The following is a 115343-nucleotide window of genomic DNA, read 5'->3' as shown; positions in this document are numbered from 1 at the left end:
AGGATCCATTAGTTCGATTTTTAAAGCTTTTCGGCCAGCGTCTAAGGATTGCGGCCTGTATGCATTGTAACTGCTATGGTACAGTGTTTACGAATGTGGAGTTGGATGGTAGCTATTCGTGGAGTAAATTTAATACCATTCCTGAATTTTTGCCAGAAACAGAGCCGGATGAAGAACTGACATGTAGTACCATGCGACTATCGGATAGACCGATGGGAACCTACGAAGGGGCCTATTGGACTCTTGAGGCACCCACATCTCAGATCGGAGGTCATCCAGCCTGGATTCAGGATGCGGAGTATCCCACATGTCCCTGCTGCTTAGAGACTATGGTATTTATTGGACAAATGGATATGGAACAAGCAGCTGATAATGAGGGGATTTTCTATACTTTTCTATGTAGGGCTTGTCTGATTGCGGCCGTAAATTATCAGCAGACATGATTGTTTTTGCGTGTTTAATAGTCGGACATGTTAGGACTTGTAGGCAGGTATCTTTGTCAAGAAAGCTTATTAAGATACCAGGAAGGGCCGTCCCGCAAAGGATCACCTTAAAGCTTGCCGTTACAGATTGCGAGGTAAATCGTACCTTAGATGACAGGTCATTACGCTCCCTGTAGCGGTTTTGAATTTGGATTTGATGATATCCACGATGGTCACACTTTTGAGAGTTACAGAAACAAATGGGTGAGCGCTGGAGCGACGTGGTTTTATGAACAATCAAAACCTGAGGTTTGGGATTTAAATAAACAGTTGAAAAAATCGAAAAAATACAACCGATTTATATCCCATTTTGGAAGAAGAGAGCTACCTCGAAGTGATTGGAGCTGGAAAAATACTCGCATCAAATTCAACCGAAAATGTGCCTTGTCCAGAGTGTGGTAATCATTTTCTTATGATTAAGGATGTTCCCCTTATGTATGCAAACAAGATTGAAAGAATTATTTCATGTCCTGCTTGCTTCCCGAAGAACATGATTTTAATGCCATATAACAGTTAAACGTTCAACTCCCTCGGGAGAACAAGAGCTCAACCTACGTACCAACTTTTAGTGTATTATTATCCGTAGAGTGGTAAAAACCAGTGGATTTGATAAGAGGATGATAAATATAAAAATTTTGTTTATATGTAGCAGAAACAAATGGCGAAGCCCAACTGCCGAAAAAATATTTCATAAATATAATGGTTATGATGTGAGGTCTGCTGGGACAGAAGATGGTGCTAGGATTAAGGTAACAAATGGACACATTGGTTGGGCAGATCTCATATTTGTAATGGAAAAAAAGCATTTAAGCCGACTTAAACATAAATTTGGATCAACGCTTAATGAAAAGCCCATCTGGAACCTAGAAATACCCGACGATTATGGTTATATGGATGAAGAACTAATTGAAATACTTAAAGCTAGAGTATCGGAATATATTGAAGTCCCAGAGTAATGAGTATCGAATGTTATTGAAGTAACGGTGAACTATAGCTCAAAAAAGAAGTACAATGCGGCTGTCGGCTTGGATCGGCAGCCGCGTTGTGCTAACGAGCGTTAGTTCAGTCTTTACTCTATTTGGGAATACCTGTTATTCTGGAGTTACCATTTGACGGAGGGTATTAACATATGATTTTGAATCGAAACGAACTTAGAGTAGGCTCACTCGATTTAAAAGTTATTCATCTATACCAACAAGAAATTGGGATAATTATGACAGAAGAGATGGGGCGTATTCTACTTCTTGACGCTAAAGATTCCCCCGAGATGTTTTTGTTATCATCTCTCCTTAAGCATTGTCATGACACTGATGATGTGCTTTTTCTTCAACGGGAAACACCCGAAAATGCTGACCTATTTATCTTCAATGGTGCTGTCACCCCTTTAAATCGAAAGCTTATCAAGGAAATAAAATTAGCACTTAAGAGCTCTAAGTTGAAATCGAAAATGGACTTAACTATTGAAAATAACGAGGATGAGGCGTTTTGGGACAAATGGACAAGCTGGAAATATGAGAAGCAGTTAAGGATTGATGCTGATAAAGACCTTGTTCTATTCAATACCTCAAGATTAGGACTTGAATTGTTGACCCATTCCTGCGCACATTTGGCTTCGTCGTTTGCAGGTCATTCACATTTTGATTGGTATTCGACTTCAAGCTCACCTGAACTGATTATTCGAAATATTGCTCGAAATGATTAATCTAACGACGAACGATAGTTCAATCACAATAACGGCAGCCAGCACACGTTTGGCTGCCGTTGTCCGTTGAAGTAACGGGCAGGTTAACGTGGTGATTTCCTAGAATTTAGTAAGTAATACAAGTGAACAGGAGATTTTATGCATATAGAAAACGTAGTCCAAATGTTAGTTGAAAATCGATTGCTGCGTAATGAACAAGAGATTGTTCATTTTGAAGAAGCAATAGCAACAATTTCGAAAGAAAACAAAGTTGAAAACATTAAATATCTATGCTTAGGATTCGACGATAAAACTGAAAAAGACGAGGTCATGTTTGGATTGGTTCATGCGATTGAAGCATATGATAATGTTTTTGGTTCCAAGACGACATTAACAGTACTTGCGAGCTCGTTACCTAACATGTTACCCATGCTAGCGAATGGATGAAAATAATACATAAAAGAATCATAAATCACTTGCCATCGCGAGAACACTATTCAATTGTGATTTCGCATGCAAATCAAGCTATTAAAGACATTGTTTTTAAGCAGTTAAATGAAATAAAAGCAAAGAACCCCGTTAAATTTGAAGCAGGTGTTTTGGACACTCTAAAGGCTTTAAAACAGGCTGATTAAGTGAATTGTTGTTCATTATGCTGAGGAGAACTATAGTTGCACAATCATGGAGCAGTTTGCACGCGGCTGGCAGCAGTTCCTTTTTCATTAAGCTAAAGGGCAGTTTAGCGTGAAAAGATGAAGAGGCTCCTGGTCATTGGGAGCCTCTTTTTGTAGCGGTATCTCTGAAAAACAATTTAAGCATCGGCGGAGCAATCAATGTGGTTAAGATGACCGTAATTACAACAGAAGTAAAGTATTCATTGGGAAGTAGTTTAGCTTGTAAACCCGCTGAAGCAATGATTAGTGCGACTTCTCCACGCGATATCATTCCTGATCCAACTGCGAGGGCAGAACGATTATTCATTCCAGTTATTCTTGCTCCTAAAGCCCCGCCAATTAGCTTAGTAAGAACTGCTACGACGGTTAATACAATTATGAAACCTATTTGATTGCCAATACCTTTAAACGACACATTTAATCCAATACTGACGAAGAATACAGGGACAAATATGGAGTAAGCTATTGGTTCGATTTTTGATTCGACAGTATTCTTAAATGACGTTTGGGAAATAGAAATACCAGCTGCAAAAGCACCTATAATTGCGGCCATCCCCATTAAGTCAGCAAAATAAGCGAATGCAAAGCAAACCACAAGAGCCATTGTGATAACTGGTTCAGTAACCGTTATCCTTTCAAGTATTTTCATGAATCTTGGAACAACAAACCATCCAACGATTACCGTAATGATAAAGAAAATGATTTTTTTGCTAATTAACATTCCCAGCGAAACAGCTGTTCCGGCACCTAAAAAACTCATCATTACTGCTAGAAGGATGACAACTAACACATCATCAACAACGGCAGCCCCGAGGATCGTTGTACCCTCACGTGAGTTAAGCCTATTTAAGTCTTTTAGTACCTGTACTGAAATGCTGACTGACGTTGCACTAAAAACGACTCCCATAAAGAGCGAATAATTATGATTAAGTCCAAACGCATCGGCTGCAGCGTAGCCGCCTAGAAATGGCAATATGATTCCACCAATTGCGACAGCGAAAGCGGATTTCCAAGTTTGCTTTAATTGTTCTAAATCTGTTTCTAGACCTGCAATAAACATCAGTAGTATAACTCCAATTTCTGCAAAGTAATGAATGAAGTCATTACTTTCTATCCAGCCAAAGAAAGCTGGTCCGATGATAATACCAATGAGGAGTTTTCCAAGCACAGAGGGTTGCCCCAACAACGTTGTAATATGCCCAAAAATCTTTGTAAGTAATAAGATTAACAATAAATAATAGATGAAATCCAATTTAAACTGCACCTCATAACCGTACATCTTCCGGATAGATGCCCGACAGAATATCGAATTCGTATTAATAATATAACCCACTTTAATCGATAACAAAACAGCGATTTTAACGCCCATAAAGCCTGCAATTTTCGATTCAAAGATAGTGGTTAACCCCTAGGGATTCAATTCGAGTATATTTCCCTTAGAATCCAAAATGGAGGGTGGTTGAACTAACGGTGAACGCTAGTTGAACCGATCAGTTTAAAACCTTCTATTAGAAGCAAACTAGAATTAATTGCTCTAATAGGAGGTTTTATTATGATTTTAAGCGAACTTTGGCATCATTATGAAGCGGATAAGCGAATTCAAGGGTTTAGTCCAAATACGTTGAAAGCATATGGTTTGCAGCTCAAGATGCTGGTTTCAAATCTCGGTGATATAGATATTTCCGAGATAAATCTGAATATGTTGAAGGAGTACCTGGCTAAGCAATCCGATCGATTAAAGCCAAGCAGCCTAGGGCACCGCATCCGGTTTGTACGTTCCCTATTTCGATTTGCATATGAAGAGACCTATTTACCAACAAACCCTTCGCTCAAACTTCGCGAGCCTAAAATGGATAAGCGAATTCCAAAGTTTTTGATGGAGGAAGATGTCATTCATCTGAAGATCTCTTGTCAGACACTAAGGGAAAGAGCCCTGCTTGAATTTCTCTAGAGTACCGGCTGCCGTATTGGAGAGGTTGAGAAGATAAACATTGAGGATCTGAACTGGGAGAACTGCTCTGCCATTGTAAATGGGAAGGGTTCAAAGCAAAGAGAGGTTTACTTCACCACCGAGTGTAAAGTATGGTTAAAGAAGTATTTAGCCAGAACAACAGATGGAAGCTGCGAAAGAAGTCGAGAAATTGCGGATCAACTTGTAAGGCCGCCGTTATGAAATGAAGCGGACTTCTTAAAGTTCTATCGGTCAACCGAAGTGAAATCCGATTCACGAATATGTCAAGCATTTTAAGTGTTTGCGAAGCTCGCAAATATGACGTTCTTTGCAACTACTGCAACTACAATTTTGGAAGGAACTAAACAGTGAAGATAACTTATAAATACTCTGAAAGAGAATTTACTACTGCAATGAATCAAATTCATAATTTTAAGCGAGTTATTTTTGATATCGTAGTGGCAGTTGCACTACTCGTTTATGGTCTTTATTCGCTAAAGACAGATACTAATCAACTGTTTGCTGCTTTTATCGTCGTAATCTCTATACTGTTCTTTTTTATTATCTTTACAAGAATGGTCGTTGTACCGAGAGTAGTTTTTAGAAGAGAGCCTAAATATAAGGAAGAATACATCCTAACATTTAATGAGGATGAAATTTTGTTTAGTGCAGGAAGTCTTAAGTCCACAATTCAATGGGATTACTATAAGAGAATCAAGGAAACTAAAGATTTCATTTACCTAATATACGGAACGAGAAGTTACTCTATAATTCCAAAAAGAGCTTTTCAAAACAATGAAGAAAAGAATGAATTCATAAAATTAATAACAGCAAAAATTAATAAATAAATTTGGATGTGTTTGAGGATGGCAATAGCAGCATATATCAGCATATTCACGCTTCGGGCCATTCGGCCCTCGAGAATCGAACATCATTACACTAACGGAGAACAGTTTGTTTAATATACAATACAATGGGAGGCTGCCGGCACGATAGGCGGCCTTCACTCACCCTAACGGGCAGGTTTGTTCCAATATGTGGTACTATTCTGGTGAGAATAAATATGAAGTCAGGCGGTGTAACAAGTATGGATGACTTTATTGAATTTGTTGAGCATCAGGCTATTATACAGAGTAAAAGATTCTTTCCGAACAAATATGAAGGAAGAACATTTTTTGATATAAATACAGGATGGAACCTAGAGGATATGAGCGGCTGGTTATTTGATAATAGTGAAAAAGACTTGATAAACCATTTTTTTGGAATTCAAGGAAGCCAAGAAGAGGAAAAATTCTCTGAGTTTTATTATAGAGCTATTTGGAAAATGAACGAAGATGGGCTGATACTTATTGATTTCATAAAGTAGATTGCGGCTTAAGGTGGTGAACCTAATAGAAAAACTGTATATTATTCGTCATTGTAAAGCTGTGGGGCAAGTCGCTGAAGCAGAATTAACAACAGAAGGACTTGCGCAAGCCCAAGAACTTGCAGACTTTCTCATTGATAAGGGAATTAAAAATATTATTTGCAGCCCTGGATCATACACCTAAGATTCAAAGGATTTGGACTACAAAAAAGAACTAAAATAAAGAGAGCCGATCCATCGCTTGTTTTAGTTTATCAGCACTATGGGTTTGTCGACGGGGTTAATACCCAACACCATCAAGGAGGCGCTCTTATTATGGTAAATAGAGTCGAATTGTTTGATGGGGTTCTTCTGGGGAAAGAAAAATAGTAGCAGATCGGACAGTAATTCAAAACTGGCTTAACCAAGGTGAAAAAATAATCATCGAAAAAGCAAAAGGCCGATTGTGACACAAGCCATATAAGCGCAAGCTTATCAACGTTAAAACTATGAATATAGACATATGTATAAAATACGGATTTTGTGAAGTAGTCATCATTCCGATAGATCTCTAGTGTGTGTGTCAGTCCTAATTTAATAATCTGCGTCGGTTCTGTATTTAACGCAGCATTAATATTTTCACCACCATTGCCTAAACACCCATTTTCTAAATGATAAGAAAATGGGTGTTTAGTTACGTCAACAAGTTATGGCGCACTTACAAGCTGCCATTGCTGTGCTAAGGATCCCGAATTGCCGTGAATATCGAACGTTTTACCACTGTTACGGTGCCGACGTCAAAATTACCCTAACACTCCGTTCAATGGTTGAGTCCTCTTCAGAAGTGCCCCTATCGTGGTTAAAGGAATCTATCTAGGACATACGGCCCCCTACAAGTGGGGATCCACTCTGTAATTCCTTCAGGTTGCCTCATGAAGTGAATCAATACTTTTTTAACCCATTACGATTATGCTCTTATGCTTAGCTGCTCGATCAACCGCAGAATGGCGTCGGTCCCGTTGATACTTCTGGCTGACGACATTCTCTGCTTCAGCTTTTCACCGCTTTTCATCGTCTCCAGCACTTCACGCACAAGTGACTCAGGCGTCAACTCTTCCTCGAACAAAACCCGTGCAAACCCTTGCTTGCGGAACGACTCCGCATTCAATAGCTGGTCGCCCCGGCTCACCTGGCGCGTCAGAGGAATGAGCAGCATCGGCTTGCAAAGCGCCAGTAGTTCGAAGATCGATGTTGAGCCTGCACGGGAAACGACCACATTGCTGGCAGCGAGCAAGTCGGGAAGCTGCTCCTGCACATACTCAAACTGCTTATAACCTCGACGCCCTTCGTGCTCCGCGTTGGTGTTCCCTTTTCCGCAAATATGAATAATCTGGAATTTCTCCAGCAGCATGCCGAGAGATGCCCATAGAGCTTCGTTGATCTTCTTCGCGCCGAGACTGCCTCCGATAACGAGCAGGACCGGCTTTTGCTGATGAAAATCGCACAGCGACAACCCGTTCAATGCCTTCCCCTGCACGATTTGCTCGCGGATCGGCAAGCCGGTGCAAACCGTCTTGTCCCCTCTTACGTGCCGCATCGTTTCCGGAAATGTCACACACACGCGCGTTGCTAACGGTATCGATATTTTGTTGGCCAGTCCGGGCGTGTAATCGGACTCATGAATGATGATGGGGATGCGATTCAGCCAACTCCCGATAATGACAGGGACGGAAACGAAGCCGCCCTTGGAGAACACGATGTCGGGCTTCAGACACCGCAGCAGTCGATACGCTTGGCCGACGCCTTTCAGGACGTTCAGCGGGTCCGTAAAATTTTTGACGTCAACATAACGGCGAAGCTTGCCGGAACTGATCGGATGAAACGGTACTCCCTCATGCTCCACGATTTCTTTCTCAATGCCGTCTTTGGAGCCTATATAGGCGATATCCCAGCCGGCAGCTTTGAGCCTGGCCATGAGTGCCAGATTCGGCGTCACATGGCCGGCCGAGCCCCCGCCGGTAAAGACGATTTTTTTCATAAGATAAAAGTCACCTCTGCAAGGCACTCTCGGCTTGGGCGAGATGCCTGGTCATGGTCGCTGCCGCCGCTTGTGGATCGCGGTCACGAATCGCTTCGAACAACCTTCTATGTTCTTCGAAAAGCTTGCCGGCTGTATCTTTACCGCTATAGAGCCATAGCCTGCGGCTGTCTTGAATCGTTCGGTGTATCGCAGAAGAAATGTGCGTCATCATGGACTCGAGCATCTTGTTGCCAGACGCTTTGGCGATGGCGAGATGAAAATTCGTTTCGTAAATTTGGCTTATGTCCTCGTTACCTACGGCATTCCTCATCTGCTCGATGATTTTGCCAAGCTCTTTGACGTCATCTTCGGTACGATAGTTGGCGGCCAGTTCGGCCGCCCCGACTTCGATAATCTTGCGCACCTGCAGCACTTCGATCAGCTCGGCGTTCGACGTCTGCAGCGAATCAAGCACTGCCTGCGGCCTAGGACCGGGCTTCTTGACATAGGTGCCTCCCCCTTGCCGTGATTCAACAAGACCGAGCGCTTTCAAATGGCTGAGCGCCTCGCGGACTGTGGATCGGCCGACCCGATACTGCGCAGCCAATTGGTCGATCGAATCGAGCTTCTCTCCCGGCTTGATGAGTCCCGCCTCGAGAATACGGCGCAGCTCGTCCGCAATGATCTCGTAGTTTTTCTTATACAAATTCATCATAAGCGCCCCCAAGTTTTCCCTATAAAACAGGAAAATCAAAATAGCTGTTGGGGTAGGGTTCATTTCTTAATACATAGTGCCACCATTCGAAGCTATAGGCTTCAAACCCGCTGTTTTCCATGATGGAACGCAAAAGCCTCCGATTGTGCGCTTCATTGCTTGTAATCCCGTTGGCCGCATGGTGTGAACGCTCATCCATCAAATCGAAGCTTCCTCCCATGGAAACGAGATGATCTGTATCCAAGTGGTAAAGCGTAAGATCAATAGCACTTCCGCGGCTATGACTTGATTGTAACGCGATATATCCCTTGGCAAACATTTCGGTGCGCTCGATGTTCGGATAGAATCGTTCTTTGGTGAGGTTGTCTTCCGGTTGATCGGACCAACGCACGAAGCAATCTACCGCACGTTTGGGCCGATACCCGTCCCATAACAGCAATCCATATCCAAGAGCCGCCGCTTGCTTCTGCACTTCCAACAGCGCAGAGGCTAAGGCATAGGTCCCGATGATACGATTGACCTCATAACCGTCTACGGGTTTCCCTGTGAAGTTGTCCCATGTGGCATATTTAGCATCCCAGCGAACACCGTGCAAGACTTCATCTAAAAAAACAAATCCCTTTTCCATCATGTTCACCCCTTTAACGCTAGTACGATCAGACGGTCAATCAGTTCGGGAAGCGTTATTCCTGCAGCGGCCATCATACGGGGATAACGGCTGTAGGACGTGAACCCAGGCAAGGTATTGACTTCGTTAAGCACAATGTGACCGTTATCTTGTAAAAACATATCAACCCGGGCAAGACCTCTGCAGCCGAGTGCTTTATATATTTTCTTAGCCGTGTCCCGTACCCGTCCTCGCTCCTCTGCCGGCAGGTCTGCGGGAACGGTGATCACTGCGTTTTCAGAGCCTTTTTCCGGCTCGGCTTCCTGATGAATGCGAAAAATCCCGTGCTTCAGCCTGATTTGATCCACCTCGCCAGCAATCAACTCAGCACCGTTTCCCAATACGGCACAACCGACCTCACTGCCCACAACAGCCTGCTCAATTAAGATTTTGCTGTCATATTGTCTGGCTAATTCAATTGCGGCATCCAATTCGTCTGCGCTGCCTACTTTTGTCACACCAAAGGATGAGCCTGAACGCGCCGGCTTAACAAAAACAGGATAGGTAAAGGCATCTGTCGCCGTCTTATCATCTGTATCAATAACCCAAAATTCGGGAGTAGCAATACCAGCATTCTTCGAAACGATGTATGCCAACGATTTGTCCATACAAATTGCTGAGCTTTGAATATCGCAGCCCACATAGGGGATACCGGACAATTCAAACAGTCCTTGTATGGCGCCATCCTCACCCGACTTGCCGTGCAAAACTGGAAAGACTACATCAATTTGGCGGATTTCATATTCATGGTTCTTACGAACAAGCAATCCGTGCATTTGTTTATCCGGTGAGAGCACGGCTGTATAGCAACTGCCATTTTCCCATTCCACGCTAGGTTTTTCGCACAATTTCCAAACACCGGATTTCGTAATGCCAATGTATATCGGCTCGTATTTGTCGTTATCAATATGAGCGGCGATCTCAATTGCGGATTTAACCGATACATCATGTTCCTCCGAGCTACCACCAAACAGGATTGCAACTTTTACTCTATTCATGCGTCGTCAGGCTCCTTTCAAAATCCACACAGTTTTTAATCGTTTTTAAAACGGTATCACGCAGCGACTGTTCGGTATAATAAGCCGTATGCGGCGTGAGAATCACATTTGGCATCCTTTGGAGTTTTCGTAAAAATGGATTGTCAATGGATTTGCGTGTGCAATCAAAGTAAAAAATCCCTTCCTCTCCCTCCAATACATCCAAGGCGGCACCGCCCAGATTTCCGTGTTCCAAGGCTTGAACCAGCACGTCGGTATCTACAAGCGAACCCCGCCCTGTATTGATCATAAACGCGCCTTGCTTCATTCCCCTGATTTGTTCGTGGCCGATGATATGGTGCGTATCCGCACTCAGCGGCACATGAAGCGTAACGATATCGCTATTATGCAGCAGCGTATCCAACGGAACGTAATTGGCCTCTATTTTTTGGCTGCGATCGTAAGCCAGCACATGACAGCCAAACCCATGTAGCCGCTCAATAACCGCTTGGCCGATTTGCCCGGTTCCCAGCACGCCGACTGTCATGTCACGCAGCACCTTGCCACGGACGCTGTCCAGCCTGAAATCATCTTGTTCCACTGAGCGCACAATAGATGTCACATTGCGTACGGCCATCAGCATCAGCATGATTGTAAAATCGGCAACGCTATCCGGCGAATACGCTACATTGCCGACAGCGATGCCCAGCTCCTTAGCGGCGATTGTATCTATATGATTGCAGCCGACGCTTCGGGTGGAAATGTATTTCACGCCGGCTTTCTTCAGCGCAAGAAGCAAAGACGCGGAAACCTCGGATTTGTGTCCCACGCTGATACATGGATTACCAAGGGCCGATATGGCGTTGTCTTCCGACAAGACGGCATGAATGATCGTGGGCGTAACGCTAAAGCGCGGCGAAAGGGCACGGAATGCATCCCCCTCATCCTGCTCGCATCCATAAACGGTAATGCCGATGTTTTTCATACTGAAGACCATTCCTTTCTATGGCGAAACGAAAAAGCTCGTTCTTACGGTTTAAGTTTACCGCCTAAGAACGAGCCATTTTTTAATTTTAAATGGTGAATTTCCTAAGAAAAAGTAAAGATAGCCTTGAGATTTTCCTAAGAAACGGGCAAGGCTGGAAGCTCTACCGTGAATGTCGTGTAGTTATCTTTGCTTTCCGCATAAATCTGCCCGCCATGCTGTACAATGATTTCTTTGGCAATCGCGAGTCCAAGTCCCGCGCCGCCCGTATCGGAAGAACGCGCATCGTCCAGCCGGTAAAACTTTTCAAATATGGCCGCGAGCTTATCGTTGGGAATGCTTCCTGCGTTTTTGAAAACGATGGACACCTTATCCCCGGAGAGGCCCGCCGTAATGTCAATGACGCTGTTGTCCTCACTGTAGGCAGCGGCGTTTTTTAAAATGTTGTTAAAGACCCTCGCCAGCTTATCGGGGTCACCGGATACGGCTAGATCCTCGGGCGCATGGATAACCGCCTGTTTTCCATGCGAGGCAAGCTGGGGATAAAATTCATCGATCATCTGCACGAGCATGTAGTAGAGGTCGATGCGCTTTTTCGTGAGCGTGATCGTTTGGAGGTTATACCGCGCAATTTCAAAAAACTCGTCAATAAGCTGTTCCAGTCGATACGCTTTATCCAATGTGATATGGACATACTTTGCCTTTTGTTCTGCCGGCATGTCCGGCGCCTCGTCAAACAGGCTCAAATAACCGATAACGGATGTAAGGGGCGTTTTAATATCGTGCGCCAAGTACATAACAACGTCATTTTTTCTTTGTTCGGCCAGCTTCGCGTCCTGCTCTCGCTTTTCAAGCGTCCGTTTTAATGCCCCCAGCTTCTGCTCCATGAAATCCATTTCCGCAGAAAACTCAATGGGTTTATCTTCGTTCTGAATAAGAATATCAATGCCGGTATTGATCTCATCAAAGTATTTTGAAAATTTCGACAGCATGACGCGGCATAGAATCAGAATACTAATGGCAATCGCTACAGAAATAAAGATTTCCATATTGTTCCGTATTGTATAATGGTAGATGCTCAGCGCAATCCGATGGTCTAAGTGAAAACTGTTTTCCAAAAAACCTACGATCCAATCCCCAACCGCTGCTTGCCGCTGGGCAAATAAGCGCAAAAACAACACGAATATAACGGCTGCCGTAACCGTTAAAAAGATATACAAATAGAGTTTTCGTATGAGTTTGGAGTAATCGGTTTTTCTATTCTTATTTCTCAATTTTATAGCCAACCCCCCATACCGTTTTTATATACTTCGGATTATCAAGGGTATCATTCATTTTGATACGCAGATGCCGGATATGTACGGTGATGGTGTTGTTGCTCTTGCTGAAATATTCGTCGCCCCAGATCTCATGGAATAACTGCTCGGAGCTGACCACATTCCCCTTGTTTTCACAGAGGATGCGTAGAATTGAAAATTCAGTAGGTGTGAGAGATAGCGGTTTTTCGTTCAAAAAGCACTCGTGCGTATTAATATCGATCACAAGACCGGAGTGGACAATCACATTGTCACTTTTGACCACTGTTCCACTGTATTTCTTGTAGCGGCGCAGCTGCGCCTTAACCCGCGCAACTAACTCCAACGGGCGAAAGGGCTTCGTGATATAATCGTCCGCGCCGATGGTCAGCCCTGTAATTTTATCTACCTCCGAATCTTTCGCTGTTAGCATGATAATGGGATAGGTGTGCTTATCCCGTATCTTTTGGCAGATGGTGAGGCCGCTTGAACCGGGAAGCATGATATCCAGTATGGCAAGGTCGAGCTCGGTCTTGTCGATACAGGCCAATGCTTCTTCGGCTGTATAGTACTTGAAAACTGTATAATTCTCGTTTTTCAGATACAGCTCAACCAAATCGGCAATTTCGCGTTCATCGTCCACAACGAGTATTTTTTCGCTCATCATTATCACCCCTCTTTTAACAAATCTTTACGATCGCCTACTACGAAGAACCTAATTATAGGATATTTACCGCTGCACTTACAACTAGGCATATTATTTATCTGTTATTCATCTCATTAAAAACATAACATATATTATGTAAACAATTGCCCTCCTTTCTTCAATCATTCATCATGAAAAGTTACAAAACGACAACGATATTCGAGCAACATTTTAAGCGAAATCGGCTATTCTATGAAAATAGATTCCTATCGAAGTTAAAAAGGAGGCATTCATAATGGCTCAAAATTCGAACGATCTTCAATCTGAGCGAGCACACGTGACACCGAAATTATCTATGAAACTACTGTATACGCTCATACACGAGCTTAAAGATGAAAATATTCAATTAAACCAACGATTAACGGAATATGAAATGTCCATGGCTGCACTGCTTCAAAGTAATCGGGAAGCCGCAGCTGCCTCGATTTCTGTACGGTTACCTGTCGAAGACGCCCAACAACCCCTAAACGAAAACGGACCATCCCATTCACTCCCAGCTTTGATCGATTTGCCTCGCTCCGCGCGTCATCGTACAGAGAAGAAAAACTCGATATGGATAGTATTCCTACATACATTGAAAAAAGTGCTCTTACCACGGGGGAAACGCAGAGGACATTTCGTCCGATAATACGGCGCCCCCTCCCCTTTTCCCTCATGACGCAGTCGAACCCCCTCCTTTTCCGACGATTTATGCGATATAATAAAGGCTAACATCATTGCAGGGGGCCCTCTTACATTGCAAAAGATTTTCGACAAATTCCCTTTTAAAACATTAATCATTTTTTTAATTGCCATCGTTACGATGAACATTACTTACTACAGTCACTCCAAAACCCTTCTCATGAATCAGCAAAAAGAGAAAATCGATATTCTAACCTCGACGATCTCAACCCAGCTCGACTCCCAAAGCGAGGGTGAAGCCTCCTATGAGGAAATGATCGCTCAGAACCTGCGGTCATCTGCGCTGGCGATTCAAGAAGCTTTGGATCCCGACTTTCATCATGTAGATAATGCCCAACTCGTTGCTTTGACCAAATCGCTTGATCTAGACGGCATCAGCTTGTTTGAACGCAGGGGTGATGACTTCGTGGTTGTTCGCTCCTCTGATCCTAAAGAGTTGGATGCCAGCTCCAAAACGTGGGGAATCGTCTACGATGCGCAGTTGCAGCTCTCTAATAACATGAAGGTGAATATCGGCACGGGCTTAGCGCTCGAGCATTTTTGGAGCGGCCCGATCGATACCGCATCAACAGATGAAAGTGTCGTCCGGAAATGGGGAGAGTATTTCGATGGAACAACGAATTACATTATCAACCCTTATGTAAATGTGGCGAACAGCCTCTCCCATTATCGCAACAAAATTGGCGTTGACGTCAACATTACGAAGCTGCTGGCGAGCAATCAAGACAATTTACTGGAAATCGCCGTTTTAAATTCGGAGAAAATTTTCAAAAATGGCCCTACTCCCTATCAAAGGGATAACTGGTACTCTGAGCGTCTGATTGAATATGGCTCCTACGATTTTCGCGATGCCCTGGAAGGTGACAAAATGCAGGAAGCGATTCGACTCAATCAACCGGTGTATTACGTGACACAAATCAATGGTAAAAAAGTTTTGAAAAGCTTCACTCCTTTTATCACGTCGAATTTGAAATACAAAAAAGAATCAATACCCAAAGTGGTTATGGTTGCCGCCGACTACAGCCAGGTGCAGAAAGCATTAAATCAACAGCTGTCCGATGTCATTATTTTTATGACGATCGTGACGACGGTAGGCTTGGCCGCAATCTCGGCCTTTCTGATTCTCACAAGAAAGCGAAATGAAGGTCTCGTGAAAAATGTGCAGGATGTGTACGTGGATAATATCAATTCCATCGTCCAATCCATCAAGGAACAGCGGCATGACATTTTCAACCATTTAACGGCCCTTTCCTGGATGCTGAAATCCAAAATGTACGAGAGTGCGGAAGATTACATTCGCCCCTTGGTCCACGATGCTAAAATGCTGGAGAATCAAATCAAAGCAATTGAAATTAACGTACCTGCCATCAGCGCAATCATTCAAGCCAAGTTAGCTCAATCGGAGCTGCACAATATTGCCATGCACGTCGAGTTCAGTCGTATGGACAGCCTTCGACTAACAACAATGAAAGCGACGGACTTGGTCAGAGTCATTAGCAACTTAATGGATAATGCGTTCGATGCGACGTTGGAGCTGCCAGTTCAGGAACGAAGAGTCAGTATCGAGGGAAGTGTCTCGGAAAATCAACTGCACATTCGAATTCAAAATTCCTGCCAACCCGTGTCCGCTGACACACAGGCGCGTTTGTTTGAATCTGGATTTTCAACGAAAACGAATAAAAGGAACAAAGGGTTAGGTCTTCATATTATAAGACAATCTCTCCAGAAACATCGTGGTACAATTGAATGTTATGCAAGTGAGAACGGTATGACGTTTTCTTTGGCGCTACCTTTAAAAAGTGATGTCGAAAACATGTCTGGCAATATGGCTAGTTTTCACCTAGAGGAGTGAGCTTATGATTCGGCGCGGACGATTTGCCCCCACCCCATCCGGTCAACTTCATATCGGAAATGCTTTCACTGCGCTTTGCGCCTGGTTGCAAATTCGGCAAGCCGGAGGTCAATTTGTTCTTCGGATCGAGGATATTGACAAAGGGCGATCCCGACCCGACTTGAAGACGCAGCAAGTGGACGATTTGCGTTGGCTTGGCCTCGATTGGGATGAGGGGCCGCAGATTGGCGGACCTTTCGCCCCCTACGAACAACGTCATCGCGAGGCGCTCTACGAAGAAGCGCTCCAGCAGCTTCATGCGAAAGGTTGCATCTATCCTTGCTACTGCAGCCGGTCGGAGCTTGCCGCTATTGCCAGCGCACCGCACGGGCTTTCTTCGGAAGGCCCCGTGTATCCGGGATATTGCCGCCAGCTTTCGCAAGATGAACGTTTGGCTAAAGGTGCACAAAAATCACCGGCCCTTCGTTTTGCCATGCCGGAGTCCATTAGCCGCTTTGACGATGCCATCGCGGGGGAGCAAGCTTTCAGCGCTTCCGAGATCGGCGACTTTGTCGTCAAGCGTGCGGACGGTATGTTCAGCTACCAGCTAGCAGTAACCGTAGACGATGCCGCCATGGGGATCACCGACGTGCTGCGCGGCAGCGACTTGCTGGACTCTACGCCAAGGCAGTTGGCGCTATACGCTGCGCTTGGCTTGACCCCTCCCCGGTTTGCGCATGCCGCCTTACTTGGCGATGCCGAGGGCAGCCGATTGTCCAAGCGGGATAAAAGCTTATCGATCGCAGCCCTTCGCGCTCAAGGCGCCATTCCCGAGCGGCTGCTCGGTCTGCTTGCTCATCTCGCGGGCTGGCTGGCACATCCAGAGCCGGTGACAGCTGCCGCTCTGATTCCCTACTTCCACACGCAGCAGCTCGGCAACTCCATGATCCGGGTGACGAATGATCAACTACAATGGCTTTATTAAGGTACATTCAAAACCCGAAAGACAGACACTTCATGAAGTGTCGTTTCTCGGGTTTTCAATTTAAGCATGAATGTTTACATAATATATATTATGTCATTAATTAATGCACGGGCATGATCCCCGTCGATAACCGCAAGCGCCAAAGCGCCCAACAAAAAAAGACCGGATCGAAAGCCATAAGCTTCGTCCGGTCTTTTTCATGTTTATTCTGTTTCTTCAACGTTATGATAAACCTGCTGCACATCCTCCAGGTCTTCGAGCGTGTTGATGATTTTGTCAAACTGTACTTGCGCTTCGGGAGGAAGCGTTATGTAGTTCTGCGCCAGCATCGTGATCTCGGCAATCGCAAACTCGGTGATTCCCGCTTGTTTCAGCGCGTCCTGCACCACTTGGAACTGATCCGGTTCGGCATACACCATCACCAGCTCGTCTTCTTCAGCCAGATCGCGCACATTCGCGTCGGCTTCCAGCAAAATTTCCATCACGTCATCCAGCGATTTGCCTTCTACGCCAAAAACAGCCGTTTGATCGAACATGTAGGTTACGGAGCCGCTGACGCCCATGTTGCCGCCATTTTTGCTGAATGCTGCGCGCACTGCGGACGCCGTACGGTTCACGTTATTCGTCAGCGTTTCGACAATAATCATCGAGCCGGCAGGGCCGTAGCCTTCGTAGCGAAGCTCTTCGTAGCTTTCTTCGCCGCCGCCTTTCGCCTTCTCGATCGCACGATCGATAATCGCCCGCGGCACGTTGTACGTCTTCGCCCTTTCCAACACGAAACGAAGCGCTTGGTTCGATTCCGGATTCGGCTCGCCTTTGCGGGCTGCTACGTAAATTTCCAAACCGAATTTCGCGTAAATTCGACTTGTATTGGCATCTTTCGAGGCTTTCTTTTCTTTGATGTTATTCCACTTGCGTCCCATAGATCTACCACTTTCTGTTCAATTTAACCCTATTATACCTTGTTAGGGCCCCGAAATAAAACTAGAATCACAAAAAAGTCACAGATTTGAAATATTTTCAATTATAAATTTCGTGTCAAAAGGTGTAGAATATGAGAATACGGATTGTATTTCATATATGTATTTAATATTTCATCTTAACGTATGTGAAAAATGTTACGACCTCCAGGGGATCGACGCTGCTCCCCAATCGAGTGTGACATGACCCGATTTATTCATCGCAGAGGAGGATTATAAGTATGTCACAGACAACCGCTGTTCAAGAAGTTGCAGCAACGATCGCTGCAGAACCAAAATCGTTAGATGTACTGGATCAATTGTTAAAGCCTGAGGTGCAACAATCCCTAACCGTGCTTGTTGACAATCTTCCAAAGCTGGCTGAAATGGTCACAGTACTGACGAAAGCCTATGATTTCGCCCAAAACATTGCAACGGACAAAGTGCTGATCAATGATTTTGCACAAGGGATTGGCGAATTCGTGAAGCCTGTTCAGGAAAAAGCGAAAGACATCGCATCGGCTGCGATTGAAGCTGGCGAGCGTTCACAGGCTGAAGTTGGAACGACAATCGGTCTTTTTGGCATGTTGAAAATGTTGAAAGATCCGGAAGTGCAAAAAACACTTCGTTTCGCGCAAGCTTTCTTGAACGTACTTGCAGAACGCAAAAACTAACAGGACAAGGATGATAACCCATGGCTAAACAGATACTAATTCTTGGCGGCGGTTATGGCGGTCTGCTTACGGCGCTTACTGCACGCAAACATTTGTCGTCTTCCGAAGCAACAATTACGATCATCAACCGTTATTCTACCCATCAAATCATTACCGAATTGCACCGTCTTGCCGGCGGCACAATCAAAGAAAAAGCTGTAGCTCTTCCGCTGCAAAAGCTGCTCGGCGATAAAGACGTTAACATTATTGTTGACACGGTAAAAGAAATTAAACCGGACGACAAAAAAGTGGTCACCGCAAGCGGCGCTGTACATACTTACGATGCGCTCGTTGTTGCGATGGGCAGTGAAACCAACTACTTCGGCATCCCAGGACTTGAAGAAAACAGCATGATCCTTAAATCCGCTGACGATGCGAACCAAATCCGCGAGCACGTATACGCTCGTCTTGATGCATATAAAGCTTCCGGCAACAAAGCGGACGCAACGATCGTGGTTGGCGGCGGCGGTCTGACTGGCGTTGAGCTTGTCGGCGAATTTGCCGACAAACTGCCTGAAGTTTGCCGCAGCAAAGGCATTGATTTTGGCGACATCAGCATCTACTGCGTTGAAGCGGGCCCTGCGATCCTGCCAGTATTCCCTAAAGTCCTGATCGAGCGCGCGGTAGCGAGCCTTGAGAAACGCGGTGTGACGTTCTTGACTGGCGTTGCGATTACCGAAGCTACGAAAAACACCGTTTCCCTGAAAAGCGGCCAAACGATCGAAACGAACACGATCATCTGGACTGGCGGCGTAAAAGGCAATGCTGTCGTGGGCAGCTGCGGCATCGCAGAAGACCGCGGCCGCGCAACTGTTACGTCTACCCTGCAATCGACTTCCCATCCGGACGTATTCCTGGCTGGCGACTGCGCCGTTGTATTCCCTGAAGGCGGCGAGCGTCCTTACCCGCCAACGGCGCAACTGGCTTGGCAAATGGGCGAAACCGTTGGTTTCAACCTGTCCGTTCAACTAAAAGGCGGCGCGATGGAGAAATTCACGCCTGTGTTCTCCGGAACACTTGGTAGCCTTGGCCGTAAAGACGGCATCGGCACCATCGGCGGCAACAACACGCAGCTGAAAGGCCTGCCTGCATCCATGATGAAAGAAGCGAGCAACGTGCGTTATCTTTCCCATATTCACGGTCTCTTCGCTCTTGCTTACTAAAATCACACAAGGATGTCTCTCCTTCTTATTGAAGGAAAGGCATCCTTTTTCTTTAGCGTCTGGCGGTGAGATGAGCGCGATAATCTTGCAGATAGTTCCGGTAGCTCTTCCCGACCGTTTCAGGCAAAGCATCAAGCGCGAAAAATTCCAACGCATGCGTCTCCTCATAATCCACCTGCAGCTCGCCCCTGAACTCTTCCGTGATGTACACAGCGGTCACCGCGTAGAACTCATCCCCATTTCCCATCTTGATATGATACTCGGCGCCGGAATAAACATTTAATAGCATTAACTTTCCGATCGTTAACCCTGTCTCTTCCACCACTTCGCGGCGCACGGTCTCTTCTAGCGACTCCCCCAGTTCCATCAATCCGCCCGGCAGCCCCCACGTGGTTTGGTTTCGTTTTTGGAGCAGGATTTCGCCATCCCGGTTGACGATAATCGCTACAGCGCCGGGTAAAATCAATGGCTGATGCCCGACATAAGCGCGAAGCTGTTTGTAGTATTCCATTAGGACGCCTCCGTGCCAGGCAGTTGTAACCGTTTCGGAATGTTGGGATCGACATTCGTGATAAGGAGCTGATAGGTGACTTTGTCTTTTTGAAAAACTAGCTCCCTGTCGGTCTGTTGTAGGATCTCGGCCTCGCTCAAATGAGAAGCGATTCGTTCAAGAAAGCTCGAATCCGAAACGCCATAAGTGACTTGCATCCGCGGCGGCAGCGCGATCATCCCGATGGGAATCCATCGCCGCTGCACGGAGGTGACGACATGATGCGCAGTGCCATTCACTGCAAAAGTAAAGTTATCATACACTTTGGCAAGTCTAGAGCCGAAAAGTTCCAACAACCAGGCCCGATGCTCCGCAACCGATTCCACGGGAAAACCGATTTCTCTCATATAGAGGATCGACAGCTTGCCGAAAGGCGCGATAACCCCTTCCTGCACATAGTCATGCATGATGATTTCCAGTAAGTTGCCGTCGCAGTCGCGGAAATACACATTCCGTCCGGTTTCGAATGTATCGATGATTCTGCCGTCCGGCCAGGCAAGCAGCGGAATGTGCGCGATCTCGAGAAAAGCAACAACCTGGTCAAATGCCGAAGGCGGCACCTCAAACGCAAAATGGACCGGCGCCAAGGGTTCAAATCTCTCCTCGAACGTTAAACTGCAATCCGGGGTGACGCGGAAAGTGATGCTTGTTTTCCTTTCCTCGGCAATCGGCATCTGGAGAGGCTGATGGTAAAACTGCTTGCAGTTTGCAAGCGATACTGTCGGCAGTGTAAGCCCAGCAAAGTGTGTGATCATGGTCTTCCCTCCCCCTCCATTCGGGATGCTTGTCTGTAGACTGTACTATTTCGCTGTTATCCAGCATTTACCTTTGTACAGCAAAAAAACCTTCATCCGCTTAATGGGATGAAGGTTGGGAGGGTTACGCCCCCGCAGCCTGATGACGGCTTTTCTGGATGCGCAACGCGAATACGGATGCGAGCAAACAGACGAAGCCGGCCGTCACGAACGGCACGGTGTAGCTGCCGAGCAGGTCACGCACGTAGCCTGCGCCGTACGCCGCCAGGGATGCGCCAAGCTGGTGCATGACGACAATCCAGCCGAACACCATGCCGGCTTTCTCTGGCCCGAACGCCGAGGACGCGAGCTTCGCCGTCGGCGGCACAGTCGCGATCCAGTCCAGTCCGTAGAACACGGCGAAGACGGTCAACTGCGCGTAGCCTGCGCCCAGCGCATACGGCAGAAAAATGAGCGACAGGCCGCGCAGCCCATAGTACCAGAACAGCAGTTTGCGGCTGTCGAACCGGTCGGAAAGCCAGCCGGACAACGTCGTGCCGACGAGGTCGAACATGCCCATCATCGCCAGCAGGCCGGCGGCGGTCACGACCGGAATGTTGTAATCGCCGCAAGCCGGGATCAGATGCGTGCCGATCAGCCCGTTTGTGGAAAATCCGCAAAAGAAAAACGTGCCCGCGAGCAACCAGAACGTCGCGCTGCGCGTTGCCATACGCAGCGTTCTCAGCGGGGTTAACAATATGCTGCCGGTAAAAGGCGCCGGCTTCACAACCTCTTCCGTGCCCAGCGCTGCGGCACCAACGTCGGATGGATGATTCCGCATCCAGATCGCAATAATCGGCAGCAAGACAACGAGCGCGCCCATAATCACGAACACCGCATAGCGCCAGCCGGCGTCTTCGGTGATTTGGGCCAGCAGCGGCAAGAACAGCAGCTGCCCGGTCGCGGCGCTCGCCGTGAGCAGCCCAATAACAAAACCTTTATGCTTCACGAACCAACGATTCGCCACCGTCACACCGAGCACGTTGGCCAGCATCCCGGTGCTGAGTCCGCCAAGCACGCCCCACAGCAGCATGAGCTGCCAGACGGAGTGAATCAGCGGCGTCAACCCTAGGCTGAACAGCATGACGATGATCGCGCAAATCATCATGCGGCGAACACCGAATTTGGCCAGCATCGCCGCTGAGAAAGGCCCCATGAGACCATACAAAAGAATTCGCACCGAGATGACCCCGGAAATGGCCTCACGCTGCCAGCCGAATTCACGTTCGAGCGATTGCATCAGCACGCTGGGAAACGAACTGATGGCGGCAGACACAATTAAAGTAAGAAAAACAATGAGTACAATCTTCCAGCCGTAATACAAGCGGGAAACACGCGGGGACGTAGACGTCATCTCGCCAACTCCTATCTTTTCTTTCTAATGGATGGATATAACCGTCATCCTCTGTCATTTGCTCATATTAACTTACCAGTAGGTAAGTGTCAAGATGTCAATTTCAATCAAAGGCAGCGAAATTCCATCAGTGTCACCGCGTCCATGCAGATTTGATCACCATTCAAGCAGTCCCTCTCCCCAATTCGCGCCGCATTGACACTTACCTACTGGTCAGTATAAAATAGACGTATGGAAAAAGAAAACCGTAAAGCCCAAATTGTCGAACTGACGCTCCAGTTGATGAGGAGCAAAGGCTATGTCGCCATCTCCTACGACGACCTGGCCAAGCAGCTAGGTGTCACGAAAGCCAGCATTCACTACCATTTTGAGAAAAAGGAGGACTTAGGCGCCGCGGTCATTGCGCGCATTATAAGCAGCCTGCAGCGTACATCGCAATCCACAGAGCCAGCGGACTTCAAACTCAAGGAATTTATCGCCTATCGCACGAGCCGTCTCGGCTGCCATGCGATTTGCCCGATTTCGTCGCTGCAGGCCGACTACACCTCCTTGCCGGAAGGCCTGCAGATGAAGCTGCAGGAAGTATGTCAGCTCGAACTCCAGACGCTGACCGATATTTTGGAAGCCGGCAAGCTTGAGCAGCTGATCCTGCCGTCCGAGAATGCCCCCGCCCTCGCGGCGCTCATCCTCTCATCGATCAAGGGCGCCATGCAATACGGCCGCGTCTTCGGCATCGACATGTACCCGCAGGTTATTCAGCAGTTCAACCGTCTGCTGCTCAAGAGCATCGAGCCTGAAGTTGGCGCGTGAGATCGTAATAGCCTGGCCGCTTATCGGCCAGGCTATTTGTCGATGAATCGCGGTGTGACGATGCTCATTATCTGGAAAGGCGGCAGCAATGCTGGGCGACAGCTTCATCGGCGTGCTCACATTACGCTGCTGCCACGTATCCCGGCTAACTTCCGCCAGCCCTCCTAGTGCGATGCTGCCCCGGCTAACGGTTACCCCGAGACTGTCGATAAATGTGGACAGCTTTATCCGTGAACGGACACACGCAGAGAATGTATATGATTTTTCGAATACATATTCAAAATNNTTGATTTTATGTGAATGCAGCACATTATATATGATTTTTCGTATACATTTTGTGTTCTCTCGCAGATTCCCAAAGTATAAACAATTAATCGACAGTCTCACCACAGCGCCTTATTTAGCTCCAAACGCTTGATTTTCCGCTCGAACGGTTGCCACAGGGCTTATTCGCCGAAATTGCACGGATTTTCGAGCAGTTTAGTCTGAATAGCCTCATCTGTAACCGTTACAAGTTAGGATGGCGCGTTTTTCTCGTAATAGGCGCTATCGCAACCGTTACACATATGCAAGGGGTATTCACGTAGGATCGGCCGTTTGCAGGATGGCAACTTTGTGGAGTTCCTGACCGTAACGCTCCACTCTCGAGATCATCTTTCCGCTGCCAAGCTCAGCGCGCCTTCGCCGAGCCCAAAAAAATCCGCCCCGGCCCATCGGCCAAAGCGGATTTGCGATCATTCTTTAATCAGGATGCCCGGAGGCCCCTCCCATTTCGGGAATTCCAGCTCATCTTCGAACACGCCCTGCTTGATCAGTTCCTTGCACTGCGGATCGGTCATCGTCAGCGTATAGTCCTCGCCGCTGGGCCCGATCAGGCCGAGCTGGCTTTTGGCGCGGAGCGAGACCGCCTCGGGATCGACGATCTCACGCAGCTGCGCTTCGAACTTGGCAAGCAGCTCGCCGTACTGCACATCCTGCGCCAAATCGTGCATCTCCTGCGGATCCTCACGCAGGTTAAACAGCGACGGTCGGTCGTTGACGTAGTACGTGTACTTGAAGCCGTCCTCCACAAGCATATACCAGTCCTGCTTGAAAAAATTGCCGTGATACTCGGAGAACGCGTACGCCCCGCGCCCTTCCTGCTGCTCGCCGCGAATCAGCGGCAGCCAGCTGTTGCCCGGGCGATCTGCCTCTTTCTCCAGCCCGGCAATATCCATCAGCGTCGGATACAGATCGACGAGGCTCACCGGCAGTTCAATCCGCTGACCGGCCGGCAACCCCGGCCCCTTCACGATCAGCGGCACGCCGACGGACGCCTCGTAGCTGCACTGCTTGTAAAACAGCCCATGCTCGCCGAGGTTCTCACCGTGGTCTGACATGTAGACGATATACGTGTTATCGTACAGATTTTGCGCTTTGAGCTCGGCGATAATGCGGCCGATGTTGTCGTCCAGCGCCGTGATCATGCCGTAGTACGTCGCGATCACGTTCCTTAACTGGTCCTCGGTAATTTCGCCGAGGCCGAGCGCATTTTGCATATTCCGCACCTGCGGATGCAGCCCGTCGTTCGGGAACTTCGCATCATGCGGCAGAACGACGCGATCCGGGAAATACTTATCATAGTAAGCCTGCGGCACCTTATACGGCCAATGCGGGAACATCAGCCCGACGTACATCGCCCAAGGCTGACCATCGCCATCGCCATCGCCATCGCCGTCACCATCGCCCGCTCCCTCTGCTTCCGCGCCCCGCCGCTTCAAATAATCGATCGCCCAATCCGTAACGACGCGATCATGGTCGTAAAACCCGAGATCCCGGTTATACCCGGTATCCCCATCGGTTACAACGTCTTCGCGAACGCCGGCGTTAATAATATGATTCCGCTTATCCACGCGGACATGTCCTTCCAGCCGCGAATACAGCGGCGTCGTGCGCGGATACGGCTTGAATGCCGGGCGTTTTTTGATGATTTTATACTCCGTAAAGCCGCCATCCTGATAATCCCCGCAAAAGTCCATCTTCCCGAACATCGCGGTCGGAATGCCCGCCTGATCGAGCTTGCGCGCCCACGTCATTTCCTCGCGGTCTAGCGGGCAGCCGAGAAACCAGCTGTCGATCTGGTGCGGATACTTGCCGGTGACGAAGCTCATGCGGCTCGGCGTGCATACCGGACAATTGCTGTACGCACTGCTAAAATGGGTGCCCTCAGCCGCCAATTGATCGAGATTCGGCGTCTCGATGTACGGATGCCCGCGGTAGCCGGTAATGGCGAGATGATGCTGATCACTGCAAATGACAACGATATTCGGTTTGCTCATGTTGCCCAGCTCCTTCCCAGCTTAAATTTACAGCGATGTTAATGAAAACCGCCGATAATGCGTATGGCTGCCCTCACTGTTCGAGAAGCCGATCATGCCGGTCAAGTAAGGGCGATCGTCGTCCACCACATCGAGCAGCGCCTCTCCATCCACAGCCACCTCAAAACGATTGCCCACAGCCTTAACCACCACCACCGCCGGCGCATCCAATTCCCAAGCGGAATCGGCCTCGGCCAGCTTCGTATAGCCATTATCATTCTTATACAGCGCAAGCTTGCCTCCCGGTGCAAAGCCGACCGCATATGAGCGGATGCCACCCTGCACGCGGAAATTCACGCGATGGTGCTCGCCGAGCTTCGGCACGACGACGGTTTCAAACTGATAGTCGCGCCAGTCCAGCGCACCGGTGTACGCCTCCGCAGGCTCTCCATAGTAGCTGCCGCTCAGCTCGCCGTCCTCCAGCGTCCAGATGCCGCGCAAGTAGGTCAGCTGGCTGACTTCGACGTGGAGACCGTTCCATTTTTCCAATCGTTCCTTGGCAAAATCCACCTCATACGCCGGCTTCCCGCTGAACGCGACGTGATCAACATAGCAGACGAGGCTTGGGCCTTTGGCGTTTTTGCCGTCCATCGGGATCAGCTCGATGCCTGCATGCTCGATGCATGCCCCGGAAAGCGACGGAATCCCATAAACCAGCTTCGTCCACTCACCTGCAACAAGCTGAACCGAGTCACCGTAATGAAATGCCTCCGCGTTGCTGTCCCACACATACAGCCGCGCCGACACGCGCTGCTCGGTCGGACCCGGATGCTGAATCGTCGCTTCAACCCGCTGACCCGGATACACAATCGGCGAGAAGCTCGGATCGTACCTACTATCATTAAAATCCGCTGGCCGATAATACGTCTGCTGATAAATGCGATACGCACAACCGCCCTGCACATTGTTGAAATGCACCTTCAACGAACGGCTGCCCGTCGCGGAAACACCCGCTTCATTGTCGATATAACCCGTCACTGGCAAGTTATCCGTATGCGCCAACCGGAACGCATGCGTCGAGCCCGGATACTCGAAATGATACGACAGCCGCTCATCTGCGAAAATCCCCGCCCAGCGCACCGGCACTTCCTCGCCCGCCAGCTGGTAGCCCAGCTTCGCGATATACGTCGCGCACCACGGGATGTCGAGGATATTCAGCGACCCGATAACACTGGAACAGCACAGAAAATCGTTGATCGGCTTGCGCCATTTCGTATCCATGCAATCTATGCCTCCGCGAACGCCCATAATCGTCGCCACATTCGCTACGTTGCAATCCGTATCCCAGCCGCACATGTTGCAAATGTTAATTGTCCGTGAGAAATCACCTTCACCGTACAGCAACGAAAGAATCATCACCGCCGAGTTCGGGATAATATGGCAGTGCCCCGGATACTTGTCGTAGCCATAATGCTCCTTCACATAGTGGAACGCGTCGCGCCAGTTCGACGGATGCTCATGATAAAAGCGGATCACTTCGCGCGTCACCTGAGCATATTCGCAGTCCTTCGGAATGTAGCTCAGCCCGATATCAATAATGCGCTCGATGTCCTGCTCCTCGAAAGCCGCTGCAATGCACGCGGCGATGAACATGCCGCCGTACTTGCCGTTGCCGTCGTGCGAGACGGACGCGATTTTCTCCGCGAGATGGGCTGCCAGCTCGGGATTGCCCGGTGCGACGAGTCCCCACACATCGATGAAGATTTGCCCCCCGATCTGCTCGGCCACGGCGACGCCATTTTGCGCGATGGAACCCGATCTTGGCGCCATGATCCCATTTTTCAAATTCATGTAGGCCGTATGCTCCGTGGATTTGCCGTAGCCGCCCCACCAGTAGAAGCCGTGCCCGTCCGGCGCATAGTTCAGCCAGGTGAGCCCCATTTGCTCATCTGTAATTTCGCGTGAACATACGTAGTCCTCGAGCGCCCGCAGAAAGAAAATCGGCCCGTTCGTATCGTCATCCGCCGCAAAGTTGATAAATTCATGCAAGTACTCCGTGATCTCTCCAAACGTACGTTCGATTCGCTCATATGTCCAATTCTCGATCAGGCCGCCATGACGGACGCCGATCACTTTCGCCAGCCAACCCGCGTATACTTTCTCCACATAATCATGTCCAATTGCCATCCGGTACGCCACCTTTTCACCTGTTTTAACCCTTGACAGAGCCCATCAGCATGCCTTTATTAAAATATTTCTGCAAAAACGGATACACCGCCAGCAGCGGCAGCGCCGTCAGCACGATCGCCGCCATCTTGACCGCCGGGCTGTACTGGAATTCCGTCGTCATGCTCTCCAAACTGTTGTTCGTTTCGTTCATCATCTGACGCAAGAACACTTGCAAGGGCCATTTGGCCGAGTCGTTCAAATAAAGCACGGCATTGAAATAGGAGTTCCAGTTTTGCACCGCATAAAACAGCGTGAACGTCGCGATCGCCGGCAGCGATAGCGGCAGAATGATCCGCCAGAACAAGCGCAGCTCGCCGCAGCCGTCGATGCGCGCCGATTCCTCCAGCTCCTGCGGGATGTTCTGAAAAAAGCTGCGCAGCACGATCAGATGAAACGGCGCGATCGCGCCAGTCAGGAACAGCGACCAGAAGCTGTTAATAAGATGCAGGCTTTTGACCACGAGATACGTCGGAATGATACCCCCGCTGAACAGCATCGTGAACAGCACCATGAAATTCAGCACCCGGCGGCCTTTCAGCCACGTCTTGGACAGCCCGTACGCCATCAGGGAAGTCAAAATCATGTTGACGATCGTCCCAAACACCGTAATGGTCACGGCATTTTTGAATGCGGTTACAAATTGCACGCTGCTCATCAAGAAACCGTAAGCATTCAGCGTAAAATCATGTGGGATGATGAAGAAGCCGCGCGTCAAAATCTCTTCCCTTGGGGCGAAAGACGTCATCACTACATACAGAAACGGGAACAGCACCACGATCAAGCTCAGCACCAGCAAACCGTTCGTCACCACTTTGAATACCGGGTCACGACCGCGCGCGTCATAGGCTCTCATGCTAGTACACCCCTTCCTGTCCGAAAGCTTTGGCCATCCGGTTGGCAAGCAGAATCAAGACCAAACCAATCGCCGATTTGAAAATGCCCACAGCCGTCGAATAGCTGAAATTGCCCTGCAGCACCCCGTTGCGGTACACGTATGTGTCGAACACATCGGCCACCTCGAGGTTTACCGGATTTTGCAGCAGCAGCACATGCTCGAAACCGAGCTCCATCACTTGACCGAGCCGCAAAATAAACAGAATGACAATCGTCGATTTCAAAGCCGGCAGCGTGATGTGCCATACCTGCTTCCAACGGTTGGCGCCGTCCACGACAGCAGCTTCATACAGGGTCGGATCGACCGCTGCAAGCGCCGCCAGGAAAATGATCGCGTTCCATCCGGTCTCTTTCCAAATATTTTGACTGACATAGAGGAAGCGGAAGTAATCGGCGTTGGTCAGCAGCTCAATCCGGGCGAATCCCCAGCTGTCGAGCAATTTGTTAATCCCGCCTTCCTGCGTCGCGAACAGGACGACGGTAATGCTGACCACAATCACCCACGATAGAAAGTGCGGCAAATAAATAATCGTCTGCACCGTCCTGCGGAACCAGGCTCTGCTGACCTCATTCAGCAGAATGGCAAACAAGATCGGTGCCGGGAAAAACAGGAACAGGTTCAGTCCGCTTAACATGAGCGTATTGCGCAGCAGCGTCCAGAAATCCGGATCGGTGAACAGCCGCTGAAAATTATCGAATCCGATCCAGGCGCTGTGCAGGAAGCCTTCGAACGGATCGTATTCCTGAAAGGCGATCACGAGTCCACCCATCGGAATGTATTTGAAGATGACGAAAAATAAAAATCCCGGCAAAATCATCAGATACATCGGAATTCCGCGTTTCCACTGCAGCGGGCGGCGGCTTCTCGCACCCTCGGGAAGCATCTTTGGCGCAGGCGATGTCGCTTCTTTGCTGATTCTCATCTTGCTTTCCCCCTCCCATAAGCTCCGAGCCAATAACGAAGAGGCCTTGACGCTGCAAGGCCTCCGCATTCCTTGCTATTATTTGGACTGCAGGTACGCGTCATTGTATTCCTTTGTAATCTGATCGCCGCCGTCCTTCTTCCACTGCTCAACCGCAGCGTCAATGGCATCGAGCGGCTGTTCGCCCATAATCACTTTGATCAAGGTTGTCATAAACTTCTGATCGATCGTGACGCCGTTCTTCGTATCTGTCGCTGATTCAAGTCCTGCCGCCAGATTTGGCCATTTGAACGGTTCGCTGTTTTTGAACCATAGGTTGACGTTGTCGACCATCGTCTTGTCATCCCAGAGACGTATTTGCGTATTGAGATCGAATCTGCGCAAATACCAGGCGGAGATCAGCATCGGACGGTCCTGATCGAACGCCGGGAGCTTCTCGTACGCATCGCCGTTCTTCTTGTAATGCGTGCCTTCGATGCCGTTCTTGGAAAGCGTATTGCCCTCGTCCGACATCAGGTAATCGAACAGCTTCAGCAGACGATCCTGCTTCTTCGCATCAATTTTCGCGTTAATGACGATCCGCTGCGTGATCGCGTTTGTCGCCGTGCCTTGCAGACCTGTCGGGCCTTTCGGCGGCAGCAGCTGCACCGTTTCCGCTTTCGGATCGATCTTCTTCAGATTCGGAACGAGCGTCTGGTAGAAGACGTTCGGGACGACATCGTCGATACCGACTTTGCCGGCTTCGTATTTATCCTGCGGATCTTTGACCTTGTTGATGGCAAAATCTTTGTCCAGCACGCCTTCGGTATATGCTTTATTCATGTAGGCGGCAAAGTCCTTCAATTCCTTGTTTTGCGTATGCCAGGAGATCAGTTTGCCGTCCTTAAGGCCCCAGTTGCCCACCAGGCCGAACGCCGCTTTGATCGGATCGACGTGCTTGAAGTCGGTCTTATTTGCGACGAGCGACGCCGAGAAACCGTACGTATCGTTTTTGCCGTTGCCATCCGGATCTTGCGTGGCGAATGCTTTCGATACCTGATAGAATTCGTCCAGGTTCGTCGGCATTTTCAGGCTCAGCTTATCCAGCCAATCTTTCCGGATGCCGAAGGACGTCTGCGTTTCGATCTGGTAATACGGGAAGCTGTAATATTTGCCTTTTGGACTCATGAACTGCAGCTGCTCTTCCCCGCCCAGATTTTTCGCCAGGTTCGGATATTTGCCCAGCAGCGGCTTCACATCCAGGAAAATGCCCTTGTCCCGCCATTTCAGGAAGTCCTCTTTGAGCAGCAGGAACGAATCCGGAAATTCGCCGGAAGCGGCGAGCACGTTTAATTTTTCTTTGTAATTGTCTTGGGAAATCCACTGGAACTTGAGATCGATATTGAACTTCTTGTTCAAGTAATCGATCATCGAATTGTTCGCCGGCCAGCCGCCGCCCTCATAGGAGATGGTCATGATGTTAAGTTCAAGCTTTTCCTTCATATCATCTTGGGCTGCCGCTGTCGGTTGTGCCGTTGCCGAAGCGGTGCCGGACGGAGAGCTCGCTGGATTGTCCTTGGAATTGTCCGAAGAACAGCCGGCGAGAACGCCTGACGAGATAAGGACGCTTAACGAGATGGAAAGCCACTTTTTCAATTCTGTTTCCCCCTTCGTATTCTGCATGTCTGTGCTATACCCTAATTATAGGGGGATGGACGGCACGATTTCCTTACCCAGAATTACAATTTATGAATCGATCTTACGAAGTTCGGCATCGCCAAGCCGAACAGATTTTACGCTGGGATCGGGGCGAAACGGTACACGAATCGAGACAACCGTACCTCGGCCCTCGAACGAATTGAGCCGGATGCCATACCCTGGCCCGTATCTGAGCACGAGCCGCGTATGCACGTTCGTGATCCCGAGCGACTCGCTGTGGTCAATGCTGTCCACGTAATTGGCCGAAATCAGCTGCAGCCGTTCTTCGATGTCTTGCAGCTTCTCGCTGTCGATCCCCGGCCCCGTATCGGTAATTTCCAGAATCAGATCGTCCTTCTCATCGTAGGCGCTGACGATAATCGTCCCTTTGCCTTCCATCGGCTCGATCGCGTATTTGACGGCATTTTCCAGGATCGGTTGTAAAATCAGTTTGACCACGGAGCACGTCATGAATTTGTCGTTCACATAAATCCGGCTGTTAAAATCGCTCGGAAAACGAATATGAATAATCTCCAAATACTTGCGCAGATGCGTAATCTCTTCCTTGAGCGTCGTCTCGAGACCGCTGTACCGCGCGGTGTACCGATAGACGTCGGCGAGGTTGCCGGCCATCTGCTCAATCATCGGCATTTGCTCAAAATAGGCCATGCTCTTGATAATGCCGAGCGAGTTGTACAGCAGATGCGGATTGATCTGATTTTGCAGCGCTTTGATCAGCGCCTCTTTCTGGTGCAGCTGCGACTGCACATCCCTCACACTCAGAGTAATGTTCGATTCGAACAGATCTTCCAGCCGGCTCACCATGATGTTGAAGCTGTGATTGAGCTGCTGGAACTCGTCCTGCCCCGGCACCAGCTCCGCACGGATGCTTAAATCGCCGCCGGCGACGCGGCGCATCACATTTTTGAGCGTCACGATCGGCTTCACGAATCTGGCGGACAGCAAAGGCACAGCAATCAGGATGAAAATCGCGATAAAGCCGAGAATGGCCAGCAAAGAGTTGGTCGCGAGCCGTAGTTCTCCGGCCATCTCCTCGTAAGGCACCATCGCTACAATTTTCCAATGCGTGCTTGCGGACACCACGGGGGCGATCAAATAGTCTTTGCCTTGAAAACGTTGAATCGTCGCGCCTTCATTCTCGGGCAGGCTCAGCTCCTTCAAATCCGTCTGCGAGCGGGACAGACCGTTCCACCTATGATTCGCGTGGTACACGATCGTGTCGTAATCAGACAAAATGAAGAAATCGCCCGTCTCTCCGAGCTTGGAACGGCTGAACGCTTGATGAATCTCCGTCAGGTTGATGTCGATCACCAGATTGCCGATCAGCCCCGTCGACTCCACACTGAAAATCGGCAGTACAATCGACAGGACACCTTCCCCCACGCTGCCGGGATAGTCCGCCAGATGCGTCGGAATCATCGACCGCTTGCCCATCAGCGGCTGGCCGAACCACGGCTCGGACGAGTAATCGTTATTGGCGACGTACGATTGCCGGATGGAGACGACGTCTTTGGTACGAGAGACGAGAAACATATTCTGAATCTCGGGAAAGTTGAGCGCGACATAGCGGCGAAGCTCCCGCTCGATGTCTTCCACGTCGGCGCGTTCCCCCTCCCGATCGTCAAGCCAGTCCTGCACTTTGTCGCTCTCGATCAGCGAGGAAGAGGAACGTTGAAACTCCTTAAAGTAATAATCCAGGAAATAATTGAGCCGGTTCGTGGCTTCATTTGAAATATTGAAAAAGTCCTTTTTAATCGCGCGGCTGTAATAATAATGCGAAAAAAACGCCAGTAGCAGCACGGAGGCGATACTGACGCTCAGAAACGTTAACACCATTTTGGAGCGGATGGAGAGCCGTTTGACATAAGGCGGAAGTTTGATGGAATTCATATGCCCAGCCTCTTTCTGTATTCTTGCGGGGTCACGCCTGTCAGTTGCTTGAAGATGCGGTTAAAATACGGCAAGGAGGCGAAGCCGACGGCAGCAGCTACTTCGTAAATTTTAACTTCCGACGCCAGCAGCTCCTCCTTGGCTTTCTCTATTCTTAACTGATTCACATAATTCAAATACGTAAGCCCTGTCGATTTCTTGAAAAGCGATGAAAAATGCGACACGCTGAGATGCGCCATCTCCGCCGCTTCCGGCAGCGAATACGTCTCGGCGTAATGTGCGTCGAGATGCTCGCACACCTTGCGGATCGCCATTCGGACATGCTGATTGGCGTATTGAGGATAGAGGTCGATCCAGGTTGTAATCAACCCCTGAAAATGCCGCCGCACCTCGGCTTCCGTTCCCGCTTCCAGCGGACGCGGAGAATAACCGCTGTCAATGCCGTGCAGGAATGCATTGATTTGATTGGATAAGGCGTCCAGCAGCTTGCTTCGGACATGTCCGGGCACTTTGAGTCGGTACGTCTCGTTGACGACATGGTCAATTGCCTGCTGCACCTCAGTCTGCGCGAGGTCGGGCAGCGTCTCCGCGAACTTCTGGATGCGTGCAATCGTCTGCCGGGTGTCCGATAGGCCAGCGAGCCGCTGCACGGAGCGCCGAAGCGCGTCGTGCAGCTCTTCCTCGTTCACCGGCTTGAGCACGTATTCCGAGATGCCAAAGCGCATGGCTTGCTTCGCATACTGAAAATTGTCGTACCCGCTGACGATGATTGTAATGATCGGCAGCTCCTGCATCGCGATCTGCTCCGCCAGCCACAGCCCATTTTTGCGCGGCATCATAATGTCTGTAATGACGATGGAGGGCCAGCTCTCCACGATGTAGCTCCAGGCGTCCTCGCCGTTCCCCACTTCGCAGACAACATGGAATTCCGGCCCGAGCTTCTCCACCATTTCACCGATCATGCTGCGAATCCACAGTTCATCTTCCGCGATGACAACTTCAATCCTGCTCATGCACTTCGCATCCTTTCTGTTTGCAGATTACCCTTGCGGCCGCTTCAATCCGACCCGCTCGTACTGCTCGGGCGGCGCGTCATGCGCCTGCATCAGGCCAAGCATCAGCTCGGTCATCCGCGCTTCGAGCTGCTCGTCCTGCAGCGGATGCTGCTGGCTCGGATCCTCCTGCCCATCAAACAGCAGGTTGCCGAACTGATGCAAGTCGTTATGCGGGTTCGCGTTAATCTTCATCGTCTGCAGCCCTTTCGTGAACGAAAACGGCTCCGCGAGTGTGAAGCTCTGAAGCTCTTTCACACTGAACAAACACCGCATGTGTGACGGCATCAGCGTGTAGTTATAGATCGGGCCGTTCGCTTTAGAAACCGGCGCCTTCATGTACACGTACCGGCCGTCCGTACAGTTAATATGCCCGCCGTGGATGCCGAACAGGGCCGCTTGCCGCACCGGCGCATCTTCGGCGATCGTTTCGCGGAGCGGCTGCCCCTGCATGTCGGGCGGAATCCGTACGCCAAAATAATCGAGCAGCGTCGGCGCCATATCGATCATTTGCACGAGGCTGTCCCGGCGTTCACCGACTTTGCCGCTGCGCGGGTCCCAGATGAAAAGCGGCGGCCTGGCAATTTCATTGTAGAAAGGCTGAATGTTCTTCGCCCACCAGTCATGCTCGCCGAGCAGAAACCCGTGATCCGAGTTGACGATGAGCATCGTATCTTTCCACAGATCCAGCTCATCCATCAGATCGAGGATTTTGCCCAAATGGTAATCGCACATACTGACAAGCGCGGCGTACTCGAACCGGCAGTGCTCCACTTGCTCAGGCGTTTCCTGAATGCGGCGGTAAGGCGGCCAGTCAAAATGCTTGCCCTCGTACGCATGCGGGTACATATTGCGGAACGCTTCGTGCGCAAAAAACGGTTCATGCGGGTCGAACGTCTCCACTTGCAGGAACCAGTTGTCCTCCTGGGCGTTGGTTCGGATGAACGCTTCGCCCAGCTCGAATGTCACCGCTTGCGGGAATTCAGGCAAATCCTTGATATACTTGCGGTTAATCCAGTCCTGCGTCACCATGCGACCTGCGCTATGGCCGCCGAGCCCCGTCGTATGCCCGCCCATATAGTCTGGCTTCTCGGGATCGCGGATCTCACCTTTCCAAGGATCGCCTTCTTGCCCGCGGACAAATTCATACGTACTGTACCGGTTATGATAGGTTGCGCCACCATCCTCCCAGTAATGCTGATGGTCGGTGACGAGATGCGTATAGATGCCGTTCTGCTTTAAAAGTTCAGGCATGGAATCGTCGAACGGTTCCAGCGGGCCCCAGCTGCGGTGCAGGAAATTGTATCTGCCCGTGTGCAGCTCCCGTCTAGCCGGCATGCATGGCATGCTGCCGACAAAGCACGTGTCGAACACGACGCTGCGCTCGGCGAGTCGTTGAAAATTCGGCGTGTGAATCCAGCCGCCGTACGGCGGCAGCATGTGGCGATTGAGCGAGTCGAACATCAGCATAATAGCTTTCATGGCAATTTGCGCAGGCTGCCGATGCCAGGCAAAGCAAAGGAAATGGCCGCATGCCTGCGCCCCTCCCTTCAAATTGTGGTGATTCCAATGAGAAAGCGTTTGCATGGTAAATCTGCAATCATAGCACATGATCACGCTGAACACGAACGAGTTCTCACGCCGGATAGCAAGGGCACACTTGCCGTTCACGTAAGATTAAGAATTAAATTAACATAGAGGCTAAACGCGGGTCAATTGAATTTTATTTCCGCCTATTCTGGATATCGTGCTCCCCTCCCTCGCTTTTTCCTCTTCTTCACCACCCCGTCCCCTACCTTTCACCTTTGTACAGTTGATTTCGATTTTTGTAGGAAATTGGCGATAATGGCTAATTTCCTTCCAATTACCTGCACTTTCTACAGGTACGTCTCCCCGCTCCCAGCCTAAATCCGCCAACACTCACCGCAAAAAAATCCCGCCGAACCTTTTCAGGTCCAACGGGATTCTGCTCACTTTTATTTAGTCCCAGAAGCGCGCGTACCGCTCCCTGAACTGCTGCAGCGTCTGGACGGCATCCGCTTTCGGCATGTACTCCAGCCCGACAAAGCCGGTGTACCCCGTCTCATGAATCGCCTTCAACACATTATCGTAGTTGATCTCGCCTGTGCCGATCTCATGGCGTCCCGGGTTGTCTGCGATATGAAAATACCCGATGTCGGCGATGTTCGCAGTGAAGTTCCGAATCACATCGCCTTCGGTAATCTGCTGGTGATAGACGTCGAACAGCACCTTCACCTGTGGACTCCCCACCTGCCGGATGATCTCAAACGCTTCATCCGAGCGTGCCAGAAAATAGCCTTTGTGGTCCACGCGGGTATTCAGCGGCTCAATCACGAGCGTGATGTCCGTTCCTTCCAAAATCGCGGCCGCAGCCTGCAGTCCTTCGATTAGCGAAGCAGCCTGCTCCGCTCTGGATACGCCGGCGAGCTCGCTCCCCGTCTGCGAAATCAAATACTTGCAATTCAGCCGGTTCGCCACATTAATGCTTTCGCGAAGCCCCGCCAAATAGTTCTCACGCTGCGAACGATCGGTCAGGGATACCATTTTCGTACAGGTAGAACCAAGCGTCATGCCGCTTTCCTTCATCACCTGCTCAACCTCGTCCAAATCCTCGTTCCACCAACTCCAGAACTCAAAGCTGGTATAACCCGCTTCCCTCACCAACCGGATATTTTCCCGCGTGGTCCGTCCTGCTCCACGAAACACGGCGGCAAGCGACGGTGAAAACTTCATAGCTGCCCCTCCTTCAACGATTCCAATTTCGGTTATTTCTGGTCATATTGCGCCAGCTTCTTCATCAGGACATCGCCTGACACGTAAGGCATTCCTGCGCTCACGCGGCTCACTTCCATACTGCTACCATTGTTTATACCTTCTTTTGTCGTAAAAAACAACGAAAATCCAAGCGGCTTTGCCTCCTCGACCACTGTCTGGTTATATTCGCCCATCGGAAAGCATAGCAACGACAGCTTGTTGTCGAGCTTCGTTTTCAGATACGCTTCGCCTCGAAGCAAGTCATTTCTGACGCGCTGCTTGCGCTCGACGTCTATTTCCATCCGCTGTTCCTTTGGCAGGAACACGCGGTTCGGCAGCGGTGGAATCCCATTGCCCGTTTCATCTTTTCTTTTTTGATGGAGATTGTACGTATGCGAGTAGAAGCTGTACCCGTCGCGCTTCATTTCCCGAATTTGATTCCAGGTGAGAAAAGGCAGAGACGGATAGTCCGAATCGACGTCGCTGACAATGACGAAATTTGTCGCCGGATAACCCATCTGCTTCAGAAGCGGGTACGCTTTTTCATAGAAGGAGCGGTAGCCGTCATCAAATGTGATGACAACCGCGTTAGGCGGCAGCATCTTGCGTTTCGCTCGAAAGCAGGCGTAGTCTTCAACCGACACGACGTTGTAATGATTTTCTTTTAACGCTTGAAGATGCTGTTTGAACTTAACCGGCGTGATGGTGATGAAAGACTCTTGTTCGTCCAGATGGTGATACGTCAGAACCAGTGCTTTGTTCTTGTAGTGAATCGTTGTGGTGTCAATCGGAGGCTTTGTGGATGCGCTTACATTTTTGGTGGAACAAACCGTATCAAGTGGATTTCCCTGCTGCGCACCTTGCTCATTTGCGTGTGTCCAGCCCCCCATCAGGAGCATCATAGTCATAAAAATCGATTTCATCGGACGATCATCCCCCACGCCAGTAGTCCTTCATGCTACAAAAGTTCTCTACGGCCTCGAGAATTCCTCTTTTCTAGAACAAAGGCAGTGCACCCGCGCTGGATGCCCTGCCTTCCGTGGCTGATTGGGCTATTTGGAAACCGATAGCTTCCCGCGATACGCCCGCTCATGGTAGTTCGTGATGTACTTGAACAGCTTCTTGCCATCGTCCTTCAGCAGCTCGTCTTCGTCCAAATTCAGGTACATCGCGCGGTATGTTTCCGGTACCCAGATGTAGGGATGCACATAAGCCGTCAGATGAAACCCGATGCGCTGCCAGAACTGGATCCGTTCCTGATTCACTGGTGTTTCCTCGGCTTCGACTTCGATCACGATCGCTTTGCAGCCCGCTTCCAACGATGCCCACGCCCGAATGTCTGCGATGCATCGACGCCCCAGCCCCTGTCCCCGGTGATCCTGTCGAACGGCGATATAGTCAAGGACGAGGACTTTCGCCTGCATATTGACGGAGGACAATGCCATCGCGACAACGTCTTCATCCTCATGCCACGTATGCAGCATCGCGATGCCTCGCTCAAACATGCGCTGCACGATGGCGCGGCTTTTGCGTCCCGCTTCCGGGAACGCTTCGTTATACACGGCCTCCGCTTGATTCCAGCGCGCCTCTTGCCATTCATGGGTCGTTTGAAACGTTATGGACAATGGGATCACTCCTTCCTAGGGATGTTGCTCGGCACTGTTCTTAGCTTGTGACGCCCCGGCAAAAATAAACCGATGAATGCCGAAATCCGGGATGCCCGACTGCAGAATCGCGTCTCTCAGCGGATGCAAGTCCGGGGTAAAGCGAACATCGATACCGAGCTCCATCAACTCGCCGAGCAGATTGGGGATCGCCGTGACCTCCAGCGGCTCGACCGTTTCTTCCGAAATGTAATACCCCGCATCCCTATCAAATAAGCGAAATGACGCAGGCGGCAGCTCGTACCGGTACATCGTCATGCGCTGAATCGCTTCGTACCAACGCGTCTCCACCGTGATTACTGTATTCGACGAGGTGCCGCCGAAAAAAGTCTGTACCTGTGCCTCGGTCATGTCCAGTGTGCGATGATAAACAATTCTCGGGCAATTCCGCGGAAAATAAAACGTAAACGCATGCGTCTCGTCAATCGCCCACACGACCGGCGGCATGTCCTGCCTGTTGGCTTTAACGCGGGGATGAAAAATCGCAATATCCGGTTCCTCGCTAAAATGGTACAGCTTCATCGCTCAGTGCTCCTTTCGCATCGACGACAAAAACCACGCTTGCGCGCGGTTCGTTGTCGATTTATACCAACTGTAAAGCCATCAAATCCTCGTCCCACAATACGCCGTCCACAAATAACGCGTTCTTCTCGACGCCATATGTCACGAACCCAAGCGTTTCGTACATGCGCTTCGCCGGCAAATTGCTCGACGTCACACTGAGACAGATTTGCATGAGCTCCGGCAGCTCTTTCGCCTGACGAATGATTTCCTCCATCAGCCTGCGGCCGATCCCTTGTTTGCGAGCATTCTGCGTGACATAGACGCCCCAGATGAACCCTTTATGCTTCAGCTTAAGACTCGTTTCCCGCATAAAGCCCGCCATGCCGACAAGCTCTCCAGCTTCGTCAAAACAACCGAGAATATAGTTGTCATCAGCCTCATTAATCCGTTTCAGCACTTGCTCATGCGAGAGCAGCATCGCCTCCTCGTGCGAAGACGAGAACGAGATCGGACTCTGCTGCAGCCCCTCCAGACGCAACTGCCAGAACGGAGCGGCATCCTGTTTCGTAATCTTGCGAATCTCCATCTCTCGAAACGACCTCCTGTCTCCTTCCTTTTTCGCTTCGAACAGCCATTTTCCTTTTTCTTCATACAAAATAGCGGACGCTACCAATGCCCGCCGTACCGGATAGGGCCTCGCCAGGCAAAAGGGTTCGACACCGTCAACTGCTCCGCAGGCACTTCCGCCTCTACCCGTATGAACGCAGCCGCTTCCCCGCAGCCTGAGGCAAGCAGATTCGGAAAACGTTCAGCGAGCAGCCTTCGCATTAGAGGAAGCTGCAGTCTGCCCTCCGGCGTTTCCAGCATGCTTCGGCACTCCGCCGGATCATCCGGCAGATAGAACAATTGTTCGTTTCCGCCGAGAACGTAATACACGTATTTCCATTCGCCGTTGGTTATCATGTATAACCCGTCCCATTCATTCATAAAGCCATAGAGCCATGGACGTTCCCGCTCCAGATTATGAAGATCCAACAAACTCCGCCCGTCCCGTGCGCCATCGGATGGATCAAGCAGATCCGCATAATGAAGCGCAGTCGGATAAATATCGGCCAGCGCGATCGGCGTGCTGATCACCGTAGAAGGCGTTAAGCTCCCTTCCGCACCCAGTGGCGGCTTGAGTAGAAACGGTACATTCGCGGACGACTCATAGAAACATGTTTTATGGAACAAACCGTGATCCCCAAGCATCTCCCCATGATCGGATGTAAAAATCACAAGCGTATCGTTCCAGATGCCCTGGCTTTTCATCTCGCCGAATAAACGTCCCAGCTCATAGTCGATATGCGTGATCTGCGCGTAATAATGCTTTCTGGCCAGCGCAATAACATGCTGCGGGAGATGGTCCAATTTATGGCTTCTACGCCGGTAGCGAACCCAGGTTGGAAGCTGCTCCTCCTCCGCCCACTCCGCCATTGCCGGCTGCGGGATGTCTACGCCATCGTAGAGCCGGACATAGGATTCGGGCGGGTCGTACGGCGGGTGCGGCGCTTCAAAGCTCGTCCACATGAAGAAGGGCGTCTCTGTGTCCCGCTGCCGGAGAAACTCTATGGACTCATTCACCGTCCAATGCGTTGCGCTGTACCTGGTCGGCACCGCACTGAAAGTGGGGTACACCTCGTTTCCGCCGAGTCCGTGCCCCCGGTACAGGCCGCGATAATCCGTCGTTTCGAGGAAATTGACGTAATCCTCGGGCACAAGCCGCATCCGCTCGAAGCCGTTCCGATTGCGGGGCGGGATGAAATGCATTTTTCCGGCGGCATGCGTCTGATAACCTGCATGCCTCAGCCTGCCTGGCAAGGTGAGCTCCGGCGCTTCGGGAATGAGGTACTCGCCGTTAGTCGCGACGCCGTGTGTATAAGCGGCCTTGCCGGTCATGATCGTCGTGCGCGATGGGATACACAACGGGCAGTCCGAATATGCGCGAGTAAAGCGAACGCCTTCGCTCGCTAATTGATCCAGATGCGGCGTCATCACCGGATGCCGAGAATCGGAAATCCCTAAACAATCCGCGCGCTGCTGGTCCGTCGTCACCAATAAAATGTTAGGTCGTTTTGACATCGGAATGTCCCCTTTCTCTCGCCTATAAAGCGCTTTCTTACCAGTATAGCCGAGCGATGCTCTTCCGCGTAATGCCACAAATTCCAGATTTCGTTCAATTTTGGCACAAAAACAACCCACTTACGTGGGTTGCTCTCCATATCATGACCTACTCGGCCGACGCGGCCCCTACTCCCCGCTTCCGCTGCCAGATCAGCAGCAGACCGAACAGAGCGACGCTGCCCATCGACACCCAGGAGCTGTAGAGGAACACTTGACGCATGCCGTACGCCGCGCTCAGAATCCCTCCGAGGAAGCTGCCGATAATGCGCGCCGCGCCCAGGCTCAGCAGCCCATTCAGCGTCTGGCCGCTGGCTTTCCAGGACGACGGCACTTCGCGGTTGATGAACGTCGCCATCGTCACCGCCAGAACGATAAAGATAACACCGTGCAGTGCCTGCACCGGCAGCATCCAGTACGGATTTTCAAATTGTGAAAATAGAAACCAACGAACGGCCGAAGCGAATGCCGCGACGAGCAGAATCATGGACATCGATACCCGCTTGAAAATCCAGCCGGAGAATAATAAGAACGGCAGTTCGCTAAGCGATGAAATAACCATCGACCAACCGAGCAGCGAGCTGTCGCCCCCGACCTCTTTGAAGTAAATGGGGAAAAATGCATAATAATAGCCTAACGTAATCTGAACGATAAAATTTAGACTCATGTAAAACATAAATTTCTTGTTCGTGAACAGCTCACGGAACTTGCCGCCCAGCGCATTGGCCTGGCGTCCGGCCGCCGACGGAAACTGCCACAACAGCAGCAAAGCAACCACCATCGTCCCCGCATATACCGGAAACATCGAGCCGATATAATCTTTGGCGATATGACCGAACACGAGCGACATAATGGCGAAGCCAATCGTCCCTCCGAGCCGAATCCAGCCGAAGCTGACTTTCGGATGCCGATCCAGTTCTTCCAGCGTAATCGCATCGCTAAGCGCAAAGATCGAGGTCTGGAAAAACGTGAACACGCAAATCATCAGCAATAAAAACAGAAAAGTGTTCGACAATGGGAAAAAAAGGATCGATGCCCCGCTCCCGATCAGCAGAACCATTAGGACAATGTTTTTGGTGCGGGCCTTATCCCCGAACGCACCCCAGATCGGTTGGCCGATCATGGCAACCAAAGGGCCTAAACTGAGCATGACACCGATTTGTTCCTGCGAGAACTGCTCATGACTCAGATACACAGGCAGAAAGGTGCCGTAAACGGCATTACCCATATAAATGACCGCGTAAAACAGAAAAAATGCTGCGAGCCTTGTCGACATTCCTTTGTAATCCTTTCTACGCTAGACCCTTAAGACGGATTTGCTCTAAGCATGACACTGTCCAGCGCTTTCGTCGGATGCTCGAAGAAGTGCTCCCTCCCAATTGCCGCATGCAAACCGGTACTTTGTATGATCGCCAGCGGCTGCGGCTGCATGCCTGTGATGAGCACCTTGCCTCCGCTTGTCTTAATATGCTTCACCACAGCGGACAAATGGGATTCCCCGGTAAGATCCATGAAGGGAACTTTGTCCATCTGAAGTAAAACCACGTTAGGGCGATGCGCAATCATGTCCATGATTGATTTCTCCACCGAACGCGCCGAACCGAAAAAGAACGGCCCCTCAATGGCAACCATGCCGAGTTGCGACAAACTCTGCCCTTCCTGCACGACATGCGTTTTGACACTGTCGCGCATGCGTTTGGCGAACAGAACGACCGTCAGCAAAAGGCCGATCTCGACCGCCGTCGTCACCGTCGTAAACACCGTCAACAGGAACGTGATGAGCAGAATGACAACGTCCGACGATTTGGTCTTCAGCATATGCACGAACGCTTTGCGCTCGCTCATATTCCAGGCAACCAACATCAGCACCGGCGCCATACTGGCCAGCGGAATTCGCGAGGCGAAAGGAGCAAACAACAGGAGCACCAGAAATACAACAACTCCATGCATTATACCAGACATTGGCGAAACCGCGCCATTTTTAATATTCGTTGCCGTTCGCGCGATGGCCCCTGTAGCTGGAATGCCGCCAAAGAGCGGCGTGATCATATTGGCGATTCCTTGGCCGATTAATTCGCGGTTGCTGTTGTGGCGGGTGCGCGTCATGCCGTCGGCGACCACCGCGGACAGCAAAGATTCGATCGAGCCCAGCATCGCGATGACCAAGGCCGGATGCATCAAGGTTGTGATCCGATCCCAGGTGATGGCGGGCACGTGCAGCTGCGGCAGCATACTCGGTATATCGCCAAAGGACGAACCGATCGTCGCCACCTTCCCATCAAAAAAGAAAGCGGCAATCGCGCTGGACACCACCAGCCCGATGAGCGAGGCCGGCACTTTCGGCAGCACTCTGGGGACAATCAGCATAACCGCTAAGCAGATCATGGCCGTCGCCACGCTATACCCGTTCGTCGTCGTGAGATGCAGCGCAATTTCCTTCATATTGGGCACGAAATCCTCGTGCTTTTCAAGCCCGCTCAAGCCAAGAAAATTGGCAATTTGCCCGCTGAAAATAATGACGGCAATGCCGGCGGTAAACCCGATCGTAACAGGGCGGGGAATATAGGTTATCAAGGTGCCCAGCTTGCAGAGGCCCATGAGAACGAGAATAACGCCGGCCATAAAGCCGGCAATCAATAGATTTTCGTAGCCATATTGCAAGACAATCGCGAACAAAATCGGAATAAAGGCGCCGGTCGGCCCCCCGATCTGATACTTGGAGCCGCCGAATAACGAAATACAAATGCCCGCGATAATCGTCGTATAGAGGCCATACTCGGGCTTAACCCCCGTCGCAATAGCAAAAGCCATCCCCAGCGGAATGGCAATGATCCCGACAATCAAACCGGAAACGGCGTCCTTTCGAAAAGCGGCGGCATTGTACCCTGCAAATCTACCTTTCCCTTTCATCTGCTAACCTTCTTTTCTTCATATATTTGATTATTTGAATATATATGAGATGTTACTCCCGTGTATGTGTGTTGTCAAATGGTTAAAAACGCATATAACGAAAAAAACAAGGTACCCCTGCTTAACTTGTACAGGACCTTGTTTTGATTTAAGACTCATTCCGAATCACTTCAAGCAGCGAAATCGCATCCACCAAATGATTGTCAAAAATTTGCTTCGCCACCGCCAGCAACTCTTTAATCAGCGGATCGCGCAGCGAGTAGATGACCGAAGTGCCATCTTTGACGCCGGTGACGACATTTTTGCTGCGCAGCACCGCCAACTGCTGCGATACCGCCGAACCTTCCGAGCCCAGAATGCTCTGAATTTCATTCACGTTCTTATCGCCTTCGCATAGCAGTTCAAGAATTCGGATCCGCATGGGATGGGCGAGCGCTTTGAAAAAATCAGCCTTAAACTGCTGAATACTGTTATTCATTTCCTTACTCCCCTTAACAGCAACATTCGTTAAAGACTATCATACCACATCTGCGCCCATCCACGTGCAGTTTTGCGTTTACATGACGCCGAGCCGCATGCGGTACCCGAACAGCACTGGCTTCTCCCCGCCTTCGAATTTCCGGGCGACCAGCTCGCGGAATGCGTCCACTTCCGGCTGCAGCTCCGAAGCGCCTTGCTTTAGTGCAGTTTGAAAACCGCCTTGACTAAGCGCAAAGCCTGCAAAACGTTCCGCGCTGCACATTTCCCACTGGTGGAACACGAGCTCGCGCGAATAGCGGAACAAGCCCGAATTCCGAATCTGCTGCAGGTGCTCGAATTTATTCCAGCGGTGAGCGTGCTGCTCTTCCGGGGCTAGTTTTTTGCCGATTGCGTCGGCCTTGGCGGTCAAGAGGTCGTACTGCAGCTCGATTTCGCCGTCCGCGACCGGCGGCCAGTCGTAGTCATACGCAGCAAACACGCCGCCGGGGTGCAGCACCCGCGCAAACTCCGCCAGCGTGCTTTGCGGTTCCATCCAGTGGAACGACTGGGAACACGTGATAATGTCCGCAGAAGCGTCCGGCAGCTCAAGCTGATGCGACAGCCGTTTGACGAATTGCAGCTTGTCCGGTCGGCCTAGGGCCTCCCACTTCGCGAGCGAGACCGCCCGCATGTCATCGCTCGGCTCAACGCCGACGATACGTTCCGCCTCGTCCAGCCACAGAAACGTCGACAGTCCTGTACCGCAGCCGACATCGACGACCGTTTCCGGGCGCCGGCCTAGATACGCAGTCAGCAGAGCGACCACTTCCTTCGGCGCATGCGGCCGATTCTCGTCATACAGCGAGCCGAAGCCCATAAAGCGCTCCACATTATTTTCGCGAATATGCTCCAGCATGCTAGTACGCACCTCGAATATGTGACTTCACGTTCGCCTCATAGAACTCACTTAAACGCGACAGCTCTGTGTCCGAGAAGCTAGGAACCTCCAGTGTCCGTAGATTCGCTTCCACTTGCTGAACGCTTTTGAAGCCGGGGATGACGCACGTAATGTTCGGGTTGTCCAAAATCCACCGCATGGACGCGCTCGCCATGCTATCTCGACCTTCGGCGATCCAGCGCAGCTGGTCCGCCAGCTCCACGCCCTTCGCAAACGGCAAGCCGGCAAACGTCTCGCCGACGTTGAACTGCTCGCCATTCGCGTTAAAATGGCGATGATCGTCAGACGCAAAGGTGCTCTCTTTCGTGAATTTGCCCGTGAGCAGCCCGCTCGCCAGCGGCAGCCGCACAAGAATGCCCGTTCCGTTCGCTTTCGCGCGCGGGAACAGTTCTTCCGCAGGCTTTTGCCGGAACAGGTTGAAGATCACTTGCAGCGCTTTCACGCCAGGCACGCCAAGGCAGAACAGCCCCTCTTCCACCGTTTCGACGCTGACGCCGTAATGGCGGATCTTGCCTTCCGCTTTCAGCTTGTCCAGCACTTCGAATACGGCGCCATCCTGCAAAATTGCCAACGGCGGACAATGAATCTGATACAGATCGATGCGTTCGCGGTTCAGCCGTTTCAGACTGTTCTCGCAATAAGCGCGCACTGTACGCTCCGAGTATGTCTCGGGATCGTGAATATCTCCCGCCCGGCAAAATTTCGTCGCAATATAAATATCGTCTTCCCGGCCCCGTGTCGCCTGAGCCAGCAATTCCTCCGCATGTCCGCTTCCATACACGTCCGCCGTATCGAAAAAATTCACGCCGGCTTCCATCGCCGCCGCTAATCCTCGCAACGCTTCCTCATCGCTCGAAACGCCCCAGCTGCCGCCAATTGCCCACGTGCCGAAGCTAACCTCACTCACCTTCAGACCTGTATCTCCCAGCTCACGATATTTCACATTGACTCCTCCTTCGGGTTCGCTACTCATTCAGTGTAAACACACTGGCCTCCGGTTTCAAGTTCTGACGTCTTGCGGTACGATAAACGGGAATGTGCTACACTGGATAAAAAGGAGTGGATAGGCTCAATGGAATTTATACACAGCCTCGCAGAGGATAAAATTGCAGAAGCGATACACCGCGGCGAATTTAAAAATCTGCCCGGCGCCGGCAAGCCGCTTCCTCCCGACGAGCTGGCGAACGTGCCGGAAGAGCTTCGCATCGGCTTCAAATTATTGAAAAATGCCGGGCTCATTCCCGAAGAAATGCAGCTTCGCAAAGACATCCTCAAGCTCAGCGATCTGATTGCGATCTGCCGCGACTCAAGCGAGAGCCGCAAGCTGCACATGGAGCTGTCGACCAAACGGCTGCGCTATCAGTCGCTGATGGAGGGCCGCGGATGGCATGCTTCGGAGACGTTTACCGCGTATGAGGATTTGGTGCGTGAGCGGTTGACGACGAGCCTGGATGCGCAGGGAGCGCACGAACGATGAGAAAATGGCTCGCCCTTCTCGCAATTGCCCTGCTTCTGAGCGGTGTGAGTTTCCCTACCAGCTTGATCCCCTTGGAAATGTCACCATCCCTGAAAATAAAGTGAATCATGCAGTAAGCTGCTGCTCATAAGAAAGACCATAACCGCTCGCCGTTATCGGCCGAAGCAGTTATGGTCTTTCGATTGTTGTGGGCTTTTAGCGATAGTTCACAAAAATATAAATTATGCAGCTGGATTCAGGAGTAAAGTACGGATATTTGACTTTTTATTATTGGCCCAATTGGTAAGTTAGAAGTATGGATCATTTCCATAATAACTTTCCAAAGGAGGATTGTGTAATGCGAAGAAAACCAAAACTTGGTTTGGGCTTGGCGTTAACGATGGCGCTTGGCTGCATCGGCGGACTGATGCCCGCACCAAGTGCGCTTGCAGCCGCAACGACCTACTACGTGGCTCCGAATGGCAATGACACCGCAACGGGAACTTCAGAGGCGGCCCCCTTCCTAACGATCAATCAATGCGCCCAAATCATGAAGGCAGGGGATACTTGCATCATCGCATCGGGGACGTATCGAGAGACGGTTACGCCGGCTGCATCCGGTCAAAGTGGTCTGCCCATCACCTTTCAGCCAGCCCCCGGCGCAACTGTTATTGTAAGCGGTACCGAACCGATCAGCGGCTGGACGCAGCATGCGGGACATATTTATAAAGCCGATCTCACTTGGAGCCTTGGAAAAGAAAACCAGCTTTTTGTTAATCAGGATGGTGCCCCCTCCCCGCTTTGGGAAGCGCGCTGGCCCAATATCAGCGAATACACGCTGCCCGGCTTAAAAGCCGGTGTCGCGACAGCGGACGCAGGGGGTGCGACGTCGATCGTTGACTCCGATCTCACGCAGCCTGCCAACTTTTGGAAGGATGCATTAGTCTGGGAAAGAGGCGGTAACGCCTATCAAGGCATGACCAGCAAGGTGACAGGCTATGACAACGTGACCCACACCCTCACGTACGAACCGATTACTGGCGATTATCCGGAGCTATATCCCCGACAGGGCAGCACTTATTTCCTTAGCGGGGTTCTAGGCGCCTTGGACGCTCCGAACGAGTGGTATGTGGATGAAGCGGCCCAGAAAGTGTATCTGTGGGCGCCGGACGGCGGCGTCCCGTCCAATGTCGAGGTCAAAAAGCGCAAAACCGCCTTTAATTTAAACGGAAAATCTTTTATTCACATGAACGGCATTCATACGTTTGCTGCCAACATTACGATGAACGGTTCCAGCAACAATGTGTTGGAAGGCATTCAGGCGGATTATGTGTATTTCTCGAACTTTTCCCAGAATACGACGAATCCCGATCAGCTGAATGGCGGCATCAGCATCATCGGAGACAACAACGAGATCAAGAACAGCAGGATCGCCTACGCCTCGGGAACGTTGATCAATATCGAGGGGAACAGCAATCGCATCGTGAACAACGTCATTCATGACGGCAGCTACATGGCCTCCTACGATCCCCTGATCAAGCTTTCAAGCGGGACCGGCAACCTGATCAGCCACAACGAAATTCGGGATTCAGGCAGATTCAATATATACTGGAGATCGGGCAGCGGAGAAATTTCCTACAATGACATTTCGAATGGCATGTGGCTTTCCCGAGACGGCGCACTGCTCTATAGCTGGGGCCTCGATATGGGCAACAGCAACATTCACCACAACCTGATTCATGACAGCAAAGGTACGGATATGAGCGTCGGCCTCTATTTCGATAATTATGCGAACAATGTTGTGGCGCATCATAACGTAATTTACAACAATGACGTCGGCATCCAGCTCAATACACCGGGCAATTATCGGCTCATTTATAACAACACGGTTGTGAACAATGCAACCAGCAGCATCGGCTATTGGGGATCTGCGCCTTATGACCAAGAACTTTATGGCTCCAGGGTATTTAACAACATTTTTACGAACAGTGTTTCCTTAACGGCGGATACGTCAAACGGTTATAATACCACGTCGAGCGCCGGCTTGAATTTTGTGAATCCCGCTTTGAACGACTACCGGTTAACTCCCGGTTCAACGGCCATCAACACGGGGGCGGTCATTCCAGGAATCACGGAAGGCTACATCGGTCCTGCCCCGGATGCGGGCGCTTTTGAGTTTGGCGGCACCGATTGGCAGGCGGGTCCGGATCTGACCAATCCTCCGAGCGTGAACTACGTTCCGATCGATACGCCCTATATGAACCTGATCGCGAACAGCGGCTTTTCCGGAAATACGGATAAATGGCTGAAATGGACCACGAATGGCACCACCGACGTCCAGCAGGTGCCCGCATCCCCCGACTGGCAGGTGCGCGGAAGACAATTCCGTCTGAAGCTTGGGCCGGGCGGCGCCGGCGTGGAACAGAAAATCACGGAGCTTAAACCGGACACCGAGTATAAATTTGTAGCCTGGGTGTATAACGAGCCCGGAGAAGCCGTAAATCTCGGCGTGTTTAACTATGGCGGAAACGCCATCGATATTACGTCGAAAGATACCCAATATGTTCGCAAAGAGATTCCGTTCCGTACCGGTCCTACGAATACAGAGGCACGCGTGCGCATCTATAAATCCGGATCAGCCACAGGCCTTTCTTATGCGGACGATACCGGTCTGATCGAAAACACGCCCTTCAATTCCGGTGTAAGTCAAGAACTCCTGAAAGAGATCCAGATTACGGCGCCGGTTAATCTTTTCACGGTCGGCGAGCAAGGCGTATTGCAGTTGACCGGAACGCTGCAAAACGGCATGCCGGCAGATCTCTCCACAGCCAATGTCGAGGTCGTCTCCAGCGATCCGCAGGTGCTGCACATTCATAGCGCAAGCGATGGCAACGTCGCCGTTACTGCCCTTTCGGAAGGCCAAGTCAACGTAACGGCAACCGTGAACAAGGATGGCATTACCAAAGCCGCAACACAGCTCTTGACCGTTTTCCCCGCTGGAGGAACAGATACAGGAGCGACAGGCTGGACAGTGAGATCGTATGGTTCTCACAGCAAAGGGTTTGTTACGGTCGATCCAGAGGGGACCTACTCCCTCGTAGGTGTCGGGGACAATGTATGGGATACAACGGATGATTTCGTCTACCTCAGCAAACCAGTTCACCTGTCCGACCCTAACATTAAAGTAACGCTTACAGCAATGATAGACGCCTTCGACTTCCCGGATCCCGCATCGGTCGGCTTAATGTTCCGCGCCAAAGACACGGCGGATTCGAAACACGTGCAGTTCCGAACAGATGGAACCGGCAAGGTGCTCAGGTATGTTTTCCGCAATAACGAAAGCCTACTGGACGCGCAAAAGCCGCCCGCCCAGCAGCAATATTGGGGATCGTCGACAGGACTGCTGCTCGACTATGCGGGTAAGAGCATTACCTCCCCGTTCCAGATGAAGCTGGTTAAGGAAGGCAACAAGGTCACCGGCTACTACTTAAAAGATGGGCCGTGGCAATCCATCGGTTCCACGACTGTGGAGTTCGAAGGAAACGACTTTCTCGCCGGTATCGGCATGTTCTCGGGCAGCGGGAAACCGCCGGTGAAAGCCGTCATCTCGCAGTTGGACGTGCAAGTGGAAGAAGTGCTTGCCTCTGTATCGATGACAGCAGATACCCCGTATCTCGGGGCCGGAAGCTCGGCCGCTTTGACGGTCACTGGCTATATATCCGACGGGACTCAGGCAGATTTGGGCCAGGCAACGATCGTCTACACAAGCGACAATAGCGCAGTGGCGAATGTCGACAGCAGCGGAATCGTAACGGCTGCGGGAGAAGGCATTACGTCGATTCATGCAGCGGTTACCCTTGGCGGCGTAACGAAGGAAGTCAACACAGGCTTCCTGACGGATCTTCACGCTCCAATCACCACGGCTGAGGCTGTATACGGTACACAAGCAACGATCGTAGCCCTATCGGCAACCGACAATCTGTCCGGCATTGCGAGAACCGAGTATAGGATCGGTGACAGCGGAACATGGAATACGTATACGGGACTTATTTCAATCGAGCAGAGCGACATACCTACCATCCAGTATCGTTCTGTCGATAAAGCGGGCAATACTGAGGCGACTAAATCCCTGGTCGTCGGCCTGATGGACTTTACGCCTCCGATACTGACGGTATCTCTGGATAAAACTTCCATATGGCCGCCCAACCATAAGATGGTCGCCGTCCATGCTGACGTGAACGCAAGCGATGCGGATTCAGGGATTGCCTCTGTGATCTTGACCTCCATTACCTGCAATGATCCTACCAGCAGCGCCAGTGACATCCAGGCGGCCATCGGTACGCCCACGATATCGTTCAGTCTGCGAGCCGAGAAGGAGCGCACCTACACCATCACCTACACGGCCACTGATAACGCAGGCAATACAACTGTTGTTTCAAGCGTTGTCACGGTTCCTCATGATCAGTCCGGGAAATAAAAGTGATTTTAGAACGAACAACCCCCTCGTATCGGATACGAGGGGGTTATTTGTCATGTTATAACGGACTCATTTGTCAGCCCCAGCCTCCGGCCTCACACTTCCCACCATCCGATTGGCCTTCACTTTGGCAGTACACTGTCCCAATCGATTTGCGAAGAAGTCCCGGACGCCATGGATGCATCCGCCCGAAAGCCAACGATGTGCCCGACGAGGGCATGCTCCAAGGACGTTGAGAAACGTGCGGAAGCATCTCCGCGCACGACCCGTATAAAATCCTCGACGAGTCGGTGATCACCGCCGCCATGCATATCGCGGCTGACCGGGATGTCCACGCGTCGCTCGCTGTACACGCCGCCTTCCCTCAAATCGGGGTGGCGTACGACGAAGAAGCCTTCCTCGAGCTCCCCATAGATCTCGCCCTTCGTTCCTGTAATATGCACGGTGCGGCAAGCCTTCGCCGCCCCACCCACTAAATTGTGAACGGCGGTGCTTCCATCCTCGAATTCCATCATCACCGCTTGATGATCGGCGATATCGTTATCGCACCGCCAGACGCAGCGGCCGAAAGGATTGTCGGTGCGCAGGCTCTCCAGTTTCTCCTCCTCGCTGAGCCGCACGCCGTCCAGGTAGCGCGGCCACACGTAAACTGGCCACAGCGGATGGTCCACGTACAGCTTCTTCGCCGAGTACGGACAGCTGGCTTCGATCCCGCAGTCAGTCAGGCAGCGGCTGCCCGAGCCCTGCGGAGCGCGCGACTCGTGAAAATACGCCCGGCCGCCGTAGCTGCTCACCTTGACCGGCCGCACCTTCGATTGGAACCACGTGATAAGGTCGAGGTCGTGGCAGCATTTTTGCATGAGAAAGGTCGAGCCGCCACGCGCCTGATTCGCAAATTTGCCACGAACGAATGCTGTGGCCATGTGGTGATAATCCACATTTTCCTCCGTCTGCAGGTGGAGGATGTCTCCGATTGTCCCTGCTTCCAGCTCCCTCTTCAGCTCCACATAAAACGGGGCATACCGCAGTACATGGCAGATCATGACCTTACTGTCGTACGCTTGCGCCGTGCGATACAGTTCCAGCACCTCATCCTCCGCAATCCCGATCGGCTTCTCCAGCAGCAGGTCGTAGCCTTTCTGCAGCAGCGGCAAGCTCGTCGCCACGTGCTGGGCATCCAGCGTTCCGTTAATCGCCGCGTCCGCCAGCTTCGGCCTCGCGACGAGCTCCTCTACGCTCACGAACACCCTATCTTCCGCCAATCCATAACGCTCAGCCGTGTGTGCACGCCGAAGCGGATTCGGGTCCACCAGCCCAACCACCCGCATCTGTTCCGGATGCCGCAGCGCGTAGCTCGCGTAATTCATGCTGCGGCTCCCAGCCCCTACGATGATGACCTCTACCGGTTTATGTTCAGCGTTCATCGCGTTTCCTCCCTCTGATTCGACTCTGTTGCTGCATCGCTTATCGCCTGATTGACCCGCTCTCGCAGCCCGAGCAGCCACTCCGCATCGCGCGGATATCGGCTAAAGCTCAGGGGCTCCGAGAGTCCCTCTTCGATCAACGCCAGCACGCAGTCGCGCCCGACTAAGCTTTCCAGCAGCTGCAGGGCTCTAAGATCCTGCAAACCTTCATAGAGCACGTCCATGCGGATCGATTCTACAGGTCCTGCATCCCCCGGATACACAAGGAAGGCATCGCCCGAAGGGAAGCTGCGGCCAGCATCCGTCACGCGATATGGATCAATGGCTTGCAGCGAATACTGCGTATTCCAAAAGTTGTAGCCCCAATGCAAGAAGCCGGCAATCCGAAACTTATACAGCTGAACGCCGATCACCCGATTGCGGGCGGACGGCATATTGAAGAACCGATTGGACACTTGCCGATACTGCACGCAGCAGTAATACGTCCACAGATCCGGCACCTGTCGATCGAGGAACGGTTCGATATGGTCATTGGCCGGAATCGGCCGCTTCACAAGTCCCTGCTCAACGTATTCGTAGTTCGTTAACGCATCAATGATCGGTAAATCTCCCAAATGCGCCTGCATCAGCTCACTTGCGCTGCGGTACCAAGGCATATGCTCCAGCATAGGCTCATCCGAAATATGAAAATAGCACCGCTTCTCCAGCCCTTGCGCTCGAAGGAACGTCGTCAAGGCGGGCAGGTACTGGCTGAGGAACGAAGTATACGCCTCTCCAGTCGCATCCGTCTCCCAGCCGAAAATACGGCGCAGCTCCCCCCGCTCCTCCGCCACGATCTTCGGAGCGTGCTTCGCCCCCCATTGGGTGAACAGGTGCGAGAATTCGAAAAAACGAATACCAACCTGATCGCATAGCGCTATCCAGCGCAGCAGCCGATCAAAGCCGAATGCGTACGTGCCGCCCTCCTCTTTCCGGACATCGACCAGCTGAACCGTTGGCCGCTCGCCGCCGACTTGGGTATCCAGCGGAGGGGTGAAGTGCGGCGTAAGCACCATGTTCATGCCGTGCTGCACAGCAGTTTGCAAATACTTCTCGATCAGCCTCCAGTGCGCATCGCTAAATACGTCAACTCCGTAGTAATTCGCCAAACAATCGGCATGAAACCACTCCGTGTGAATCAGCGTCTGGAGCGGCAGCACAGCGGGGATAACCTGCAAGCGAAAGATCTCCTCGCCGAGCGTCTCCCCTGTCATCGATGCAAACTGCACGGTGACGGCATACTCGCCCGCGGGCGTCTCCTCGTCCAGCTCCACGGTGATCCATACGGAGCGCCATTGGTAATGAATCCCTATAACGCCTCGCTCTTCCTCGATCGGGTACAGCGGGTCGGGATACAGGCCGGGTGTGACCCGCAGCACATGGTCGTCATGGCGTCGCTGGCAGGGGAGCTCCGACGGCGCTAAGCCAACCTCCTGCAGCGTAATCGCCGCTTGCAAGGGCGACTTGACGCTCACCCGAATCGGCTTGGTCAAGGAAGGCGCCCGGTAGGCGACCTGGAAATGGAACGTCTCCCCGCGCAACGCCGTGCCCCGCTCATAAGACTCGGCCCCAAGCTCCTCGTCCGGAAACACTTTGACTAAGGAGTGGAGACAGCGCGTTTCAAATACAATTACATCCTGCATGTGAAATTCCCCTTTGTTCGGTTGACTTAGGATCAGCGTAACCCCCGGAAAAAGCAAAAGAAAGTGCAAGATTCGCACTTTCTTTCACTGAAACAATGAACAATTTGAACTTTTATGCACGATGAAGCAACTGCCTAACGTTCTGCCTACAAGGACAACGATTTTTTAATGCGATAATCCTTCGGTGTCGTGCCGAAGCGCTTCTTGAACAGCTTGAAGAAGTAGCTCGGCGAGCTGAAACCGACGCGTTCAGAGATTTCGTTCACCGGCAGGTTATTGTTCTCCAGCAGCATGACCGATTTCAGCAGCCGGATTTCGTTGATGTAGTCCGCAACGGAGATCGTCTCCTGCTTCTTGAAGATGCGGCCGACATACGCCGAGGACATCCGCAGCATATCGGCGATTTCCTGCAAGCTCAGATTCGGATCGGAGTAATTCGCCTGAATCACGTCTTTAATCGTATCGATGATAAAATGATCCTTCGTCTCCGTCCCCCGCTTCTGATCCTCGAAAATCGCGCTGAGGATGGCGCCGAACTCCGCGAAAATGTCGTCCAGCGTCTCCTTCTCGAAGACGAGGCGATCGATGGTGCGAAGATCGATGAGCAGCGGAGACAGCTTATTCTGGTTGATTTCGCGCACCGTCTGTTTGATCAGGATGCCGAGTTGGATCACCGATTGCATGACGGCGTCGGAGCTCATCCCGGCGATCAGCCCGCGCAGGTGCTCCAGCTCTTGAAAGACGCTGTCCGGGCGGCCTGCCTTGATCGACTCCGCGAATTTGCGCTCGAGCTCGAGCGGGATGTGCGCTTCAACATTTGCCAGGTTGCCCTGAACCATCTCCGGCGTGATGACAGAGCCGTGGCCGAAATTCATTTTGTACAGATGGTAATCCAGTGCTTTCTCGTAACGGGCTGTCAGCTCGCGATAATGGGATGCGACGTCGCCCAGCGCTGCCGTGAAAGTCACGTGGTAGTACTCGCCGATGATCCGCTGCGCCTCCCGCAGCAGCTTGGTGATGGCCGCGTAGCTTTCATCCGGACGCGTGCCGGCCTCGAAGACCAACACCAGGTGATCGCCGCGAATGTCAACGACGTCCCCGCGCAGCTCCTCCGATACAATTTCCCGAATAATATTAGACACGGCAAAATTCAACAGATTCACATCGACGCCGAGCATTTTATCTTTTAGCTCTCCGTAGCGATCAAGCTTCACAACCCCGACGATGCTTTCCTTTTCCAAATCGACGTTCACATACCCGCCTCGTACGCATTCGGCCCATTCCTCGGAAGAGAAGGCGCGGCTGTCGGTGATGAGCTTGCGCAGATAGTAAGAACGTACGATCGCTTCATTGCTCCCGTGCTTCGTCTGCTCGGTCATGAGCTTCTCGATCAGATGGTTGTAGATATGCGAGATGTAGCTGATTTCGTCCTGCTCGTTCGCGCGATCCGGCTCGCCGCCAGGCAAGCGCTTCGTTTGCTTGAGCAGTCCGTTGATCGGCGAATACAGACGGTTCGAGACGATGAAGGAGGCCGCAATGGCGAGAACGAGACAGATGGCGGCGACGGTGAGGAACACGATTTTCAGTCGATCGACTGCAGCAAGCACGCCTTCATAAGGCTCGACATCGACAATAACCCAATTCACCGAGTTGTTCACCAGGTAATTGACAATTTGCTTCTCTCCGTTTGCCGTATACGTAAACTGGGAAACTTGGCGATGCGAGGAAGCGATCTGCCGATACACTTCGCCTTTCAGGTCTCCCAGATCTTGGTCGTTTTGAAAGTCCGGACTGTACATCTCTTGATGCTGGTCCAGGACGAAAATCCGATTGGATCGGTTCGCAGACTGCCGATTCATCAGTTCCAGCTTTTCGAACAGCCATTCCGGTTTGACATTGATAATGAGTGCGCTGTCTTTCTTCGTGTAAGCATCCAGCGAGTCGTACATAAACAAGGAAAATACTTGCTGCGGGCGCTCGGGATGCTTGAGATCCGGGATGTATCGAAGCGGCATCATCTGCATTTTGGAAATCGGCTTGCTCCCGCTCAGAAATTCACTGATCAGATTCATCAGGTTGCTCGTTGAGCTCGTGATTGCATCGTCCCCGCTTGTAAAAAACATGTTGCGCTTGCTGTTGTAGAACACGATGGAATGAATAAAAGAGTTATAAGCGATCGTCTTGCTGAGCTTATTGACGCGGTCGGTATCTTCGAAGGTATCCCGTTCGCCGCTGAATAACAAATGGGCCATATCGGTGTCGTAGAACATGGAGATGGCAAAATTTTTCACCGTATCATTCATGTAAGTGATGTTGTAGTTGATCTGAGAAAGCACCTTCTCATTGGCTTCTTGCTGCGAATCCAAGCTGATTTTCTTGGAATACAGGAAAGCGGACAGCAAAGAGGCCAGCATCACGGATATAATAAGCAGATTGATCGATAAAATGATACGTATCAAGTATTTCCGTTCCCTGTACTTGCGCAAGTAGTTATTCATCGGTGCATCCCCCTCATTCCGGCTGCCTTTACAGTCCCCTTCGTCCGCGGCATCCCGTCCATGGCATGGCTGTATCTATACCTATTTCAACAGAGAACGCAAACTTCCTTTTTGCAGATAGACACCCTTCGGAGGACCGAAGGGTGTCCGCTGATGCTGCGGGACTAACGCCTTAGTAATTGCGGGTCAGCTGAAAAACCTGCAAAGGAGCTGTATCAAGCGAGCAGATGCATCTGCTCCGCCCTGACTTCCCCACGCAGGGGGCGGTCATCGAGATAAGCCCGCAGATCGTTCACCACCGCCTTCGCGATGCGGCCCAGGCCGTTATTGACGGCGCCTGCGATATGCGGAGTTAGAATCACGTTTGGCAGCGTGCGGAATGGGTGGTCAGCTTGCGGCGGTTCCGGATCGGTGACGTCGAGACAAGCGAACAATCTTCCTTTGCGCAATTCGGCTGCAAGCGCCTCCTCGTCGATGACCGAGCCGCGGGCCGTATTGATCAGCACGCCGTCGTCCTTCATCATCGCCAGACGTTCCGCATTAAACATGTGATACGTCTCAGGCAGCGACGGCAAGTGAATGGAAACGACATCGCTCTCGCGCAGCAGGTCCTCCAGCTCCAGCTTCTGCGCGCCCATCTCCTTGGCGCGCTCTTCGCTGACGAACGGGTCGTAGAGCGCGATCCTGACATCAAACTGCTGCAGCAGCTTGATGTAGTGGGAACCCGCTCGACCTGCTCCTACGACCCCGATCGTCAGTCCGTACACTTCGCGCACCCGCGAACCGTCGCCCCAACCGCCCGCAGCGGTCTCCCGGCTAAGCCGCCACATGTCCTTGAGCGACACGATGGTATAGCCAAGCGCCGTCTCCGCCACGCCTTGACCGAGCGCTTCGGTCGCGTTGGCGACGCGCACCCCGCGCTGCCACAGCGCCTCCGTCACGATCGGCTTCACCGTGCCGGCCGCATGCAGAACGAGCCGCAAATTCGGTGCAGTCTCAAGCACCTGCTCTGTCAGCGCACCGCAGCCCCACGACGTGATGGCTACATCCGCGCCGGCAATCAGGGCGCGCATCTGCTCCTCAGAGGGGTTGCCCTTTTCCTCATTGAGCGTAACATCACCCAATTCGCGGAGCTGAGCGAGATGCTCAGAGCCAAAGATTCGTTCCCGTTTGTCTTTTCCTAGCAACATTGCAATCTTCAACTTCACATCCTCCTTCATTCTCTTGTTCTGATTGATACACAGCAGACGCGTCTCGGACGCCTATCTTCCTCTTGAGCAAAACCCATGAAAGTCTGAGCTATTCCGAAGAAACATCGCTGTTTGGGGGAGATAGCCCAGCTTTGCATGGGTTCGTTCACAACCTTATTTTTTACCGTTCGCTTTCAGCCACGCGTCAAGCTGCTTCTGACGCTCAGCGACGATGACATCGGCACCAGCCTTCTTCAGCTTCTCCTCATACACCGGCAAGTACTTCTCCGGATCGAGCGTACCGGTTCCGAGCGCAGCGAAATATTCGTCGTTGACCGCTTTGACGTTCGCGGTTTCCGTCTTGACCGGATCCGTGTTGAAGACAAATCCGGTGAGCGGCGACACTTCGCCCTCGGCGTTGACTTTCGCGGTCTGCTCCAGCTTGTCGGCTGGTGAGCCTTCCGGCAAATATTCGTTGATAATGCTGCCGAAAATCCAGTCCGTGTTGGTAAAGTAACCGGCATCTTGATTGATTTTAATAAAATTGCCTGTCGTCTTTGTATAATGCTTGCCTTCGATTCCGTAAACAAGCGTGTTATACAGCTCTTTATCCGTGTTCACCAGCTCCAGGAACATCATGGCTCTCTCTGGATTTTTGGACGTACGGGAGATCGCGTTCATGGTGCTGGCCGCTCCGCTGAATACCGCCTTCGCCAGCGGCACGAGCACAACGTCGTTGCCACCGTCCGCCGCCTTGAATTCCACTTCCGAACCCGGCTTGCCGGTAAAATCGAACCAGACGGCTGTGGTGCCTTTGTTGTAGGCGTCGGCCGCATTTTTTAACGTAGCAGCGTCCTGATTGATGTAGCCCTTCGTGTACCACGAGTGCACGAGCTTGAAGTTGTCTCTCATTTCATTCGTCACATCCGGAAGGACTTTGAACGCTGTGTCGTTCTTATAAACCGGCCCTTTCGGATCGATGTTGTACAGGTAACCGGTATAAAAGCCGCGCGTGGTTCCGAATGGAACGATCCCTGGCTCGTTATCCTTGATCTGCTTGAGAAACGGTTCGATATCTTCGATCTTCTTGATGGACGTCGTGTCCAGTTTGTACTTATCGGCAAAACGTTTTTGAATAACCAGACCCACACGGGTAGCGGAGATTTGGTAGTTCGGGACCGCATAGATTTTGCCGTCCATCTTCGCATCGTTCCAAAATTTTTCTTCCATGGATTGGTAAAGCTTTTGTCCTTGGTTCTTCAGCAGATCGTCGAGCGGCTGGAACACGCCTTTCTTCTGATTCAGATCAAATTTAAACAGCCAGTTCGAGGTCCAGATAATATCCGTCACTTCGCTCGACGCCACGATGGTGTTTAACTTCTGCTCGTAAGTGCCGAAGTCGATCGGCATCAGCTTGATCGTTGCGTTGATTTTCTCTTGTGTAATCTTGTTGACGGCATCGTTCACCAACTGCAGATCCGGATTCGCCTTGTTTTGCGGGTAGTACCAGGTGAGCTCGACCGGATCGAGCTTCTTAGTTCCTGTCGATGCAGACGGTGCCGTGCTGCCGGACGGAGAAGCACTGCTTCCCGGGTCCGAAGCATTGTCTGTACTGCTGCCGCAGCCGGTGATAGCCATGGCGAGTGCAGAACTAAGCGCAAGAACGGACATCCACTGAAAACGCGTTTTTTTTCTGGTCATCTTTTCCAATGTAGAAACCTCCCTTAAAATGGTCATTAAGCTACATATGAACACAGTGTTGAGAAGCCGAATCCTGATTCCCCTTCGATCCCCCTCCTTCCCGGCTCGGCCCTCCGCCGCTTGCGGCTTATCCTTTAATGGCGCCGATGGTCAGTCCCTTGACGAAAAACCGTTGGAAGAACGGGAACACCAGCAGCATCGGACCAGCTGACAGAACGGCAACCGCAAATTTAGCCGACGTCTTCGGAAAATCCCCCATATTGACACCGAGCGAAACCATGGCTGTGGCAAACTCGGGACGGGATGTGATGAAATCAAGCGTATTCATGGTTCGCACGAGCAGCAATTGCAGCGGCACCAGTTTCTCCGTGTTGATAAATAGAAGCGCGTTGAACCATTCGTTCCAGTAGTTAAAAAGGATGAACAAGCCCAGCGTCGCAAGCGCTGGCTTCGAGAGCGGAAGGATCAGTTCCGCGTAAATCCGCCACTCGCGTGCTCCCTCCACCTTCGCCGACTCAATGACTTCTGTCGGAATTTTGGCCATAAACCCCTTCATAATCAGCACGTAAAAAGGACTGAGCAATCCAGGCACGATCAAGGCCCAGATCGAATCTTTCAGATGCAGCAGCTGGGTCATCAAAATGTAGAACGGCACGAGACCCCCGTTGAACAGCATCGTGAAGAACACGTAGAACGAGGTTATCCGCTGCAGCCCGTAATCTCTGCGGGACAGCACGTACCCCATCGTGGAGGTCAGAATCAGCGAGATGCAGGTGCCTATGCTGGCGACAATGATCGTTACCCCGTAAGCGCGAAGGATGGTGTCCGGCGTTTTCAGGAAGTAGTGGTACGCCGCAGCGCTGAATTGCTCTGGAATAAGGCGAAAGCCGTTATGCAGAATCGATTGTTCGTCAGAGAACGAGATGACAATGACGAGGGCGAACGGAACGAGCATAGCGATCGTAATCAGGATGAAAATGGCATGAATGATCAGCTGGCTCCATGCCGCTTTGGACTGTTGGACTACCACGGGTTGCTCCCTCCTTAGAACAGCGAATTGTCCTCGTTAATTCGTCTTACGGTGAAATTGGCGGTGACAACCAGCACGAAGCCGACAAACGACTGGTACAGACCGACGGCGGAAGCCATAGAGACGTCGGCGATTTCACTGAGCGCCCGGTAGATGTACGTGTCGATAATATCCGTCGTCGCGTACGTCATGCCGTTGTTGTTCGGGATAAAATAGTGCAGGCCGAAGTCGCCCCGGAACATGTTGCCGATACTAAGAATCAGCAGAATAATAATCAACGGCGTCAATTGGGGGATCGTGATGTTCGTCACCATCTGCATCCGCTTGGCCCCGTCGATACGGGCCGCCTCGTAAAGCTCGCCGTCAATTCCGAGAATGCCGGCGTAGTACACCATCGCCGAGAAGCCGATCGCTTTCCATACATGCACGATGTTCAAAATGTAGGGCCAGTACTTCGGTTCGAAATACCACTGGATTTTGTCCATGCCGGCTGACACCAGCCAGCTGTTGATAAAGCCGTTGTCATGGTCCAGGAACGCCAGGGTGATGTAGCTCATGACCACCCATGAAAGGAAAAAGGGCAGGATCAACGCGGTTTGATAAATCTTCAGCCACTTTTTCGCGATTTCATTGAGGAGAATGGCTACAGCGAGCGCCGCGAGCGTGGTTAGCACCATGTAGCCCAGGTTATACAGCACGGTGTTGCGGGTGATGCGGAATGCGGTTTCGCTTTTGAACAGAAACTCGAAATTTTTGAAGCCGATCCACTCACTGCCCAGGATGCCCTTGTCATACCGATAGTTTTTAAAAGCAATGACGACCCCGAACATCGGAATGTACGACATGATGAAAATATAGATGACTGCGGGGAGCGAGAGCGTAAACAGCTCGATGTTCCTGCCGAAGAAACGGAATGCCTTCTTGCGCCTCATGGGATGCCTTCCTCCTTGCTTGTAGCGTTTGCTTGGCTTGCTGCCTGAGAACAAGATAGCCCGAATTTCATCTATAAAACAGTGCAAAAACTGTACTTTTGTCTCCATTTCAAGTGAACGATGTGCATTTTACTAACCGAAGTCCGCGCGTGCCGCGGCATGCCGCAAGGGCTTGGCACGGCAACGCCAAAAAGGCTGAAATCTCACACAACATCAACAAAACCGAGAACCTCACAGCAACGCCAAAAAGGCTGAGAATCTCACGGTGCGGTTGGCACCGTCGTTCTCAGCCTGTCCCTATATAGGCTTAGGGGTCACTTCTGCCCCTTCAGCCATTCATCGAGCTGCCGCTGCTTCTCCGCTCGAATCCGTTCACTGCCGGCCTTCACCAGCTTATCCTCGTAGACCGGCAAATATTTCGCCGGATCGACCGTCCCCGTGGCGAGCGCCGCATAATACTCGTCGTTGACTGCTTTTACATTGGCGAGCTCTGCCTTCAAATCGTCCGTTTGAAACACAAAATCGTAATAAGGGGATACCTCCGCCTCTTCGTTAATACGTACGGTCTGCTCAATTTTGTCCGAAGGCGCTCCCTCCGGCAAATATTCATTGCGGATGTTACCGAAGACCCAATCCGTGTTCGTAAAATACCCGGAATCCGGATTCAGCTTGACGTAGTTACCGTCCGTTCGCGTATAGTGCTTGCCCTCGATCCCGTAGACGAGCGTGTTGTACAGCTGCTTGTCCGTATTCACCAGCTGGAGCAGTTGCATCGCTTTCTCCGGATGCTTCGACGTCCGGGAGATCGCGTTCATTGAGCTGGCCGCACCGGTGAACGCCGGCTTCGAAAGCGGAACGAGCACAACATCGAATCCTCCGTCGCCGGCTTTAAACTCCGCCTCGGAGCCCGGCTTTCCCGTAAAGTCGAACCAAACGGCCGTGTTGCCTTTCCTGTAGACATCCGCCGCGGTCTTTAGCGTAGCGGCGTCCTGATTGATATAGCCTTTGTCATACCAGGCATGAACCAAAGCGAAGTTTTGCTTCATTTCCAAGGGGACATCGGGCAGAACCCGGTGGCTCGCATCGCCCTGATACACCGACACGCGCCAGTCGATTCCATAAATGTGATTCGTGAAAAAGCCTCGCGTTGTGCCGAACGGGACGATGCCCGGTTCCCCTTCCTTGAGCTGCTTCAAGAACGGTTCTATATCGTCGATCTGGCGAATCTTAGTTAGATCGAGCTTATATTTATCGACAAACCGCTTCTGTAACACCAAGCTTGGGCGCATTGCGGCAATTTGGTAGTTCGGCACCGCAAACTGCTTCCCGTCCAGCTTGCCGTCGTTCCAGAAGCGTGGAGACAACGACGCCCGCAGCTGCGGGCCGTACTGCTCGAGCAGCTCATCCAAAGGCTGGAACACGCCTTTCCGGGCATTGGAATCCCACGGGAACAGCCAGTTCGAAGTCCAGACGATATCCATCGGGTCGCTCGCCGCCACGAGCGTATTCAACTTTTGCTCGTAACTGGCAAAATCAACGGGCTGCAGCTTGACGCTTGCGTGAATTTTATCCTTGATCAGCCTGTTGACTTCAGCATTCACTAACGGCAAGTCGGCATTCGCTTTGTTCTGGGGGTAATACCAGATCAGTTCGTCCAGCTCGTTTCCGCCATCTTCAGCCGTCAACTGCGGCTTTGTACAGCCGCTCGTGACAACCATCATGAGCGAAACGACGCTTAGAAACATGATTAGCCTGATACGATGTCTTGGAACCGTACCTCTGATTATTCGGAAGCTTATTTTGCTCAAGCCCCTTCTCCCCTCTCCCAGTCCGATTTCCATAGTACCCATTTCTTCTCTTATAACCGGATTTCCTTCTAGTCAATCTAACATGAATACGATGAGAGGCGGACATGAAAAGACCATACCCCTTCGCCGGTTCTCGGCGGAAGGTATGGTCTTTTCTAGGGGTGGGGCTTTCCTTACCGCTTGCGCCGATTGTAGCCCTTCTCCTCATACGGCTGCAGCTTCTCCAGCCACAGCTCCAGCAAGGCGTCGACCTCATCGCGGTAATGCTTTTGCGAGGTGGCGTCAACGGGTGCATCGTCGTCCGGCGCCAGCCGGTCCAGTTCTTCGAACACAAAGCTGTTCGGACCGAAGGCCTGCCAGTCTTTTTGCAGCTCATGAAAAATGTTCATGTTCATTTGCTGGCCAAAATCGAACCGGTTCCGCGCCCCCTCAAGGTCCATGGAGGAGACGACGTAAATTTTGCCGTTCGATGTGTTGCGGATCTGGTACACGCCCATCGCGCGAAACGTTTGGGCATATGCCGAGGAAAGCTCTTTCTTCTTATTTTTGTCCAACACGGCCGTTTAATACCCCATTTCCTTCAAAATCGCAGACAGCGTACGGAGCCGTTCACCGATCAGCTCATCATCGTCACTCAGCGCCTGGCTGAAAAGACGGATGTCTTCGTTAATTTTCTCGTTATCCGTACATACCGCGACGGTCATCGCATCACCCTGGAGTCCGACCCGGTCAATCACGGGATTCTCAGGGTCGTAAAAGTTCTCATAGCGGTACGCATCCAAAAAATGCTGCTTCGCCCTGCATACCAGAATCGTCAAGTCCAGGACCCGATGCAGCGGAAGCTCCTCGGATTGACGGGACCATTTCTCCCCCGTATAACGCCAAACTTTGGCGGAAATGTCGACCTTGCCGCGGTCGTTCCACTGGGCTAGGCCAAGCGAGAGGCCCTTTGCGTCGGAGTTGTTCGTATATCTGCCATCGATATTGGCATAATTTTCAGATACGATGACAGGTTTATGTTTTAACGTTGTTGGGATTTTCATAGCGTTAGCCTCCTAATGCGTATTCAGTTATTTAGTAATTTACTAAATGATAAACTGATTATACGCCAGACTCTCTGCGCAAGTCAATGCAAGGCAGACTACCAACGCTGCCCAAACTTTGGATAAGCGCTCGCGTGTTCCGTTACTTTGGCGATCCACTGCCGATCTTCATCCGTCTAAAAAGCATGCTTGACTTGGTGTTCACACCAAGTTGTATGGTCAATGTATGGGGCGGGCTCCCCCCGCCAGACATGAAGATGATGGAGGAACTTACACATGACAAACGTAATGAATCCGCGCACCGCGCTTATAACCGGAGCTAGCAGCGGGATCGGCCTGGCGTTAACGAAGCAATTGCTGCAGCAAGGTTGGCATGTCGCGGCGCTGAACCGTTCCGATTTCCCGGAAGACGATATGCAGATTAAACAGGCCATTCGTGACCGCTCCCTGCGCGTGTACCGAGCTGATTTGGCCGACTTCTCGCACCTGCGCGCAGCCTTGCAGCAGATTAAGGCCGACGAGACGGCCATCGATGTCCTTTTTAATAACGCGGGAGGGAGCTTTCCGGAACTCCTCTATTCGAAGCAAGGACGTGAGCTTCATGTGGAATTGCACACGATCGTTCCTTATATTTTGACCATGGAGTTGAAGGAGCTCTTGCTGCAGGGTTCGTTGCGAACCGTCGTGGGCACATCGACCAATGCATTTGCCACGCTAAAAAGCTTCGATCCGGACTCGCTGCTGAAGCCCGAAGCGCCGTTCCGGAAGCTTTTCGGTCCTTATGCGACCTCGAAGCTGGCGCTTTCCCTCTGGGTGCACGAAGCGGCGCCGGAGTTCACCCGCCAAGGTATTCGGCTACTTAGCGCAGATCCCGGCGGCAACAATACCTTGCGGCCGAGTAACAATGCCGGCCTCCCTTTTTACCTCAGACCGATCATGAAGCTGTTCTTCCCGCCTCCGAGCACAGGCGCCGGTCTGCTTCTGGACGCTGCGACAGATCCGCACCCCGCGGGCAGCTATCTGGTCAAAAACAAGTCTGCCACTTTAAAGTTTACGCAGTACGGCAAGGATGTACTCGCTTTGGTGGATGGCATTTATAAGGGTGAATTCTGAGAAATGGCTTCACGTCCTCCAATGAAGTTGCGGGTCGCTGAGGGGTAACTTGAGGCGTATGGAGGTAAGGAACACTCACCGCGGCGTTTCGAGGGAAATTCGAAGCCAATAAATGCGCAAAGCCAACAAATGCAAAATCAACGCTACTGTTTCTCGCCGTGATCCTGCATTTTGTACATTAAATTTCGAAAAATAGACGGATTTCGCGAAAAAACGTGCATTTCTTACAGTTAAATCGCCGCCTGCCTCCCCATTTTCGAGGATAATGCCCTTATCGACGCTATTTACTGTAAGTTTTACATGAATTAAGCCATTTTGAGCCTTCATGGGTAGATTACCTGTACTTTTTGCAGGAAGTGATTGGTCCGGGAACTTTCTAAAGAAAGTAAAAGACAGCCTTCTTGAGTGAAGACTGTCTTTTGCTACAATTCTGCGGGTTCAAACTCGATGACTTCCTCCAAAACGGCGATGATCTGCGCCGCCACCTCGCGGGCTTGTCCATCTTGTGCATTTAGATCTTGAAACGATTTGCTGAGAACCCGATCTATCGCGGATGCTAGATCTTGAGCTTCTAACGCACCAAGATGCTTCGTGATGTAGATCGTAATGCTGCGAGACTCCCCGTCGTACTCATCCTCCATTCCATCTGTCGCAAGTAATTGCGCCGGGTCCCATCTGTCGATATGGGCTTTGACGATAAGCAGAATCGGTGTCGGATCGTAGGGCAGAGAAGCGAGGTATTGGTTCTCTTTGCGAATCTCTTTTTGAATGCTCCAGACCATATAATTCATTCGCGTCTCAGGCGAGACAGCACGAAATTTCACGAACGGTTTCCTCCTCAAGCGTTTTGCACATGCAGACAGCGATTATCATATGCGTTAAGTGTACCACGGATTGCAGCGAAATGTCGAAGATAAAGCTTGTTCTGTCAGGCTTGCATAGAGGGTTACGAAAAGTTTAATGTAGTTAATTATTCGCTATATTAATTAATGTGATTAACTAATTTCATTTTAGTCTCCACCAGCCGCTTTGCAGCCTCATTAGCGGCATTCGCCTCCACCCAACCGAACCCATCGCCTCGATACCGCGGGAAAACATGCAGATGGTAATGCCCCAGATCGTTGAACACGCCGCCATTCTGCATCATGGATATACCGTCCGGGGCAAAACATGCTTTCAGCCCTCGGCTGATCTGCTTAGCCGCAAGCATGACAGCCCGCATCGTCTCCTCGTCCATCTCCTCAGCCTCAACGATATGCCGCTTCGGCATAATTAGCACATGCCCTTCGTTAATCGGCGCGATGTCCAGCAGACAGGTAATCCTTTCGTTCTCGTAGACAACATGGGCTTGTACCTCTCCATTCGCCAACTGACAGCCTAAACATGCAGATGACATGGCCTCCCCCTCTTCCTCTCCAATTATGGATAGAGTAGAAACGAGTTCTCATTACGTCTCTACTCCACCCGCTCTCCCATCATTCCGAATACCGGTAAAAACCTTGCCCCGATTTGCGCCCCAATCGCCCAGCCTTTACATATTTGCGCAGCAGCGGGCACGGGCGGTATTTGCTGTCTTTGAACCCTTCATGCAAAATCTCCATGATCGCGAGGCACGTATCCAGGCCGATCAGATCGGCAAGCTCCAGCGGACCCATAGGGTGCCGCATACCGAGCTTCATCACCGTATCGACCGCCTCTGGGGAAGCCACACCTTCATACACCGTGAAAATCGCTTCGTTAATCATCGGCATCAGTACCCGATTCGATACAAAACCTGGAAAATCCTGCACCTCCACAGGTGTTTTCCCGAATTCCCGGCTCACCTGCTCCACGGCCTCAAACACGGCTTGCGAAGTATCGAGCCCGCGAATGATTTCCACTAACGGCATGACCGGCACCGGATTCATAAAATGCATCCCGATCACCTGTCCGCTCCGCGCCGTCACCGCGGCAATCTCTGTGATCGGCAGCGAGGATGTATTCGTCGCGAGGATCGTCTCCGGCGGACACACCGCATCCAACTCGCGAAAAATCGCCTGCTTCACCGCCATTTGTTCCGTGGCGGCTTCGATAACGAGCTGTGCTCGATCCGCCTGATCCAGTGATCCGATCACCTCAATCCGAGCCAAAACCGCTGTCTTATCGGAGCTTCTCAGATTTCCTTTGGCGATGCTCCGGTCCAAATTTTGAGCAATTTGCTGAAGCCCCTTCGCCAGTGCGGCAGCGGACACATCATACCAGAGTACGGACTTGCCGCCACTTGCGGCAACCTGCACAATGCCGCTCCCCATTTGGCCTGCGCCAACAACCATCACGGTTGTTATGCTCACGAATGCTCACCTCCTAGCCGTCTACCCGCAGCAAAACGGCATCCCCTTGCGCCGTGCCGCTGCAAATCGCGGCAATGCCGTACCCCCCGCCGCGCCGCCGCAGCTCGTGGATCAGCGTCAATATAATCCGCGTGCCGCTGGCGCCGATCGGATGGCCGAGCGCAATCGCGCCGCCGTTCACGTTCACGCGGTCGCGCTGCCAGCCGAGCATCCGCTCACACGTGAGCGGCACGGCGGCAAACGCCTCATTGACCTCAATCCGGTCAATCTGAGCCAAAGCCAAGCCGGTCTGTCGCAGCAGCTTGGCAATCGCCAGCGCGGGCGCCGTCGCGATATACGGCGCCCGCTCTCCGACCGCGGCGTGCCCGACCAGCGTCGCCAGCGGCTGCACGCCGCCCGCCACAGCGCGAGTCCGCTCCATCAGCACGAGCGCGGCGGCGCCGTCGTTCACGCCGGGCGCATTGCCGGCGGTGATCGTGCCGCGCTTGTCGAACACGGGCGGCAGCGCCGCGAGCTTCGCGAGGCTCGTATCCGGACGAGGGCACTCGTCCTGCCCTACGAGCCGCTCGCCTTGCTTGCCGGGCACCGCAACCGGGACGATCTCCTCGTCCCAGCAGCCGCGGGCCGCGGCCTGCACCGCCAGCTCGTGGCTGCGCAAAGCCCACGCGTCCTGCTCCTCGCGCGAGATCCCGAGCTCGGCGGCGACCTGACTGCCGTGCATCACCATATGCACGCCATGGAACGGGCAGGTCAGCCCGTCGAGCAGCATGCCGTCGACCAGCGTCTGATCGCCCATGCGGCTGCCCCATCTGGCCTTCTGGAGCAAATACGGCGCCCGGCTCATGCTTTCCATGCCGCCAGCGACGATCACCGACGCATCGCCGGCCCGAATGATTTGGTCCGCCATGGTGACGCTCCGCATACCAGAGGCGCACACCTTGTTCACGGTCTCCGTCGGGACGGACCAATCCAGCCCAGCACTGCGCGCCGCCTGGCGCGATGGCACTTGCCCGGCACCACCCTGCAGCACCATCCCCATAATGACTTCGTCGACGGCTGAAGGGGCGACCCCCGAGCGCCGAATCGCTTCCCTAATGGCGATTCCGCCCAAATCCACTGCGGCGACGTCCTGCAAAGCGCCGCCAAACCTGCCGAAAGGAGTTCTCGCACCGCCGACAATGACCGTTTCTCTCATCGTTCACGTCTCCTTCCTCCACTTACACACCCCCACCGACCTTGCCGAGCAGCGGCTCGATCGACGCCAAGAGCGATTCCTGTGCTGACTGGCACACTTGCAGCATTTTGACATCCCGCAGGAAGCGTTCAGCGGGATAGTCCTTGGTGTACCCGTAACCGCCAAAAATTTGCAGCGCCTCAATCGCAACCGCCACGGCCGCGTCGCCGGCAAATGTATGCACGATGGGCTGTACCGGCTCTGGCGGCGCCTCGGACTGGCCGCTCTGCCAGGCGGCCTCCAGCGTCAGAAGCCGTGCGGCTTCAAGCTGCGTCGCCATGTTCGCCAGCTTGAAGGCAATCGCTTGCTGCGCAGCGAGCGACTTGCCGAACTGCCACCGCTCCTGCGCGTAAGCGAGCGCCGCTGCCAGGGCGCCTTGCGCGGCGCCCACCGCTTGCGCCGCCAGCAAGCTGCGGGCGGCCTCATGCACCCTGGCGGCGATCTGCAAGCCGCCGCCTTCCTCGCCCAGCCGCTGCGCGTCAGGCACGCGGCAGCCGCTGAATCGCAGCGCAGCCGAAGGCGCAGCGCGCAGCCCCAATCGAGCCGGCTCGGGCTCGATCGTCAGGCCTTCGGCCGCTTTTTCAACGATAAAAGCGGTATATCCCTTCCCGTCTCCCGGCGTTCCCGTACAGGCATACACGACGAAAATATCCGCATCAGCAGCAAGCAGCACGCTATAATTAATGCCATTAAATATATAGTCATCCCCGCTACGCACCGCCTGCAATTGATCGAAATCCTGCAGCGCCTGCAAGTCTGCGGTCGCCCCCAGCTTCATGCCCTCTGCGAGCGGTGTCAAGTACGTCATCTTCTGCTGCTCCGTTCCGAACATGGCGATCGGCGCGCTTGCCAGCGCCGCATGCCCATATAGCGCATAAGCTGTCGAGGCGCAGGAGCGCGCCAGTTCCTCCAGGACGCAGCTGAAGGTCAGAGGATCAGCGTCCAAGCCGCCATAGTGCTCCGGCCATAGAATGCCGGCGAGCCCCAGCTCCGCCATTTTTGCAAACAACTGAGCATTGAACGTGGCCTTCTCATCTCTGACCGCTGCGGACGGCATCAGCTCACGCGTACCAAAATCCCGCACCATTTCACGAATCATGCCCAATTCTTCTGGAACGCTGAAATCCATGTTGAGATCGCCCTTTCCTCTGTCATTCCTCTCAGCTGCCTGCTCCTTACCGCACCTACACCTCCTCGTCCAGCACTGTCCGGGCAATCCGGGCATCCAGCGCTTCATAATCGTCGTAGCGAATGGCCGCATACAGCTCACGCCGGGTCTGCATCTGGTCGAGCGAGCCTTGTTGAGTGCCGTTATGCAAAATGTCCGCATACACCCGCTCGACCGCCTTGGCCGCCACACGCAAGGAGGAAACCGGGTAGAGCACCATGGCGTATCCCCACTGTGCAAATTGCTCAGCGGTGTAATACGGCGTCCGCCCAAATTCCGTCATGTTCGCCAACAGCGGCACGTCAATTGCGGCTCGGAACGCCTGAAACTCCTCCTCCCGCTCGAGCGCCTCCGGAAAAATCGCATCCGCCCCGGCTTCTACGTAAGCGCGCGCGCGTTCTATGGCGTCTGCGATCCCGCTTACCCCTTTCGCATCCGTGCGGGCAATCACATAAAGGGTAGGCGCCACTTCCTTAATTGTTCTGATCTTTTGAGCCATCTCCTCCGTCCCGATCAGTTTTTTGCCGTTCAGGTGGCCGCATTTTTTGGGCAGCTCCTGGTCCTCGATCTGCACCGCGGCCACTCTCGCCTCGACCATCTCCTTCGCTGTACGCGCCACGTTCAAAATCCCGCCGTAGCCCGTATCAATATCGACGAGTAGCGGCAAACCGGACGCTCTGACCAGCTCGCGCGCGCGTTCCGCCACTTCACCCGAATACAGCAGACCTAGGTCCGGCAGCGCCCGGGAAGCGGTAAACGCCGCGCCCGATAAATAAATGGCCCGGACCTGCGCCAATTTGGCGAGCCTCGCCGCCATGCCGTCGTGCGCGCCGAGAATTTGCAGAACAGGGCCTTCGTCGACAAGCTGTCGAAAACGGCCCGCCAAGGTGCGTTGATCCTCCTCCTCTTCGATGAGCCAGGACATGGCAATCTCCTCCAAACGCTTCGTGACAGGTTTTCATCCAAACGCTGTCCTACATGCTTATCACCTCATGCATAGCCAAAGCCTGCAAATGTGCAGGAAATCCCACCTTAATCGCCGAGCACAAACAGCGCCATTAAATCCGGCACAGCCATCGCGAACAACCGGTCAGCATCTAAGGTCGCCCCAAGGATACGCTCCGCTTGCTCGCCATTAAAACGGCTCTCTACATTAGCTTTATACTTGTCAATGACCTTGGGCAGCCCCTCCTCGCGCCGCCGTCTATGGCCGATCGGATACTCGCACACAACTTGGCGCGAACGCGAGCCATCCTTGTACGTAATTTGCAGCGCGTTCGCGATCGATCGTTTGTCCGGATCCAGGTAGTCCCGGCTGTAGCGCGCCTCTTCCTTGACTTTCATCAAGCTGCGCAGCTTGTCGATGGCCGGGTCCCCAGCCGCTTCATCCTCGTAATGCTCCGCCGTCAGCGTACCGTACAGGAGGCCAACGGCGACCATGTACTGCAGACAATGATCCCGGTCCGCCGGATTATACAGCGGTCCGCGCTTGTCGATTATCCGCATCGCCGACTCGTGCGTCGTAATTGTAATTTCTTGAATGTCGTCCAGTCGATCCGCGACTTCCGGATGCAGCTCGAACGCGCATTCCACCGCCGTTTGGGCGTGAAATTCGGCGGGGAACGAGATTTTAAACAAAATGTTCTCCATCACATAAGAGCCCAGCGGTCTTGCCAGCGTGAGCGACTTTCCGCGAAAAAGCACATCCTGAAAGCCCCACGTCGGCGCCGATAACGCCGTTCCGTAGCCCATCTCGCCGCGGACTGCCATAAGCGCCAGCCGCACCGCCCGGCTCGTCGCGTCCCCGGCCGCCCACGATTTGCGGGAGCCTGTGTTCGGCGCGTGCCGATACGTCCGCAAGCTGGCCCCGTCGATCCAGGCGTTGGAGATGGCGCTGCACACCTGCGCCTTCGTACCGCCGAGCATCGCTGTCGCAACGGCTGTCGAAGCGACCTTGACGAGATGAACGTGATCCAGACCGACGCGGTTCAAGCTGTTGTTCAGCGCGAGAACGCCTTGAATCTCATGCGCTTTAATCGCATACGTAAGCAGGTCATGCACCGTGAAGGCCCTGCCTCCCGCACGCTCGCACACACGACTGAGATAATCCGAAAGCGCCAGAATCGCGCCGAGATTATCCGACGGATGTCCCCATTCCGCGGCCAACCACGTATCGTTGTAATCGAGCCAGCGGATCATAGCGCCGATGTTGAACGCCGCCTGCACCGGTTCCAATTCGTACGAGGTGCCAGGCACTCGCGCGCCGCCCGGCAGTTCCGCGCCCTGCACAACCGGGCCGAGCAGCTTCGTGCAGGCCGGAAACCGGAGCGCCAGCAGCGCCGTCCCCAAGGAATCCAGCAGCACATGATAGGCAATCCGATACGCCTCTTCGCTGACGATCGACGTATCCAACACATAATCGGCCAGTTCGCCGATTAACGGATCGTAGTTGAGTTCTTTTTCAGCCCGATCCAGCGCATCATCATGACCACTCACGCCTCCTCATCCTCCTCTCTTTCCGGCAGCAGCTGATCGGTGATCGGCGGGTGCAGCCCCCTCGGGCCGGTATAGCGGACTCTCGGACGGAACAATCGGTTATGCGCATGCTGCTCCATGACGTGCGCCGAAATGCCGAGCGTCCGCGCCGCCAGAAAAACCGGCGTAAAAAGCGCCGTCGGAATGCCGAGCAGATGATACACAGGCGCAGCGTAGTAGTCCAGATTCGGATGCAGCTCTTTTTCACGCCGCATCACCTCTTCTCCCCGCACGCACATGTGGTAGAGATCCGGCTGCCCGAAATGCGCCGCCAGGAGCGCCAAAGCATCCTTCATCAGCAGCGCGCGAGGATCGGGCTTTCGCATATATACTCGATGGCCGAAGCCCATAATGCGCTCTCGCTTTGCAAGCCGCTCCTTAATCAGAGCCTCCATGCCGTCCTCGGAGCCTGCTTCGAGCAGCATCTCCATCACGGCTTCGTTCGCGCCTCCATGCAGCGTGCCTTTCAGCGAAGCCACGGCTCCCACAAGTGCGCCATACAGATCCGACTGCGTCGAAGCGATGACACGCGCTGTGAATGTCGAGTTCGGCATTTCATGCTCGCTGTACACAATTAACGATTGGTCAAAAATACCCGCCTCCAGCGCCGACGGCACCTTCCCCGTGATCATATACAGGAAATTCGCCGAGTACGATAACGAATTGTCCGGCTCAATGAGCGGCTGCTTCGTCAGGGCGCGATGGCCATAGGCGACAATCTGCGGAACACGTGCCAGCAGACGGATCGCCTTGCGCCGGTTCGCCTCCGGCGAGCGATCATCAAGATCCTCGTCATAGCTGGACAACGCCGAAATGCCCGTGCGCAGCACATCCATCGCAGGCGTATGCGCAGGCAGCAGATGAAGAATCGCGCGTACGTTTTGCGGCAGCCCGTAGGAAGCCACGATGCTCGCCTGCAGGGCGGCACGCCCCGCATCATCGGGCAATTCTCCGTCCAGCAGCAATCCCGCAACGTCCAGATACACAGCCTGCTGTGCAAGTTCGATCAAATCGTAACCGCGGATGACAATCTCTTCCTTTTCCACGTCCAGATAAGAAATGCCGGTTTCGCTCGCCACAACATTTTCAAGTCCAGGCAAATAGAGATCACTCATAGTATCGCTCTCCCTTCTACACGCCTTCCGATAGCAGCCATCGGGAAATAACAATGCGTTGAATCTCATTCGTCCCTTCGTAGATTTGCGTTACCTTCGCATCGCGCCAGCAGCGTTCGAGGGTACTGCCAGGTGCAACGCCTTCCTTGCCCGCTAGCCGCACAACGTCGTTGGTCACCTTCACGGCCGTATCGCTGGCCCACAGCTTCGCCATGGCCGCCTGCTTCCCGTAGGGGAGACCGCGGTCTTTGCGCCACGCGGCGTGGTACATGAGCAGTCTTGCCCCCTGCACCCCCGCTGCCAAATCGCGCATCGCAGCTGGCCCGTTACCGAGCATGTCGCGCCCCGCGTCCAATGCCGCTTGCGCAATCCCGAGCGCCTGAGCGGCGATGCCGATTCTTCCGCCATCCAGACAGCGCAGCGCGATGTGAAACCCTTCTCCCTCCTGTCCCAGCAGATTGTGAGCGGGAATCCGGCAGTCGTCGAACAACATTTCCAGCGTCGGCGAAGCGCGAATGCCCAGTTTCTTTTCCTTTTTTCCGAATGACAGTCCACGGGTCCCTTTCTCGACAACAAAGGCGCTGATCCCCTTCTGCTTAAGCGCAGGCTCGGTCAACGCAAATACGATATAAACTTCGGCTTCGCCTCCGCTTGTAATAAATAGTTTGGAACCGTTCAGCACGTAGCTGTCTCCGTCCCTTCTCGCTGTCGTGCGCATCGCGCCGGCATCCGAGCCCGACTCGCTTTCCGTGAGGCAGTACGCACCGAGAGACTTGCCCACCGCCAGCGGCCGCAAAAACGCTTCCTGCTGCGCAGCTGTACCGAACGTATGAATCGCCCAGCTCGTCAGCGACGTATGCACCGAGAGCATTACGCCGGTCGAGGCGCAAACTTGGGACAACTCTTCAATGACCATCGCATAGTGGAGAAAAGGCTCTCCCCTGCCGCCAAGCGCGGCCGGCCACGGCAGTCCCGTCAGCCCAAGCTCAGCCAGCCTGTCAAAAATGCGGCGCTCAAACCGCTCCTCCGCATCCCTTTCCCGGACAGTCGGCGCAATCTCGGCCTGAGCAAAATCTCGAACAAGCGTACGAAGCTGAAGCTGATGCGGCGTAAACGTTAGGTGCATGCAAACGACCTCCTTGGATGCCATGTCATGCGAAGCTGAGGATGTTTGGCGCTGAGCTCCTATCAGCGGACAAGTTGTAAACGCTTACAGTTAGTAATTTATTTATACACCCATTTGTCAGGCATTAGACTGGACTCCGGCAAAAAAAGAGCAGCCCCCTTGTCCCTCCAAGGAAGCTGCCTATCGATGTCACGCTAAAAATGATAATGAAAAGACGCCTTGCTTAACACGTCAAAATGAAAACCTAGCTTGAGCAAGCCTTCTATAATCTCAGGCAAAGCTTCAACAGTCGTTGTTTTTACATTGACATCGTGCATTAAAATAACCGCTTCTTTTTTCGTTCTACTGGCACTCAGCACGGCATCAATAATCTCACGTTTGGGCTGTACATTTCTGGCTGCATCTGTCGAACTCACATTCCAATCAATGTAATCGTAGCCTTTCCTCGTCATTTCATGAATAATACGAGGCATGATCTGTCTTCCTCCGTAATGGAGACTAACGCGATTATTGGATCCGCCCGGATAACGAAGCAAGGCAGACCTCATACCGATCGTTTGTTCTAATAGTGTTTCTAATCGCTCCGTATCTTTGGCGAACGCCTGAACCGATGAATAGACAACCCGATAATTATGAGAATAGGTGTGGTTGCCAATGACATGTCCATCTGCATGAATCCGTCGATATAACCGTTTTCCTTCATCTGACGAATTCCCAATTACAAAGAACGTAGCCCGAATGCCGTATTTATGCAAAATCGTTAGAATCCGCTCCGTATTCTCCGAGGGACCGTCGTCAAAGGTTAAATAAGCTTTTTTCGTCTTATTCAATTCTGGGTTGACAGGGTGTGAAACAGCCATAGCAGAATAAGCAGGAGGCAGACAACTCGTGAGGGCCGTTAACGCCAGACATGCCGCGACCCCCTTGATGAACTGATTGAGAGCTCTATGCATGAATCCATCCCCCATTTTTAAAGTTGATCTTAGTATGAAGGATCTCAGAATTGTCTAATCTTCCTTTATCTGGGCATTCCGGAACGTAATCCCATGCAAAGAAAAAAGCCGCGGAATACGCGACTTTTTCTCCTTCCTATACACAAGCAGCATGCGTTGCACGGGCAATGTGCGTCGCTTCCACCATGTTGCGCAGCGATGCAACGGTCTCTTCGAGTCCACGCGTTTTCAGACCGCAATCCGGATTAATCCAGAATAGCTTCGGATCCAGCACACGCAAAGCGCGTTCGATCATGCTCGTCATTTCCTCGACGCCTGGAACCCGCGGACTGTGAATATCATACACGCCTAGCCCGATCCCCAGCTTGTAGGTGTTGAGTTCAAAACTGTGGATTAGCTCGCCATGGCTGCGGGAAGTTTCAATGGAAATGACATCGGCATCCATCGCCTCGATCGAATCAATCATGTCATGGAATTCGCAATAGCACATATGCGTATGAATTTGTGTCGTCTCCTGCACCGTGCAGGTCGCGATGCGGAAAGCCTTGACCGCCCATTCGAGGTAACCGGCTTGTTCTTCTTCTTTTAGCGGCAATCCTTCGCGAACGGCTGGCTCGTCAACCTGAATCATGCCAATGCCCGCTTGTTCAAGTGCCTCAACTTCTTGTCTTAGCGCATAGGCCAGCTGGTAGGCGATCTGCTCGCGAGCGACGTCATCGCGGACAAACGACCAGTTCATAATCGTGATCGGTCCGGTCAGCATGCCTTTGACAGGGCGGCTTGTGAGGGTCTGGGCATATTTCGTTTCTTCGACCGTCATTTCCCCCGTGAACGCGACATCTCCGTAAATGACCGGCGGTTTCACGCAGCGGGATCCGTACGACTGCACCCACCCGTTTTGTGTAAAAGCAAACCCGGCCAGCTTTTCGCCAAAAAACTCCACCATGTCCGTCCGCTCAAACTCCCCGTGAACGAGAACGTCCAGTCCAATCTCTTCCTGGAGCTTGATCCAGAGATCGATCTGCTCCCGGATGAATGCCGCATAGTGGTCGTGGCTCCACTCCCCTTTACGCCATAACTGACGCGCCTTGCGAACTTCTGCAGACTGCGGAAAGCTTCCGATCGTCGTTGTTGGAAAAAGCGGCAACTGCCATTTGGCCTGCTGCGCGGCATGACGCTCGGCAAAAGGACGGGATCGTTCCGGCTGCTGAACACGGAGTTCAGCGACTGCTGCTTGCACATCGCTGCGGTTGCGCGCTGCCGATTGCTGCAGATCTTGAAGAGCACGGTCGCATTCGTCCAAGTCCGCTGCGATCCCGGCAGTGCCCGAGGACACGGCTTTTGTAATCAGAGCGAGCTCATCCAATTTTTCATCGGCATAGGCGAGCGCACCTTGCAGTTCAGGAGCGAGCTTCGTCTCCCGTGCTGTCGTCACAGGGACATGAAGTAAGCTGCATGACGTTTGTATGAGCAGCTGTTCCGCCGATACGTGCTGCGTAAGCTCTTCCAACAGCGCCAATTTCTCACGAAGGGAAGCCTTCCAGATTCCGCGACCATCGATCACTCCCGCGCCTAATACTTTGTCGGCAGGAAATCCGAACGCCTTCAACGACTGTAAGTTGCCGTTAAGACCATGAACGAAATCCAGCCCAATCCCTTTGACAGGCAGCGAAATAATGTCAGCATAGCGATCTACCGCTTCAAAATACGTTTGCAGCACAATGTTCAAGTTCGGCACGGAATTGGCAAACGTTGCATAGATCGTTTTCAGTCTCTCGATGTCAGTATCGCTCAACGCCGTGACGAGAATCGGCTCATCGATCTGAACCCACTCCACTCCTTCTGCCGCAAGTTCCTGAAGGATTTGTACATACAGCGGCAGCAGCTTGTGAAGCCAAGTGTCGAATTCGGAGGCGCTGTAGCCTTTGGACAATTTCAAGAAAGTGAATGGCCCCACGATGACCGGCTTTCCTTGAATGCCGAGCTTTTCCTTCGCTTCCCGGTAGGCGGCCAGCGGCTTATTCTCCGTAATGACAGGAGAGGCTCCGGACAGTTCAGGCACGATATAGTGATAATTGGTGTTGAACCATTTCGTCATTTCACTGGCTGCCGCATCTTTCGTTCCCCGCGCAACACCGTAGTAGACAGACAAGGGAACCGCGCCTCCCTCGAAAGCAAAACGCTGCGGAATAATACCGAACATCGCAGCCGTATCAAGAATATGATCGTAATAACTGAAATCATTGACCGGAATCAGATCGATGCCCTTTTCTTGCTGTTTTCGCAAATGATTCAAGCGAATCTCCTGCAGCTGTAATTGAAACTCCGATTCTTCCAACTTGCCGGCCCAGAACGCTTCGAGCGCTTTTTTCCATTCTCTGTCAGCCCCAATACGCGGATAGCCCAACACACTGCTTCTTACCATCTCATAAAACTCCTCTACGATTTGTTAAAGAAAGCGTATCATAGAGAATTCGTTATAGTGTAACTGGAAATAACTATAGCTAGATATAGTTATTGGCTATAACAATACGTTACCGAGATAGTTGGCGTTGGAGTGCCTCGACGTAAGCGGCTCCGAGCTTGGACAGCGAGATATTGCTGTGGGAAATCCAACCGACATTGATGGTTTCTTCGCAATCCAAAGGCACGGGAATAATTTCATTGCCATTCAAATCTGAGCTCAAAACACCGGTTGAAATGGTATATCCGTTCAAACCGATCAACAAATTGAACAGCGTCGCACGATCATTCACCCGTATGCTCTTCTTATGCGACATCGTACTGAGAATTTCTTCGGCAAAATGAAAAGAATTATACTCTCCTTGATCAAATGACAAATACGGATAGTTTTGGAGTTGGTCGATCGTCACGACGGATTGCTTCGCTAACGGATTTTTAATGGAGATAAAAATATGCGGCTTGGCGATAAATAAGCTGTTGTATTGCAGATTCGCGTTTTTAAGCAGTTTATTGATCACCTTTTGGTTAAAATCATTCAAATATAAAACGCCGATTTCGCTTCGCAGGTTTTTGACATCTTCGATGATTTCATACGTTTTGGTCTCGCGCAAAGCTAATTCATATTCCTCCTGGCCATGCTCCGAAACCAGATTGACAAACGCATTTACCGCAAACGCATAATGCTGTGTCGACACAGAAAAATGCTGCGGAGACGGCTTGCTATTCAGGTAGCGGCCTTCCAATAATTCTGCCTGCTCAACAACTTGCCGCGCATAGCTTAGAAATTCAACACCTTCTTTGGAAAGCGAAATCCCTTTATTGGACCGATCAAAGATCGAAATTTGAAATTCCTCTTCCAGCTCGCGAATCGCATTGGAAAGACTTGGCTGCGAAATGAACAGCCGTTTGGCCGCTTCATTAATCGACCCGCGGTTCGCGACCTCAATCACATATTTGAGTTGTTGCAAAGTCATGAAGATCTCCTCCCGATCACGCTCACAGCTGCCGCAGCATGTGCACCTGCTCCACAAAAGGCGCGAAGCCCAAGGAATCCAGCAGCTCATGCAGCTCGCGATTCGCATGCCTGATGTTCATCGTCAACTGCTTACTGGGCGCCTCCCCGTGAGCAAAAATTTCACTCAGCGCAGCCGTCAAAATTTCCCGCTTATCCCTGCGTTCTGGTGCGGCTTCGCATTGATACAGCACGACCGTCGTCAAACTCCCGTCCTCCGCGTACACCCGTTTGAAAAGCGCATAACCGACCACCGACGCATCATCGGTGATCATAACGCTTTCTCCGTCTTTCAAGCTGTTCCACTGCGTCTGCCAGGCTGACATCGCATGATAAAAAGGCAGCTTGCTCACCTCAACAGGTCGGCCGCGCTGTACGGTATACGAATGATTCGCGTGTAACTCGTCTGCGTTCAAGGTGCCATCATGTTGAAGTCCTACGAGCCGCTCTGTGATCTCGTAGCCGACTTTTTGATACAGCCGGATGGCAGCGTTGTTCTGAATAAGCGCCTCGAGCATTGCTGCGTCGACGCCATGCTCCCGATATAGCTCGAGATTTCGTTCCATCAGCTGCTGCCCGAATCCTTTTCCCCTGAAAGCCGGCGCGATGCCTGTCCCGCCATTCCAAGCGATTTTCCGGCCGGCTAGGGTCCGAAATCCATTCATGACCAGCCCAACCGGCTCTCCCTGCTCGTCGTACATGGCCAGCGAATGCTCTAAGGAGAGTCCCTCACCGACTGCTCGTGCCAGGAATCTATCTACCGTCAGCGTGCTATTGATGAAATAGCCTTCGAACCCCAGATTCCAAAGCGCCACCGCGCTTTCCACAGACAGCTCGCTCATCTTTTTGACTATCATCGCTCTCGCCCTCCGTCGTTATCCCGCAATATAACGGAATACCATGCTTTCCATATCGTCAATGCGCTGCCGGTAGTCCGCTTCCTCCCCGCTTAACATGTACTGGAGCGCCAACCCGTCCCGGATCGACCAGAACAGCCGGGAAGCGGCTGCGCAATCCAGATCCGCGCGAAACTCCCCCGCTGCCTTGCCGGCTTCCATAATGTCCTGCATGAACACCAACGCTTTGTCCGCGTACTGCTCCCAACGCGCGATCAAATGCGGTTGACGAGCCGCATACAGCATAAATTCCAAGTGAAACGCCATCCATTTGCGCAGCTCAGCCAGCGGCTGTTTGCGGAAGCGGTCATACATATACCGAATTTGATCCGCTGCAACGGGCAAGCTTTTGAAATGTTCCAGGGAATTTGCCAGCATCGCATTCATTTTATCGTCAGCCAGCTGGATGTACATCTCTTCTTTGGAAGCAAAATAGTTGTAAATCGCGCCCTTGCTGATCCCCACATACTTCACGATGTCATCGATGGTCGTTGCCTGAAACCCTTTTTCCGTAAAGCAGTGGAGCGCCCCTTCGAGAATGATCGCCTTCTTCTCTTCCTTATACGCTTTCGAGACTTTTGGTGACATGCGATTTTCCTTTCCGCGTTCGCTTAGCCGTACTCAAAATGCCCAACCGCCGTGCCGGAATACAGCCACGGTTTCGCCATTTTCCAAGATGCCGTCAATGCTCAAGTCCGCCCCGCCCATCATGAAATCGACATGCGTCAGACTCGTGTTCAAACCGCGCTGCTGCCATTCTTCCCCACTCATCGTAACACCATCCTTCAGGCAAAACGGAAAAGCCCGGCCGATCGCCAAATGACAAGAAGCGTTCTCGTCGTACAGCGTATTGTAAAAGACAAGTCCGGTATCCGAGATCGGCGAGCGATGCGGAACCAGCGCGACTTCCCCCAGATAATGGGAGCCTTCGTCCAGTTCAATGAGCGTTTTGAGCATATCCTGGCCCTTCTCAGCGTGATAGGAAACGACTCTTCCCGCTTCAAACGTTAAGGAGAAGTTCTCGATCAGCACCCCGTTGTAGACCAGTGGCTTCGTGCTTCTGACCGTACCGTTAACACCGGTTTTGAGCGGCGATGTAAACACTTCCTCCGTCGGTATATTCGCAATATACGCCGTGCCCTGCTGGTTCCTGTTCCCCGCTGAAACCCAGAGGTGATCCTTCGGCAGCTCGACAATCAGGTCCGTCCCTTCCGCACGATAATGAAGCGACTTGAACTGCTTCTCATTGAGGTAGGCCGATTTGGTCTCCAGCGAACTTGCATGCTCCTTCCAGGCGCCGATCGGATCGTCAAGGTCCACGCGGGCAGCCTTGAAAATCGCCTCCCACAACGCGTTCACCCGCTCTTCTGGCGGTATAGCGGGAAATACTTTATCCGCCCATTCCTGTGAGGGAGCGGCAACAATCGCCCAACTAACTTTATTCGTCAGCCTGGCGTTCGTTAACCCCGTCAAAGCGGCATTCGCCGTTTTGCTGGCAGTTTGCAGGCGCTGTGGGTCGATCCCCTTCATCAGATCCGGCTTGCTGACTTCCACGTACAGGAAGGCGGCGTTCTGCTTGGCAAGCTCCTCGTAGCCGGCCGCCTGCCACATCGGGTATTCAAGCAGCGCGTCAAACGGCGCCAGCTCATATTTAATTCGAGTCGTGTGGCTATCGGACCATTCGACATAAACCTGCCTGGCTCCGTTCTCATAGGCCCGAGTGACCAAACTTCGTACGAACTCAACAGCACCGATCGGCGCAAAAATAACAAGCATTTGTCCCCGCTGCAAATTCACGCCTAGCTCGATGGCTAGAGCCGCGTATGTATGTAATTTTTCTTGAAAAGTTGGCATGGAATTCCTCCTTCTTCGTCCGGTTGGCATTAAAATGACTGACCGGTCGTTTTATTATTATCGTAATAAATCGCGGCCATTGTCAAGCCAAATCTTATCTCATCTTAAACAAGAGGCAGCAAGAATGGCGCTGCTCTCTACGAAATATGCGAAGAAGAAAGAACTATGGTTTAATAGAGAGGCAACCTGGAATCGGAAACATCTACCAGCAAAGGAGCGAGATTCATGAACGTGGTAACCCCGTTACCTTCCATAGCGGCGGGTCGTCGTCATACGGTCAGCCTTACATCGGACGGCACCGTGATGGCTGTGGGCGATAATAAATACGGACAATGTGATGTAGGCGATTGGCGCGATATTGTGGCAGTTGCGGCGGGGAATGTTCATATGGCGACAAACACGGGGAACGCGCATACGATCGGGCTTAAATCGGACGGTACGGTAGTGGCTGTCGGTTGGAATATGCATGGCCAATGCGAGGTAAGCAGCTGGCGCGATATTGTGACGGTGGCGGCGGGTTGGCGGCGTTCCGTCGGGCTTACGTCCGATGGCACCGTGGTTGCGGCGGGGCGAAATAACGAAGGTCAATGCGAGGTAAGCGGTTGGCGTGACATCGTGGCGGTGGCGGCGGGCGATTGGCATACCGTCGGTCTTAAATCGGACGGCACCGTGGTTGCTGTGGGTAATAATCAGTACGGCCAATGTGATGTAGGCGGCTGGCGTGACATCGTGGCAGTTGCGACGGGTTATCTTCACACCGTCGGCCTCAAATCGGACGGCGCGGTGATAGCTGTGGGTCGAAATCATATCGGCCAATGCGATGTAAGCGATTGGCACGATATCGTAGCGATTGCGGCAGGCAGTAATCATACCATCGGCCTTAAATTGGACGGTATGGCAGTGGCTGTGGGTTGGAACAAGTATGGCCAATGCCAGATAAGTGGTTGGCGCGATATTGTGGCGGTTGCGGCGGGCTGCGCTCATACCGTCGGGCTTAAATCGGACGGCACTGCGGTTGCTGTGGGTGATAATGCATACGGCCAATGTGAGGTAGACGACTGGCATGGTTATCAGCTGCCCGGCACGAAGAACCAAGTATAAGGAGCCAGATACCTGTCTAGGTGGACAGGAGGATTCCTGCGAATAAGCAGGAATTTGCCACAAAAAAGCCATTTGCAGCAAAATGCCTGCGATAAAGCAGTTTTTGTGGCCGAGTCTGCCCCAATAGCGGGTTTACAACAAAAATGCCTGCAAAATCGCAGGCATTTCTCGTAAACAGGTGGTGGCAAATGACAATTCCTGCTCTTTTGCAGGTTTTGCTGCCTTCCCCCACTCCGACTCCCTCTCGGTAACACTCAGAAATTCGCAGCAGCGGCTGGCTCAAATCATTTTATGATAAGGTATGATAGCTGACAAACTCCCCTACTGGCTTGCGGTAGCCTCGCGGTCTTTGGCTGGATGTATCTTCTTTACCGATTGTGACGAGAAGTGCCGGGACATACACATCCGGGATCTGCAGGGCGCTTCTTAGCGCTTCCTCATCAAATCCGATCATCGGGCACGTATCCCAGCCCCTGTCTTTCGCAGCTAGCATAAACGTCATTGCGGACAGATTCGCATTGCGAATCGCTTCTTCCCTCATGAACGTCTCGCCTCTGCCCTCGTAGAAACTCGTGACGGATTCCACCGTCATGTCAAACTCCTGCTTGCTGATCGCGCCTAAATGCAAAAACCCCTCATTCAGCCGGGCGACGTCTTTGTAGGCGTCCATTTTTCCCAAAACCACAATCGCAGCCGACGCCGACTGCACCTTATACTGCTTACCGGCGGCTTCATATACACGCTGCTTCAGAGCCGGGTCCTTCACGACCAAATAATGCGCATGCTGCAAATTAAAAGCGGACGGTGCATACTTCACCAATTGAAAAATCTCATCGAGCACTTCATTCGGAATGTCGACCCCGAGCTGAAATTTATTTGCGGATCTGCGCTCTTTAAGTAAGGCAGCAAAATCAGTTTGTTGTTGAATCATAATGTTCTCCCCCTATTCATGAACACGCTGTAAAATGAAAATTCGCAATATAGTTACTTTTTGTAAGTAATTATATTTTATATATTAAATACCGTCAAGTAATCTTTACCAAATTTAAAAGAATACGACCTCTTGACTATGACACTAATGGCAGGGGTTATACTGCAAATAATCACATTCAGATGAGGTGAATTCTTATGAACCAACGACGTCCCGTCGTACTCGGCATTTCCGGAAGTCTGCGCAAACCATCCACCAACACACGCCTGCTCTCGTTCATCGGGGGAATGATGCCCGAGACTGTGGCGTTTCACATGCATGATGACCTTGCAGCTCTACCGCATTTCAACCCCGACTTGGATCTTGATCATGTTCAGGAAGATGAAGCCGTACACACATGGCGAGCGCAGCTAAAGGCAGCCGACGCAATCATCATCTGTACCCCGGAGTATGCGCGAGGCGTGCCAGGTTCGCTCAAAAACGCGCTCGACTGGGTCGTCTCCTCAGGCGAATTCGTGGGCATGCCGACGGCGATCATCAGCGCGTCCCCGCATCCGGATGGCGGCGCCATCGCGCTGCACTCACTTACACTAACACTCAAAATGATGAGCGCTGTAATTCCGGATGAAGCCTCGCTTTCCATACCGTTCGCCAGCAAAATCGTTGGAGCGGACGGTCTTGTGACGGATCCGGGGACATTGTCATTGCTAAATAACCTGGTTTGTGCATTGAACCAGGCGATTTGACATCATCAGGTGCGTCATTTGCGGAACCGAGACTCATCCTTCCACTCACTTTTCTGAATTTTTCATTTATTTGTATTCGAATTGATGATATTATGGACGAATCTCGACAGATTGGAGCTAATTACCATGCACATTGGGATCGATCTAGATAATACGATACTTGATGCAACTGCTGCGCATTTAAAATATTACAACCTAGCATCCGGTCGTTCTTTCACTGCCGCTGATGTAAATGATTTTTATATCTATCGTTTGTATGGTTGGAACAAGCAAGAGCGTGATGCCATTTATACAAAGTACGGTTACGACATCCATTGGAACTCCCTCCCATTCCCAGGAGCAGTTGAGACATTACAGAAACTATATGATGAACATCAACTTTCATTCATTACGGCGCGACCAGAACTGTTTCGTGAAGTAACTGTAACATGGCTAAGAGATCATAAAGTGCCCTATCACAACATCCTGCTCACAGAAAACAAACTTCAAGCTTGCTCTGAGCTCAAGGTCGATGTGTTAATTGACGATGGCCCTCATTACGCAGAACAATTTGCTCTTGTAAATAAACCCGTTATTTTATACGCTCAGCCTTATAATGGGCATGTTCAACATGAATTGGTTTATCCAGCAGCCGACTGGAGCGATGTCAAATTTCATCTTGATCGTTTAAAGACTCGTGGAGCCCTGTAATACAAGCTAACGACCTTGAAAATATGAAATCACTCGCTCCATCATCTTCCTACCTTTCCAGATCCTGCTCTTTCTTCACCCAGGCCTTCCCGTCTTTGGTCTCTAACAGGTACCAGATCGTCCCCTGCGGGTCCTCCCAATAAGCGGTTGGCTCCACGACGGCATCTTTTAGGTTCAAGCCCCCTAAGGCCAACCATTCCGACGGAAAACGATATATGGTGTGCCGCCCACGGAGTTCAACCTTAGTATCGACTTCTCATAAGTAGATAGGGATTGTTTCGGTAAAATCAACGCAATGCCTTGACTCCCATCCGCAGCAGCAAAAAGAGGCGTATCCGCCTTCAAAGTTATCATTTCGTTACCGCGAACGATGGGGGTTCCTTTTTCGTGGACATAGTTCACCCCTGTCTCAGTTTCTAGCCGGTAATTGGTATCATAGACACTCACAAATTCGCCGGTAACGTGTGCCGTTTCATTGCCCAGCCATTTGAACATTGGACCCGCCATCGAGCCATAAGGGCCGTTATACGTCGGATCGTCCAATAAGTACTGACTTTGCGAAGAACTATAGTACGAATAATAGTCTACCGGCTTGATATAACCAATTTTGGCCACAGGAAGGTGTACCCACTGGTCCCCAAGCCACGACGTGTGGATGCGAACCCAGTGTTTCTCGTCAGGGCCGTTTGCATAAAACCATTGCTTTTCAGCTCCGGTGACCTGCACCTCCTGTGGAGATAAAATCGCTGAGGGCTCTTGCGTATCGTCCATCGTCGCATAGATAGGGGTATCGTTGAAAAGAACAATCTTCTCCGGAGGAGGCACATCGACATTCCAAGGCTCGGGAGAGATCCATTTGGGTCCGAGGTCCGTCGATATTTTCCACCAGCTTTGTCCGCGTGCCCAGGCATATTCACCGCCTAGCACTTTAATGCCCTTTTGTGGAGCAAGAAAGCCTGCGGAGTCTCCATTCAATCGATCATCAGGGTCGGTGTAAAACGGTGTTTCTTTGAGCAGTGTAATACTGGTAGGAATCCGCAGCGAATCCGGTGAAACCACGTTAGGCGCAACTTTGACGGTCCTGCTTGCAGTTTCAGCAGCGGCATAGGGATACGTAGAGATGAAAATAACTGCGAAACTAGCAACTAATATTTTCTTCATGATGCGCTGGCCCCCCTTGCGATTTCATATACTTAACTTCCGAATTGTTTCGGATCATCAATTCCTCTTTCACAGAAGCGGGATCTTGCTTCGCCGTGGCAATCCGCCAAATTTCGTTTTTACGGTACCATTTATTCGCTTTCTCATAAAACTGGTGATGTCTTTCCTCAATTTTATAATGAACGTCTAAGTCCCTGTTGCTCCGAATCGCTCCTTCCAAAAACTCCTCTGTCACCCGAATATGAAATTGAAAGCTGTCGTTCGTCGCATTATAAAACTGCAAATCGACATAGTTATAAAACACACTCGTACCGGTCCCGAAAGGAATCACCCTGCGATCATCGGGAAAAATATCGAAACTGTGATGATGACGCTCTTTAATCTCAAGCGGTGAGTGAAGCGCCAGCCAGAACAGCATGTTGGCCAACTGGCAAAGGCCTCCCCCCGTTCCCGTTCGAACCTCCCCATGTGAAAGCATCAGGCCTTCGATATAACCTTTCGCCTGCGTGGGTTTACCGATCAACTGCCAGAAGGAAAAAGTCTCCCCAGGGCGAATCACGATCCCATCGACATGTGCAAGCGCGATTTTTAGGTTCTGAATCTTGTTCTCTTGTAAAATCGGATCTGAATTGGCCAAAACTCTCCTTAAAATGGACTTATGCTTCTTGCAGACAAACGGAAACGCAGCAGGTTCTTTGCGGTAGGCATACCGAATTTTCGGATTCAGATTGCGCAAACGCCTCTTCCAGATGAGCTGCTGGACCCTTACTTTATATAAAAAAGGAAAGTAGCTTATTATGATTTTTTTCATTGCGGGAGCCTCCTTAACCATATGGTAAAATCTCAAATATACTAGTTCAACCACATATTGGAATTCTCCTGCCTGGCTTGTAAGGAATATACAACAATGAATTTCCCCGACTCTAGTTCATATTCAGGTATCCGACGAGGTGGACAAGCTAGTTCCTGCGATTAAGCAGGCATTTTCTACAAGAATGTGGTTTTCAGCACAATGCCTGCGATTAAGCAGGTTTTTCGGCTAATTCCGCGCAAAAAATGGGCTCTCGCTCAAAATGCCTGCTTAATCGCAGGCATCTCATTAAATCCAGCAGGGAGCGATGGAAATTCCTGCTCATTTGCAGGCTTTGGTAAGCGTCTCTTGTGAAGTCCAAATCCTTTGAAACTTTGGTTCAGCATCGAATTGTGATAAACAGTAAATATCTGGGTTTGAAAGGTTCTGCCATTGTTCGAATCCAAAACGATTATCAACATGTTTTAACAGCAAAGACATCAGGTTTCCATGGGTTACAACAGCGATGCACACGTGATCCGCAGTACGCAATTCATCAACAACAGATTGTATGCGCTGCATAGCTGTGCGACTGGATTCTCCACCAGGGAGACATTTATCTAAATCGTGAAAACTACTACGTAAATGGTCCAGCCAATCCGGGAGGTCCCTACTACTCAAAACCCGCTCAGCCAAGCGGTTTTCAATTTCGATCTCTACATGTAAACGTTGGGCTAGCGGTTGAATTGAAAATCATTCCTCTACATTTCCATGTCACGAAGTCAGATTCCTGTCCCAATGGTTGAACCACTACAAAAAAGACCACCGACCTTTCACAGTCGGCAGTCTTCCCTCTTACTTACTCCGCACGCTGCGCGGCAGGAGCACCTGATTCAATTTTGCGGCCGCGGATAAAGAACGCCGTAACCAGCGCCGCAAGTGTGCAAATGAATCCGAACAGGAATAACTGCTGAAATCCTGTAATCCCTGGCGTGCGCGTCAGAATCGCGCCCATGATCGTAACGCCGACCGCCGTTCCAATGTTGCGGCAGAACATGAGGAACGACGTGGAGATTCCCCGTTGATGCGGCTCCGCCAACTGCTGAACCGCGATGATCGCAACGGTCGAGTTCAGGCCGAATGCCAGGCCGACAACGGTGATGCAGAGTGTCGCATAAGCAACGCCTGATCCAGCATCGATCAGCGTCAACAATATTCCTGATAGGACAAGCAGAATATTGCCCGCAATCAGCAGTGAACGGAATCCGTAGCGCAGCACCCATTTGCCGGCGGGTACCGCGACGACCATCCACCCGGCGGCCAGGCCGAGCAGCGGCAAGCCGCTCATGAACAAATTCGCACCGGCAAAGTTTTGCAGAAACAGCGGAATGAAGCTGCCGATGCCAAAGAGCGCGAGGCAAGCGGCGAAGGAGTTGATGTTGACCCAACGAATGGATCGGTCACCCAGCATGCTGAGCGGAACGAGCGGCGATGCTTGTTTCTTTTCAAAGAAATAGAACAGAATGAGAAAGATAACTCCGATAACGCCGTAAACCACGCGATTCTCTTCAATGACGGTGACAAGCAGCAACAGGCTGACGCCAATGGTAAACAGAACAGCGCCAATGTAGTCGACCTTGGCTGGCTTCGGCTCGTAAACCTCTTTGTAGGGCATCAACATGAGGAACGCCAGCAAACAGATCGGCAGGTTGACATAGAACATCCAACGCCAGTTCAAGTATTCAACGAAAAAAGCGCCAAGGATTGGAGCAAGCACCGCAGATAAGCCCCACATCGAGGTGAACAGTGCCTGGATTTTTCCACGGTTCTCAACCGAGAACAAGTCTCCCGCAATAATCATCGGGAACGGCATCATGACACCGGCACCGATCCCTTGCACCGCCCGGAAAATAACAAGCTGCACCATGGACTGCGACAGCCCGCAAAGCAGCGAACCGACAAGAAAGAGCAGAATCCCGCAGGCGAAAACCTTTTTACGCCCGAATAAATCTGAAATCCGTCCGGCCACAGGTGCCAATACGGTGTTAAAAATCATGTAAGCCGCAAACGACCACGCATACAAATCGAAGCGCCCCAATTCCTTCGCAACGATCGGCATCGTCGTATTCATGATGGTAGAATCCATCGACGCGACGAGCATCGCCAGTACGATGCTGATTAGGACGGACGTTCGGCTGTTTAGGAAAGATGCGCGCCGCTCGACCTTTTTAGAGTGAAGTTGATCAATATTATCGATCATTGTGAATGTTCCTCGTTTCGTTATTTTCAAAATGCCGCGTACATTCAGCTTATGTTTGCAAGAGCGAGCCTATAACTGAGAAGGGATTCACCCACGCGATTTACTCCCCCGCGAGCACTTCCAATTTCATCTCCACGCCTGAAGGCAAAATCTGTGCAACACGCTGACGCAATCCGCTGTCCGTATGGATGCGCTCCGAGAAAATCGCAATAACGCCGCGATCCTCCCGCGTCCGGATCAGACGCCCCATCCCCTGGCGCAGCCGCAGCAGCATGTAGGGGATGTCGACCTCTTCATAAGGCGCGTTCGCCGCCTCGCGCTTGCTATTAAACACCGGGTCGTTCGGCGGAAACGGCAACGACCACACGATGACATTCGAGAGCGAAGGACCTGGAATGTCGAGCCCTTCCCAGAGCGACACCGCGGCCAGCACGCTGTGCTCGTCTTCTTGGAAGCTCGCGATCAGATGCGAGATTTCGCTATCGCCTTCGTACAGGAAGCGAAGATTAGCAACCCCGGCTTCCTTGCCAACCTCCCACTTGAATTGCTGCAGCTCCTGCTGCGACGGGAACAGCAGCAACGCCCTTCCCTCGGTCCGCTGCAGCAAAGGCACCGCCGCGGCCATCTTCTCGGCGAACGTTCCGCCTTCCGTCCATGTCGGCACGACGACCTCCATCCGCTCCTCATAATCGTACGGAGAGTCCACCGCAAAGGACAAATAATCATCCAGTCCGAGACTGCTCGCCATGTAGTCAAAGCTGCCGTCCACGGAAAGCGTGGCGGAAGAGAATACAATGGGCATGCCCAGCGAGAAGACGTGCTCCCTCAGCACTTCCTTGACCGTCCTTGGCATCACGACCAGGGACAAGCCCGTAATGCTTTCTGTTGCCCAGCAGATAAAAGAATGCTTTTGCCGGAACAGACCGAGCGCCTTCTGCATCATTTCGAGATGCTCTTCGACGATTTTGAGCTGATAGTCGTTTAGCGTGAACATTTCGCTTTCAAAAACAAGCTCTTCCTCGATCTCGGACAGCACATCGCAGAGCCGGTGAATTTCCACGAGCAGTTCGTCGCTCATCGCGACCTGCTTGCGATCCGAACCTGCAATCGGCCGGCAGCTCCGCTCCAGCACATCGAACATGCGCTCGCTTTGGTCGATCGCCCGGTCGATGCACACCGCCAGGGACTCGCGGACCTCGCCTTTCAGCAGGCGAACGAGCAGCTCCTCGAACACGATGTGCTTGAGCTTATACGTCAGCGCCTTCTGCGCCGCCGACTCCATCAAATGGCCTTCGTCGAACACGACGGCGCAGTGCTCCGGCAGCAATGGGAGCTGCCCCTCCCTTTTGCGGCTGTCATACGTCCAGAGATGCTCCATGTAAAAATCGTGCGAGCAGATAATCAGATCCGCCGCTTTCCGGTAAGCCTCGCGGGAGAGTGTCTGCCCGCAGCGATGTCTTTTTTCACAGACAAAACAATCCTGATACGCGTCCCAATTCATCCGCTGCCACTGCCCATCGTTCAGATGCGGGTACATCTTCCGGTCACCGTAGGCATAGAAGCGCTGCAGCGCTTCCCGCGAATGCACAAAATCAGGCAGCTCCTCGTACAACTCGCGATACAGCTCCGACTCCTCGTGCCCAAATCTCGCTTCGTCCAGCTTTTGCAAGCAGATGTATTGATCTGGCGACTTGGCCAGCCTCGCATCAATTTCGAGCCCCAAGTGGCGCGACAGCTTGTCGATGTCCCCGCCCGGCTTCACCAACTGCTCAATGAGCGACTCATCCGCGCAGGCAATAATGGCCGGTTTGTTTTTGTAGCGTGCGTAGCACAGCGCATAGAGTAAATAAACGAGCGTTTTCCCTGTGCCGACACCGGCCTCCGCGAAAATCACTTGCTTCTCCGCAAAGGCGCGCTCCAGTTGAAACGCCATATAAATTTGCTCATCCCGCACTTCAAAGCCGGCTTCCGGCAAAATATCATAAAAAATATCCGCAATCCAGTCGGAAACCTGCTTCATATAAGGCTGACTGCGATCATACGCAAACGGGTAACGTGCCACCTTCTGTGCCTCCAAACTCTCTCTAAGGAATCAAACTTTAATTATCCCACGGTTACACCGAAAATGCAAAAAAAACTCATCCTCCCTGCCGAAGCAGCAAGCATGAGCCCTGCCTTTATGCCAAGCTGAAGCGCTCGCGGTAGCCGCATTTACGACACAATTCTTCGACGACTTCTCGGCGGGAAAAACCCTCAAACAACCGATTCGCTCGCTCGCCCTCGATAATATCCGAGAACGGCGTCTGGTTGATATTGCCCAGATTGATAACGCCCTCTCCATCCAGACAGCATGGAATGACGGTGCCATCCACCAGAATGCCCGCCTGATTCCTAAGCGCGTGACAGAAGCCCGGACCCTCGATCTCCTGCGCTTTTAAATCCGGCCATTGAAACTCGTGATCCTGATTTAAATACACGCGATCTCTCAGCTTCAAGCCCTCGCCGCGGACGAATTTTTCCTCAATCTGGTAGTCCAGCTCGAATGTGCGCTCCAGCATCTCCAGAATCTCACGGTTGCGCTGCCGCTCCGAATTCGTTTGGTTGTCCTGCGTGAGGTTCCACAAACGGAACGAGATAATCACGTTCGAGCGTTCGATGATCTCCTTCACGAAGTTCAGGATGCTCATCACGTAGCTTTCCTTGTCCTCCGACCCTTCGTGCCCATCGAAGCTATGCAGCGAAAAATTCATCTGCCGCAGCGCCGGCTTATCAAGAAGCTTGTGCCGATTTTTGTTAATCAACGTGCCGTTCGTCGTGATATTGACTTTAAAACCTTTTTCATGCGCGATGTCGAGCAGCTCGTCAATCTTCGGATGCAAGAGCGGCTCACCCTTCACATGCAAATAAATATGGCTCGTATGCGGCTTAATCTGATCCAGAATGTCCGTGAACGTCTCTTTCTTGATAAAATTCGCCTTTCGCTGCGTTTGCGGACAGAACGTGCAGGCCAGATTGCATACGCTCGTAATTTCAATGTAAAACTTTTTGAACTTCTTCATGTCAAGACTCCGATCTGGCTGTATCTCAAAACTACTAGCTATTATACCAACTGCGCGAGAGGATGGAAAGGCAAACTCCGTCGCTTAGAAAAACAGCTTGATCATCCAGCCGATAAAATATGCCGACGGGACAAGGAACACTTGCGCGAGCAGGGTCCCCAGAAAGCGGGTTGTCATCAGCAGCGCGTAAATTTTGCCAAGCTGATCCCGACGCTTTTCGTCGTGCAGCGCTTTATCGGTAATGAGTCCCAGCTGCGGATCGATGAATATGGTGAGCAGGATCGTTGCAATCCCGTTAATGAGGCCCGAAGCCTGCGACGCGGTCGTTGCGTGCTCTGGAAGCAAATGCGCCGCGTAAAGCGAAGCAAGCACCCCGACGGAATAAAAGGCCGTCACGACAATGTTAATGAACAAGAACCGCTTAGATACCCCCAAATACCGAAATTGGCTAAGTCGAAACGTCGGTTTGCGGATATATTTGGCCGTGTTCTTCAATTGCTGGACCGTTACACTGGAAATGAGTTTCGGAATGGAGCCGGTCACCTCCAGACGGGCGATGACGCGCGCGCTGAGATGGATGCACGACGGGAACAGCGCGATTCCGATGATCGTGCCGATCGAGGACGCAAGTAAAGAAATGCGGAGAAACTCCAGTAAGTCGAACTCCGCATGTTTCTTCGCATAGTCCACAAAATGAGCTGTCATCGGCCCCTGAATCATATTCGCCGTCCGCGAGACGAGTACGACAATGCCGACCAGCGACAAGGCAACTGCGAGCTTGTTAACCTTGACGCCGGCGTAGCGGATCGAATACGAGAGCGTCTCTGCGGTGTGAATGATCATGGTTAAAAGAAATACGGTAATTAACGTGGTTAACATAATTCACCTTCAGCAGGTTGGATTGTCACTAAGCACATGCGTGACTCTCCTTCTCAATTCGAGCAAAAGGGAGCATTTCCTGCTGTTTCCAGTCAGGGGATGCTCCCTCTTTTTCAAGCTTTCCGCTCGTCGCCGTGCCACAGCTCGCGGAACGTCGGCGAGCTGTGCAGCAGCTCCGCGGAGGTGCCCTCCGCTTCGATGCGGCCTTCTTTCAGCACGACGATGTGATCCGCTCTGGCGAGCGCTGTCTTGCGGTGCGAGACGACGAGACACGTCGCTTCGCGACGCCGCTCGAACATGCGCTCCCACAGCTTCTGCTCCGTCTCGACGTCCAGCGCGCTGGACAGGTCGTCGAAGACGTACAGCTCGGCGTCGCGCACGAGCATCCGCGCCGCCGCGGTGCGCTGCGCCTGGCCGCCGGACAGCTTCACGCCGCGCGGCCCGACGACCGTGTCCAGCCCTTTCGCGAGGTGCTGGACGTCCTGCTCCATCACCGCAGCGTGCAGCGCCTGCGGCAGACTCTCAGGCCCCGCCTCGGGCTGCCCGAGCAAAATATTGTTCCGCAGCGTGTCCGAATACAGCCGCGGGACCTGCGCCGTGTACGCACTGTGCGGCGGCGCGAAGAAGGTGCCCGGATCTTCGACGGGCACGCCGTTCCACCTGACCGTTCCCTCCCCTGTGGGCAGCAGCCCCAGGAGGGAACGGATCAGGGTCGTTTTGCCCGAGCCGATCGTTCCCGTGATGACGGTGAACGATCCCCGGGGCAGGCTCAGGTGAATGTCATGGATGCCTCGCCCCGTATCGGGGTAGGCGTAGCTGAGGCCATTCACCTCGAGCTTCTCCAGCGGCGCCGGAGCGCCCACTGCTCTTACAACGGCAGCGGGCTCCGCCCCCTCGCCCTTCAAATGCAAGGACTTCGCCATCGTCAGCACCTTGGCCGAAGCCCCTTGCAGCAGGAATGTGAGCCGCTGCAGCGACACGCTCATTTGCTTGAAATACGTAATGAACTTGCCAACATTCGTAATAAACTGCGTCACGAACGTGAGGTAATACACGAACAGCGAGAGATCGCCGACGGTAAAAGTGCCGGCACGCATTTTAGCCCCGGCCAGCAGCAGAAGCAGACCTGTTCCCAGGTTCACCGAGTTGGAGAATACGGAATCCAGCAGTTCGCCCATCAGCTTGTCCTTCAACATCGCTTTCCGGCGGTTATCACCGGACCGCGCAAAACGCTCAATCACTCTGCGCTCCGCCCCGGCGACCTGAATCGCCTGCACGTTGCCGAACATTTCGCTGATCTCGCCCGTCACCTTCGACGTCGCTTCGCGGCTGGCAGCGCGGTACTTCTGCAATCTCACCGTCGCGAGCTGCGCGGCAGTAATTACAAGCACGATCGGCATAAAGACGAGCAGTGTCATTTGAGCATCGATGCGAATGAGGATATAGCCTGACACCAGTGCAAAACACGTCAGTCCGAACACGTCAACCGACCAGCTCACGGCTTCCTCGGATTGATCGACATCGTCCCGGAAATGGGAAATTGCTTCGCCCGGCGCCACCGGAATCGCCTGCGCGCCTGGCTGCTTGAGCACATGCTCCAGCAGATTGCGGCGCAGCAGCATGCTCATGCGGAATCGGAAGTTGACGTCGGTGATAAACCCGATGATGATCAGCATCATCCGTCCGATTGCCGCCGCCATGAGCAGCGCAATCAGCCCCCAGACGCCATAGCCCAGTTTCGCATGCCCTGTGAGCGTATCAAAAAATTCCTTTGTCACAAGTCCCGGCGCAATCGGCGCCAAATAAATCAGCGTCCACATCACCGCATTCATCGTATACCGCATCGGTCTGTAAGCGATCAGTTTCCATAAATATTGAAATGTGGTCATGCCAGCACCTCCTCAAGCCCGGTCGAGAGCAGATGCGAGAAGCGGGAACCCGGATTGGCGGCGAGCTCCTCTCTCCGTCCCGATTCGATCACCTTACCATGCTCCAAAATAAGGATATGATCCGCGCGCTGCACCGTCGCAAGCCGGTGGGCAATCATGATGCAGGAGCGCTCATCCAGCAGCTTCGAAACCGCCTTCTCCATGCGCTGCTCGGTAAGCGGATCCAGCCTCGAGGAAGCTTCGTCCATAATCACAAGGCCCGGCTTCGTCAAAAACACCCGCGCAAACGCAAGCAATTGCGCTTCCCCAGCCGATAAGCTGCCCCCGCCGGAGGCGAGCATCGTATCCAGCCCCTCCGGCAGCGCATCAAACCAAGCGCCGAGGCCGAGCTCGCCCAGCACCTCGATAATCGTCTCATCCGCGATTCCGTTATCGAAGAACGTTAAATTATCGCGAATCGTGCCCTGCATGATTTCGATGTTTTGCGTCACGAGAGCGACATGCTTGCGCAGCTCAGTGAGCTTGCAATCGCGGATATTCGTTCCGCTCAGGGAAATCACGCCCTGCTGCGGATCGTAAAAGCGCAGCAGCAACCGCGCCAGCGTAGACTTCCCGCTGCCGGTTCTACCTAGCAGGCCGAGCACTTCGCCCGGCTTCAGAGCAAAGCTGAGCTTCTCCAGCGTCGCCTGGTCACCGTCATAGCTGAACGTGACGTCGTTGAACTCGACGCCAAGCGGCCCTTGCGGCAGCTGCGCGCCTTTGCCGTCCCGGATGTTCGATTCGATCGCGAACAGCTCCCGAATCCGCGAAATGCTGGCGTCCGCTTTTTGCAAATCCTCCATTTGCGTACGGATTTTTTCAATCGGCTTGGCCAGCAGCTCGGTGTAGAAGAAGATCAAGTACACGGTGCCGATTGAGATTTCCCCTGCATGCCAGAGATAGGCGCTGATCGCGAACGCCATCGCATTCCCTAGTGCAAACACGAAAATCGACGTGTTCCACATCGCGCAAAAGCCGAGGAACGCTTTGATGCGAAGCGGCAGCATTTTTCGCAGCATGGTGTAGAAACGCTCCATCACATAGCCGACAGCCCCGTTCGCGCGAATGTCCTCTGTTCCCTCCAGATGCTCGCCGATAAAGCCGTAAAACTCGGCATTCGCCTGCCGCCACTTCGACCAGACAGGTACAGCAAACTTCCGAATCCACTGGATGAGATACACGGCAAAAACGACGAACAGCGCCATCCCTACCCCGATCAACCAATTTTCGCGGAACAGCAGCACGATGATGCCGGTCATGAGCAGCAGATTGCCGACCAGATGAATAATCATAGAGGAGAAAAAATTCGCAAGCGCATTCACATCGCCGTCCACGCGTTCAATCAGCGAGCCCGAAGTATGATTTTTGTGAAACGACATGTCCAGCGACAAGCAGTGCGCCGCCAAATCGACGCGGAGCTTGTTGGTCGTGGTCCAGCCGAGATTTTCGCTGAAATATGTAGCAGCGACCGAAACGAGCTGCTGCACCAAGGCAAATCCGATAAACAGCAGCGCCGCGTTGATCAGCGGCTGCATCGCCCCCTGCTGCCCAGCCTGATCAATAAAATAGCGGATGATTTGCGGATTGACGAGCTGCAGTCCGATCGAAGCAAACAACAGAATCGTTAAAATCAGAAGTGTTCCTTTTTGCGGGAACAAATAACGACCCAGCAACTCCTTGTATTGACCGGCGTTATTTTTATTGCGTACAGACTTACTCATGCCAAAGAGGTCCTCCGTAGAATTAAGTGACGTATAGTCCATCATACTTCATTGGATCGTGATCGACAACGGAGAGTTTGATTTCATCCAAACTCTGCCACACAAGTGCTCTTTGCCATTTTATTTTAAAACGCCTTTCCTATCGTGTCATCTTTTTGCACCTAGCGCGACGCCTCCTCGGACTACCCTCTGCTACCCGCTACGATATAATGAAGAGAGCATCTTATTTAAGAACTGGAGGCATCACGAATGAAATCAAATATTCGAATTGGCATTATCGGCAGCGGCGGCATTGCCGGTGCGCATGCGAAAGCTTATAAGCAAATACCAGACGTCGAAATTGTCGCCATTGCTGACATTCTTCCCGGTAAGGCGGAGCAATTTATCGCCAATCATGAGCTGCAGGGCGCAGCAGCGTTCGAGGATCTTAACCGAATGCTAGAGCTGAATCTGGATGGCGTCAGCGTATGTACGCCGAACGTGGCCCATCACCGGGCAAGCATCGATGCGCTGCAGGCAGGCAAGCACGTGCTAGTCGAAAAGCCGCTTTCCGTTACACTGCAGCAAGGTGTTGAGATGGTTCAAGCCTCCAAGCAGACAGGCAAAATGCTAAGCGTCGGCTTCCAGCCCCGCTATGATCCCAATATGGTTGCCATCAAAGATCTGGTCCAGTCTGGAAAGCTCGGCAAAGTTTATTATGTAGAAACCGGAGGCGGGCGTCGCAGAGGCATGCCGGGCGGCACCTTCATTAAAAAGGAACTCGCCGGCGCTGGCGCTATGGCTGATATCGGCTGTTATTCACTGGATATGGCGCTCAATGCGCTCGGGTATCCGAAGCCGCTCACCGTCTCAGCCGTTACCTCCAATTACTTCGGGACCAATCCGAAGTATCACAAAGAAGCGTCCGCCTTTGAGGTCGAAGATTTCGGCGCCGCCTTTATCCGCCTCGAAGGAGACATTACCTTGCAGTTCAAAATCTCTTGGGCGATGCACATGGACACGCTCGGCGCTTCGTATTTTCTAGGCACTGACGCCGGGCTGAAAGTCACCACACCTTATAACGGCAGCCCGTGGAACGGCGTTTGGGACGGCGGCGTAGGCTCGATCACGATGTATCATGACGAAATCGGGAGACACGTCGAGACCAATATCCCTGTACTCCAGCATCAGGTAGATCGGTTTTTTGAAAAAGTGAACGATTTCGTCCTAGCAATTCGCGAAGAAAGACCAGCGCCAATTCCTGCCGAACAGATCCTGTTCAATCAGGCTATTATCGACGGCATTCTACGTTCCTCCGAAACCCGCAAAGAAGTGGACATTATGATCCCTGAATTCTAAATGCAAAAATAAACAAACGCCGTGCATGAGGCTGCCAACTTGGCGGCCTTGCGCACGGCGCATTTGTGACTGATAGCTCCCAACTCTTATGTTATCATTGTAGAACTTGATTGTTACGGAGTATAGCTGACCTTGACATCATCAACATGCATTGAGCTGGCATTGCCACCTATCGATGAACTCACCTTGTCAACCTTCGTCACTCCGGAATAACGATAATTCCATTGTGAAGCCTTCAGTTCACCATTTACGTATACATCAAACTTTTTAGTAGCCGTATTGATGACCACCTTTAGACGATAAGGCACACCGTTCGTAATTGAGGTCAATACGTTCGTTTGAGTACCGCCGTTATACCCCCAGATTCTGCCGTTCTGCATGATGAGATGGGCGGCGCTGCCATTCGAGGTAAGTGAGCTGTCTGCAACGATCAAGGCATTTTTCCAATTGTTATCATCCGCGGTTACTGTCGCTTCTGCCATAATTATACTCCCTGCTGGCGCGTTGAACACCTTATAGGCTTCAGCTTTCCCGCTCGTTGAGGTTGTTGTCAATTGAACCGCTTTGTCGTTCGGCGATCCGCTCTTGGTCTGAACGATACCTGTATTACCTGCTATACCTCCATTATCGAACACCCAACCGTTTTGTCCATTCAAATTGCCAGCTGTCATGCCATTAAAGTCTTCATTAATCAGTTTGACTAACGTAAGGGGTTCATAGGATACTTTCACATTGTCAACACGCATCGAGCTGGCATTCCCGGCGATCGAGGCAGAGAACTTATCGAGCGTATTCACCGCGTAGCGGTAATCCCAGTTCGTCGCCAGCAGCGCATCGTTGACATAGACATCGTATTTTTTCGTAGATGTATTGATCACGACTTTTAGGCGGTACGGTTGGCCGTTCGTGATCCCCGTTAACACATCGGTTTTCGTGCTGCCGTTATAGCCCCAAATTTTGCCCGCTTGCATCACAAGATGAGCAGCATTATTGTTGGACGTTAAGCTGCTGTCTGCCACAATGAGCGCATTCTTCCAGTTAGCATCATCCACCGTGACAGTGGCTTCCGCTGTAATATATCCTCCTTGTGGGGCGTTAAAAAGGCGGTATGCTTCCGCGCTGCCGGATGTCGAGCCTGTTGTGACTTTCAGCGATTTGGCCGTGTTGTCAGCATTGTCAGGCTGTACAACAACGGTATTCGCTGCCACGCCGGCGTTATTGAAAATCCAGCCATCTTGACCTGTCAATGTACCAAGCGTCATCTCGTCAAAATTTTCGTTCACCGTGTAACCGGTAATTTGACCAGCCAATGGAGTCGCAAAATAAGCCTCGATGCTTTTGCCACCGGCACCATTCACATTGACCGTAAGCGTGGTTGTACCGCCGCTTGTACTGGCCGTAATCCGCGAATCCTTATAAACCACAGGTCCAAGATTCTGCGTAAGCGTAAGTTGAATTGTGCCCGTATTCGCCATCGTAGGGTCGGCTACGGAAACTTCGGTTCCGTTCTCCGTCGTGCGAACCATCACGGACGCTTTTTTGTTGCTCGTGACGCCGCTCACCGTTTTTACTGCATCATTCCAGAAGTTAACTGCTAGGATGCCCAGGGCATTTTCCTGCACAGCTTGTGCCGCACCTGAGTTCTCAATGACCGTGATGTCCGGGTTAGCGGCATACGTATCCACTTCATTGCTGGTCTTGCCAGGCAGCAGCACATAGGCGTATTGACCGTTTGTCGGATTTGTACCGTGATCGAACCATAAATTCATATAGTTGCGTGTAACATTCGTGGTGTAATCGGTGCCAAGATTGTAGAGATTGATGCTTGACCATTGGTCTGTTCGCGCTTCACGCAATCCTTTCAGCGTTGTTGTCGTTGGGAAGTAGTAACCAACATCCGAGCCGGCTACACTTCCGGCCAAATGAATGCGATTTACCCCCGTCATCGTTTCGCTCAACCGAGAGCAGATGATTTCGCTGCACCGTTGACCGTGAGCGTATTGTTTCCGCTGCTGTTCAGCTTGCGGTTATCGACAATCGTTTCGACAACTTTATTGTCTGTAGACGTAATGCCGGAACCTAAATTCACGATTTCATCATCAAACATAAACCAGGATTTTTTCGCTGTGAGCGTGTAGCCATTGGCCGTGTATTGCATGCCAGTCGCTCCGTACAAGCCTGAGATTTCTGTGCCTCCGACCCAGCTATTCGGATTTTTGGCGTTAGCCGTTGCCGTCGTATTCTGATTGACGGTCGTACCTGGCATGCGATAACTATTGACAGTAGGCCAGAAGGAATCTTTATATTGTTTCAAATCCGAATTATACAGATAGGTCATCCCGTCTCCGGTATGCCAACCCCTTAGATTAACATCATTAATCATTTCATAATTGCCGATTCTATTGGAAGACATGCTGATGCCAAAGGCAAATCCCGGTCTATGGTGTACAGCTCTCGCCATACTCGGGTATTGTTTGTTCATGATTAGCGGTGCTCTCGGGGTAACGGATGGATCAGCCTCGATTTGCTTCGCTTGTACGATATCGCTCATCATAACCAAATCCGCATACTTCGTAGGCGAAGTGGCCTCCAGCAACCATTTTTTAACCATCGATTTATAGGCTGCCCGATCGCTGGCATTGGGTGCGGAGAGTGCCATCCGAACCACGGAAGGCCCAATTGCTTTTATAGAAGTTAATCCTTTATCATCGTCTCTAAACCCAGCTATACCTCTTCCTCTGACATCATCAAACATGGAGTTATTATAATAAAGCGGTTCAAAAGCCGTATAAATCCATTGATAAATGTTATTCACATCGGGATCTACGATATCCCACGAGGACCCAGCTACGACATACATCAATTTAGTCAAATTATCGAGCAAAGCTGTGCCATATCCCCCGTTGTAGGGAATGAGCGCGGTATGTTGAATAAAGGAACCATCGCTGTACACCCCTTCACCCGAAGTTACATAATCAAATACCGAGCTTAGCTGGTCTCTGCCCTCTATAATCTTGGCGCTGTTCTTAACGATAATGCCGCTCGTAATTTTAATGTAGCAAGCCCATACGCGATTGGCTCCGGTTAGACCCGCTCCCCAAGCAAGCGCTTGATAGTCGATGACGGCATGCCAATTGCTAATCTGTGTTGGTGATAAATAGTTATACAACCAAATCGTGATGTTATTGATCACCAGCGGTGAAGTCACCTGCCAGTCAAACCAATTGTCGTAACCCCTTTTCGGTACGCTGGTATTATAGCGATTCGTATACATCCAATCCATGGCGCTGATAATGTCCGCTCGCAAAGTTGCGTTATTCTCAAGCGTTGAACCTCTTGTTACATAAGCGAGTGTCATCGCCTCTAACCGCTGATAGCTTTGGGACACGTGCTCTGACTCCGTTGTCGAGGCCAAATCACTCCACAGATAGGTTCTTCCTGCAGCCTTATTCATCGAAGTCCAGTTTGTCTGCGCCAGCGACGTAATATTGGCGATTTTGGTACTGATGTCCGAGTCATTCGTATCGTACGTAGACCCTCCTGTTGTAAAATCGTAAATTCTAGCTCGTAAAGCGTCATACTCATCTGCCGCATAGGCAGGTTGACTGGGGAGCGCCGCCACATGGACAACCAGAACCAACACCAATACAAGCGCTTTCAAAAATACGTTTTTACGCAATAACATAAATAACCCCTTTCGTTAGGTAATCGAATATTCCACTAGAATATTCCTCTTGGATCGTACTCGGTTATTGCGTATTTAAACAATATACAAGTTTTTGTTCGGTTAACATGTTGTTCGTTTAGGGTTATTCATCTTAGCAAAGCTTGAATCTGATCAGATGATCGGTCAAATGTTCCCTTTTTAAAATTTCAATCTGCTTGTTCCCTATCAGATCAAAGTGTGGATATTTATCACGAAGATGTATGTAACTTGGATTTAATCGATTTGCCAAGCACCATTCCTTCAATCGTTCCAGATCACAGCAGCCCACCTTAGTGATCGTCTTCACGCCCGGGAAGCGAGGTTCTACCCAATAATGCGTCAAAAAGGCAATCTCCCCCTGCAAGCATTTGCTCTTCCATTCATTTAGTTCGTCTCTCGAAATTCCGAAAGCCATGTCATTGATCTCCTATTCGGTACAAACTTAGCTTGTTAAGCCAGGATCGTTCCTTAGCGCAAAGACCCTTCAGCCTCTAAAAGGGCAATAAATTCTGCTGTGTTTGAGAAAATAGCATCAGGATTTCTGTCATAGACCGTACTTTGATAGGTAGATAACCATTGAACCGCGTAGGTTCGAACCCCTGCCGATTTCCCCGCAACAATATCTGCATTACTATCGCCTAGGAATACCACGTTCTCGACTTTCACTCCAAAAAAATGCATAGCTTTATATACGCCCTCGGGATCAGGCTTAGCCTTGGCAACATCATTCCCAGTTACGACATAATCAAAATAATGCGAGATTTTCAATGCTTCTGAAGAGATATCAAACCCTCTCCGACTTTTTCCAGTAATAACTGCAATTTGTTTATTATTTTCTTTGAGCAGCTCAAGTAACGCTATAATTGAATCGATTTCATTCATGTTTGAGTGGCCTTGACCATATAAATCATAGTATTCCTGTATGGCTTGATGAACGAACGCTTTATTTTGAAAATTCATCGCAATAATGTCATCTTCTGTAGGACCAAACATGGAAATCAGCGCATCATTGCTAACATCTTTTCCATCATATTTTTTGAAAACTGCTTTAAATGCAGCAAAAGAAAAAGGTAATGTGTCGGCAAGCGTACCATCAAAGTCAAATAAGATTAGATCAGTGGCCATGGAAAAACACTCCTTTGCAAATATATTCATGACTTCTAACTTCCGTATCCTTAGAGAAAGACCCACAGCAACACGGCTGCGGGTCTGCGTTTATATGTTAAACGTTATTTCTCCCAAAGCTCGATCAGTCGACCTTCCGGATCTTCAATCCAAATAAACTTTCCAAAATCCCCCGCCTCCTTTTTCTTTGCAAGAGGTACGCCAATCTGTTTAAGATGCTGAATCGTCTCCTCTATACTATGCACTTGGAAATTTAACATCACTTGTTGTTCTGATGGAAAATAGCTGTCGTCCTCGGTAAAAAATGAAAAGATCGTCTCATTCCCTGATTCGGCTTTGATCATAGCCCCATTCCAATCTCCGATTTCAATCCTCAACACTTCGCTGTACCATTGCTTCACAACTTCAAGATTCTTAGTTCTCCAAAATATTCCGCCAAAACCTTTTATCATTGTATCTGGCTCCCCACACGCTCATTTAAAAATCCATTACCCCTCACGATTTTCCTTACCTTCTTCATCGTATCCGGTCCTTTAGGCACTCCAGCGGTTCGGTCGAGCAGCAGCCACCTCAAGCAGGCAAGCGCTTCAAAAATCTCCAACTCCTCGGTTGCCACAGGTATTTCCTCTTGATATTTATACAAAAAGGTAAGACTTTTACTCTCGCTCAAATAGATTTGCAGAAGCAGACAAGCCCACGCTAAATCATACCTGGAGTCCCCTAATTGTCCGTTCGTCCAGTCTATCACTGTATATTGTCCATTCTCTTCTAAAATATTGCCGAGATTGAAATCACCGTGAATTAATCGGTCCATTCTCATATCCGCGGAAGCGACAAGACGAATTAGTTCCTCTTTCATCGCCGGAAATGCCTCAATCCCAGGGAAGAAATACCCAACAAAATCATTCCTGACCAGCACGTCGCTCTCCAGTCCATCCAGAGGCAACCGGTGAATATCGGCGAACACCGCGGTAATTTTCTTAAAAATGCTCGGATTCACCTTCATCACTGGGGTGCCGTGATAGCAGGTCAACAACACACTGTCCCCCGTTTTCGTTCGCCCATAGCCGATTGGCTCGGATACGCGAATTCCCTGGCGATGAAGAGCTTCCAAAAGGCGAAATTGGCGCAATACGTCGGGTTTCGAATGTTTGTTCCACACCTTCAATACAAAATGGTTCTCCCCCTGCGTAATCTTAACCACATCCGCCTCAAAACCAGGAGAAAGTTGACTAAACGTCAATTCAGCCCCGGCAGCAATCAGGTTGTTTATCATTGAGTTGGGTTCATGCCACTCAATACCTGCCAATAGGTCATTCATCGTTTTTCCCGCTTCCTTACCTTCAAGTTGTATCATATCCACCGTTTAACGCGATAACAACGATTTATAAAGTTTAATCACGCTCAAATGCATGCCCTCATGGTATAAATTAAAGCTGAGAAACTGTTCCGGCGTTTCCAATGTCATGCCAGCAGACGTCGTATAAGGCGGGATAATCTTTTCCTGCAAACGATGCTCCAAACTTGCACGTATCCGCTCCAGTTGCTCTTTTAGGAGAAGTTCCAGCTCTTGCAGGGTCGGAACGGGTGTGGAATCTGTCTTGTTTCCAGGTGAAGTACCGTATTCAAACTGTTCTTTAAACCCTCTGGGCAAGTGCTGCGGGAGCCCTATGTATTGAAAGGCGAAGCGTTCTAAGACAACATAAATGTGCCCTAAATTCCAGCGAATCGAATTTCGGAAGCCTTCGGGGATCACGTCTGCGTTTTCCTCTGTGACTCCCTCCATCAATTTCAAAGTTTGGCTTCTTACAAATGCCAACTGTTTAAATAAATAGTGCTCCATCGTCATCACTCCTCGTCTGTTTACACTTATAGTACTGGATAATTCTGGGCAAGTAAACATACAAACAGCCTCTGCACGAAGTTGCGCAGAGGCTCGCGGTTTTTCAGATGTTACAAAATCTCAACATACCCTTCCGTTCCATGCACGCGGATCCGCTGCCCATCTTGAATCCGTGTGGTCGCATGTTCCACGCCGACAACAGCCGGCAGGCCATATTCACGCGCGATAACCGCTCCGTGCGTCATCAAGCCTCCAACTTCGGTGACCAGCCCTTTGATTGAAACAAACAATGGCGTCCAGCTTGGATCCGTAAAGGTGGTAACCAAAATATCACCATCTTCTATATCCGCCTCCTCCATGTTGAGGATAACACGCGCTCGTCCCTCGATCACACCGGAGGAAACGGGCAGGCCTACAAGAGCTCCGGCCGGGAGATTTTCCCGATTATACTTGCCAGTAACGATTTCGCCATCCGACGTAATCACACGCGGCGGCGTTAATTTGTCAAATAACTTGTAATCGTCTTTTCGCTGTGAGATGGTCCGATAGTCTGCTTGATGGGTCCGCACGACTTCGCGAAGTTCTTCGAAAAAGAGATAGTATATGTCTTCTTTTTCATGAATAAGGCCAGCTTGTACGAGTCGCTCCGCTTCCTTCAGCAAAGCCTGCTTATAGACGAAATAACGGTTCACCATGCCATACTTGGGATACTCCCGATAACCGCTGAAATTCCGGAGGATGTCGATGATGCGTTTGGTTTCTGCAGCTTTTTGCTCCCCCTCCGGCAATTGCCGCAATTTCGTTAATAACACCTGTTCTTTCTCCAAAGCCTCCTGTAGGCCCTGCTCGAATTTTCTTTTGCCGGCATTCGGCTCGAAGTTTTTGATATTCGTCAAAATCATGGGAACAAGCGCAGTCGGTTTTTCGCTCCACCGCGTTCTAGTCATATCGATCTCACCGGCGCAGCGCATGCCATATTTGCTGAGATAACCGGAGATGGCGTCTCGTGCCTCCTGCCCTCCATCCAATCGACTCAGATCTTCCCAGAAGGTTGTCTCTTGGACATGTTGTAAATACTCAATAACCTCTGGATAAGGACGAATCCGATCAGCAACTTCCATTAGCGCAAGCCCCATCTGTGAAGTAATATTGCCCTCGACAGATTGAGCAAGCGTATCTGCAGCTGCATCTTCATCTAACCACGCCTTCATGTTTTGGTTGAGCCAGGCCGCGGCATTCATACCCGCCATAATGATACGTATACTTCGCGGTTCAAACAAAACCTTCTTAGACTGCTCCAAATCTTCCGCAATAAAATCGAACAAGGCTACGCCTGATTTCGTTTGGATGTTTTCTTTCAACGCTTCAATCGAAGCTTGGTTGAGGTTGATCAAGTCAGCAACAAGGGACGGCTCTTCGTCAAATTGCGCGAGCATATCCGTATTGTTTCTGTTCGGCATTGGCGCTGTTTGCGCATCCGGCAACTCTTTGATAAACCCCTTACGTTCTACGATCGTCATCAAGGCATCTTTGGTAAGGGGATCGGATTGTCCTGACATATTTAAAAGAGTTTCCCTATTGGCAGGCGAAGCCAGCATGGGCGTCACGTCAACAAACAACCGTCCGCCGGCGTTTTTCATCGGAGCAGACGTTGTTAACAGGTACATCGACAATCCCAATGGCTTGATAGAATCAGTCATCATTTGTTGGTGTCCAACGGAAATATAGACATGATTCTCGGCATCCTTCGCTTCAGGGATCGGAAATAACGTCGTGATTGGCCGGCTCTGGACAATATAAAATAGATCATCAGCCAGGCACCATTCTATATCCTGCGGGCTGCCAAAATGCGCTTCGATCTGCCTGCTTATCTGCGCCAACTGTACAATTTGCGAGTCGGTAAGAGTTTGCGCCACTTGTTGTTCAGCATCAAGCTCCCGTGTCTCAGTTCCTCCTTCTTTCCGTCCGTAGATCGCCAATTTCTTGGTTGCGATTCGTTTATTGACGATCCTCCCTTCCCTTACTTGATAAGAATCGGCGGAGACCAAGCCCGAAACCAGCGCTTCGCCGAGGCCATAACTGGCATCGATGGACAGCAGCTTTCGGTTCGAGGTCATGGGATCCGCGGTGAAGACAATCCCCGAAGCCTGTGGGAATACCATCTTTTGAACGATGACGGATACATACACTTGGCTGTGATCGAATCCATTTTGCATGCGGTAAATAACCGCACGATCTGTAAATAGCGAAGCCCAGCATAGGCTGATATGCTGCAGAATGGCGTCGCGGCCGATTATATTTAAAAAAGTATCTTGCTGCCCTGCAAAAGAAGCGTGCGGCAAATCCTCAGCAGTTGCACTGGAACGTACCGCGTAAGCATGTTCCTCGCCAAACTGGGAGATATAGTAACTCACGGCTTCCACAACATCGGAAGGAATTGCGGCTTCGGTAATGATTTGGCGAATCTTCCCGCTGATTTCCGCGATCCGATCTCGATCGTCCGCTTTCAACTCAGCTAGCTGCTTCAACAAAGCATGATACGTTTCGTTGTGGGCGATGGCTTCACGATAGCCGACTGTTGTCACGCAGAATCCTTTGGGGACTTGAATGCCTGGAAATTTAGATAGTTCCCCTAAATTCAACCCTTTTCCACCGACGAGCGCTAGCTGCGATTTATCCATTTCCTGAAAGCCGAGAACCAAAGATCGCATTCCTATCTCCCCTAACCATGAAATTTGAAAAACCATTTGACAAAGAGCTTACCGTCATGATAAGATTAATTTGTAAGATGAATTAATTATGTCCATTTATCATTTGACGGTCGTGAATTGATTATAGCATCGTGCCTATTGATATGCAATACGAAGAACCCGACAATTTCTGTCGAGGTTCTTTTTTTGGCGAAACTCAAGTTACACAACTACTATTTTAGCAAACTTCCTTTTACCTGATTGAATGATATCGCCATTATGAATTACTTACCCGTTCTTTTGGCATAGTCTGAACCTGCTGGATAGCGATCCCCAACAACCTTGATCTTCGAAAGCGCCGTGTTTAAATCGCTCAACTCTTCCGGGCTCAGTGTAATGTTAACAGCGCCTAGGTTTTCCTCCAGCCGATCTAATTTGCGTGTTCCAGGGATCGGCACAATCCATGCGTGTTGCGCAAGCACCCAGGCAAGCGCAATTTGAGCAGGTGTCGCGTTCTTCGCTAAGGCCACATTTCTTATCAGATCCACTAAAACTTGGTTCGCTTCGAGATTCTCCAAGTGGAATCGAGGCTGTTTGCTTCGGAAGTCGTCACTGCCGAAAGTTGTATGCTTATCGATCGTCCCGGTAAGAAATCCCTTGCCTAATGGTGCAAAAGGTACAAAACCAATGCCCAATTCTTCAAGAGCAGGCAGCAATTCCGCTTCCGGACTTCTCCACATCATGGAGTATTCACTTTCAACAGCCGCAAGAGGATGTACCGCGTGTGCGCGACGGATCGTTTCAACCCCTGCTTCAGAAAGTCCCCAATATTTGATTTTTCCTTCGGCAATAAGGTCCTTGATAACTCCTGCTACCTCTTCGATCGGCACGTCGGGATCAACGCGATGTTGATAATAAAGATCAATCGTTTCAACTTTTAGACGCTGAAGTGAACCCTCAACGGATTGTCTGATAATTTCCGGCTTGCTGCTAAGCACTTGTTTGCCATCCACGACTTTAATGCCAAACTTCGTAGCAATATGGACTTTTCCTTTATAAGGAGCGAGGGCTTCCCCGACTAACTCTTCATTATGATGCGATTGACCATACACTTCAGCCGTATCAAAAAAATTGACTCCGCGGTCAACCGCGGCCTGAATGAGTGAAATTGCATCTTTCTTTTCCGGCAACGGTCCGAAGCTCTGACTCATCCCCATGCAGCCTAATCCAATCGTTGAAACCTCTAATCCGCTATGACCGAGTTTACGCAATTGCATGTGTGATCTCCCTTTCTTTCATCATTTTGACACTATGCCCTTCCTATTATGCAACGAATTGGTGCAAACGCGTTTTCACAATCGTGCCATATGATTGCCTATTTCTCTCACTTCCACTGCAATTCATCGGAAAATGCTCTATAATAAATGCAAATACATGTCATGTCAAAGTGGAGGTTCTATGCTGGAGAAAACAACAAAAAAACAAGATGAACTAGCCGAGCTGATTGGGCGTCATGCAAAAGCCAAAGGCATGAATCAAACCGCTATGCCATCTTTATTTATGATTTACCATACAAAACCGACGGAGCCCGTCTACAGAGTGTATAAACCTTCCTTATGCGTCATAGCGCAAGGTTTAAAAGAAATTTTTCTCGCGCAAGAACGCTTTGAATATGGGCCTGCTGACTTCCTAATTTCATCCATGCATTTACCGGTCATCGGCCAAGTCATTCAAGCATCTGCAGAAATTCCTTACTTGAGCCTGAAGCTTGAATTTACGCAGCATGAAATTTTAGAAGTCTTACAGAGCGCAGATATCCATATTTCTTCAAAAGAAAATGCCAAGCGGGCTCTATTTGTCGGTCAGATGCAAGATTCCTTGCTTGATGCGATTCTTAGATTTGCTCGTCTATTGGACGATCCCAAAGAAATTCCGTTTCTTGCTCCACTCTATAAAAAAGAAATCTTGTTCAGACTTCTCCACGGCCAATATGGAAGTACACTGGCACAGATCGCCATGGAGGGCAGCAGCACGTATCGGATTAGAGAAACGATTGAGCAAATCACCCATCATTTTGATCAACCATTACGGATCGAGGAGCTTGCCGAACTCGCAAATATGAGTATTTCTTCTTTGCACAGAATTTTCAAGGAAGTAACCGCGATGAGCCCTATTCAGTTCCAAAAACAATTGCGCTTGCAAGAAGCTCGCAGGCTGTTAATGTCAGAATCGGCGGATGCCGCAGAAATCGCGTTCCGTGTAGGCTATGAAAGTGCCTCCCAATTTAATCGTGAGTATTCACGTATGTTTGGGTTACCGCCCAGAGCTGATATCAAGCGATTAAGGGAAAGATACGATGTTGCCCCGACTTTTACGGGGAATACCCCAAGATGCTGAGTGTCTGATCAAATGATCGTACCCATTCGCGCTCGGGAAAAAGCTTATATCCACGTTTGAAACGATTTTTCATTCGTCATTTATTATGAAATGTGTTAAATATTCCAATTGCTTTTATTTCAATTTTTTCCCGATTCTTGTCCTCATAATAATCGCTATAAATCGAAAAGATTCCATAGTCCGTTATAGACCTCGATTTCCATATAGCCGCTACCGATGACAAATGCTTTTTCTTCATGATCCCTCCAAATTAAAATTTATGCAATTCAAAAAACCTACCTTGAACTTCATGTCCTCTGAGAGAGTGCAAGTTCTCATCCTCCGTCGTTATACTTAATACCATTCCAATACTTGGAAGTTGCGCAATCCTGCCCAACAGCTTAACGACAAAAAGAGCAGCTACAAAGTGGCCTGCCCTCAACTCCACCCGACGGTGGAAAAATCATGCCGATCTCATTTTTTTGCAGTAAGGCGTTATGTTCCAATGACCTTTCAGTGGCAGGTGCAGATTTTGCTTTAAATTGAGTCCAAACCGTCACCCCGCAAACCACCAGGTAGCCCTTCTTCTCCAAACGGCAGATTGCCTGCTTGACAATCCCATGTAAGGGCTCATTCACTCCCGATGAAGGCGCGGTAACACCAATAGTTACCCCATCCTGTAGTAATGGATAGCGAATCATCTGCAACTCCCCTTTTACCTCATTACGTTTCTTTCTGACTATAAACGTAATCTGATCATAAATAACAAATATAAGATAACAGGTAATCCTATTGCAGAAAGTAATGTGATGACGGTACGTATTTTTTTCTCATCACGTAATAGAAACGCTAAAAACTTATACCCCAGAATACCAATCAAGCCACCCGAACAATTTAAAATGATGTCATCAATGTCTGATGCTCCGATACCAAAAAGCCCCTGAATAATTTCAACAGATAAACTCACAATGCATATGATCAATAGATTGGTTATTACTTTTTTGTTCTTTTTGAATACTGACAAATAAGTACCGAGAGGAATAAGAATAACGATATTGCCAACAACATTACTAAAAGCGAATTTTTTTATCGTCATAGAACCGCTAAATATATATTCCCTTATACTATAAAAAGGAATAAGATTGATTGATCTGTGGAAAGTCCTTTGACTACTAAATATCTCCAAAAGTGAAACCCTCGATAAGATCAATAATTTAATTAAAAAAACGATGTAGCAAATGAAGACACTATATAAGAAAATGGTTTTAATTCGTTCTCGTATATTCATAATAAACTCCGGTTTCTTTTTCTTCTCCTACGGAACATCAAATCTAATCCTTCAATTCTATCCGATTTCCTTCGGGATCAATACTTCCCCAATAGAGGATTCAATCAAGCAGTTCCAATCGATTTGCGCGGACCCAACTCATTTCTTCAATTCCGAGAATGGTTTTGAAGTTATCCACCATCGTATGCCTGCGTTCGAGTTGCCTCAGCATCGCCTTTACCCAGTCGCCCCCGCTTATTCATGAGGTCGATTTCCTCTTGCTCGTTCGAAAAGTCGAACGCAGAACCGGCTTCGCCCTGATGAAGAAGAGCGAAGCCACAGATATCGTCTTCCGTTAGCTCAATGCCCTTACCATCCAAATGATGCTGATATTTAAACCCTGTTAAAGCCTCGCAAACGTGATGTAATCGACTTGGGCAGGCTCTGCCGATTCGATCCGAAGTGCCCGGTTGATTTGCCCCCGGTGATATTGCCCATGTAAGAGGACCTGGAGCAAGATGTCCCGGACGGACGTTCGGAACGGAACCCCGCTCTGGTTCGCATAGTCGATCATCTCATCCAACTCGGATTCCTGAAGCTCCTCGATATAGACGCGATATTGCTCGATATTTTCTTCAAACATCTTCCGGATCGCCGTCAGGTCTTCTGCTTCCTCCCACAACGAATATTGCGCGCTGCCCTTGCCCTGCAATCGGGACAGCCAGACTCGTTCCGCAACCGCGACATGCCGAATCAACTTCAAAAGGTCCTTATTCTTCGTTTTACTCTCCTCGAGCGCGTCCATGATGCGTCCGTCCGCCCAGTATAGGTGATCCATCATACACTTAATCGTCTTCATTCTGCTTCCCCTTTTCGTCTCATGGATTACTTGAAAATATGGCAGTGTTTTAGTATTAGTTATTCTCACATCATTCGAACTATCCTGCCTGTTCGTTTAACAATAAGGAAGCAACTACCTCCCCCGTGATTCAAGCGAAATCACATAGCGTGATGTTCCAATAAATGGTATCATGAATGTTACTTTAGATTTGTATGCAGTTTCTTGAAATCAGAATCATTTATACTGAAGGGAGATTCGTCAAAGATGAATGAACAAAGTGCGAAAAACAAGATAGCTTGGGAACATCGAGCCTATGAATTTTGGAACAGACGAGACGGTTCCCCTGAGGATAAGGCCAAACAGATTTTGGCTAATCCCAAAGCTCAGCTAAAAAAACATAAGCAGTATTTTGAACAGATTACAGGAAAAAAGATTGCTAATCTTTGCGGTTCAAATGGAAGAAAAGCAGTGCCATTAGCACTGTTGGGCGCGGACGTAACTGTATTTGATATATCGGAAGAAAATAAAAAGTATGCCCTAGAACTGGCGGACTCCGCCAATGTATCGATACATTATGTGGTTACTGATATCTATGAGATAGACTTAGAAACATATAGTGGCCATTTTGACATGCTATATTTAGAAGGTGGCATCCTGCACTATTTCAATGACCTTGATAAATTCATGTCTATTCTCTTTTCACTACTTAAAAATGATGGGGTAATGGTGCTAAGTGACTTTCATCCTTTAAGAAGGTGCATCGTTTCTAACGCTAAAATCCAACATCAAATCCAACAAAGCTACTTTGACGAAGAATTACATAATGGAGATGTAGCTTATAAACATGATTTCACTGAACAAGAGCAACAAGACTTCCCTGATGTGTCGCTTAGGCATTATACCCTCAGCGAAATCATAAATTCCGTGATCACTTCTGGCTTTAAGTTAATGAAATTTGATGAGCATCGTGGTTGGAAAAACGAAAACATCCCCTGGGAATTTACCATTTTGGCTAATAAATAAAAGAGAAGTCCAGCTAAAGACTCTTTGTTAACAGAATCTCCAACGGTTCACCCTCAAGTAATAAGCAGCCCGAGTCCCTATAACCTAATTTTCTATAAAAGTGTTGCCCTTCTTCACTTGCCAAAGTGGATGTCATCACTAATTTAAATCCTTTTTTCTTCATCTCCTCTTCCCAAAAGAGAACTGCCTTTTTTCCAACTCCTTTATTTCGAAATGAAGTGTCGACCCAGAGCATATTCATAACGGGGTATGATCCCAAAAATAACTGTAACGTATCCATCCAATACTCGGCAATCACAAATTCCTCTCCCGGATTGCGTCCCGCGCAACCTCGCGATCGTCAAAGTGGATCATTCCGTTCTTCGTGATCTGGTACGTTTCGTGCCCTTTGCCTGCAATGACGACGATATCACCTGGATTCGCCATCGAGACAGACCGTGCGATGGCCTCCGCGCGATCCACAAGCAATTCATAGTTGCCCGCCGAATCGTGCTTATCCCCCATACCGGCTTCGATGTCGGTTAGAATCTGTTCTGGATCCTCAGAACGCGGATTGTCGGATGTTACGATCACATAATCGCTGTATTCAGCCGCAATGCAACCCATGATAGGGCGCTTCGTCCGATCACGGTCGCCGCCGCAACCGAATACTGTGATGACCCGTTTCTCCGCAAACGCCCGGACGGCACGAAGCACATTGTCCAGTCCGTCTGGCGTATGAGCGTAATCGACCAGGACAAGAAAAGGCTGGCCTTCATCAACGATCTCCAGCCGTCCCGATACGCCTGATAGCGCTGCAAGTCCGTCCCGAATTGTTTCCAGCGTCAGACCCTCGGCGAGCGCAGCCGTTATTGCCGCTAGTGCATTATAGATGTTGAAGGTACCTACCATATTGATCTGCATTTCAGCTGTCCCCTTATATGTGACGACCCGGAAGAACACGCCTCGTGCAGTTAATCGAATCCCCTCTGCCCTTACGTCTGCCTCCTTTTGGATACCGTAAGTCAGCACATTAGCCGCAGTCAGTTTCTGAAAAACGGCGGATGCCTTGTCGTCTGCGTTCAGAACCGCGAACTT

The 115343-nt window shown here is 51.2% G+C and carries 104 protein-coding genes and 2 pseudogenes (2 of these 106 cut by a window edge); 24 read left to right on the top strand and 82 right to left on the bottom strand.

Translation table 11 applies throughout. The features are described 5' to 3' along the window. From ABE504_RS16145 to ABE504_RS16130, 4 genes are all read left to right on the top strand, one after another. Positions 1 to 443 carry the final stretch of a DUF1963 domain-containing protein gene (locus ABE504_RS16145; RefSeq protein WP_430090454.1) on the top strand. 841 nt of this gene lie to the left of the window's left edge, so 443 of the gene's 1284 nt are visible here — the last part of the coding sequence; its start codon lies beyond the left edge, outside the window; the stop codon is at positions 441 to 443. A 665-nt stretch (positions 444 to 1108) separates the two neighbouring features. Further along, positions 1109 to 1438, top strand: a complete 330-nt coding sequence (locus ABE504_RS16140; protein ID WP_430091354.1) for a low molecular weight protein tyrosine phosphatase family protein — start codon at positions 1109 to 1111, stop codon at positions 1436 to 1438. A 173-nt stretch (positions 1439 to 1611) separates the two neighbouring features. Further along, positions 1612 to 2184 (top strand): hypothetical protein, encoded by a 573-nt coding sequence (locus ABE504_RS16135; protein ID WP_430090451.1) that lies wholly within the window; start codon positions 1612 to 1614, stop codon positions 2182 to 2184. A gap of 138 nt (positions 2185 to 2322) precedes the next feature. Beyond that, positions 2323 to 2610: an Imm30 family immunity protein gene (locus ABE504_RS16130; protein WP_430090449.1), complete on the top strand. Its 288-nt coding sequence runs from the start codon at positions 2323 to 2325 to the stop codon at positions 2608 to 2610. 321 nt (positions 2611 to 2931) lie between these two features. On the opposite strand, the gene ABE504_RS16125 is transcribed toward ABE504_RS16130, so the two are convergent. Beyond that, on the bottom strand, positions 2932 to 4089 hold the full coding sequence (locus tag ABE504_RS16125) for a cation:proton antiporter (RefSeq protein ID WP_430090446.1): 1158 nt from the start codon (positions 4087 to 4089) through the stop codon (positions 2932 to 2934). A gap of 300 nt (positions 4090 to 4389) precedes the next feature. Between ABE504_RS16125 and ABE504_RS16120 the strand changes: the two genes are divergently transcribed. The 5 genes and pseudogenes from ABE504_RS16120 to ABE504_RS16100 all read left to right on the top strand — a co-directional run bounded on the left by ABE504_RS16120 (position 4390) and on the right by ABE504_RS16100 (position 6338). Further along, positions 4390 to 4788: a tyrosine-type recombinase/integrase gene (locus ABE504_RS16120; RefSeq protein ID WP_430090443.1), complete on the top strand. Its 399-nt coding sequence runs from the start codon at positions 4390 to 4392 to the stop codon at positions 4786 to 4788. Between the two features lie 12 nt (positions 4789 to 4800). Then, positions 4801 to 5010, top strand: a pseudogene (locus tag ABE504_RS16115) (hypothetical protein); the annotation flags it as partial. A 146-nt stretch (positions 5011 to 5156) separates the two neighbouring features. Further along, positions 5157 to 5636 (top strand): YcxB family protein, encoded by a 480-nt coding sequence (locus ABE504_RS16110; RefSeq protein WP_430090440.1) that lies wholly within the window; start codon positions 5157 to 5159, stop codon positions 5634 to 5636. A 215-nt stretch (positions 5637 to 5851) separates the two neighbouring features. Then, entirely contained in the window at positions 5852 to 6154 is a 303-nt protein-coding gene (locus tag ABE504_RS16105) for a hypothetical protein (protein WP_430090437.1), read from the top strand. A gap of 13 nt (positions 6155 to 6167) precedes the next feature. Then, positions 6168 to 6338, top strand: coding sequence for a histidine phosphatase family protein (locus ABE504_RS16100; RefSeq protein WP_430090435.1), 171 nt, complete (start codon positions 6168 to 6170; stop codon positions 6336 to 6338). Positions 6339 to 7100: 762 nt separating this feature from the next. Here the strand turns inward: ABE504_RS16100 and ABE504_RS16095 are convergent. From ABE504_RS16095 to vanR-A, 7 genes are all read right to left on the bottom strand, one after another. Then, complete coding sequence (locus tag ABE504_RS16095) at positions 7101 to 8171, bottom strand: undecaprenyldiphospho-muramoylpentapeptide beta-N-acetylglucosaminyltransferase (RefSeq protein ID WP_430090432.1); 1071 nt, start codon at positions 8169 to 8171, stop codon at positions 7101 to 7103. 10 nt (positions 8172 to 8181) lie between these two features. Beyond that, positions 8182 to 8865 carry a FadR/GntR family transcriptional regulator gene (locus ABE504_RS16090; RefSeq protein ID WP_430090429.1) on the bottom strand — a complete coding sequence of 228 codons (684 nt, stop codon included), beginning with the start codon at positions 8863 to 8865 and terminating at the stop codon, positions 8182 to 8184. Positions 8866 to 8887: 22 nt separating this feature from the next. Further along, positions 8888 to 9496, bottom strand: a complete 609-nt coding sequence (vanX, locus tag ABE504_RS16085; protein WP_430090427.1) for a D-Ala-D-Ala dipeptidase VanX — start codon at positions 9494 to 9496, stop codon at positions 8888 to 8890. A gap of 5 nt (positions 9497 to 9501) precedes the next feature. Beyond that, positions 9502 to 10533, bottom strand: a complete 1032-nt coding sequence (gene vanA / locus ABE504_RS16080) for a D-alanine--(R)-lactate ligase (protein WP_430090424.1) — start codon at positions 10531 to 10533, stop codon at positions 9502 to 9504. Continuing rightward, positions 10526 to 11497 (bottom strand): D-lactate dehydrogenase VanH, encoded by a 972-nt coding sequence (gene vanH, locus ABE504_RS16075; protein WP_430090422.1) that lies wholly within the window; start codon positions 11495 to 11497, stop codon positions 10526 to 10528. The genes vanA and vanH overlap by 8 nt, the downstream gene beginning before the upstream one ends. Positions 11498 to 11634: 137 nt before the next feature. Then, positions 11635 to 12783: a vancomycin resistance histidine kinase VanS gene (gene vanS, locus ABE504_RS16070; RefSeq protein WP_430090419.1), complete on the bottom strand. Its 1149-nt coding sequence runs from the start codon at positions 12781 to 12783 to the stop codon at positions 11635 to 11637. Further along, positions 12761 to 13456: a vancomycin resistance response regulator transcription factor VanR-A gene (vanR-A, locus tag ABE504_RS16065; RefSeq protein ID WP_430091353.1), complete on the bottom strand. Its 696-nt coding sequence runs from the start codon at positions 13454 to 13456 to the stop codon at positions 12761 to 12763. Before vanR-A ends, vanS begins: the two co-directional genes overlap by 23 nt. 277 nt (positions 13457 to 13733) lie before the next feature. Between vanR-A and ABE504_RS16060 the strand changes: the two genes are divergently transcribed. The 3 genes from ABE504_RS16060 (at position 13734) to gluQRS (ending at position 16995) form a co-directional block, all read left to right on the top strand. After that, a complete protein-coding gene (locus ABE504_RS16060; RefSeq protein ID WP_430090416.1) occupies positions 13734 to 14126 on the top strand; it encodes a hypothetical protein in 393 nt (130 codons plus the stop codon). Positions 14127 to 14234: 108 nt separating this feature from the next. Next, positions 14235 to 16031, top strand: a complete 1797-nt coding sequence (locus ABE504_RS16055) for a sensor histidine kinase (RefSeq protein WP_430090413.1) — start codon at positions 14235 to 14237, stop codon at positions 16029 to 16031. A 7-nt stretch (positions 16032 to 16038) separates the two neighbouring features. Further along, positions 16039 to 16995 (top strand): tRNA glutamyl-Q(34) synthetase GluQRS, encoded by a 957-nt coding sequence (gene gluQRS, locus ABE504_RS16050; RefSeq protein WP_430091351.1) that lies wholly within the window; start codon positions 16039 to 16041, stop codon positions 16993 to 16995. A 203-nt stretch (positions 16996 to 17198) separates the two neighbouring features. Here gluQRS and ABE504_RS16045 read toward each other — a convergent pair whose 3' ends face one another. Further along, on the bottom strand, positions 17199 to 17918 hold the full coding sequence (locus ABE504_RS16045) for a YebC/PmpR family DNA-binding transcriptional regulator (protein ID WP_430090410.1): 720 nt from the start codon (positions 17916 to 17918) through the stop codon (positions 17199 to 17201). Between the two features lie 278 nt (positions 17919 to 18196). On the opposite strand from ABE504_RS16045, the gene ABE504_RS16040 reads away from it, so the two are divergent. Next, positions 18197 to 18628, top strand: a complete 432-nt coding sequence (locus ABE504_RS16040; RefSeq protein ID WP_430090407.1) for a DUF1641 domain-containing protein — start codon at positions 18197 to 18199, stop codon at positions 18626 to 18628. Positions 18629 to 18648: 20 nt separating this feature from the next. Then, positions 18649 to 19830, top strand: coding sequence for an NAD(P)/FAD-dependent oxidoreductase (locus tag ABE504_RS16035; protein ID WP_430090405.1), 1182 nt, complete (start codon positions 18649 to 18651; stop codon positions 19828 to 19830). Positions 19831 to 19882: 52 nt separating this feature from the next. Here ABE504_RS16035 and ABE504_RS16030 read toward each other — a convergent pair whose 3' ends face one another. From ABE504_RS16030 to ABE504_RS16020, 3 genes are all read right to left on the bottom strand, one after another. Further along, the gene (locus tag ABE504_RS16030; RefSeq protein WP_430090402.1) at positions 19883 to 20341 is read right to left on the bottom strand and encodes an NUDIX hydrolase; all 459 of its coding nucleotides are present in this window, start codon (positions 20339 to 20341) and stop codon (positions 19883 to 19885) included. Further along, positions 20341 to 21135 carry a VOC family protein gene (locus ABE504_RS16025; protein ID WP_430090400.1) on the bottom strand — a complete coding sequence of 265 codons (795 nt, stop codon included), beginning with the start codon at positions 21133 to 21135 and terminating at the stop codon, positions 20341 to 20343. Before ABE504_RS16025 ends, ABE504_RS16030 begins: the two co-directional genes overlap by 1 nt. A 124-nt stretch (positions 21136 to 21259) precedes the next feature. Beyond that, complete coding sequence (locus ABE504_RS16020) at positions 21260 to 22528, bottom strand: MFS transporter (RefSeq protein ID WP_430090398.1); 1269 nt, start codon at positions 22526 to 22528, stop codon at positions 21260 to 21262. Positions 22529 to 22759: 231 nt separating this feature from the next. Between ABE504_RS16020 and ABE504_RS16015 the strand changes: the two genes are divergently transcribed. After that, positions 22760 to 23338, top strand: a complete 579-nt coding sequence (locus ABE504_RS16015) for a TetR/AcrR family transcriptional regulator (RefSeq protein WP_430090396.1) — start codon at positions 22760 to 22762, stop codon at positions 23336 to 23338. Between the two features lie 734 nt (positions 23339 to 24072). Here the strand turns inward: ABE504_RS16015 and ABE504_RS16010 are convergent. The 19 genes from ABE504_RS16010 to ABE504_RS15920 all read right to left on the bottom strand — a co-directional run bounded on the left by ABE504_RS16010 (position 24073) and on the right by ABE504_RS15920 (position 46694). Continuing rightward, the gene (locus ABE504_RS16010; protein WP_430090393.1) at positions 24073 to 25656 is read right to left on the bottom strand and encodes a sulfatase-like hydrolase/transferase; all 1584 of its coding nucleotides are present in this window, start codon (positions 25654 to 25656) and stop codon (positions 24073 to 24075) included. A 27-nt stretch (positions 25657 to 25683) separates the two neighbouring features. After that, positions 25684 to 27822 (bottom strand): ADP-ribosylglycohydrolase family protein, encoded by a 2139-nt coding sequence (locus ABE504_RS16005; RefSeq protein ID WP_430090391.1) that lies wholly within the window; start codon positions 27820 to 27822, stop codon positions 25684 to 25686. 25 nt (positions 27823 to 27847) lie between these two features. Continuing rightward, positions 27848 to 28717 (bottom strand): carbohydrate ABC transporter permease, encoded by an 870-nt coding sequence (locus ABE504_RS16000; RefSeq protein WP_430090388.1) that lies wholly within the window; start codon positions 28715 to 28717, stop codon positions 27848 to 27850. 1 nt (position 28718) lies between these two features. Continuing rightward, the gene (locus ABE504_RS15995) at positions 28719 to 29642 is read right to left on the bottom strand and encodes an ABC transporter permease (protein WP_430091349.1); all 924 of its coding nucleotides are present in this window, start codon (positions 29640 to 29642) and stop codon (positions 28719 to 28721) included. A 117-nt stretch (positions 29643 to 29759) separates the two neighbouring features. Beyond that, positions 29760 to 31316 (bottom strand): extracellular solute-binding protein, encoded by a 1557-nt coding sequence (locus tag ABE504_RS15990; RefSeq protein WP_430090386.1) that lies wholly within the window; start codon positions 31314 to 31316, stop codon positions 29760 to 29762. A gap of 90 nt (positions 31317 to 31406) precedes the next feature. Further along, positions 31407 to 33269 carry a sensor histidine kinase gene (locus ABE504_RS15985; protein WP_430090384.1) on the bottom strand — a complete coding sequence of 621 codons (1863 nt, stop codon included), beginning with the start codon at positions 33267 to 33269 and terminating at the stop codon, positions 31407 to 31409. Beyond that, a complete protein-coding gene (locus tag ABE504_RS15980; RefSeq protein WP_430090381.1) occupies positions 33266 to 34282 on the bottom strand; it encodes a helix-turn-helix domain-containing protein in 1017 nt (338 codons plus the stop codon). The genes ABE504_RS15985 and ABE504_RS15980 overlap by 4 nt, the downstream gene beginning before the upstream one ends. A gap of 27 nt (positions 34283 to 34309) precedes the next feature. Next, complete coding sequence (locus ABE504_RS15975; RefSeq protein WP_430090378.1) at positions 34310 to 35908, bottom strand: sulfatase; 1599 nt, start codon at positions 35906 to 35908, stop codon at positions 34310 to 34312. 393 nt (positions 35909 to 36301) lie between these two features. After that, positions 36302 to 37075, bottom strand: coding sequence for a hydroxypyruvate isomerase family protein (locus tag ABE504_RS15970; RefSeq protein ID WP_430090375.1), 774 nt, complete (start codon positions 37073 to 37075; stop codon positions 36302 to 36304). A 32-nt stretch (positions 37076 to 37107) separates the two neighbouring features. Continuing rightward, positions 37108 to 38019, bottom strand: coding sequence for a polysaccharide deacetylase family protein (locus ABE504_RS15965; RefSeq protein ID WP_430090372.1), 912 nt, complete (start codon positions 38017 to 38019; stop codon positions 37108 to 37110). A 129-nt stretch (positions 38020 to 38148) separates the two neighbouring features. Beyond that, entirely contained in the window at positions 38149 to 38721 is a 573-nt protein-coding gene (locus tag ABE504_RS15960; RefSeq protein ID WP_430090370.1) for a GNAT family N-acetyltransferase, read from the bottom strand. 15 nt (positions 38722 to 38736) lie between these two features. Continuing rightward, complete coding sequence (locus tag ABE504_RS15955; RefSeq protein WP_430090367.1) at positions 38737 to 39282, bottom strand: DUF6886 family protein; 546 nt, start codon at positions 39280 to 39282, stop codon at positions 38737 to 38739. Between the two features lie 61 nt (positions 39283 to 39343). Next, positions 39344 to 39850 (bottom strand): N-acetyltransferase family protein, encoded by a 507-nt coding sequence (locus ABE504_RS15950; protein WP_430090364.1) that lies wholly within the window; start codon positions 39848 to 39850, stop codon positions 39344 to 39346. 80 nt (positions 39851 to 39930) lie between these two features. Then, positions 39931 to 41385 (bottom strand): sulfatase-like hydrolase/transferase, encoded by a 1455-nt coding sequence (locus ABE504_RS15945; RefSeq protein ID WP_430090362.1) that lies wholly within the window; start codon positions 41383 to 41385, stop codon positions 39931 to 39933. A gap of 148 nt (positions 41386 to 41533) precedes the next feature. Next, complete coding sequence (locus ABE504_RS15940) at positions 41534 to 42700, bottom strand: MFS transporter (protein WP_430090359.1); 1167 nt, start codon at positions 42698 to 42700, stop codon at positions 41534 to 41536. A gap of 29 nt (positions 42701 to 42729) precedes the next feature. Continuing rightward, positions 42730 to 44334: a SulP family inorganic anion transporter gene (locus tag ABE504_RS15935; RefSeq protein WP_430090356.1), complete on the bottom strand. Its 1605-nt coding sequence runs from the start codon at positions 44332 to 44334 to the stop codon at positions 42730 to 42732. Between the two features lie 148 nt (positions 44335 to 44482). Further along, the gene (locus tag ABE504_RS15930; RefSeq protein ID WP_430090354.1) at positions 44483 to 44812 is read right to left on the bottom strand and encodes an ArsR/SmtB family transcription factor; all 330 of its coding nucleotides are present in this window, start codon (positions 44810 to 44812) and stop codon (positions 44483 to 44485) included. Between the two features lie 78 nt (positions 44813 to 44890). Then, the gene (locus ABE504_RS15925; protein WP_430090351.1) at positions 44891 to 45709 is read right to left on the bottom strand and encodes a class I SAM-dependent methyltransferase; all 819 of its coding nucleotides are present in this window, start codon (positions 45707 to 45709) and stop codon (positions 44891 to 44893) included. Between the two features lies 1 nt (position 45710). Next, on the bottom strand, positions 45711 to 46694 hold the full coding sequence (locus tag ABE504_RS15920; protein WP_430090349.1) for an aldo/keto reductase: 984 nt from the start codon (positions 46692 to 46694) through the stop codon (positions 45711 to 45713). Between the two features lie 129 nt (positions 46695 to 46823). Here ABE504_RS15920 and ABE504_RS15915 point away from each other — a divergent pair, with 129 nt between their 5' ends. Next, positions 46824 to 47228, top strand: coding sequence for a DUF1992 domain-containing protein (locus ABE504_RS15915; RefSeq protein ID WP_430090347.1), 405 nt, complete (start codon positions 46824 to 46826; stop codon positions 47226 to 47228). 337 nt (positions 47229 to 47565) lie between these two features. Next, positions 47566 to 51684, top strand: a complete 4119-nt coding sequence (locus ABE504_RS15910; RefSeq protein WP_430090344.1) for an OmpL47-type beta-barrel domain-containing protein — start codon at positions 47566 to 47568, stop codon at positions 51682 to 51684. Positions 51685 to 51806: 122 nt separating this feature from the next. On the opposite strand, the gene ABE504_RS15905 is transcribed toward ABE504_RS15910, so the two are convergent. The 10 genes from ABE504_RS15905 to ABE504_RS15860 all read right to left on the bottom strand — a co-directional run bounded on the left by ABE504_RS15905 (position 51807) and on the right by ABE504_RS15860 (position 64992). Then, complete coding sequence (locus tag ABE504_RS15905; RefSeq protein ID WP_430090341.1) at positions 51807 to 53108, bottom strand: Gfo/Idh/MocA family protein; 1302 nt, start codon at positions 53106 to 53108, stop codon at positions 51807 to 51809. Then, complete coding sequence (locus tag ABE504_RS15900; RefSeq protein WP_430090338.1) at positions 53105 to 54790, bottom strand: DUF4091 domain-containing protein; 1686 nt, start codon at positions 54788 to 54790, stop codon at positions 53105 to 53107. Before ABE504_RS15900 ends, ABE504_RS15905 begins: the two co-directional genes overlap by 4 nt. Positions 54791 to 54936: 146 nt before the next feature. Continuing rightward, on the bottom strand, positions 54937 to 57288 hold the full coding sequence (locus tag ABE504_RS15895) for a helix-turn-helix domain-containing protein (protein ID WP_430090335.1): 2352 nt from the start codon (positions 57286 to 57288) through the stop codon (positions 54937 to 54939). A gap of 215 nt (positions 57289 to 57503) precedes the next feature. After that, a complete protein-coding gene (locus ABE504_RS15890; protein ID WP_430090333.1) occupies positions 57504 to 58490 on the bottom strand; it encodes a hydroxyacid dehydrogenase in 987 nt (328 codons plus the stop codon). Between the two features lie 162 nt (positions 58491 to 58652). Beyond that, a complete protein-coding gene (locus tag ABE504_RS15885; protein ID WP_430091347.1) occupies positions 58653 to 60179 on the bottom strand; it encodes an ABC transporter substrate-binding protein in 1527 nt (508 codons plus the stop codon). Between the two features lie 127 nt (positions 60180 to 60306). Continuing rightward, the gene (locus ABE504_RS15880) at positions 60307 to 61209 is read right to left on the bottom strand and encodes a carbohydrate ABC transporter permease (protein WP_430090330.1); all 903 of its coding nucleotides are present in this window, start codon (positions 61207 to 61209) and stop codon (positions 60307 to 60309) included. A gap of 14 nt (positions 61210 to 61223) precedes the next feature. Beyond that, complete coding sequence (locus ABE504_RS15875) at positions 61224 to 62141, bottom strand: ABC transporter permease (protein ID WP_430090327.1); 918 nt, start codon at positions 62139 to 62141, stop codon at positions 61224 to 61226. Positions 62142 to 62455: 314 nt separating this feature from the next. Beyond that, positions 62456 to 63949: an ABC transporter substrate-binding protein gene (locus ABE504_RS15870; protein ID WP_430090325.1), complete on the bottom strand. Its 1494-nt coding sequence runs from the start codon at positions 63947 to 63949 to the stop codon at positions 62456 to 62458. A 173-nt stretch (positions 63950 to 64122) separates the two neighbouring features. Continuing rightward, the gene (locus ABE504_RS15865) at positions 64123 to 64506 is read right to left on the bottom strand and encodes a GIY-YIG nuclease family protein (protein WP_430090322.1); all 384 of its coding nucleotides are present in this window, start codon (positions 64504 to 64506) and stop codon (positions 64123 to 64125) included. Positions 64507 to 64512: 6 nt separating this feature from the next. Beyond that, positions 64513 to 64992 carry a DUF6530 family protein gene (locus ABE504_RS15860; protein WP_430090319.1) on the bottom strand — a complete coding sequence of 160 codons (480 nt, stop codon included), beginning with the start codon at positions 64990 to 64992 and terminating at the stop codon, positions 64513 to 64515. Positions 64993 to 65268: 276 nt separating this feature from the next. On the opposite strand from ABE504_RS15860, the gene ABE504_RS15855 reads away from it, so the two are divergent. Beyond that, positions 65269 to 66105: an SDR family NAD(P)-dependent oxidoreductase gene (locus ABE504_RS15855; protein WP_430090316.1), complete on the top strand. Its 837-nt coding sequence runs from the start codon at positions 65269 to 65271 to the stop codon at positions 66103 to 66105. A 75-nt stretch (positions 66106 to 66180) separates the two neighbouring features. Here ABE504_RS15855 and ABE504_RS15850 read toward each other — a convergent pair whose 3' ends face one another. The 16 genes from ABE504_RS15850 to ABE504_RS15775 form a co-directional block, all read right to left on the bottom strand. Then, a complete protein-coding gene (locus tag ABE504_RS15850; protein WP_430090313.1) occupies positions 66181 to 66432 on the bottom strand; it encodes a hypothetical protein in 252 nt (83 codons plus the stop codon). 95 nt (positions 66433 to 66527) lie between these two features. Beyond that, positions 66528 to 66929 carry a hypothetical protein gene (locus ABE504_RS15845; RefSeq protein ID WP_430090310.1) on the bottom strand — a complete coding sequence of 134 codons (402 nt, stop codon included), beginning with the start codon at positions 66927 to 66929 and terminating at the stop codon, positions 66528 to 66530. A 158-nt stretch (positions 66930 to 67087) separates the two neighbouring features. Next, on the bottom strand, positions 67088 to 67501 hold the full coding sequence (locus tag ABE504_RS15840; protein WP_430090307.1) for an HIT family protein: 414 nt from the start codon (positions 67499 to 67501) through the stop codon (positions 67088 to 67090). Between the two features lie 79 nt (positions 67502 to 67580). Beyond that, complete coding sequence (locus ABE504_RS15835; protein ID WP_430090304.1) at positions 67581 to 68435, bottom strand: 3-hydroxybutyryl-CoA dehydrogenase; 855 nt, start codon at positions 68433 to 68435, stop codon at positions 67581 to 67583. A 13-nt stretch (positions 68436 to 68448) separates the two neighbouring features. Next, a complete protein-coding gene (locus ABE504_RS15830) occupies positions 68449 to 69630 on the bottom strand; it encodes an acetyl-CoA C-acetyltransferase (RefSeq protein WP_430090301.1) in 1182 nt (393 codons plus the stop codon). A 22-nt stretch (positions 69631 to 69652) separates the two neighbouring features. Beyond that, the gene (locus tag ABE504_RS15825; RefSeq protein WP_430090298.1) at positions 69653 to 70798 is read right to left on the bottom strand and encodes an acyl-CoA dehydrogenase family protein; all 1146 of its coding nucleotides are present in this window, start codon (positions 70796 to 70798) and stop codon (positions 69653 to 69655) included. Positions 70799 to 70853: 55 nt separating this feature from the next. After that, a complete protein-coding gene (prpB, locus tag ABE504_RS15820) occupies positions 70854 to 71762 on the bottom strand; it encodes a methylisocitrate lyase (protein WP_430090295.1) in 909 nt (302 codons plus the stop codon). 107 nt (positions 71763 to 71869) lie between these two features. Then, on the bottom strand, positions 71870 to 73333 hold the full coding sequence (locus tag ABE504_RS15815; RefSeq protein ID WP_430090292.1) for a bifunctional 2-methylcitrate dehydratase/aconitate hydratase: 1464 nt from the start codon (positions 73331 to 73333) through the stop codon (positions 71870 to 71872). Beyond that, entirely contained in the window at positions 73330 to 74487 is a 1158-nt protein-coding gene (mmgD, locus tag ABE504_RS15810) for a citrate synthase (protein ID WP_430090288.1), read from the bottom strand. The genes ABE504_RS15815 and mmgD overlap by 4 nt, the downstream gene beginning before the upstream one ends. 16 nt (positions 74488 to 74503) lie before the next feature. Next, a complete protein-coding gene (locus ABE504_RS15805) occupies positions 74504 to 75613 on the bottom strand; it encodes an acyl-CoA dehydrogenase family protein (RefSeq protein ID WP_430090285.1) in 1110 nt (369 codons plus the stop codon). A gap of 194 nt (positions 75614 to 75807) precedes the next feature. Further along, positions 75808 to 76566, bottom strand: coding sequence for a polysaccharide deacetylase family protein (locus ABE504_RS15800; protein WP_430090282.1), 759 nt, complete (start codon positions 76564 to 76566; stop codon positions 75808 to 75810). A gap of 136 nt (positions 76567 to 76702) precedes the next feature. Continuing rightward, positions 76703 to 78991 carry a 5-methyltetrahydropteroyltriglutamate--homocysteine S-methyltransferase gene (metE, locus tag ABE504_RS15795; protein WP_430090279.1) on the bottom strand — a complete coding sequence of 763 codons (2289 nt, stop codon included), beginning with the start codon at positions 78989 to 78991 and terminating at the stop codon, positions 76703 to 76705. A gap of 109 nt (positions 78992 to 79100) precedes the next feature. Continuing rightward, positions 79101 to 80003, bottom strand: coding sequence for a LysR family transcriptional regulator (locus ABE504_RS15790; RefSeq protein WP_430090276.1), 903 nt, complete (start codon positions 80001 to 80003; stop codon positions 79101 to 79103). 22 nt (positions 80004 to 80025) lie between these two features. Beyond that, positions 80026 to 80898, bottom strand: coding sequence for a GNAT family N-acetyltransferase (locus ABE504_RS15785; RefSeq protein ID WP_430090273.1), 873 nt, complete (start codon positions 80896 to 80898; stop codon positions 80026 to 80028). A gap of 18 nt (positions 80899 to 80916) precedes the next feature. Further along, entirely contained in the window at positions 80917 to 81525 is a 609-nt protein-coding gene (locus ABE504_RS15780; protein WP_430090270.1) for a TetR/AcrR family transcriptional regulator, read from the bottom strand. A 33-nt stretch (positions 81526 to 81558) separates the two neighbouring features. Next, a complete protein-coding gene (locus ABE504_RS15775) occupies positions 81559 to 82791 on the bottom strand; it encodes an aminopeptidase (RefSeq protein ID WP_430090267.1) in 1233 nt (410 codons plus the stop codon). 225 nt (positions 82792 to 83016) lie between these two features. Here ABE504_RS15775 and ABE504_RS15770 point away from each other — a divergent pair, with 225 nt between their 5' ends. Next, positions 83017 to 83892, top strand: a complete 876-nt coding sequence (locus tag ABE504_RS15770; protein ID WP_430090265.1) for an RCC1 domain-containing protein — start codon at positions 83017 to 83019, stop codon at positions 83890 to 83892. Between the two features lie 289 nt (positions 83893 to 84181). Here ABE504_RS15770 and ABE504_RS15765 read toward each other — a convergent pair whose 3' ends face one another. After that, positions 84182 to 84823, bottom strand: coding sequence for a nitroreductase family protein (locus ABE504_RS15765; protein ID WP_430090262.1), 642 nt, complete (start codon positions 84821 to 84823; stop codon positions 84182 to 84184). Positions 84824 to 85020: 197 nt separating this feature from the next. On the opposite strand from ABE504_RS15765, the gene ABE504_RS15760 reads away from it, so the two are divergent. Continuing rightward, positions 85021 to 85569, top strand: coding sequence for an NADPH-dependent FMN reductase (locus tag ABE504_RS15760; RefSeq protein WP_430090259.1), 549 nt, complete (start codon positions 85021 to 85023; stop codon positions 85567 to 85569). Between the two features lie 126 nt (positions 85570 to 85695). Further along, positions 85696 to 86259, top strand: coding sequence for a 5' nucleotidase, NT5C type (locus ABE504_RS15755; RefSeq protein WP_430090256.1), 564 nt, complete (start codon positions 85696 to 85698; stop codon positions 86257 to 86259). A gap of 49 nt (positions 86260 to 86308) precedes the next feature. Here the strand turns inward: ABE504_RS15755 and ABE504_RS15750 are convergent, their stop codons facing one another. From ABE504_RS15750 to ABE504_RS15705, 10 genes are all read right to left on the bottom strand, one after another. Further along, the gene (locus tag ABE504_RS15750) at positions 86309 to 86437 is read right to left on the bottom strand and encodes a hypothetical protein (protein ID WP_430090253.1); all 129 of its coding nucleotides are present in this window, start codon (positions 86435 to 86437) and stop codon (positions 86309 to 86311) included. A 5-nt stretch (positions 86438 to 86442) separates the two neighbouring features. Then, positions 86443 to 87420 (bottom strand): hypothetical protein, encoded by a 978-nt coding sequence (locus ABE504_RS15745; RefSeq protein WP_430090250.1) that lies wholly within the window; start codon positions 87418 to 87420, stop codon positions 86443 to 86445. After that, a complete protein-coding gene (locus ABE504_RS15740; RefSeq protein WP_430090247.1) occupies positions 87398 to 88231 on the bottom strand; it encodes a VanW family protein in 834 nt (277 codons plus the stop codon). The genes ABE504_RS15745 and ABE504_RS15740 overlap by 23 nt, the downstream gene beginning before the upstream one ends. 321 nt (positions 88232 to 88552) lie before the next feature. Next, the gene (locus tag ABE504_RS15735; RefSeq protein WP_430091345.1) at positions 88553 to 88957 is read right to left on the bottom strand and encodes a histidine phosphatase family protein; all 405 of its coding nucleotides are present in this window, start codon (positions 88955 to 88957) and stop codon (positions 88553 to 88555) included. Positions 88958 to 89069: 112 nt separating this feature from the next. Further along, a complete protein-coding gene (locus tag ABE504_RS15730; RefSeq protein WP_430090244.1) occupies positions 89070 to 90470 on the bottom strand; it encodes an MDR family MFS transporter in 1401 nt (466 codons plus the stop codon). Between the two features lie 100 nt (positions 90471 to 90570). Continuing rightward, positions 90571 to 92532, bottom strand: coding sequence for an ATP-dependent DNA helicase (locus ABE504_RS15725; RefSeq protein ID WP_430090241.1), 1962 nt, complete (start codon positions 92530 to 92532; stop codon positions 90571 to 90573). A gap of 115 nt (positions 92533 to 92647) precedes the next feature. Further along, the gene (locus ABE504_RS15720) at positions 92648 to 93529 is read right to left on the bottom strand and encodes a radical SAM/SPASM domain-containing protein (RefSeq protein ID WP_430090238.1); all 882 of its coding nucleotides are present in this window, start codon (positions 93527 to 93529) and stop codon (positions 92648 to 92650) included. Positions 93530 to 93613: 84 nt separating this feature from the next. After that, positions 93614 to 94408: a lipid II flippase Amj family protein gene (locus ABE504_RS15715; RefSeq protein ID WP_430090236.1), complete on the bottom strand. Its 795-nt coding sequence runs from the start codon at positions 94406 to 94408 to the stop codon at positions 93614 to 93616. Positions 94409 to 94521: 113 nt separating this feature from the next. Further along, positions 94522 to 96297 carry an ABC transporter ATP-binding protein gene (locus ABE504_RS15710; protein WP_430090233.1) on the bottom strand — a complete coding sequence of 592 codons (1776 nt, stop codon included), beginning with the start codon at positions 96295 to 96297 and terminating at the stop codon, positions 94522 to 94524. Next, positions 96294 to 98057 (bottom strand): ABC transporter ATP-binding protein, encoded by a 1764-nt coding sequence (locus ABE504_RS15705; protein ID WP_430090230.1) that lies wholly within the window; start codon positions 98055 to 98057, stop codon positions 96294 to 96296. The genes ABE504_RS15710 and ABE504_RS15705 overlap by 4 nt, the downstream gene beginning before the upstream one ends. Before the next feature lie 249 nt (positions 98058 to 98306). On the opposite strand from ABE504_RS15705, the gene ABE504_RS15700 reads away from it, so the two are divergent. Beyond that, positions 98307 to 99395 (top strand): Gfo/Idh/MocA family protein, encoded by a 1089-nt coding sequence (locus tag ABE504_RS15700; RefSeq protein ID WP_430090227.1) that lies wholly within the window; start codon positions 98307 to 98309, stop codon positions 99393 to 99395. 113 nt (positions 99396 to 99508) lie between these two features. On the opposite strand, the gene ABE504_RS15695 is transcribed toward ABE504_RS15700, so the two are convergent. The 9 genes from ABE504_RS15695 to ABE504_RS15655 all read right to left on the bottom strand — a co-directional run bounded on the left by ABE504_RS15695 (position 99509) and on the right by ABE504_RS15655 (position 110036). After that, entirely contained in the window at positions 99509 to 101341 is a 1833-nt protein-coding gene (locus tag ABE504_RS15695) for a polysaccharide lyase beta-sandwich domain-containing protein (protein WP_430090225.1), read from the bottom strand. Between the two features lie 8 nt (positions 101342 to 101349). Continuing rightward, entirely contained in the window at positions 101350 to 103080 is a 1731-nt protein-coding gene (locus ABE504_RS15690; RefSeq protein ID WP_430090223.1) for a polysaccharide lyase 8 family protein, read from the bottom strand. A 133-nt stretch (positions 103081 to 103213) separates the two neighbouring features. Further along, a complete protein-coding gene (locus ABE504_RS15685) occupies positions 103214 to 103516 on the bottom strand; it encodes a hypothetical protein (protein ID WP_430090221.1) in 303 nt (100 codons plus the stop codon). A gap of 53 nt (positions 103517 to 103569) precedes the next feature. Then, the gene (locus ABE504_RS15680) at positions 103570 to 104226 is read right to left on the bottom strand and encodes an HAD family hydrolase (protein WP_430090218.1); all 657 of its coding nucleotides are present in this window, start codon (positions 104224 to 104226) and stop codon (positions 103570 to 103572) included. Positions 104227 to 104330: 104 nt separating this feature from the next. Beyond that, a complete protein-coding gene (locus ABE504_RS15675) occupies positions 104331 to 104678 on the bottom strand; it encodes a VOC family protein (protein ID WP_430090215.1) in 348 nt (115 codons plus the stop codon). Next, a complete protein-coding gene (locus ABE504_RS15670) occupies positions 104675 to 105547 on the bottom strand; it encodes a phosphotransferase family protein (protein WP_430090213.1) in 873 nt (290 codons plus the stop codon). Before ABE504_RS15670 ends, ABE504_RS15675 begins: the two co-directional genes overlap by 4 nt. A gap of 45 nt (positions 105548 to 105592) precedes the next feature. After that, a complete protein-coding gene (locus tag ABE504_RS15665; RefSeq protein WP_430090210.1) occupies positions 105593 to 106069 on the bottom strand; it encodes a DinB family protein in 477 nt (158 codons plus the stop codon). A gap of 110 nt (positions 106070 to 106179) precedes the next feature. After that, on the bottom strand, positions 106180 to 108780 hold the full coding sequence (ppsA, locus tag ABE504_RS15660; RefSeq protein WP_430090207.1) for a phosphoenolpyruvate synthase: 2601 nt from the start codon (positions 108778 to 108780) through the stop codon (positions 106180 to 106182). A 263-nt stretch (positions 108781 to 109043) separates the two neighbouring features. Beyond that, a complete protein-coding gene (locus ABE504_RS15655) occupies positions 109044 to 110036 on the bottom strand; it encodes an aldo/keto reductase (RefSeq protein WP_430090204.1) in 993 nt (330 codons plus the stop codon). Positions 110037 to 110217: 181 nt separating this feature from the next. On the opposite strand from ABE504_RS15655, the gene ABE504_RS15650 reads away from it, so the two are divergent. Continuing rightward, positions 110218 to 111156: an AraC family transcriptional regulator N-terminal domain-containing protein gene (locus ABE504_RS15650; RefSeq protein WP_430090201.1), complete on the top strand. Its 939-nt coding sequence runs from the start codon at positions 110218 to 110220 to the stop codon at positions 111154 to 111156. A gap of 380 nt (positions 111157 to 111536) precedes the next feature. Here ABE504_RS15650 and ABE504_RS15645 read toward each other — a convergent pair whose 3' ends face one another. The 3 genes from ABE504_RS15645 to ABE504_RS15635 form a co-directional block, all read right to left on the bottom strand. Continuing rightward, positions 111537 to 111836 carry an LD-carboxypeptidase gene (locus ABE504_RS15645; protein ID WP_430090198.1) on the bottom strand — a complete coding sequence of 100 codons (300 nt, stop codon included), beginning with the start codon at positions 111834 to 111836 and terminating at the stop codon, positions 111537 to 111539. Between the two features lie 38 nt (positions 111837 to 111874). Beyond that, on the bottom strand, positions 111875 to 112321 hold the full coding sequence (locus ABE504_RS15640; RefSeq protein WP_430090195.1) for a VanZ family protein: 447 nt from the start codon (positions 112319 to 112321) through the stop codon (positions 111875 to 111877). Positions 112322 to 112805: 484 nt separating this feature from the next. Further along, positions 112806 to 113261, bottom strand: a complete 456-nt coding sequence (locus ABE504_RS15635; RefSeq protein WP_430090192.1) for a DinB family protein — start codon at positions 113259 to 113261, stop codon at positions 112806 to 112808. A 246-nt stretch (positions 113262 to 113507) separates the two neighbouring features. On the opposite strand from ABE504_RS15635, the gene ABE504_RS15630 reads away from it, so the two are divergent. Next, the gene (locus ABE504_RS15630; RefSeq protein ID WP_430090189.1) at positions 113508 to 114266 is read left to right on the top strand and encodes a class I SAM-dependent methyltransferase; all 759 of its coding nucleotides are present in this window, start codon (positions 113508 to 113510) and stop codon (positions 114264 to 114266) included. A gap of 13 nt (positions 114267 to 114279) precedes the next feature. Here ABE504_RS15630 and ABE504_RS15625 read toward each other — a convergent pair. Continuing rightward, positions 114280 to 114551: pseudogene (locus ABE504_RS15625) on the bottom strand (GNAT family N-acetyltransferase); the annotation flags it as partial. 9 nt (positions 114552 to 114560) lie between these two features. Then, positions 114561 to 115343, bottom strand: partial view of a UDP-N-acetylmuramoyl-L-alanyl-D-glutamate--2,6-diaminopimelate ligase gene (locus ABE504_RS15620; protein ID WP_430090186.1) — the 3' portion only. The gene runs 714 nt beyond the window's last position; 783 of the gene's 1497 nt are visible here — the last part of the coding sequence; the start codon falls outside the window, past its right edge; the stop codon is at positions 114561 to 114563.

It is taken from the genome of Paenibacillus oryzisoli (genome assembly GCF_050467285.1).
In the GTDB taxonomy this organism is placed as follows: domain Bacteria; phylum Bacillota; class Bacilli; order Paenibacillales; family NBRC-103111; genus Paenibacillus_E; species Paenibacillus_E oryzisoli_A.
The sequence above is the reverse complement of the archived record's forward strand: the minus strand, read 5'-3'. Positions and strand labels throughout refer to the sequence as shown.

Coding starts and splice junctions, on each gene's coding strand:
- ABE504_RS15995 (WP_430091349.1), bottom strand. CDS start 29,642: ATGCTTCCCGAGGGTGCGAGAAGCCGCCGCCCGCTGCAGTGGAAACGC.
- ABE504_RS15825 (WP_430090298.1), bottom strand. CDS start 70,798: ATGGATTTCAGCGTTCCAGAAGAATTGGGCATGATTCGTGAAATGGTG.
- ABE504_RS15985 (WP_430090384.1), bottom strand. CDS start 33,269: ATGAATTCCATCAAACTTCCGCCTTATGTCAAACGGCTCTCCATCCGC.
- ABE504_RS15900 (WP_430090338.1), bottom strand. CDS start 54,790: ATGCAGGATGTAATTGTATTTGAAACGCGCTGTCTCCACTCCTTAGTC.
- ABE504_RS15875 (WP_430090327.1), bottom strand. CDS start 62,141: ATGAGGCGCAAGAAGGCATTCCGTTTCTTCGGCAGGAACATCGAGCTG.
- ABE504_RS16040 (WP_430090407.1), top strand. CDS start 18,197: ATGTCACAGACAACCGCTGTTCAAGAAGTTGCAGCAACGATCGCTGCA.
- ABE504_RS15700 (WP_430090227.1), top strand. CDS start 98,307: ATGAAATCAAATATTCGAATTGGCATTATCGGCAGCGGCGGCATTGCC.
- ABE504_RS15970 (WP_430090375.1), bottom strand. CDS start 37,075: ATGAAGTTTTCACCGTCGCTTGCCGCCGTGTTTCGTGGAGCAGGACGG.
- ABE504_RS15770 (WP_430090265.1), top strand. CDS start 83,017: ATGAACGTGGTAACCCCGTTACCTTCCATAGCGGCGGGTCGTCGTCAT.
- ABE504_RS16005 (WP_430090391.1), bottom strand. CDS start 27,822: ATGGCAATTGGACATGATTATGTGGAGAAAGTATACGCGGGTTGGCTG.
- ABE504_RS15645 (WP_430090198.1), bottom strand. CDS start 111,836: ATGATTCGCTATCCATTACTACAGGATGGGGTAACTATTGGTGTTACC.
- ABE504_RS15695 (WP_430090225.1), bottom strand. CDS start 101,341: ATGACGGGGGTAAATCGCATTCATTTGGCCGGAAGTGTAGCCGGCTCG.
- ABE504_RS15650 (WP_430090201.1), top strand. CDS start 110,218: ATGCTGGAGAAAACAACAAAAAAACAAGATGAACTAGCCGAGCTGATT.
- ABE504_RS16015 (WP_430090396.1), top strand. CDS start 22,760: ATGGAAAAAGAAAACCGTAAAGCCCAAATTGTCGAACTGACGCTCCAG.
- ABE504_RS15665 (WP_430090210.1), bottom strand. CDS start 106,069: ATGGAGCACTATTTATTTAAACAGTTGGCATTTGTAAGAAGCCAAACT.
- ABE504_RS16000 (WP_430090388.1), bottom strand. CDS start 28,717: ATGAGAGCCTATGACGCGCGCGGTCGTGACCCGGTATTCAAAGTGGTG.
- ABE504_RS16135 (WP_430090451.1), top strand. CDS start 1,612: ATGATTTTGAATCGAAACGAACTTAGAGTAGGCTCACTCGATTTAAAA.
- ABE504_RS16095 (WP_430090432.1), bottom strand. CDS start 8,171: ATGAAAAAAATCGTCTTTACCGGCGGGGGCTCGGCCGGCCATGTGACG.
- ABE504_RS15705 (WP_430090230.1), bottom strand. CDS start 98,057: ATGAGTAAGTCTGTACGCAATAAAAATAACGCCGGTCAATACAAGGAG.
- mmgD (WP_430090288.1), bottom strand. CDS start 74,487: ATGAGTGATCTCTATTTGCCTGGACTTGAAAATGTTGTGGCGAGCGAA.
- ABE504_RS15975 (WP_430090378.1), bottom strand. CDS start 35,908: ATGCAAACGCTTTCTCATTGGAATCACCACAATTTGAAGGGAGGGGCG.
- ABE504_RS15855 (WP_430090316.1), top strand. CDS start 65,269: ATGACAAACGTAATGAATCCGCGCACCGCGCTTATAACCGGAGCTAGC.
- ABE504_RS15930 (WP_430090354.1), bottom strand. CDS start 44,812: ATGAATAACAGTATTCAGCAGTTTAAGGCTGATTTTTTCAAAGCGCTC.
- ABE504_RS15745 (WP_430090250.1), bottom strand. CDS start 87,420: ATGAAGAAAATATTAGTTGCTAGTTTCGCAGTTATTTTCATCTCTACG.
- ABE504_RS16035 (WP_430090405.1), top strand. CDS start 18,649: ATGGCTAAACAGATACTAATTCTTGGCGGCGGTTATGGCGGTCTGCTT.
- ABE504_RS15800 (WP_430090282.1), bottom strand. CDS start 76,566: ATGCATAGAGCTCTCAATCAGTTCATCAAGGGGGTCGCGGCATGTCTG.
- vanX (WP_430090427.1), bottom strand. CDS start 9,496: ATGGAAAAGGGATTTGTTTTTTTAGATGAAGTCTTGCACGGTGTTCGC.
- ABE504_RS16010 (WP_430090393.1), bottom strand. CDS start 25,656: ATGAGCAAACCGAATATCGTTGTCATTTGCAGTGATCAGCATCATCTC.
- ABE504_RS16130 (WP_430090449.1), top strand. CDS start 2,323: ATGCATATAGAAAACGTAGTCCAAATGTTAGTTGAAAATCGATTGCTG.
- ABE504_RS15720 (WP_430090238.1), bottom strand. CDS start 93,529: ATGAAGAAGTTCAAAAAGTTTTACATTGAAATTACGAGCGTATGCAAT.
- ABE504_RS15680 (WP_430090218.1), bottom strand. CDS start 104,226: ATGGCCACTGATCTAATCTTATTTGACTTTGATGGTACGCTTGCCGAC.
- vanA (WP_430090424.1), bottom strand. CDS start 10,533: ATGAATAGAGTAAAAGTTGCAATCCTGTTTGGTGGTAGCTCGGAGGAA.
- ABE504_RS16030 (WP_430090402.1), bottom strand. CDS start 20,341: ATGGAATACTACAAACAGCTTCGCGCTTATGTCGGGCATCAGCCATTG.
- ABE504_RS15830 (WP_430090301.1), bottom strand. CDS start 69,630: ATGAGAGAAACGGTCATTGTCGGCGGTGCGAGAACTCCTTTCGGCAGG.
- ABE504_RS16025 (WP_430090400.1), bottom strand. CDS start 21,135: ATGATCACACACTTTGCTGGGCTTACACTGCCGACAGTATCGCTTGCA.
- ABE504_RS15965 (WP_430090372.1), bottom strand. CDS start 38,019: ATGAAATCGATTTTTATGACTATGATGCTCCTGATGGGGGGCTGGACA.
- ABE504_RS16045 (WP_430090410.1), bottom strand. CDS start 17,918: ATGGGACGCAAGTGGAATAACATCAAAGAAAAGAAAGCCTCGAAAGAT.
- ABE504_RS15760 (WP_430090259.1), top strand. CDS start 85,021: ATGAACCAACGACGTCCCGTCGTACTCGGCATTTCCGGAAGTCTGCGC.
- ABE504_RS15935 (WP_430090356.1), bottom strand. CDS start 44,334: ATGAAAGGGAAAGGTAGATTTGCAGGGTACAATGCCGCCGCTTTTCGA.
- ABE504_RS15850 (WP_430090313.1), bottom strand. CDS start 66,432: ATGAAGGCTCAAAATGGCTTAATTCATGTAAAACTTACAGTAAATAGC.
- ABE504_RS16020 (WP_430090398.1), bottom strand. CDS start 22,528: ATGACGTCTACGTCCCCGCGTGTTTCCCGCTTGTATTACGGCTGGAAG.
- ABE504_RS15840 (WP_430090307.1), bottom strand. CDS start 67,501: ATGTCATCTGCATGTTTAGGCTGTCAGTTGGCGAATGGAGAGGTACAA.
- ABE504_RS16060 (WP_430090416.1), top strand. CDS start 13,734: ATGGCTCAAAATTCGAACGATCTTCAATCTGAGCGAGCACACGTGACA.
- ABE504_RS15910 (WP_430090344.1), top strand. CDS start 47,566: ATGCGAAGAAAACCAAAACTTGGTTTGGGCTTGGCGTTAACGATGGCG.
- ABE504_RS15955 (WP_430090367.1), bottom strand. CDS start 39,282: ATGAAGCTGTACCATTTTAGCGAGGAACCGGATATTGCGATTTTTCAT.
- ABE504_RS15940 (WP_430090359.1), bottom strand. CDS start 42,700: ATGTCGACAAGGCTCGCAGCATTTTTTCTGTTTTACGCGGTCATTTAT.
- ABE504_RS15675 (WP_430090215.1), bottom strand. CDS start 104,678: ATGATAAAAGGTTTTGGCGGAATATTTTGGAGAACTAAGAATCTTGAA.
- ABE504_RS15945 (WP_430090362.1), bottom strand. CDS start 41,385: ATGTCAAAACGACCTAACATTTTATTGGTGACGACGGACCAGCAGCGC.
- ABE504_RS15780 (WP_430090270.1), bottom strand. CDS start 81,525: ATGTCACCAAAAGTCTCGAAAGCGTATAAGGAAGAGAAGAAGGCGATC.
- ABE504_RS15630 (WP_430090189.1), top strand. CDS start 113,508: ATGAATGAACAAAGTGCGAAAAACAAGATAGCTTGGGAACATCGAGCC.
- ABE504_RS15785 (WP_430090273.1), bottom strand. CDS start 80,898: ATGATAGTCAAAAAGATGAGCGAGCTGTCTGTGGAAAGCGCGGTGGCG.
- ABE504_RS15895 (WP_430090335.1), bottom strand. CDS start 57,288: ATGAATAACTACTTGCGCAAGTACAGGGAACGGAAATACTTGATACGT.
- vanR-A (WP_430091353.1), bottom strand. CDS start 13,456: ATGAGCGAAAAAATACTCGTTGTGGACGATGAACGCGAAATTGCCGAT.
- ABE504_RS15755 (WP_430090256.1), top strand. CDS start 85,696: ATGCACATTGGGATCGATCTAGATAATACGATACTTGATGCAACTGCT.
- prpB (WP_430090295.1), bottom strand. CDS start 71,762: ATGTCCTGGCTCATCGAAGAGGAGGAGGATCAACGCACCTTGGCGGGC.
- ABE504_RS15980 (WP_430090381.1), bottom strand. CDS start 34,282: ATGAGCAGGATTGAAGTTGTCATCGCGGAAGATGAACTGTGGATTCGC.
- ABE504_RS15710 (WP_430090233.1), bottom strand. CDS start 96,297: ATGACCACATTTCAATATTTATGGAAACTGATCGCTTACAGACCGATG.
- ABE504_RS15685 (WP_430090221.1), bottom strand. CDS start 103,516: ATGGCTTTCGGAATTTCGAGAGACGAACTAAATGAATGGAAGAGCAAA.
- ABE504_RS15765 (WP_430090262.1), bottom strand. CDS start 84,823: ATGATTCAACAACAAACTGATTTTGCTGCCTTACTTAAAGAGCGCAGA.
- ABE504_RS15655 (WP_430090204.1), bottom strand. CDS start 110,036: ATGCAATTGCGTAAACTCGGTCATAGCGGATTAGAGGTTTCAACGATT.
- ABE504_RS15860 (WP_430090319.1), bottom strand. CDS start 64,992: ATGAAAATCCCAACAACGTTAAAACATAAACCTGTCATCGTATCTGAA.
- ABE504_RS16105 (WP_430090437.1), top strand. CDS start 5,852: ATGAAGTCAGGCGGTGTAACAAGTATGGATGACTTTATTGAATTTGTT.
- ABE504_RS15715 (WP_430090236.1), bottom strand. CDS start 94,408: ATGTTAACCACGTTAATTACCGTATTTCTTTTAACCATGATCATTCAC.
- ABE504_RS15730 (WP_430090244.1), bottom strand. CDS start 90,470: ATGATCGATAATATTGATCAACTTCACTCTAAAAAGGTCGAGCGGCGC.
- ABE504_RS15925 (WP_430090351.1), bottom strand. CDS start 45,709: ATGCTGGAGCATATTCGCGAAAATAATGTGGAGCGCTTTATGGGCTTC.
- ABE504_RS15950 (WP_430090364.1), bottom strand. CDS start 39,850: ATGGAGATTCGCAAGATTACGAAACAGGATGCCGCTCCGTTCTGGCAG.
- ABE504_RS15915 (WP_430090347.1), top strand. CDS start 46,824: ATGGAATTTATACACAGCCTCGCAGAGGATAAAATTGCAGAAGCGATA.
- ABE504_RS15635 (WP_430090192.1), bottom strand. CDS start 113,261: ATGAAGACGATTAAGTGTATGATGGATCACCTATACTGGGCGGACGGA.
- ABE504_RS15740 (WP_430090247.1), bottom strand. CDS start 88,231: ATGAAAAAAATCATAATAAGCTACTTTCCTTTTTTATATAAAGTAAGG.
- ABE504_RS15775 (WP_430090267.1), bottom strand. CDS start 82,791: ATGCCAACTTTTCAAGAAAAATTACATACATACGCGGCTCTAGCCATC.
- ABE504_RS15805 (WP_430090285.1), bottom strand. CDS start 75,613: ATGCACCTAACGTTTACGCCGCATCAGCTTCAGCTTCGTACGCTTGTT.
- ABE504_RS16090 (WP_430090429.1), bottom strand. CDS start 8,865: ATGAATTTGTATAAGAAAAACTACGAGATCATTGCGGACGAGCTGCGC.
- ABE504_RS15885 (WP_430091347.1), bottom strand. CDS start 60,179: ATGACCAGAAAAAAAACGCGTTTTCAGTGGATGTCCGTTCTTGCGCTT.
- ABE504_RS15690 (WP_430090223.1), bottom strand. CDS start 103,080: ATGTTATTGCGTAAAAACGTATTTTTGAAAGCGCTTGTATTGGTGTTG.
- vanH (WP_430090422.1), bottom strand. CDS start 11,497: ATGAAAAACATCGGCATTACCGTTTATGGATGCGAGCAGGATGAGGGG.
- ppsA (WP_430090207.1), bottom strand. CDS start 108,780: ATGCGATCTTTGGTTCTCGGCTTTCAGGAAATGGATAAATCGCAGCTA.
- ABE504_RS15905 (WP_430090341.1), bottom strand. CDS start 53,108: ATGAACGCTGAACATAAACCGGTAGAGGTCATCATCGTAGGGGCTGGG.
- ABE504_RS15670 (WP_430090213.1), bottom strand. CDS start 105,547: ATGAATGACCTATTGGCAGGTATTGAGTGGCATGAACCCAACTCAATG.
- ABE504_RS15790 (WP_430090276.1), bottom strand. CDS start 80,003: ATGACTTTGCAACAACTCAAATATGTGATTGAGGTCGCGAACCGCGGG.
- metE (WP_430090279.1), bottom strand. CDS start 78,991: ATGGTAAGAAGCAGTGTGTTGGGCTATCCGCGTATTGGGGCTGACAGA.
- ABE504_RS16120 (WP_430090443.1), top strand. CDS start 4,390: ATGATTTTAAGCGAACTTTGGCATCATTATGAAGCGGATAAGCGAATT.